This window comes from Pseudomonas sp. TE12508 (assembly GCF_056279485.1).
Map to the genome: position 1 here is coordinate 1 of NZ_JBWCCN010000021.1, position 115,343 is coordinate 115,343.

Consider the following 115,343-nt stretch of genomic DNA (forward strand, 5'->3'; position numbering starts at 1 on the left):
TGAAACCACCTATTTGAATGCCTTGAGGAAGCGCGGTTCACCGCTCCTGAAGAACCTCGATTTAGGTTGACTGACTTCCTCAGGGCGTGAAGCTGCCATCGACGACTCAGCTTATGGCATGTGTAGAATAGCGGTTTCCCCCATTTTCAAAGGAATGATCCAGTGATCACTTGCCACGTCAGGTATGTAATCGATCCCTACCAGATCCCGGCTTTCGAAAGCTATTCTCGCCATTGGATTCGTGTGGTGAACCGTATGGGAGGGAACCACCACGGCTACTTTCTACCAGCCGAAGGCGCCAACAACATCGCTTACTGTCTATTCAGCTTTTCCAGCCTCGCAGATTATGAGCAGTACCGTAGGGAGGCCGGAGTAGATCCTGAGTGCGTTCAATTGGTGACGCAGGCTACCGAGCAAAAATTCATCCTGAGCTACGAGCGCAGTTTCCTTCGTCCCATTCTTGATTGAACTGACTGTTTTCGGCCGCGCTCGGGCGCGCCAAAGAGGCTGTTTTTGGCCGATTCTGTTGAAAAAGTCGATCATGGTTTCCACGGCTGAAAAGTACGTGCTTGAGATTGAAATCTTTGCCTTGAGCACAGGACTCCGGGCTCAGATTTCGCGTAGCTGCGCGCAATAAAGGCGTTTTCAGCAGTCCGTATGCAGGCAGTCTTGAGGGATCGACTTTTTCAACAGAATCGGCCGATTGCTGTCTATCGCGACTGACCGAAATCCACAACCCAAAGTTGTCGTTGGCGGAAGGTACTGGCGATTTTCCACCATCCGGATATCCAGGCTACCTGGACGTATTGCAATTACCTTGATAAGGCACGATTCGGTCAGCGGCATCGAAGTCGAAAATAGAGCGCCTGGGCTCGACGTCTGTATAGGTGATCAGTTTGCCCATATTAATTGGATCGGCTCGGCTAGGACCGGCGCCAATAAGGACTTGATCATCAGTGGTGCTGGGGTCGCTGTCGCGATAGAAGAGCAAAAATACCAGCGAACTCTCGCCCTTGTATGCTTCGGCCCTAGGGCGTTGCATCCGATATATCGACGCCTTTTTTCCTTCTTCCGCAAACTTCGGAATGACCTTCTTTGGATTACCGTGCGGGAAAACAGTATTTCCATTTACATATGCTTGGCGCAATTGATCACTGCCGTCGTAATCGAACGAGATATTCCACCGCCAAATGTAGTAATGGCATAAATCAATATCGTATATATATTTCTCGACACTAGAGTCATCCTTTTTGAGCTTTAGCGTTGCGCGCCCCTCTTCTACGAAAATTTTTCGGACATTCTCGCGAGAAGATCCCAGTGGTGTTTTCGATCTGATCAGAGATGACATGTCATCGAGCGTTTCCGCTGACTCAAAGGAGAATGTTGATTCAGCGCTGGCCACCCTCACTCCACATAAAACAAGAAACAGCGCGAAACTGACAGCATGAATTTTCCTCATGGCAACTCCGACATGCATGTAGCAGAAAAAAATGACAAAAAAGGATAGATTCATTTCTAACTTTTTGTCTGCTTCTGGCCGATTGTGTTGAAAAAGTCGGCCATGGTTTGCGCATCCAAAAAGTACGCGTCCGAGATTGAAATCTTTACTTTTGGCAGAGGCTTCCGGACTCGGATTTCACGTAGCCGCGTGCGAAAAAGGCGTTTTCACCAGTCAATGATCAGGCAGTTTGGGCAGACCGACTTTTTCAACAGAATCGGCCAATTCCTGCCTCTCACGACTGACCGAAATCCACAACCCAAAGCTGCCCCATCAGACATCTTCCTATGTCTAGCGAGACTGGGGCAATTACCTGTATGCGTCCGGCAAAGTCATCTAGCTAACTCCGCTAGTCCAGCCATGGTGTCCACCTGATTTTGAGAAAGGACAGCTAACCCTTAGCCGATGAGAATAACGAGACATTCGTTATTAGCTTGTTGCGCTCGCGTGAACATTTTTACCTGCTTCTGCAGCAGAAATTGGTAGGGAGTCTAAGATTGAAATGCCATGGATCGGTTCCATCCCATATCTGCGTAATGATGCGAGGGACCGTTGGCAGGTAGGTGGCTTTGGAGCCAACACCGGACCGGTGTTGGCTAAATGGATTTGAACTTGGAGGGAACCATGAGCAATCTCATCGCCAGCGGCGAACCACCTGAAGCCGTTCGCGTCATGGTCAAGGTTTACGCCTACTTGCTGCTCGTCGGATTTGCGTTTGTTCCGGCCTTTTTGATTGGCTACTTATACGTCTTTCAAGACCCCACCCTTATATTCGAGAACCACCTGTTCCATATCATTGCGATCACGGCAGCCACCTTGGAAGGATTGTTTGTGACGTACGTAACGTGGCGCTGCTATCAGTCATCGGGAGACCCGCTGCTGCGCTGGATGACGCTTGGCTTTCTCGGTTTTGTGCTGATCTACGCGTTGCATGGTGTGTTCACCGGGCTCGCACACCACAATATCTGGCTCTTCCTGCTTTATGGTCCAGCCTCTCGACTGGTCATGGCGACTCTGCTGTTAGTCGGAATGCTGTCGTACCACCGCCCACCTGATGCTGCGGACCAACGAATGAAGTCCCGCCCGTGGCTGACCTGGATAGGACTGTTCCTGCTGGTTGACGTGGCAGTGGCGTACGTCGCAAATTCACCGATCGCCGGCAACCTCGCGGTGCGACTCTCGATGGAAGGTGGTGCCCTCGTTCTTTCCATGTTGACCGTGACAATGCTCCTGCTGCGCCGTATCCGTTCGCCGCTGATGATGATTTTTGTCATCTCGGTCACTGCGTTCGCGCTGTCATCTCTTGCCTTCATCCTTGCACGTCCGTGGAACCACATGTGGTGGCTCGCTCATGCGATCTTCGCAGGTGGATTCTTCATGTTGAGCTATGGGGTAGTGCAAGCGTTCCTCACCACGCGGTCGTTCTCGAAGATTTACAGCCAAGAGGAGTTGATGGTACGTCTTGCCGAAGCGATGGCGTATACCGAGAGCGCCCTGCAGGAGCTCCAGCGCACCAATCAAGAACTCGGCCACCTTGCGGCGACCGATCCACTGACTGGCGCTGATAATCGGCGTCGGTTCATGGAGCGGGTCGAAGACGAAATTGGCCGGACCGCGCGCGGCGGTGAGCCGTTCTCCGTGTTGGCACTCGATCTGGATAATTTCAAGTCCATCAACGATCGCTTCGGGCATCAGATTGGCGATGACATCCTGAAGAGTTTCGTGGAGAAATGCCTCGATTCCATCCGACCGTATGACGGCGTAGCTCGAGTAGGCGGAGAAGAATTCATGATACTGCTACCTCAGACTTCACTTGAAGGAGCGCACGAAATCGCTGAGCGTCTGCGAAGCACCGTTGCAAATAATTCTTTTCATGGCCTGCAGCGGTTAACCGTGGTCACAGTGAGCATCGGCGTATCGCAATTTGGCCGCGACGGCGACACCATCGAGGCAATTCTACGTGCAGCCGATCAACGCCTATATCACGCTAAACACGAAGGCCGTAACCGTGTGGTTACTACCATCAAAACCAGCCTCCAACCTCTGCCCTGACCATCATCTCGAAGTCTCTGAAAACGTCGGCATTGCGCCACAGCATTGGGCGTTATGGTTTTCTGGTTCGTGGGCATAGGCAAGCGCCGCCGCTCAGTGTCAATGTCCCCATAGGGTCGATTGCCGCCCCTCACGACAGGCAGAAATCGGCCACAAGCAGTCGGTGGACAGACTAGTGGCAAATAGGTGGTGTCCTGCTACCCTCTTTACCATAGTCGGGCTTGCCGTCACTCCTGTCGTGTTCCCCCTCGATAGACCTCGCGCTACCGCTGGCGCGCTGGGTGATCCAGTGCGGCGAACATCTGCAACCCTTGCTCAACTTGATGCGGGATCGACTGCTGGAAAGTCGCGTCATCCACTGTGACGAAACGCGGGTCCAGGTGATGAAAGAACCGGGGCGAGAGCCGACCAGCCAATCCTGGATGTGGGTGCAAACCGGCGGGCCGCCGAATCAGCCCGTTATCTTGTTTGACTACTCGACCAGCCGGGCGCAGGAGGTTGCGTCGCGCCTGCTCGAAAGCACGAGATCCATTTCATCCGTTCAGGACACAAAGAGGTACTCCGCGTAGCGCGTTGTTACATGTCAGAACCTGAGGCATGGAAAATTGCACTTATGCAAGCTGGGGCCTGTTACGGCGACATCGTGCAACTGCCTGCGCATGAAAGCATGATGGCGTTGGCTAAACGATTTTCTGTCTCGGGTGTGCGATGGAACAAAGCCAGCCATACCATCTCATTTGCAGAACGCTCCCATCTGATGTCATTAAAACTCTTTGGCAAAGAGAACTGTGATGAGCCGAACCGGGTACACCGCCCTCTTCCATGCACAGTTCATCCAGCCCCACTTAAATACGCTTCATCACTACGCCGAATAAGTCCAGCAACTCCCGGCTAGCGAGGCCCACCACCACGCGTATTTTGGCGGAATACTCGACCATGGCCTGGAGCTACTCGCTTGCAGTTTAAAACTGCATCAGCCGTATCTACTGCCCACCGGTCGAAGCCGCAGATCATATGCAGGAAGGGTTCGAAACCGGTGCCGCCGACGGACTTTGGATTTCCCCGACGTTTATGAATACGGGACTGACGCTTTCGTTGATGGAGTAGTTCCCATTTTGCAGGAGCGAGGGCTATTTCATCGAGATTATGAGAGCTCGACCCTGCGGGGTCACCTGGGTGTGCCAGTCCTATCACCTTTTTCTGTTGGAGGGCCATGTAGGCCGAGCCGGTGTCTTGGAAGGTCACGTGGGTGGCCCCGGCAATGCGGGGTCGACTATTCGGAGGTCGAGCCTTTGGTGGAGCTGATGCGCTTGTCCTTAAAGAAGCTTTTCGGCTGATCGGCGTTGATAACGGAGTTTCTCAAAAACTGAGATATGTACTTGAGGAGGGAGTGACTCACGAGCCGTGTTGAAATGTTCCAGTTGGTTTGTCATGCAGCTGCGCGTGCAATGACATCGGAAGCAATTATCATCGCTGGCTCTGCGCTACGGCAAAGGCAGCCGCTGCACACTCCTCTCAAATGATGCACATCGAATGTCTTTTGCTTCAGAAGCGATAAAGACCGCCCATTTCACTCTCGTCGCAGGAGAGTATGGGGAGCAACGCCAAAGGCCTTGCGAAAAGCGTGGCTGAAATGAGAGAAGTCGGAGAAACCGAAATCCAGCGCCGCCTGAGAAATACTGCGGACTTGACCACGCTCAATAGCGTCGCGGCTCGCGAGCAATCGCGCCTTCCAAATTTCCGCGACCGGCGATTTCTGATGACGGGCGAAAGCGCGCGTCACAGTACGCGTGGAGACATGGTGAGCTTGAGCAATGCGTTCGAGCGACAGGTCCGCCTCGGTCAAATACTGGTAGATGTAATTCATGATCCGGCCATACAGGTCCAACTCGTCATGAGTCTGCTTTAAATCCTGAAGTTCCAGACTGACGACCAGAAGGTCGAGCAAGGTGCTGGAGTAACGACTGGATATTCCTGTGTTATGGAAGCCTGAAGGCATACCCGCGGCTTGGCGTAACATCTCGCGTAACGGAATCACCCCTGGGCGACGATCATCCAGAACCACAGCGGTGCAATCTGCTATGCCGGGCAACCGCTGACTGAGCAGTTGTCGCGGAATGCGGACAAGGTTGTCGGTACCACCGAAGCTGAATCTGAACGGCTGGGATGCGTCATAAAGAAACAGATCGTCCGCGGTGAGCTTCGTCCGTCGATCAGCCTGTTCCAGTTCGCCATAACCGCTCCTGGTAAAGCCCAACCACAAATCGTCATTAGGATCACTGCGTAGGTGCTGGGCGGAACGCTCCCAATAGTGCAAGGGTGCGGACAACGTGCAAATGTCCAATACCCCCATGCTATGCACCTCCAGAACCCCGTCGAAATCGCTCTGCGCCAGCAGTTTGCTGTCGGCGTCCAGGCAATGATGACAAACCACATCTTTCCAGTAATCAAACCGGAGTGGTGCCGTAACGGCAAGGGTCGAATAGTGACATGTCTGGCTCATTGCATTCACCTACCGGCAGCGATTTAACAAAAAAGCGTGGTAACGTTTTTGCGAGCCAAGCAAATAGCAGGCCACCCTCATGGCCTCATTCCAGCTGTTAGACGCACTACAAGATAGCCACCTGAACACTCGGCTGGCGTGTAGGTCGGTAGATCCTCCTAAACACTCCCCTTGCAACTTCCCAGGGCGCCTCGCCCCTTATTTCACAAGCCCCGCACCATTGCTGCGCACTGATCTGCCGGCCATTTCTACCTGTCCTTTTTAACCAAACGGTTGTCCATTCGAGCCAAGCGCATTTCTTCTCCCCTCGATAATTTTCACTCCATGCCGTGTCCCTACATACACGAATGACGAGGTGTCTCATGCAACTACGAGAACAGCAGCGACTGTCCGATTCATCCTGGTTTTTACAGAGATGGGACATGGCACCCGAAGAGTTTGCCACTTACCTACTGCAACTCGGAACCCTGGCGCTGCAACGCCGATGGAGTAGTCCCAACCGCAAAACACCAACATCCACTGGGATGTAGAACAGCGAACCGTCCGTTTGAGACGGAATTAAAGGAGCCCCCATGGAATCTGCAATCGATAAACATCTCAAATGTCCCCGGACTTTGTCGCGTCGTGTTCACGACGATTACAAGCCACCTTTCCCGATGTTTGTAGGGCGAGCTGACGAAAACGTGAAGCAAGTTGTGATGGCCTACCTCGGGGTGCAATTTCGCGACGAACAACGCGCCGCCGCCCTGCAGGCCATGCGCTACATTGACGCCAGCTTTGCCCTCGCCGATGGCCCTGGGAATCACGACCTGACCTATCACCTCGACAATCAGGGTTATGGAAACTTCATCGCCGTGGGCTACTGGCGTGATCCCGCCGCCTATCACCGATGGTTACTTTCAGCGCCTGTAGCCGACTGGTGGGGTGACGAGGCACGCCTGAACGAGGGGCTGGGGTATTTCCGCGAGGTCATCGCACCGCGCGCCGATCAGTTCGAGACGCTGTATGCATTCAAGGAGGATTTGCCAGGTGTCGGTGCTGTCATGGACGGCATCAGCGGCGAGATTGAGGAGCACGGCTACTGGGGCTCGGCGCGCGACCGCTTTGCTATCTCCCAGACCGACTGGATGCAGCCGACCAGCGAACTACAAGTCATTTCAGGCGATCCCGCCAAAGGCGGCAGGGTCGTGGTACGCGGCCACGACAACCTGACGCTGATCCGCTCTGGACAAGACTGGGTTGAGGCCGGCGAGGAAGAGCGCGCGCTCTATTTCAACGAGATGCTGCCGCCACTGCAAGACGGCATGAACTTCCTGCGTGACGAGGGGCAGGCGCTGGGCTGCTATAGCAACCGCTTCGTACGCAATATCGACCTTGATGGCAATCTCCTCGACATCGCCTATGACATCGGTCACTGGCGATCGCTCGACAAGCTGGAACGCTGGGCAGAATCCCATCCCACTCACTTACGCATTTTCACCACGTTCTTCCGCGTGATCGGAGGGCTTTCGAAGCTGCGGCTGTATCACGAGGTCTCGGTAGCGGATGGTAGCCAGCAACTGTTCGAGTACATCAACTGCCATCCACAGACCGGGATGATGCGCGACGCGCAAGTGTCGCCCACCTGACTCCATCGCTGACTCCACTTTTAGCCCTGCGCGTTGCCTGACTGGCGATAGCGGGGCTCTTTTTGCCCAAAAAAGGATCTTCGATCATGAAACGGTTCCGCTACCTGTCGCTTGCAGCCCTCCTCCCCAGCCTTTCCTCCCACGCTCTCGAGGTGGATCCTGGCGATTACGAGCCGCTCCCCGTTGGAGCGACCATCGGCGTGCTCTACTACCAGCACTCCACGACGGACAATGCCTACTCCCAGGGGCACAAGACCAGTTCCGATTTCAACCTGACTTCCGATGTCGGCATTCTGCGTCTGCTACACGTCTACCAGTTGAGCGAGCGACTCACCATCGAGCCGCAATTCCTATTGCCCTTCGGTCATGTCTCAGGCGGTGGTGACGCTTCTGGTTTAGGGGACGCCAGCGGCATCGGCGACCTCATTCTCACTGCGCCGCTCAAGTATCGTCTCAATGACGCCAACGACACCCTCGGTGCGACCGCTTACCTGTACGTGCCTACTGGCAACTATGACAAAGACGACGCGCTCAACCTTGGCGAGAACCGTTGGAAGTTTGATCTCCAGGCCGCTTACGTCAAGCACTTCACGGAGAAGTGGGCCATCGACCTCGTCGGTGACGCCATCTGGTACGGAGACAACAACGACTTCGGCGCCAGCTCAGCCCGCCGGGAGCAGGGCGTTTCCTACGGTGCCCAGTTAATGGGGCGCTACATGCCCGACGAGACAACGGCGCTCGCTATCGGCTTCGGCCACAGTTGGGGCGGGGAAAACCAGGTCGATGGTGTCAATCAGGACGACAAGATGGAAACCACCAACGTGCGCGTCACGGCCAGAAAGTTTTTCACCGCCAAGGACCAAATCCAGGTGCAACTTGGACGCGACCTTGCGGTGGAGAACGGCCCCAAAGAGAACTTTCGCATGAACCTGCGCTACGTAAGGGTTTTCTAGACCCGCCCGTCGCTCCCCCCCGTTGTCCTAATCAATCAAGCGTATGCCCAACGACGAAGTCAACCTGGCTCCATCGCACGACTTCGCATCCCGTATCAATCGGGCCAACGCGACAGTTGGCTAATGAGATGCCCCTAATCCGAAACGGAGTAACCCGACAATGACCGACCAGCAACCAACCATGGAACAACAACCCTCCCTCTATACCCGTCTTGGCGGCTATGACGCTATTTATCAGTTCGCAGGCGCAGTGTTGAGAAAAACAATGGGACACCCCGCCATCGGGCACATCTGGGCCCATATGTCGGAATCGACGTTCCAAAAGGAACACATCAATTTTGTCGATTTCCTTTCCGAGCACTGGGGTGGAAGCGCCAAATACAGGGGCAGAGACATGGTCACCGCGCATCGCGGGATGGGTCTGACCGAGGTGCACTGGCAGGCGGTGCTCGATTGTCTCGAGGAGTGCTACGACGACTACGGTCTGGCCCCGGCTCTGCGCAAGGAGGTCAATGACTTCCTCATCAAGTTCAAACCGGCGGTGATTGGGAGCCCTTCCTATCGGGACGTCGTACTCGCGCACCCGGAAATGGACCCGGCCAAAGGAATGAAGAGCGTTGGGGTTGTCTGGCCGAAACCCGGGAAGTCATCTCAGAAACAGACCACGCCCGAATCCGAAAACTAACACGCTCATCAAAAACCTGAGCCACACCAATGGGGCGTATCCATGGGGTGCCCTTCATGCTGCCAAGAGCTCGCTCTGGCAGCCGCCGGCTACCGTGGTGTGGCTATAAAAACACGGGCCCCCGCGTCCCGCTCAACCAAGCGAATGTCCTCCTCAACCAAGCACCGCTCAATTTGCGGAGATAGCTTGATACCAGTCCCGGCCGCGACTTCGCCAATAGTGCGCACCGTGCCCGGGCATCCCCGAGATGACGTTTGAACAGACATTGCCAACCCTGCGGGTTGGCACAGGAAACAGGACACCCCATGGCCATCATCCGCCCGACTCTCGAACAAGTGCAAGATCTCGCCAGCCGCCTGCACATACAGCTGACCCCCGAGCAAGCCAGCGAATACCTGGCGCTTATGCAATCCAGTTTTGATGCCTACGATCTAGTCGACGAGTTGCCAGATTTCATCCCTTCAGTGCGCTACGAGCGCAGTTCTGGTTACCGCCCTTCAAGCACGGATAATCCGCTAAACGCTTGGTATTACAGAACTGAGGTGATGGGCGCCAGTTCGGGCAAGCTTGCTGGCAAGACGGTCGCGCTCAAAGACAACATCTCTCTGGCCGGTGTCCCAATGATGAACGGTGCCGCACCACTGGAAGGTTTCGTACCGTCGTTTGATGCCACCGTGGTGACGCGTTTGCTCGACGCTGGAGCAACGATCCTCGGCAAAGCCACCTGTGAACATTACTGCCTCTCCGGTGGTAGCCATACCTCAGACCCAGCGCCTGTGCACAACCCTTTTCGCCATGGTTTCACGACGGGCGGTTCGTCTTCGGGCAGCGCGGCGCTTGTGGCGACGGGCGCGGTCGACCTGGCTATCGGTGGAGACCAAGGCGGTTCCATCCGCATTCCTGCCGCATGGTGCGGCATTTATGGAATGAAGCCCACCTTCGGTTTGGTGCCCTATACCGGGGTCATGGCGATCGAGTCCACTTTCGACCATGTCGGCCCCATGACGAGCAACGTACTCGATAACGCTCTCATGCTCGAAGTGATGGCCGGAGCCGACGGGCTCGACCCTCGCCAGACCGCCCCAAAGGTCGATGTCTATTGCGATTATCTGGAACGAGGCGTGATCGGACTCCGGATCGGGGTTCTCCAGGAAGGCTTCCAACTCGCTAACCAGGATCCACGTATCGCAGAAAAGGTACGCAGCGCTATCGCCCAGCTTGAGGCTTTGGGCGCGCGGGTCGAGGAGGTATCGGTTCCCGAACACAACCTGGCGGGATCGTTATGGAGCCCTATCGGCTGTGAAGGCCTGACCATGCAAATGATGCATGGTAATGGAGCGGGTTTTAACTGGAAGGGGCTTTACGACGTGGGCCTGCTGGACAAACAGGCCGGTTGGCGCGATCAGGCAAACGCATTGTCGCCGTCACTCAAGCTTTGCATGTTCGTGGGCCAGTTCGGTCTGGAGCGCTACAACGGCCGCTACTACGCCAAGGCCCAGAACATTGCGCGCTTTGCCCGAGCCGCCTATGACAGGGCGTTGAACACCTATGACCTGCTCGTCATGCCGACTGTGCCAATCACCGCTCAGCTGCTCCCTGAACCGGGTTCTTCAATCACCGAGACCGTCACGCGTGCGTTGGAGATGCTTGGCAATACGGCCGCTCAGGACATTACCGGGCACCCAGCCATGTCGATCCCTTGTGGCCTGGTGGACGGACTGCCCGTGGGGCTGATGTTTGTTGGAAGACATTATGCCGAAGGCACCCTCTATCAAGCTGCAGCCGCATTCGAGGCCTCTGTCGATTGGCGGACGTTGTAAACCCGCGCATCGCATTGGCGAGCAAACACCGGCAAGTCGCACTGAAAGTGAGTATCAACTTCAGAGGAGCCAATACATGAGCCATACCCACGAACATCATCACCATCACGACCACACCGAGCCCCCCGAGGCCATCGCCTTGCGTGTCAAGGCACTCGAATCCCTGTTAATAGAAAAGGGCTTGGTCGACCCAACCGCCATGGATGCTCTGGTGGACACTTACCAGCACAAGGTCGGCCCACGCAACGGCGCTCAGGTGGTCGCCAAGGCTTGGTTCGATCCCGATTACAAACATCGGCTGCTGGAAGATGCCACTGCGGCCATTGCCGAACTGGGTTTTTCCGGCGTGCAGGGCGAAGACATGGTGGTGGTGGAGAACACCGCGACCGTGCACAACGTGACGGTCTGCACCCTGTGCTCCTGCTACCCCTGGCCGACCCTGGGCCTGCCCCCAGCCTGGTACAAATCCGCGCCCTATCGGTCACGGATAGTCATCGATCCCCGCAGCGTGCTGGCCGAATTTGGTTTGATTATTCCCAATGAAAAGGAAGTTCGCGTCTGGGACAGCAGTGCTGAGTTGCGCTACCTGGTACTGCCGGAACGTCCGGCTGGCACTGAAGGCTGGAGCGAGGAACGACTGGTCGATCTGGTGACTCGTGACGCCATGATCGGCACTGGCCTGCCCAAGACGCCGGGCGACGAAGCCTGACCCCGAGAAGGAGAAAACCATGAACGGTGTACACGACTTAGGCGGTATGCACGGTTTCGGCCCAGTGCTCACCGAAGAAAATGAACCCGTCTTCCATCACGACTGGGAGCGCAGGATCTTTCCGCTGTTCGCCTCGCTCTTCGTCGGCGGACACTTCAATGTCGACGAGTTCCGACACTCCATTGAACGCATGGATCCGGCTGAATACTTGCAGTCGAGTTACTACGAACACTGGCTTCACGCCTTCGAGACCCTGCTGCAGGAAAAAGGCGTGATCAGCGCTGCCGAACTGCAGGGCACGGTCAAGCCAACCTCACCGGCACAGCCCCCAACGGTGCTCACACCGGATATCGTCGAGGCGGTGATCCTCGGAGGCGCCACTTCACGGGCAAAGGAACCTGTCGGCGGCCGCTTCCGGGTCGGTGACCGGGTACGGACGAAGAACCTCAATCCAACCACCCACACCCGACTGCCGCGCTACGCGCGCGGCAAGGTCGGGACCATCGAGATTGCACACGGCGCGTTTGCCACCCCAGACACGATGGCCCACGGTCTAGGCGAACAACCCCAACAGGTCTATGCCGTTCGCTTCAGTGCTACAGAACTGTGGGGAGTGGCGCGACCGGACAGTGTTTGCATTGATCTTTGGGACAACTATCTGGAGGCCGTATGAGCGCCAGCATGCGTCACATCCCCCCAATAGCCGGTCTGTCTCTCGACGATGAAGGCCCGGTGTTCGACAAACCTTGGCAGGCCCAGGCTTTTTCCCTGCTGGTACACCTGCACCAAATCGGTCTATTTCCCTGGAAGGACTGGGTGCAGGTATTCAGCGACGAGATCAAGGCGAGCCCAACGCAACCCGGAGAAAGCGTCAACGACACTTACTACCGGCAATGGATCGCAGCCATGGAAAGAATGGTCACCACACTCGGTTTAGCGGGTATGGAAGACATCACCCAGCGCAGCGAGGAATGGCAGCAAGCTTACTTGAATACCCCCCATGGACAACCGGTAACGCTGCTCAACGCGAGTTGCCCACCGGCCCATGGAAACGGGCACGAACACCTGCCGCGGCACGAGCCGGTAGCGATCAGCCGTGCCACAAGCTGAGGACGGAGCCGTCCTATTTTTTACTTTCGAGGTCGGAAGCGGCCAAGGAGCAATCGTCATGCATATCGAACCTAATCTGGTGGAAGCTGGAAAAATCTGGCTGAGCTATGTCACTGCCGCAGGTGTCGGCGCCTACACCCTCAAACTCGCTGCGCAAGCCATCGGTGAGCGTGGTGTCTTCTCGCTGCTCGCTCGCACTGTCACTGCCACGGCCCTGGTATTCATCTTCTTCGAGCTACTACCGCACCATCCAGTCGGCGTCTCCGAGGTCCATCTCATTCTGGGGTCAACGTTGTTTCTGCTGCTCGGCACCGCACCTGCGGCAGCGGGTCTCGCCCTGGGACTGCTGATCCAGAGTCTGTTCTTCGCTCCATTTGACCTGCCGCAATACGGCATGAACGTCACCACCCTTCTGGTACCGCTGTTCGCAGTCGCCGCCCTGGCAAAACGCATCATCGCGCCAAACACGCCGTATGTGGAACTGAGCTATAGACAAGCTCTGGGGCTGTCGACAGCCTTCCAGGCCGGCATTGTCGCCTGGGTTGCCTTCTGGGCCTTCTGGGCCTTCTACGGGCAAGGCTTCACAGCAGAAAACGCAATGTCAATTCTTACCTTCGGCAGTGCCTACATGACCGTCGTCACCCTCGAACCGCTGTTGGACCTGGCCGTTCTGGCCGGTGCCAAGGCAACACATCGCCTGCGTGGTAGCACGCTGGTCGAGCGCCGGCTGTACCAGGCCGCCTGAGTCGACGTACGCCAGTCCAAGTCAGACTGTCCCCGGGCATTCGAAGACCGTAATGCTCGGGGCGTCAAGAGCAACATCCCCCCGCAACCTCGTGAGCAAAATTAGAGGTATTTGATGTTTTTCAGAAATAGCACCCGCAAGGAACTGAAGCTGCTCGGCGACAGGCTGGAACAACCCGACGGTAAGGGGTATCGATAACGGCGAAAGATTCGTTACTGCGACGGGTACTGGATGGCATAGAACGCCTGCTCGCCGATCGCACGGCGCTCCGGGCCAGCGTGGTCGACCTTAATGCTAAACAGCAACGCCTCAAGCTTCAGCTTGGTGAATACGAAACGCAGCTGCACGATCAAGAACAGCTTTGGCAATTGTGTACTTGGTCAGCGGCTGCATCATGCCGACCACATCGAGAATCTGGAATCGGCCCTGCTTGGACTTCTTGATCGGCTTCTGGCCGGTGATCATCAGCATCGGCATGCCGCCCAGATACGCGTACGCGCCCGCGGTTACCAGGTTGGTCGCCCCCGGTCCCAGGGTGGCCAGGCTGACGCCGGTCTTGCCCGTCAGACGGCCATAGGTGGCCGCCATAAAACCTGCGGACTGCTCATGGCGCGTCAATACCAGCTTGATACTGGAGCGGCGCAACGACTCCAGCAGATCCAAGTTTTCTTCACCGGGAATACCGAACACGTACTCGACACCTTCGTTCTCCAGGCATTGCACAACGACATCCACGGCCTTGGCCATTTCTCCACCTCAATATCTGTGAGCGCTTGCGCGCGATTTACCACGTTTAATCAGCGGCAAGCGCTATTTCACACCGATGGAGCTACGGTCACATCAGCCTGACCGCTTTGGTCCAACGCCGAACGAACGAAACCTTCAGCCTTCTTGCGTTCAACGAAATCCCGGACATATGCCGCACCTGCGTCATGACCACGTGGTACTGCCATGGCCTGCCGGATGGAGGTAAAAGCACCATCGATGACACGATAGTTCGCATTGTCCGCAGCAACAGACTCCAGGGGTTGGCGAACGCCCGCGGCCGCATCCAAAACCTGTTCAATATACAAGTCCACGGCTCCGGCCGAGGTTTGCGCACGTACGAGCTGCGCATGTTTCAAAGTACGAGTGAGGAAAAGGTCGTAGGCTGCGCCTTTACCGACCGCCAGCCGCAGTCCAGGCTGATCAAGATCCTCAACTGTTTGGTAGGGGGAATCGACGGCGACCAGGTAAGTCCCTTCGATGATCACGTAAGGCTCGCTGAACGCGATCTGCTCTTCTCGCACCGGTTCAATAGCAAGAAAAGCAATGCGCCATGCGCCCTGCTCCAGAGCCGCAAAGACCTTGCCCGCGGCATCGAATGTGACCATTTCCAGGCGCACGCCCAGCTCTTCAGCCAATGCTTTTGCCAGCGCAACAGACACGCCTTGCGGTATACCATCCGGCCCTTTTTGGGCCAGTACAGGGTTGCCAAAGTTAATGGCAGCGCGCAGGACGCCGTTTGGTGCCAACTCATCGATTACCACCGGGTCGATAGCATTCATCTTTTGCTCCATGAGTGAAGGTCACTGAGAGCCCTACCAGATCGGTAAGGTGTAGGAAACGATTAGGCGATTTTCACCGGCACCACAGGCAAACCTGGATCGGTGACTTGCATAGAGCGGGAAATCTCAATTCGCGTCGGCAATGCCATCGCCGCTCGCCATTGGCTTTGACTGGCGGCACCAATGAAGGCGCCGCGAGCTCGATCAACCGTCAGCGCGCTTCATGACTGATGGTGCCGGCAACTTCGGAGGCGCTCTTGTTGGAAACGCGCATGAACACGGTCATCAGAAAGACAAGGAGCAACAACGCGCTGAGAAACAGCAGATCCGAAAATAGCTCACTCGGTCGAAGGGACGGATGCTTTGCTGCCCAAGCGGATTAGTTCATTGGAGAAACACAGGCCGACGATGATCAGTGCCGCTCCCGCGTACAGGCTTTCGCGCGGTACTTCGTTGAGCGCCACAAACGCCAGCAGCGCGGCGAACAGTGGCTCGGTCAGTTCCAGCGCTTGCACTTGGGATGGCTTGAGATACTCGATGGCCTTGGTGGTGCAGAAGAAGCCCAGGATTGTCGGCAGCGTGGCCAGCGCCAGCAGCGCGGCGATCGCCAGAGGCGACAGCTCGCCCATCGCGAAACCATCGGCCGCAGCCGGCATCAGCAAGTACAGGCTGCCAAAGAACAACAATTGTCGGGTGAAGTGCAGCCCCCCCGACACCCCCATACGCTTCATGGCAACCGAAAAGGCCCCATAGCCGGAGCCGGCCATGGAGGCGAGCGCAGCACCTTGCAGGGTAAAGCCCTGCTGCAGGTCGCCGCCGAAGATCACCGAGATCCCAGCGATAGCCAGTGCGGCACCAACGGTAGCGTTCGCGGTGATGGCATCCTTGAGGAAAATGCGCCCCAGAATGATCGAGGAAATTGAGGCACTGGCCATCAGCACCACCACCACACCTGCCGCAGCGTAGTGTCGATAGGCGGACGTTTCGAAATGGAACAGCACAAAGATGCCAAGGAATGCGCAGATAGCCGCCTGAGTCCATTTGGTCGACGCCGCCGGGCGCTTGAGGAAAAACAATAAGATCGAGAGCAGCACGCAACCCAGTACGGTCTTGATGACAGCGACACTGCTAGCGGTGAAACCATTACTCATGAGTATTTTGCTGAGTACACCGATCGTTGCGTTCAGTGCCGCAGCGGAGAGTGCAAATATGACGCCTTTGCTGAAAGTAGATTGCATTGATGACGATCCCTGTCGCTGAATTGTCGTTCGATAGAATGCCGCCCTATATCGACGGCGCAAAGTTTGAGGATACGAAGATCCCACCAACCCCAGTATTTATTGTGGCATAAGCTGGATCGCCCAGTAGGATGCTATTTGCCTTCTTGTCGCCGCCAAGGGAGAAGTCAGAGGGCCTAGCCCTTGGCTATGCAATATGAGTTGACGAACGCTGCAGTGTGCTGCAAAGACTGACGTATATCCGGTTTGGCTATTCCATGCCTGTTGGCAAATTGCTCGACCGCCGCTGTATCAAAACGAGTGGTCTGGATAAAGTCCAAGGCTTCGGGTTTTGTATTCAAAAACCACGCAACGGGAGGAATACTCAGTAGCAACTTCAGCAATCGGAGTGAAATGTGATGCTTGGGAGACTTTAAGCCCAAAGGTTGTGCCACCTGTATCAGGAGTTCTCGCAAGTTTGGAGTTTGGTCATCAAGCGCCAACAGTTCCTGGCCCACCATGGCAGGATCAAAAGCGCAAACTGCCACCAGCTCAACCAGGTAATCCACGGTGACCAGTGGCAGCCAGTGGTCGGCGGTACCGGGCACTGCAGTCAGCTTTCCCTGCACAAGGTTGCGTATCAGCTCCACCAGCGGCTGACCGTCAAGGATATGCCCCGTGCGGCTGTGGCCACAGACAGTCGCAGGGTGGACAACGGTAATCTCCCCGCCCTTGGCGGACATGACCTCCAGGGTCGCAAAATGCGCCTCCAGCTTGCTTCCCTCGTAACCACCGACCTGTCGGTAGACGGCAGGCCAATTCGTCAACTCTGGATGACGAGGATCAATTCCGATGCGTTGCAGATGTTCATGATTTTTCAGCATGTAGCCGCCGATCATCACTAAACGGCTTTTTTGCTCAGCCGCCAACAGCGCCACGCGCTTTGCCCCTTCCACATTCACCGCACGAGAATGCTCCACTGAAAGCCCCCATGCGAAGTGGGCGCCCAGGTGGAATATGACTCTGGCGTGCCTTAGCACTTCTCGGTCAGCAAGACTCAGCCCGAGGTTGTCCCGTTCCAGATCGCCAGCTACGGCAAATACCCGGGTTGCGCACCCTCCCAAATTATCGACTTGCTCCCGCAGTGCAGCTAGTCGCTCTGGGCGACGCATCAACACCCGAATGGTGTGACCTTTTGCACTCAGGTACGCCACCAAATGTTGACCGACGAAGCCGGTACCCCCCGTGACAAAGCACTCCACGCTCATTTCCCTGCTCCTTGTTTAAGGTGAGAAATCAAGCGTAAACTATCGACCCAACTCTATAGTCAAGCGGTGTTTTCATGAAAATCGGCGAACTCGAGGCCCGCAGCGGCGCCAGCCGCCATACGCTGCGTTACTACGAGCAAATCGGCCTGATCTCACCGCTGCGGCAAACTAACAAATATCGCGTTTACACAACGCAAACTCTGCAGGATCTGGACTTTATCCAGCGTGCGCAAAGCATGGGTTTTTCCCTAGGGGAAATAGGCGAGATTCTGGATGCGCAGCGGAACAAGCTGATCGATTGTGCTGACGGCGCTAAGCTAATTGAAAAGAAGATGGCAGAGATCAAACAGAAAATCGCCAACCTCCAAAGCATTTATCGGTATCTGGATGAAGAGCGTGCAAGCCTCGAAGCCAGTGCTGCCAAGCAACTTGAGCTTCAGCAGCTGAACAACTCTTCCAACTGAACTGTCAGCATCTGGGAAACGAAAGCTGCAGCCTGCCTCCAGTTTCAAGCCCATCGCTTACGCATTTTCTAAAACCTTGTAGCCAGGCCCTGGACGGTAAGCGTCCGCCCAAAAGACCTTGCGTGGTTAAACGGGCGCCCGCTACGCGGCAGCTACTCGATAATCTCGTCGGCCGCCGCATCGGCAGTCGCGTGAACACGCCCCTTAAATACGCAGTAAGCCTCCGGCGAACACATCCCCTGAAGCTGATATGGAGCCATCGCCTCCATTGAACCGAGGCAGTAGTGGTTATGCGGATTCTGTTTTCTATAATGACTGACCGGCCATGTTTAGGGTGCTTGTTATGCCAGCCTCCGCTGATCAAAACTCCGCTGTCGTTTTATGCGCAGCTTCCAATAACGACCTGGAAGATCTGGTAGCCATCAGGATTGAGGCCATGCGCGAGAGCCTTGAGCGGCTTGGACGATTTAACCCAGATCGTGTGCGCGAACGATTTCTTGGTGGGTTCGACGCTAACAGCACACGCCGCATAGAAGTATCAGGTGATCTGGTCGGTTTTGTCGTTATCAAAGACCATCAGAGCGAGCTTCTGCTTGACCACTTGTATGTGATACCCAGTGCTCAAGGAGCAGGAATCGGTTCTGAAGTTCTCACTCAGATTTTCAGAGAGGCTGATGAGATCGGGCGTCCCATCAAGGTTGGTGCTCTCAAGGAAAGCGCTTCAAATCGTTTTTACACTCGCCATGGCTTTGTGTTCGTCGAAAGCGGTGAATTCGATAATTATTATGTCCGGATTAACGCTAATGCCGTTAATTTAGGCGACTAGGCAAATTTTGATACGGTGCCCCGTCAGAGGTTGTACCGTTAGATGGGCATACACCTGTGCGGCAGTAGGTCGGTAATCTCATTCGCCCGCTGCGTCGGCAGACGCGTGAGAACATCCTTCAGATACGTGTACGGATCATGACCATTCAGCCGCGCAGACTGGATCAAGCTCATGATCGCCGCCGCTCGTTTGCCGCTGCGTAAGGAGCCGGCGAATAGCCAGTTTGAACGCCCGGAAGCCCATGGCCGGATTTGATTTTCACATCAGTGAATTGCTCCAGATTTGCTAGACACATGATGTCTGCTTTGGGTCGCGGGTTGCCCTTCACTACCGGCGGCTCTCGTTCCGAAGTGATCATCGAACCTCGTGGCATCCATTTTTTCCTCCTGCTAACTCTTTCAATCCCACCTTCAAGGACCGAACCTGTGATCGCATCCCCCGCCAAACTCCTCTTCCTGCCCGGAGCCTCAGGTAACACCCGGTTTTGGCATCCGGTTGCTGAGCGCTTGGCCCACCCGGCGCAGCAGGTCCATATCGGCTGGCCCGGCTTTGGAGACACTCCGCCGTTGCCTAGCGTGACTGGCATGCATGATCTGGTGGCTCGCGTGCTGGCCGAGATCGACCGGCCCACAGCGCTGGTGGCACAGTCCATGGGCGGCATAGTCGCTGTGCTTGCAGCGCTTGAACGCCCTGAACTGATCACGCACCTGACGCTGACCGTCACCTCTGGCGGGGTGGATATGTCTGCTCTGGGCGCGCATGACTGGCGCCCGGACTTTGCTGCCACCAACCCGACACTGCCGAGTTGGTTTCTCGACGACCGCACCGATCTCACGCTCCGGTTGAACGAGTTGCGCATGCCAGTCCTGCTCCTCTGGGGAGATTCTGATCCGATCAGCCCCGTTCGCGTCGGCCAGCGCCTTGCTCAACTGTTACCTCGTGCTGAACTACACGTTTTCCCTTGCTCCGATCACAATCTGGGCTTTACTCACGCAGCCGAAGTGGCGAGGTTGATCGAGAGACATCTGGCCTGCTGGTAAGCGGAACACTTGTTGCCACCACGTCGGACTGATTGTGCGACACCGTGCGTTTCAAGACCTGGTGGACAGACAACCGGAGGCATATCGCTCTAACCTCGCCGGATACTCTGCGCAAACCGCGTAGAGATGAAAAAAAATCAAAGCATAATTAAAAGTGCACGAACCAACATTGACTCTATGACATGTGATTTCGCACCTCGTTGACCACCTGCTCTGGGTCGTTCTCTGCCGACTGTGACAGGCAGAAATCGGCCAGGAGTGGTCAGTCGAAGCCAATATGATGGCGTTCCCCCTATATCGGCGTTTGGATAAGCTCGAAGCCTTCAAACGCAGCTCGCTTTGAAACCGTAATGGCTGCTCGTGGCGATAAAGGCGGAAAATTTTCATTTTCAAAGCGTATAGGCGCGTCAGCGCCTTCCTTGTTCTCGAAGAAAAACGTGGAAACCCATTCTTCGAGGTGTCGTCGCGCCATTGAATGCCCAGGGGGGACACTAGCCTTTCACGTCTCTTTACTTGGCGGCGCGGTATTCAAATATCGTTTCCTCAAACTGCAAAGACTTAAGCTCCCCTGCCCTCAACGGGGGCTTTTGTTCTCAGAGAGGCAGTTGCCCCCGTCGACCACGAGAAGCTCGCCCGTAATGTAGCTGGACTCTGGAGAAGCAAGAAAAGCTACCGCCGCAGCGACCTCGTCTGGTCTACCGGCACGCCCCACGGGAACATACTGCGCGGCGGTCATTTCCTCTGCGGTGCTGGACTGCGTCGCGATCCACCCAGGGGCAACAGAGTTCACGGTGATACCGTATGGCGCGACTTCCAGCGCCAAGCTCATGTTCATGCCCACAATCCCCGCTTTCGCCGCCGCATACGCGGCCTCGCCAGGGTTGCTGACGCGGGTGCCGGTCGTAGAACTGATATGGACGATACGTCCGTAACGACGATTCTGCATCCCCGGCAACACAGCGCGGGTCAGCAAAAATACAGTGGTCAGATTACGGGCAATCGAAGTGTTCCACACATCGACGCTCATATTGGCCACTTCAGAAAACGTTTCGGCTTCACCCTGAATCGCCATACCGGCGTTGTTCACGAGTACATCGATTCGCCCCCATAGCGATTCCGCCCAAGTCACCAGTTCGACGACCTGAGCCGGCTGAGTGAGATCTGCAGCGCGTCCTTGCACCTCATAACCTGCCGCGATCAGTTCCGCGACGCGATCATGGATACGGGCACTGCTGCCGGTGATGATCAGCTTCGCGCCCGAGTCCCCAAGCCGTCGCGCGATAGCTAGACCAATCCCATGTTCGCTGCCAGCTCCACTGACCAATGCGACCTGACCACTCCAGTTTTTGAACATTGCAATGCTCCACAGGGTTAGACAGGAAGTACTGTCTGACAGTCCAGAGTAGACGCTAGCCGCCCGCATCGATGCACTAAAGATTGTGAGCGGCGGCTTTCGGCCGAGGGTGTGTAAAAACGTTTTTGAGCGCGACAGGTACTCAAAACTGGACTGGAAATCGCGCTTCTACGCGAAATCCACATCTGCTGACGTGTCGATAAATTTTTAGATTTAACGTAGACGCGCGCACTCCAATTTTGGCAAAGCGTTTTTACACACTCTGGCCCCAACGCAGCCTCTGACCATCGGCTGCTATCGTCATTGGCTAATCGGTTCCACTTTGTACATCACCGCAACCCGTAGCCGTTGGCAAAACACGCTCTCTAGCGCGAAGCGGTGATTCCTATGTTCATCCGTGATTTAACGGTATGTTGAAGCCCTCAACTCAAGGACGACCCATGGCTATTCACCCACCCACCCCCACGCAAAAACACTTGGCGGTGTTAATCGACGCCGACAATGCCCCCGCAGCAATTGTCGAAGGTTTATTTGAAGAAATCGCCAAGTACGGTGTCGCCAACGTCAAGCGGATCTATGGCGACTGGACTGGCCCTCAGTTGGGTGGATGGAAAAAGGTGTTACTCGACCATTCGATTCAGCCTATCCAACAGTTCGCGTACACCAAAGGTAAGAACGCAACAGACAGTGCCTTGATCATCGACGCAATGGACCTGCTGTACACCCGACGCTTCGACGGTTTCTGCCTGGTTTCGAGCGACAGTGACTTCACCCGCCTCGCTTCGCGATTACGAGAAGAAGGTTTGACGGTCTACGGGTTTGGTGAAGAAAAAACCCCGAGACCGTTCGTGTCGGCCTGCGACAAGTTCATCTATACCGAATTGCTGCGCGGTGAAGTGCTTGTTGCTGCAAGCAATGGACCTGATCGACCCGAACCCGAGCCACCCGCCGAAGTCGAGGCCGTCAAAGTCGCCAGTACGCCCGAAGTAAAAAAGCGACCAAAAGCACCAGTCAGTTTCATCGCAAAGATCTTGGATGACATTGCCGACGAGGACGGCTGGGCTCACTTGGGTGCGCTGGGCACCAACATCAGCAAATTGAGACCTGAGTTCGACCCTCGCACCCATGGGTATAAAAAGCTCAGTGAGTTGATCAAGGGGTATCCGGATACGTTTGAACTGCAAACTAGAGGAACGTCGGGAGTGGGTGGTTCAATACTCTATGCCCGGCACCGACAGCCGAGCTTGTAGCCCCCTCACCACAGACAGCTATCGGCCATCTGAAAGCACGACTAAAAGCATCTTCGAACTCCGCACATCACAGATAGCGTGAGACTCGTCTTGACGTCTGTTTCGCCGAATGTCAACTTGACATCAAGTACTCAATCAAGGAGGACTTTTCTGAAAAAAGGAGCCAACACCATGGCGAGTAACTATTCGCTACCAGATGTATTGGAAAGAATGTACGAAAACCAGCTAGCTCTGGAGGCGGCCATTATGGAGTTAACACTATTGGCTGAGGGGCAAGGATCGCTGGACGTGGGCGGAAACGTTCGCGGAGCTTTGGAAGGGATCGCTGAAAACGCCGGCCATATCAAACAAGGCCTAGCTCGACTTAAAAGACTGGACATCGGCTAAACTCCATATCGCGTTACTGCAAAGGGCGGCAGTCTTCAGGTATATACCGCCCCTAGCGACAGTCCGTTGCACTGGCAGCTAATGCTCCGAATGTACGACGTCGTGGGTTCCAGAAAGTCAGGCACCAAACGCCCCAACACTTTAACCCTGCATCGAAGTAGTCACTCCATGGCTCACATCTGGAGGCAATATTGTTGTGATCAAACAATCCACTATTGAGCCCCCTGACCCAATTCAGAGCAACCACATCATCACGATCTTCAAGGCCGAGCAGTTCGAGCCACTCGCGAAAAAGCGACTCAGTCTCCGCCTCACCACCCTGAAATTGGGTGAGATAGGGAATCTCGCGAAAGTGGCCATATAGGGCCAGTGGCCCACGTTGATAGTCTTCGGTCGATGTCAGCTTACGGATTTCTGCTCGACTTAATGGAGTGGCAATAGCCCTGTCCGAAGCCCAAGTCATACTCGGCTCTGGGTAATTCGCGCTGGGGAGCTTTTGGATTAGCTTACGATGCCAGTCGAGCTGACTGGCCATTATCTGTTCATACAGTGCATTCAGAGCCAGTCGATGCATTGCTTCATCGATCAGAGAATCCCCCTCAGGAGCGACAACCACAAACTCGAACACACATCCTGCGTCATCCATCCGTTGACGCAGCGACTCAGTTCTTTCCTGATCGACAACCTTCAATCCGAGTGAGTGATCCATCACCTTCCAATCCTTCTTTCCTGGCAAAGTCGAAGCACCGCTTTCACTAAGCGGACGTCGAAATGAAGGTGATACGCTAACAAATGCGTAGAAGGAAAAATGTAGGAATATTCGGCAAGTAGGAGAAGATGTGGCGAAAATTGAGGGGGCGGTCTACAGACCCCGACGCTCAATCGGCACGCAGGAATGTCTTGGTCGGACCAAGCCACTCTGAATCATTGTGCGAACAAAACATAACTTCGGATGCCACCACCAAGACTAGATAAGCAGAGGACGCCCCTGGGTGTAGGTAAGGCATCAGTCATCCAAATTCTCTGCCAAAACCCCCACCAGCTGGAGTGGACTTCTCGAATCGATAACCTTGTAAATCAGATCGCGCTTGCTCCTCGGCAACTTCTTCACCACGCTCTTGGCCGAAGCTCTGACAGCTTCGTCCGTTCCATGGATTCGAGCCGCAAGCAGCAGCACCAGCGTTGCATCCAAGAGGTTCATAATTAGCCCCAATAGTTAAGCTTCCGAGTGTACTGATTTCATATTTGTAAACCCACGACCCACAAGCAACGCGGCACTGGCAGAAAAGAATCCCCCGCACCGCGAAGCCATCAATCAACCAAGCCTCTAACAGCTGCGCCATCACCTACCGAAGGCTCAAACTATTAAAGCCCGCGTGCCAACACAGTGTGGGCGACTGGGGGCAATTTGGGTAAGGCGCAGGCAATGTCCACGACGCCTTGTCGACGCCCTTTTGCCGCAAAGTACGCCCGGATCAGCCAAGTGCATACGCCCTACGGATACCAGATCCAGTGCCCGGCCACCGTTGCGTTCGATTAGAGCTAGCCAGGAGCGATCCAGATTCAGAATGGCACCATCACCGCGGTCAAGCCAATCGCGGCACCATCAAGTGCGGTTGCGCGGTGCAGGCGATTGCCGGGCACAGTTCCTTGCTGATGGCCAAGGCTGGGAACGGCTCGCCGATCCAGACCTTCCCGCTGCAAGCGATGGTCACTCAGCCGTTCAAGCCATTTCTCGATCCGCTGGTGAGCTCCTCCGCCCTGCACTGTTACGTGCAGCAAACCAGTCGTGGCGAATTGGTGTTCGGCGGCTCCGATCCCTACCCGCTGTTCAATACCCGCTCCACGCTCGATTTGAAGGAAAGCCTGCTGGCCCACGCCATCGAGATGTTCCCGCTCCTGGCCAACGCCAAACTGATGCGCCAATGGGCCGGGATCACCGACATGACCCCGGATTCTGACGGTTCACCAGCCGCATGATCGCTCTGATCGACCTGCCAACCAATGACGACAGGGCATGTCGTTCGAAATGTTCAGAATCGTCCCTATCTCCAGAGGCAATGGACTAACCTCCGCGCGTGCATCACCCATGACTGACTCAACTACGCTTTGAGTGAGGGTTGCTGGCTGTCATACCCGCACTGGAGGTCCCGTGAACAGTCACTGGTGGTGCCGCCTGCTCTTGCTAATAATACTGATCGGGTTACCGACGGGTTCGACGACGGCTGCAGGCAGTGTCGTGGTACTGACCGTCAACGATGCTATTGGTCCGGCCAGTGCCGACTACGTGGAGCGCGGCTTGGCGCGTGCGGTGACCGAGGGCGCGCAGTTGGTGGTCATCAGCCTCGACACCCCTGGCGGGCTGGACACCTCGATGCGCTTGATTATTAAGGCGATTCTGGCCAGCCCCTTGCCAGTGGCAAGTTTCGTCGCCCCCAGTGGCGCACGTGCGGCCAGCGCCGGCACCTATATTTTGTATGCCAGCCACATTGCCGCGATGACCCCCGGCACCAACCTGGGCGCTGCTACACCGGTGCAGATCGGCGGCCTGCCCGGGACTGCGCCCGAATCGCCGGGCCCACCCACCACCGACAAGAATTCTGCGCGTGAGCTGCAGGACACCATGACTCGAAAACAGATCAACGATGCGGCGGCTTACATCCGTGGCCTTGCGCAACTACGCGGACGCAATGCCGACTGGGCCGAACAAGCGGTACGTGAATCGCTCAGCCTGTCGGCCCACGAAGCGCTCAAACTCAAGGTGGTCGATTATGTAGCCAATGACGTGGCAGACCTGCTCAAGCAACTGGACGGCAAGAGCCTGAATGTCTCTGGTCAAATGTTGAAGCTGAACACCGCCGGGGCTGCACTCATCGACCATGCGCCTGATTGGCGCACACAACTGCTGGCGGTGATCACTAACCCCAGCGTGGCGTTGCTGCTGATCATGTTCGGGGTCTATGGCTTGATCTTCGAATTCATGAACCCAGGGTCGGGTGTTGGTGGGGTGCTCGGTGGCATCTGCCTGTTGCTGGGGCTGTATGCCCTGCAATTGTTGCCCGTGAATTACGCCGGGGTTGGACTGATCCTGCTAGGGATCGCCTTCATGATCGCCGAGGCGTTTCTACCGAGTTTCGGTGTAATCGGCTTCGGTGGGGTGGTTGCTTTTGTAGTTGGCGCAGTGATTTTGATGGACACCGATGTGCCGGGCTTCGGCATTCCGTTGACGCTGATCATCGGCATGGCACTGATCAGCGCCCTGTTGCTGATGACGCTGGTCGGCATGGCGCTCAAGGCCAGACGCCGTGCCTTGGTCAGCGGCGATGCGGGCTTAGTCGGCAGCCAGGCCACGGTGACGGGACTGCTGCCGGGTCTGCCGATGAGCGGCTGGGTGCAACTGCAGGGCGAAAGATGGCAAGTTCAGAGCCGCTCGCCCCTGCACCTGGGCCAGCAGGTCCGGGTGGTGGCGCGCACGGGCGTGATGCTGGAGGTCGTTGCGCTGGAGGAAACGCCATCGCGAGGAGATTGATGCGAGTTCGTGCTGCCAGTCCTGCTGTCCGAAGGCCCGCCTTATGCGGGCTTTTACCCGCGTTTTCGTATCCGCCCTGTCATGCCTTCGTCACACCCACCCTGCACAATGCGGTCAGCCAAAAGGATTTGGCCCCATCGACAGAGAGCCCGGCCAAGTGCCGGTTTTTTTCGTTCCAGCGACATGCTTTTCACGAAGTGCTCACATTACGGAGCGCAGATTGAACGGACAAAAGGATTTGACCCCATACAGAGAGCCCGCCATGCGCGGGCTTTTTGTTGTCAGCCATTCCCGCTGCTAAGCTTTCCACTCCCTCGAATGGAGTCGAAGCGATGCCCTCCCCCGAATACTCTCTCCCCGATGCTCTTGAACGCCTGCATCAGAACCAACTCGCCCTGGAGACTGCGCTGATGGAGCTGACCTTATTGGTTGAGAAACAACGCCATGCCGCGGCTGGCGACAACGTCCGCGGCGCGCTTCACACGATCGGTGAGAACGCCGAACACATCAAACAGGGCTTGGCCAAGCTGAGAGCCCAAGGCCCACACTGATCAAGGCAGCCCCAATGGAAAGGAGGGAACAGCCAAAGAAAGACTTTTCTTTAGACGCAAAAATGGACCTCTTTCCAGAGATCCATTTTTTTAATGCTTGGAGCGAAAACGAAACTCCCATCTAGCATTCGACATATTGAAACCCAAGGGGTTTCTTTTACTCCTGAAGCAGGAATGGATTTGTTTTCAAAGTGTATAAAGATTTTTGAAATCGCCACTACCCCTTTCAAATACATCAACTAACTTATTTAATGCCTAACCCAGCATCAAATCATTGAAGGCGGTCAACACTCCATCGCGCCCCCCCGAACAAACACGCCCATTACCCATCACACATCACACAGCCACCGAACCGTCATTATCAGACGCACTCTAACACTCCACACTTTCCACGAATGACATAACATCTTAATAACACTCAAATTAACATTAACAGGCCTCGCTGACTTTTTATAACAATCATTGACACCCAGACACAGGCACCCTAGATTAGTGGCACTCTGCCAACGCCAAGACGACGCATAAACTTTGTTAAGTTAATGGAATGCTGAGTTTCTGAGTTATTTCATTCCTGGTACAACGCATGAAATATGTTGACGACATTACAAAACTCTTTTCACGTTTTGGCGCCAATGCGCAGAGTTACCAGGAAATACAACCGAACTATAAAGATTTCAAAGACGACCCGGTTACACCTGTACTGGCTGAGCCAGAACCGTCGGTAGCCTTGCCTCCCCCAACATCAACGCCAACGCCCTCTGTGTTTTTACTGGACGAGCCACAGCCTTCTTTATTGATTGGCGCGCCCAAATCCCCTCCCCTGACCGAGCCACCTGCGAGTTCTGGTACGGGTGACCGTCAGCGATTGAGCGACCTGTTGCGTGAACTCAACCAGGTTCGTCGAGACGGTCTGCCAGAAACGACTCGCAAGCGGACCAGGGCGAAGGTCATTGCTATCGTTTCGGCGAACGGTGGGGTGGGTAAAAGCACCGTCGCCGCGGGCCTGGCAAAAACACTTCGGCGCCCTGGCGGGCGCACCATCGCGATTGATCTGGACCCTCAGAACGCGCTGTCCAGCCACTTGGGTATCACCCGGCAGGTTCCCGGGCTGATCCAGCTCAAAGAGCAAGGCGCAGACTGGGGCGCTCATCGCCTGCCGGGCTTTCGCGACAGTGAGTGCCTGCCCTTCGGCACTGGCGAGATGAACGATCGCCGCTTGCTCAGGCAATTGATGCTTGAAGATTCTGACTGGTTGAATCAGCACCTTGCGTCAATGAATCTCAGCGAAAACGATACCGTGATCCTGGACACGCCTTCGGGTGCGACCGTCTATTCGCAACAGGCACTCGACGCTGCCGACCTGGTGCTGGTGATGACGGTCGCCGACGCGGCTTCCTACCTGGCACTGGACACCATGACCCAGTGGCTGGAAACCACCCGACGACGCGCGCAGCGGCACCGGTATGTGCTCAATCAACGGGATGACTCGCGTTCGTTCAGCAGGGACATGGGCGTGCTGTTTGTGCGGCGGCTCGGCGCTGACCTGATCGGGACGATTCGTCTCGATCACCAGTTCAACGAGTCGCTGGCTTATGGTCGGGACCTCTTCCAGTACGCACCTGAGAGCATTGGCTGTCAGGACATTCTGTCGCTGTCAGGCGCGGTCCGTGCCCTGCTTTTCGCGGATGCTACCAACCAGCAGGGCACGCCATGACCGCACAGCTGAATCAGCTACCCGCAAAGACGTGGTGGTTGCAGGGGCTACTGGATACTTTCCAGGATCGCGTCAGTCGATGGCCCGTGCGTTGGCGCCAAGGCCTGAAGATCTCAGCCGGGCTGATCGCGGCATTGTTGGTGCTGGGCATCCTCACTGCGCCACTGAATCTGTATTCCCAGGCTGCGTTTGCCGCCGTCTGTTTTGCCGCCAGCCTGGTCATCCGCAAGCAAGCCGGGCGTCTGGCGATCCTGACCCTGATCACCCTCTCGCTGATCGCTTCGTTGCGTTACATGTACTGGCGCCTGTCCGACACCCTGAACTTCGACAACTGGCAGGATGCCGTATTTGGCTACGGGCTGGTGCTGGCCGAACTGTATGCCTTGCTCGTCCTGGTCTTCGGTTATGTACAGACCGCCTGGCCGTTGCACCGCAAACCGCAGTTTCTGCAACAGCCGCCCGCAGAATGGCCGACGGTAGACGTTTTCATTCCTACCTATAACGAATCATTGGGTATCGTCAAACTGGTGGTGCTCGCAGCTCAAGCCATTGACTGGCCCGAGGGCAAACTGCGGGTGCACATGCTCGATGACGGACGCCGGGAGGAATTCAAGGTTTTCTGTGAGCAGATTGGTGTCAACTACATCACCCGCGACAACAATCAACATGCCAAGGCCGGCAACCTCAATGAGGCACTCAAAGTCACCGATGGCGAGTTCATTGCCATATTCGACGCCGACCACGTGCCCACCCGCTCCTTCCTGCAGATCACCATGGGCTGGTTTTTAAAGGACCCGAACCTGGCGTTGCTGCAAACGCCGCACTTTTTCTATTCACCCGATCCGTTCGAAAAAAACCTCGATACCTTTCGCTCGGTACCCAATGAAGGTGAGCTGTTCTACGGCCTGGTGCAGGACGGCAACGACCTGTGGAACGCGGCCTTCTTCTGTGGCTCCTGCGCGGTCATCCGGCGGACTCATTTGCTGGAAGTTGGCGGCATCGCCACCGAAACCGTGACCGAGGATGCGCACACGGCACTCAAGCTCAATCGCCGTGGTTTCAATACCGCTTACCTTGCCGTTCCACAGGCGGCGGGACTGGCCACCGAAAGCCTTTCCCGACACATCAGCCAACGCATACGCTGGGCGCGGGGCATGGCGCAGATTTTTCGGACCGACAATCCGTTGTTTGGCAAAGGACTGAACCTGGGGCAGCGCATCTGCTACCTCAACGCCATGATGCACTTTTTCTACAGCCTGCCCCGCCTGGTGTTCTTGACCGCCCCCTTGGCCTACCTGCTTTTCGACGCGCAGATTTTCCATGCCTCGGCATTGATGGTCACGGTCTATGTACTGCCGCATATTTTCCATTCCAGCCTGACAAACTCCAGCATCCAGGGGCGCTTCCGCCATTCCTTCTGGAACGAAGTGTATGAGTCGGTATTGGCCTGGTACATCATGCGACCAGTGCTGTTGGCCCTGATCAGCCCTTCGCTGGGCAAATTCAACGTGACCGACAAGGGCGGCACCCTCGAAAAGGACTATTTCAACTGGAAGCTCGCGCGGCCTTACATCATCCTGCTGACCTTGAACATGATCGGTCTGGCGATCGGCGTGGTGAAACTGATCGGAAGTGATTCGGCCGAGGCCACTACCCTGCTGATCAACCTGGCCTGGACCGTGTACAACATCGTCATCGTCAGCACCGCCGTGGCGGTAGCCACTGAATCCTCTCAGGTACGCAACGAACCCAGAGTGCCCGCGGATCTGCCCGTGCGCATCTATCGCGAAGACGGCACCTGGTTCGATTGCGTAACCCGGGACTTCTCACAAAACGGCGTGGGTCTGGTACTGCCACCGCAGGTTCTGCTCAGCGTCAATGAGAAGCTGCGGCTCTGCATTCTGCGCACACCGCCCTCAAGCCTCTTTCCCGCAAAAACGGTCTTCAGCAACGACAACGTGGCGGGCGTGCAATTCGAGGCTTTGACTCTGCGCCAGCAAAGCGAGCTGGTGCGACTGACCTTTTCACGGGCCGATACCTGGGCCAACACGTGGGGTAATGGCCGCCTCGACGCGCCAATGTCGGCGTTGCGCGAGGTCAGCAGCATTGGCTTGCGCGCCATCCTGCGCTTGTTCGTAGCAACCTTAAAGGACAGCCAGGCGCTGCTGCGCAAACGCCCGGACACTCCATCACCTATCGACTCCACCGCGGACACGCAACGATCTTGAAGCCTTCCACTCGCCGGACCTTTCTTCCTCGTCGCTCACTCATGCTGATCACCTGCTCGCTAGTGGGCTGGAGCGGCTGGGCATTGAGTGCTGCCGCCCAAATCAACGCCACAGAGCCGGCGATGATGCCGGTTACAGCGTTGCCCGGGACCGATGCCCCGGGCAACAGCTATACCCGCACCCTCAAGGAGCTGGGCAAAAGCTATTCGATGACCCTTAAAGGCGTGGAGGCCACCGACAGTGTGAACTTCGATGTGCGCGCCGATGAAGTCGTCACGGCGGCGCAGGTCACGCTGCAGTACAGCTACTCACCGGCGCTGCTGGCTGACCTTTCGCAGATCAATGTGCTGGTCAACGATCAAGTGGCCGCCAGCCTGCCCCTGCCGAAGGAAGAAGCCGGTAAATTGCAGACCCGGACCGTGCAGATTCCGCCGCAGACCATCACCGAATTCAACCGGCTCAGCCTGCAGTTCATCGGTCACTACACGATGCAATGTGAAGACCCTTTGCACTCCAGCTTGTGGGCCCGGATCGGCAACGAGAGCCAGCTGAGCCTCCAGGTGTCCTCGATTAAACAGCCCAACGACCTGTCCGCCCTGCCGCTGCCTTTGTTCGATCGTCGAGACGCCTCGCCCCTGAAGCTGCCCTTCGTGTTCGCCACGCGCCCCGGCGGCCCTGAGCTTGAGGCCGCCGGTATCCTGTCGTCCTGGTTCGGCGCCCTGGCCAGCTACCGCGGCGCAACCTTCCCCGCCAGCCTCACCAGCCTGCCGGCCAAAGGCAACGCCGTGGTGTTTGTCAGCGGCAGCGAATCAACGACCATGAGTGGCTTACCGATCAAAGAGGCCACGGGACCGACATTGACACTCGTGAGCAACCCGAATGATGCTCAGGGCAAACTGTTGATCGTCTCCGGGCGCGATGGCGCCGATCTCAAGGTCGCCGCGACAGCGCTGGCCCTCGGTGGCTCGGCCTTTTCCGGGCAGAGCGTAGTGATCGACCGGATCGACTCGCTCAAGCCACGCCGACCGTATGACGCGCCTAACTGGCTGCCCTCCGATCGCCCGGTTCGCCTGGGTGAACTGGCCAAGCCCGCAGAGCTCAATGTGTCGGGTTATAACCCGGGACAAATGACGGTTGCGCTGCGCTTGCCACCCGACCTGTTCAACTGGCGTGAGCCCGGTGCGCAACTTGACCTGAAATACCGCTATACGCCGCAACCGGTCTCCACCAATTCCTCGTTGCTGGTCAACTTCAACGACACCTTCATCAAGTCGATCGATCTGCCCTCGATCGAGAAACTCGGCAACAGCGACAGCCTGCTGGCGATGCTCAAAACCGATGACAGTCTGGCCCGTACGTCGCGCATGCTGTTGCCACTCAATTCCGTAGCGCTGCAATCACGCCTGCAATTTCGCTTCATGTATGACTACATCAAACAGGGCGAATGCCGCGACATCATCATCGACAACATGCGCGGTGTGATCGACCCGGACTCGACCCTGGACCTCAGCCAATACGAACATTTCATGGCTATGCCCAACCTTGGGGTGTTCAAGGACAGTGGCTTCCCATTCACTCGCATGGCCGACCTCTCTGAAACATCGGTGATCCTGCCCAACGAGCCAGGCCCGGCCGATCTGAGCGCCTATCTGACCCTGCTGGGCCGCTTCGGCGACTCCACCGGTTATCCGGCCACCGGCGTGAAGGTGGTCCACGCCGACCAGGTGGCCGAGCAAAGCGACCGGGATTTGCTGGTGCTCGCCTCGGGCAACAATCAGCCGCTGCTTGCGCAATGGCAAAGCCTTCTGCCGGCCAAAGGTGAAGAGACTGCGCAGTACTTTGAACTGTCTGACCTGCCCTTGCGTGTGCGCAACTGGATCAGCCCGGATACGAAAGCCAATCTGCGTGAAGCGCGCAGCAGCTTCAGGTTTACCGCTGACGACGGCAGTGCTTATCTGACTGGATTCGAATCGCCGCTCAAGAGTGGCCGCAGTGTGGTGTTTATCGCCAGCGCAAGGCCCAACGGCTTGGCTGACGTAACCAACGCCCTGCTCAGCAGCGAAGAAAACGCCCGCGAGTTGCAAGGCAGTCTGGTGGTGGTCAGGGGCAAGCATGTCGAGTCGCTGGTCGCCGAGCAGGATTACTACGTCGGGAGCCTGGGCCCATTGCGCTATCTGCAGTGGTACCTCTCGCAAAACGTAGTGGCGCTCATGCTGTTCACCCTCCTCGGGATCCTGCTGCTTGCTTCGATGGCCTACCTGGCCCTGCGTTTACGGGCCAAACGTCGTCTTGGTCAATGAGCCGCGCATGCCTGTCTCGTCCATGAGCAGCGGGGGTATTTCACTTCGCCAGTGCCTGCGCGGTAACACGCGCAGGTGGGGCGCCGTGCTTGCGCTTGCCCTGCTGGCGCCTGCGATAGCGGCCGGGAAATCCTGTGAGTCGCCAGCCTGGCCACTGTGGCAAACCTATGCAGCGCGCTTCGTCCAGGCCGACGGCCGGGTTCTGGAATCGAGCCAGGAGAACAATCACAGCACCTCTGAAGGGCAGTCCTACGGCATGCTCTTCGCACTGATCGGCAACGATCAGCCACGCTTTGACAAACTCTGGCGCTGGACCTCAGCCAACCTCGCAGGCTCCGCCACCGCCACACGCCTGCCGGGCTGGTTATGGGGGCAAGGCACGGACGGTCAGTGGCGCCTGCAAGACGCCAATTCGGCCGCCGACGCCGACCTGTGGATCGCCTACGCCTTGCTCGAAGCCGCACGCCTGTGGCATCGGCCGGACTATCACCAGGACGCCCTGCACCTGATGGCGACGATTGAAGCGCAATTGGTCGTCAAACTCCCCGGGCTGGGCCTGATGGTGTTGCCTGGACCACAGGGCTTCGTCCAGCCGGACGCTCTCTGGCGCCTGAACCCCAGCTACCTGCCACTGCCACTGTTACGACGGCTGGCCAAGGAAGCACCCTCCGGGCCCTGGCAAGCGATTGCCAACAACACCGCGACGATGATTGCCCAATCAAGCCGCCACGGTTTCGTCGCTGATTGGGTCGGTTATCAAGGCACTTCAGCGCAATCGGGTGCCTTCACAAGCGACCCGATCCACGGAGACACGGGCAGCTACGATGCCATTCGCGTGTACCTCTGGCTGGGCATGAGTGATACCTCTGGACCGCTGGCAGCGCGCCTGCTCAAACGGCTGGACGGCATGGCCCGCAGCACTGTCGCAACGGGTTCTCCCCCGGAAACAGTCCAGGTTCTCCACGGCACTGTTCAGGGTCAGAGCCCGTTCGGATTCTGGGCTGCACTGATTCCCTACCTTGAGGCCAAGGGCCAACCCGGGTTGGCCGATCAGCAACGACGCCGCGTGGAACTCGCCTTGCACGAGGCACTGGCCAGGCCTGATACCGACGCCGGTCCGCCGCGTTACTACAACTTCATGCTCAGCCTGTTCGCCCTCGGATGGGCAGATAAACATTACCGATTCCGGGAAGACGGAACGCTGAAACTCTCCTGGGAGACCGCATGCACGCGCACCACCGCACGCTAGCCATCGCCGTCATGAGCGCATGGACGGCTGCTGCACACGCTCAAAGTCCGACACCACAGGCATTACTCGTCGAGCAAGGGCAGTACTGGCAGTTGCACAAAAACCCTCAACGCGCTGCGGAAGTCTGGCTGAAAGTCCTGCTGCTGGACCCGGCCCAGGTTGACGCACTGTATGGCCTGGGTTTGATTGGCGTGCAACAGGGCAAGCCACAACAGGCGCAGCAATACCTCGCCCGCTTGCAGGCCATCCAGCCCCCGCCTCGGCAGGCACTGCAATTGGCGCAGGACATCAGCGTGGCCCAACCGCAGAACCAGCAGCGTCTGGAAGAGGCTCGGCGCCTCGCCGATGCCGGTGAGCGTGACAAGGCGAGCGCCGTGTTTCGCTCGCTGTTCGATGGCCGCCCACCTCAAGGCACGATTGGCCGCGAGTATTACAACAACCTTGCCTTCAATCAGGCTGACTGGGCTGAAGCGCGCGGCGGATTTCAGCGCCTGCAACGTGAAATGCCCAACGACTCGATCGTCGCGCTGTTTTACGCCAAGCATTTGGTGCGCCGTGAAGACAGCCGTGCCGAGGGTATTCGCGCCCTGGCCGCGCTGACCCAGCGTGCCGACATTGCCGGTGATGCCGACGAAAGCTGGCGCCTGGCGCTGACCTGGATCGGTCCGCCCAATCCGGCGCAAGTGCCGTTGTTCGAGGCGTACCTCAAGACGCATCCGGATGACGTGGAAATCCGGGCGCAGATGAACAAGGGCAAGCAACAGGTGGCAACGACGGCCAGCAAGGAATGGCAACCGCCTGCCGAAGTCGCGCGCGGCCTGAAGGCGCTCAAAGAAGGCGATCAGGCCTCCGCCGAACAGGCTTTTCAAGCACGCTTGAAAACCCGGCCCGACGATGCTGACGCACTGGGTGGCCTTGGGGTTATTCGCCAGCAGCAACACCGACTGGCCGAAGCGGAAAAGCTCTTGAGTCAGGCCACGCGACAAAACGACGGCAGCCGCTGGCAAGTTGCGCTGAACGAAGTGCGCTACTGGTCAGCGTTGCAGCAGGCCCGCGACGCCCAGGCCAAAGGCCAGACAGCTCAGGCGCAGGTCTTGGTCAACCAGGCGCTGCGGTTGAATCCAAACGGGGTAGATGCTCGCCTCGCCCTGGCGGATATTCAGGCCGGCGCGGGCCAGTTCGATGACGCTCAGCGCAACTATAGGCAGATTTTGAACCAGCGCCGCGACGACCCTCAAGCACAGGAAGGGCTGGTCAATGTGCTGCTCAAGAGCGGCAAGAACGATGAAGCCCTGCAACTGATCAACAGCCTGCCCGCCACCGGACAGGCAAAGATCGGCCAGTCTGCGCGCCTGCAAGCCTTGCGCGCGACGCAACTGGCCGCCCTCGCCGAACAACGCAACGACCTGCCCGCTGCGCGCAACGCCTTGCAAGACGCACTGCGCGTTGAGCCGGACAACATCTGGACACGTTTCGCCCTGGCCCGTCTGAACCTGGCGATGGGCGAACCGCAAAAGGCTCGGGACCTGATCAACGCCATGCTCCAGGCCCGCCCCGACAATGCCGATGCGCTTTACGTCAGCGCCTTGCTCTCGGTGCAGATGGGTGAGTGGAAAGCCGCCCAGACAACGTTGGGACGCTTGCGCCCCGACCAGCGCACCCCGGACATGGACGCGCTGGCCGCTGATGTCAGCCTCAACCTGCAACTGCGCCAGGCGATCGAGTTGGGCAAGCGCGGCCAGCGCCAGGAAGCCCTGACCTTGCTCGATCGTATTCAGCCGACGGCCAACAACAGTCCCGATCGCATGGCGAGCCTGGCCTCGGCGTATGTCGACATCGGCGAGCCAACCCGTGCGCTGGCCCTCATGCGCGGCCAGTTGCAAAACACCACGGCGCCCTCGGCGGACTTCATCCTGCAATACGCGGCGGTCCTGCTTAAAACCGGAGAAGACGCACAGGTCAACGAGATTCTGCGCGACCTTCAGAACAGGCCCTTGAACGCACCGGCTCGCAAGCGTTTCGACGACCTGCTCTATCTCTATCGCATCCGCCAGGCCGACCAGTTGCGTGAACGAGGCAATCTGGCCAGCGCTTATGACACGCTAGCGCCCGCACTGGCACAACGTCCCGGTGACAGCGCGGCTGTCGCGGCATTGGCGCGGATGTACTCGGCCAACGGCGACACGGCAAAAGCCCTCGAACTCTACAAACCGCTATTACAACGTCAGCCAAACGACCCACAACTGCTGTTGGGTGCCGCCGACGCGGCGGTGTTGGCACAGGACACGGCCTTTGCCGAACAGGCACTGCAACAGCTGCTCAAGATAGAATCCGGCAACCCTCAAACGCTGACAGAGGCCGCCCGCCGCTACCAGAACATGGGCCAGACCGGCACGGCGACCGATCTGCTGCGCAAAGCGGTGGCCATTGAACAGAGCGAGAAACGCAGGAACCAGGGAGGCCAACTGGCCGGCTCGACGGTGGCGCCCAACCCTTTTGCCGGGGTGTCGGGTCCACGTAGCGAGGTCAGTCGCGACACCTTGCTGGCAGCGATCCCGCCACCGGTCCAGGAGATGCCGGGCAGCGTGAAGTCTTACACCCCTTTTGGCATCGACGCCCCGCCACGGCCACAGCAGGCAAGCAATCGATTCGAGTCGCAGCTGCCGCGCGCAGCACTGGTGAGCGAGGACATCAGCCCCGCGCAACTGGCACTGAATAAAATCCTCCAAGAGCGCAGTGCCTACGTCACCCAGGGCGTGAGCATTCGCAGCAACAACAGTGAGTCGGGGTTGAGCAAACTGACCGATGTTGAAACACCGTTGGAAATCAATATCCCGCTGGATGAAAGCCGCGTCGCCCTGCGCGTGACGCCGGTCTCGCTGAACGCTGGCAGTGTCAGCGGCGATGCACTGTCGCGCTTTGGTAGCGGTGCGCAGAGCGACGGCGTCGGCTCGCAAAAAGCCGAGGGTGTCGGCCTTTCCGTCGCTATTCAACGGCCTGCGGATGGGTTCAAAGCTGATCTGGGCACCACCCCGCTCGGCTTCAAATACACCACCGCCACTGGCGGCATCAGCATTGATCGCCCCGTGAGCGACTCCTCTAATGTCCGTTACGGCGTGAGCGTTTCCCGGCGTCCGGTGACTGACAGCGTCACCTCGTTTGCCGGCACCACGGACAAACGCAGCGGGCAGTCCTGGGGCGGCGTGACCGCCAATGGCGGGCGTGGCCAGTTGAGCTTTGACGACAACGAAGTCGGCGCCTATGGCTACGCCTCCTGGCACCAGCTATTGGGCAACCATGTCGAGTCCAACAGCCGCAGTGAGCTGGGCAGCGGTGTCTACTGGTACCTGCAAAATGCAACGGACAGCAAGCTGACCGTCGGCCTGAGCATGACCGGCATCAGCTACGCCAACAACCAGGACTATTTCACCTATGGCCACGGCGGCTATTTCAGCCCGCAGACGTTCTTCGCCCTGGGCATTCCGGTGACCTGGGCACAACGCACTGGGCGCTTGACGTATCAAGTCAAAGGCTCGGTCGGCGTGCAGCATTTCGAGCAGGACAGCGCCGACTATTTCCCCAACGACAAAGCCCTGCAAGCGGCCTCGGGCCTGCGCTACGAAGGGCAAAACAAAACCGGGATCGGCTACAGCGTCGCCGCGGCGGCTGAATACAAGGTCGCTTCGAACTTCCTGCTGGGCGCCAATCTGGGCCTGGATAACGCCCACGACTACCAACAACTCAGCGGTGCCCTGTCTTTGCGCTACCAGTTCGAAGACATCAGCGGCCCCATGAGCCTGCCGGTCAGCCCGTATACCTCGCCTTATTCCAACTGATCATTCTGGAGCTTTCGATGCCCACTTCTGCCCTTGCCGGCCTGTCCCTCCTTGTTCTTGGGGAGAGCCATATGAGCCTCGCGGACCATTTGCTGGAGCCGCTGCACGACAACCTGACTCGCCAAGGCGCACTGGTTCATTCCATCGGTGCCTGCGGTGCCAGCGCCGGTGACTGGCTGATCAGCAAAAAGGTCGACTGCGGCGCCGAGCGCAAAGGCAACGACAAGATCGTGATCAAAGGGCGCGAGGCAACCACCACACCGATCCAGGACCTGATCGCCGCCGACAAACCCGACCTGGTGGTACTGGTCATCGGCGACACCATGGCGTCCTATGACAAGCCAGTGTTTCCGAAGGCCTGGGCATGGCAAAGCGTCACCGGACTGGCCAAGGCCATCGCGGCCACCGGGACCCGTTGCGCCTGGGTGGGCCCGGCCTGGGGCAAGGCCGGTGGCATGTACCAGAAGAATGATGCCCGCACCCAGTTGATGTCTCAGTTTTTGGCCGCGAACGTCGCGCCTTGCACCTACATCGATTCGCTGACGCTCTCCAAACCCGGGCAGTGGGTCACCACCGATGGGCAGCACTTCACCGTCGCCGGTTATCAAGCATGGGGCACTGCGATTGGCGGTGCGTTGGCCAAACTGCCCGCCAACACCGTCAGCAGCACAGGAGCCGGCAAATGAGCCGATACGCATGTGGCTGGGCGCTGTTCGCGCCCTTGATGCTGAGCCTGCACGCCCAGGCCGCCGACATTGCCCTGTACCCGACAGGCCCGGATCAGGACTCGGCCTTCCTGCGCTTTATCAACGCTGCTGACCAACCGTTGCAGCTGCTGGCCGAAGGCTCACAGGCCAGCCTAAGACTCGAGGGTTCGAATGCCGTGTCCGACTACCTGCCCGTCCCCGCCAACCAGGCGATCAAGGGCACCCTGGAACGCAACGGCAAAAGCCAGCCGCTGGACATCCAGGTGGCAGCAGGCGAATTCGCCAGCGTGATCGCTTTGCCAGACAACGCTCAAGGTATCCGCCAGGTCGTCATCCGTGAGCAACCCGACGACTTCAATAGCCTGAGAGCCTCGCTGGCGTTTATCAGCGCCGACCCAGCGTGCGCCCAGGCTGGTTTGCGCGCTGCGGGGAAGAACGCCGGCCTGTTCAAGGAGGTGGCCGACGGCAGCGTGCAACGCCGAGCGATCAACCCGGTCAGCCTGTCGGTTCAATTGGTCTGCGCCCAAACCAACGTCGGTGCCCCGCTTGACTTGGGCCAGCTCAAGGCCGGCGAGCGCTACAGCGTTGTGCTGCTACCTGGCGCAAAGGGTCCGCACCTGTTGCTCGCGACTGACGTCCTGGCCCACTGATCGGATCGCGCCACCACCATGGTTTTTGCCTCTCTCGAGTTTCTGACGTTGTTCCTGCCGCTGTTCTTGTGCACTTATGCAGTGTGCCCAGCCGCCTGGCGCAACGTCACGCTACTGATCGGCAGCTGGCTGTTTTATGGCTGGTTGAGCCCCCGGTTCCTCGCAGTGCATGTGGTGCTGACGATCACGGCGTGGGCCGGCGGTTTGCTGATTGACGCCTCGCGGGAAAAAGGCACGGGCCGCGTGCGGCTACTCGTGATGCTGATCGTGCTCAACACGGCGGTGCTGTGCTGGTACAAGTACGCCAACATCGTCGCCGGCACGTTGATCGATGCCGTCACCTGGTATGGCGCCATGCCGCTGGACTGGCAGCGGGTCATCATGCCGGCCGGGCTATCGTTTATCGTATTGCAGGCGATTTCCTATCTGGTGGATGTCCACCGCCGCACCGTGCCGGTCGAACGCAGCTTCATCAATTACGCCACCTATATCTCGATGTTCGGCCACTCGGTCGCCGGCCCCATCATTCGCTATGACTGGGTTCGGCGTGAGCTGAATCAGCGTCACTTCAACCTGCAGAATTTCTCGCTGGGCGCACGCCGGTTCATGGTCGGGATGAGCATGAAGGTGCTGGTGGCCGACACCCTGTCGCCGGTGGTCGATGTGGCGTTCAGTTTGCCAAACCCCAGCTTCTCCGACGCCTGGGTTGGCTGCCTTGCCTACTCCCTGCAACTGTTCTTCGACTTCGCCGGCTACAGTGCCATGGCGATTGGGCTAGGACTGATGCTGGGATTTCACTTTCCCGAGAACTTCGACCGTCCGTATCTGGCCAACAGCATCCAGGACTTCTGGCGTCGTTGGCACCTGTCGTTGTCCAGTTGGTTACGTGACTATTTGTATATTTCGCTGGGTGGCAATCGCAACGGCACCTGGAAAACCTATCGCAACCTGTTCCTGATCATGGCCATCGCCGGCCTCTGGCACGGTGGCGATAGCTGGAATTATCTGCTGTGGGGCAGCGCCCATGGCATTGCGTTGTGTGTGAATCGTGCCTGGAACAGCTCTACCCTGTCCCCGGTACCGCCGGTGCTTTCCCATGGGCTGACACTGCTGTTCGTTTGCCTGGCCTGGACACTGTTCCGCGCCCCCGACTTTCACAGCGCGCTACGCCTGTATGCCGGGCAGTTCGGCCTGCAGGGCATCGCCCTCGGTGATGAACTGTCCGCGACCCTGCGCCCGGTACACGGCCTTGCGGGCTTGCTGGGTGTGTTCGGAATCGTCGCACCGCTGCTGCGCCCTTACTGTGAGAAACAACTGGGCGGCATTGCGTTTTACACCGCCGCTCTTTGGCCCATCGCCGGTTTAATGCTGTCGTTCGCACTGATCGCCAGTCGCGAAACCGTACCCTTCCTGTACTTCCAATTCTGATGACGAACCTAAAGCACACCCCGCCCCCCACTCCGCCAGATGATCTGGCGACACGCAGCAGTCGGTTGGCAGGCGTGGCGCTGCTGATATTCCTGTTCGTCGGACTGCTGTCCTCTGGCCGTCTGATTGTCTCAGGGCAAATCTCGCTACCCGATAAAGTGCTGCCCCCGCAGATTCTTGACGGCGATATCACTCATCGGATCGCCAAGGAACTGTCGAACGCTCAACTCCCCACGACCTTCGCCGAGCTGGAGCGCGGTGCCAGTTGGCTGCTCCTCGGTGACACCGGGCCGAGGGTTCGCTCGGGTTGTCCTGACTGGTTGTTTTTGGCCGATGAGCTCAAGGTCAATGATCAAGCGCAGCGCAATGCCGATGCCAAAGTCCAGGCGGTGATTGATCTGAAGCAGCAGCTCTCCCAACGTGACATCAGCCTGCTGGTGGTCATCGTTCCAGACAAGAGCCGCATCGCTTCCGGGCAGCGTTGCGCACTGCACCGTCCAGCCGTTCTCGAAGGGCGCATCCAGACCTGGGCCTCGAAATTAGATGGGGCTGGTGTATCGAATCTGGACCTCACCGGTGCGCTGACACCACTGGGGGCCAGTGCCTGGTTGCGCACCGATACGCACTGGAGCGAATCCGGTGCGAAGGCGGCGGCCGATGCCATCACCCAACGCCTGAAGACCCTGGGCATCAGCGCAACGCCACGCAGGTCGTTCAACGAAAGTCATGCCCCGCTCGCGGTACGAACTGGCGATCTGGTCCATCTGGCGGGCATCGACTGGCTGCCGCTCAACTGGCAACCCGCACCCGAAATGGTCGCCCAAACCAACACCCACGAACGTCCCGCTGCGTCAGCCGACAGCCCTGATACTGAGGCAGACCTTTTTGGCGATGCCGACCTCCCCAACACCGCGCTCATCGGCACCTCATTCTCGCGCAACTCCAACTTCGCAGGATTTCTGCAGCAGGCACTGGGCGCCCCCGTGGGTAACTTCGCCAAAGACGGCGGAGCGTTCTCTGGCGCTGCAAACAGCTACCTCAACAATCCGGCCTTCAAAGAAACGCCGCCCAAGCAAATCATTTGGGAGATCCCGGAGCGGGACCTGCAGACGGCTTACATCGACCCCATTGCCTCTGATTTTAAAGTCACCAGCGAGTAGTTGACGCCTTCTGATGCGTGACGAGCAATGGTCAAAGCCATCAGCTTGCATGAGCGTTTTGGCCAAAAAATCGTCTCGCTGGCGAGATAACTGCGCAAGCAATACAGTGAGTAACGGTCACACATCCACGGAGAACTTATGGCGAACATCCTGGACAAAGGAACAACGTCAATCTCACTGGTGCATGAAGCTCTTCATAGCGCTAAGCAACGAGGCATGGATCTGGCCCTTGCGCTAGCAAATGCGGACATAGACCCTCAATTGCTTGATGCCCCAAGAGCTAGAGTTTCAGCTGTTTCTTTTGCTCGTCTGTGGGTGGAACTGGCAGACCTGCTGGATGACGAGTTTTTCGGCATTGATAGTCATCCAATGCGCCGAGGCAGCTTCAAGCTGATGTGTCACGCGCTACTCGATTGCTCAACCTTGGGACAGGCTTTACCTCGGATGCTCTCGTTCTTGCGGTTGGTACTCGATGACATTCATGGCGAGCTATACGTCAAGGAAGACCAAGCGTTTATCGTCCTGCAGGATCAGGGGATATTGCGACGACTGTTTGCTTACGGCACCTGGTTTATCTTGGTACATGGCCTGTCATGCTGGCTTGTAAACCAACGGATTCCATTGCAGACGCTCAGTTTCAGTGCTCCAAAGCCCGACGACGAAAGCGACTACCGAATGCGTTTTTGTGAGGATATTCAATACGATGCGTCAACGACCGCTGTGAGCTTTGACAAAAAATTCCTGGACATGAAAATTGCGCAGTCGACCACAACCCTTAGCGCGTTTCTAAAAGAATCCCCTGCCAGTCTTTTGGTGAAGTATCGCAACGACGACAGTATCAGCGCACAGATAAGACGACACTTGCGAGGGCTGAGCCCAGACAAATGGCCCGAACGGGATGACCTGGCACTTGTGCTGCGCATGTCCAACTCGACACTTCAGCGCCGGCTGCAGTCAGAGGGCACCCATTATCAGAATCTCAAGGACGATCTGCGTCGCGACATGGCCATTGATCTGCTTTCGCGTGGAGATATGACGGTTACGGAAGTCGCGGCAGAAACCGGCTTTCAGGAAACCAGCGCCTTTCATCGAGCGTTCAAGAAATGGACAGGCGTCAATCCAGGTGCCTATCGACGCCATCATTTAGATGAGTGAAGTCCACCAAGTGGCAAACTCGCTCTACTCCCACGCGTATTAGCCGCTAGCCAGGAGCTCGTCCCTGGCATTCGCTATCACCACCCTGTCCTCACACCGCAGCGGGTTCACTCGGCGCTCTTGCGACATGCCCAAACAGCTCACATAAGTTGGTGCGGCCAGGCATGGGCGGCGCCAAATCGCCTACCTAGAATGACCGCAAATGGCTTCCCTACGAACGCCAGTCGCTAGAGGTCAACAATTCCAGAATCGAGGTTGCGGTGGTCAGTGAGTACCCCAATGGCTAACCGCTTGGGGGAAAGCAACCCTGATGTACCTAAGCAAGTGCACTTCACCAACAAAAATAAAATTGAAGGAGACACGATATGCAATCAGTGAACGTCTACACGCTCGCGGGCGAATCAAAATTCAACGGATTTCATCGACTGATTCTTTTCTGGTGCGTGCTGATTCTGATCATCGATGGTTATGACCTCGCCGTAGTCGGCGCTGCACTTCCCGCCATCATGCAGGACATGGGAATTGACGCTACAAGCGCTGGTGTCATGGCCGGGTCGGCCCTGCTCGGGACAATGCTGGGCGCTATCTTTCTGGGCACCTTAGCCGACCGTATCGGCCGTCCTAAAATGATCGCCATCTGCGTAGCGTTGTTCAGCCTGTTCACAGCGGCTGCGGGGCTTACCAGCGACCCAATCAGCTTCAGCATCGCCCGCTTCATCGCCGGGCTGGGGATCGGTGGCGTCCTTCCGATCGTCACCGCACAGATGGGCGAGTTCTCGCCAGCGAAACTTCGTACCCGGCTGGTGACCTTAGTGTTTGCGGGTTACTCCGTGGGCGGCATTCTGGTCGCGCTCACGGGCAAACAACTGATCGAAAGTCATGGTTGGCAGTCCGTCTTTTACGTCGCAGGCCTACCCGTCCTGTTAATCCCGCTGATTCTGAAGACCCTGCCAGAGTCCATGGCGTACTTGCTCAAACAAGGCCGCCAAACGGAACTGCGCGCCATCGTCAAAAGAATCAATCCCGCTTATCCGCTGAGTAGTGACGCTGTACTCGCGGGCAATCCTGCCGAGACAAAAGCTTCGCTCGACAGTCCGATCAAAGGGCTATTCAGCGAGGGTCGCGGGTTCAGCACGGTCATGATCTGGGCTGCATTCATGACGGGTCTGTTCATGGTCTACGCGCTCAATTCCTGGTTGACCAAATTGATGGCAATGTCAGGTCATAGTCTTGGCTCGGCTCTGAACTTCGTCATCGTGTTCAACGTGGGAGCGATTGTCGGTGCGATTGGAGGCGGATGGCTCAGCGATAAATTCAACATCAAGTATGTGCTGATTACATTCTACCTCGTGGGAGCAGTGGCGCTCACCGTGATGGGCTTTACACGTTCAACCGAACTTTTGTTCGTGGTCGTATTCATTGTTGGCGCCTCAACACTCGGAACTCAACTGATTGCCTACGCCTACGCAGGGGATTTCTATCCCACTCCAATCCGTTCGACAGGCGTGGGCTTCGCGTCTGGAGTTGGCCGAATTGGCGCAATTATCGCGCCGGTACTAATCGGCTGGCTCGTTTCACTGGCCTTGCCACTTGAACAAAACTTCATGGTGATCGCCCTCGCAGGCCTCATAGGCGCCTTGGCGGTCACGTTCGTAAACCAGGCACATGCGGACTCCACCCAGGTCAGCAAAGCGCCAGCCTTATCACGCTGACAGACTGCTAGCCGTCTTCATGTTCCTGACCATCTGGCTTGAACACGTTAAAGGATATGTACCTTGAATCGCTTGTCACTACCACCACTGTCAGCGCAAGAGCTTAAGCGCACGGTCGACTGGGCAATCGCCTCACGCCGCAGCGTCAGAGCCTTTCTCCCGACAGCTGTGCCCCATGAGGAAATTGAAGCGATTCTAGACATCGCTCGCTTCAGTGCCTCGGGTGTGAACATGCAGCCATGGCGCGTTCACGTCGTAACCGGTGACGCAAAAAATCGGCTGTCGACGGCAATCGCCGCTATCGACAACGATCCGCAGCTCAGTAGCGACCTGCAAGATCCTTACGAATACTACCCACGCGAGTGGGTCACGCCCTATGTTGATCGCAGGCGTAAGGTGGGTTGGGATCTCTATGGGCTGCTGGGGATTGCCAAAGGTGAAAAGCAACGCATGCACCAACAGCACGGGCGCAACTACAGATTCTTCGATGCCCCGGTTGGCCTGCTGTTTACGTTGGACAAAGTGCTTGAGCAAGGCAGCCTCCTGGATTACGGCATGTTCCTGCAAAGCGTCATGCTGGCTGCACGTGGCCGAGGCTTGCACACGTGTCCGCAGGCTGCATTTCTCAAATACCACAATGTCATTTCAGACACTCTGAACATCCCGGCCGAGCAAATGCTGGTGTGTGGCATGAGTCTTGGTTATGCCGATCCCGTGGCTATTGAAAACACGCTGGTAACGGCGCGGGAGCCAGTCAGTGCTTTCGCAGTTTTTCACCATAATAATAAGGAGACCTGCCCATGATTAGTGGCGCATACGCAAGTGGACTCGATCAAAGCCCGGCAAACCATGTCCCGCTCACCCCACTTGGATTCCTGGACCGAGCCGCACTGGTACATCCTGACCGGGTGGCCATTATCCACGGAGAATTGCAACGCACCTGGGCACAAACACGCGAGCGTTGTTACCGACTTGCATCATCGCTGGTAGGCCGAGGCATCCAGCTCGGCGATACCGTGTCCATCCTCTCACCCAACACGCCAGCGATGGTCGAAGCGCATTTCGGGATTCCGTTATCGGGTGCCACCCTCAATACAATTAACCATCGCCTGGATGCCGATGGCATTGCATTTATTCTGCGTCACAGTGAATGCAAATTGCTGCTGGTCGATTGCGAATACATGGCCGTTGCGTCTGCGGCACTGGAGCAGCTCGAACTCCGTCCGGCACTCATCATGATTCGCGATCATCTAGCCACGGTATGTGTCGATGCAGATGCCCCAGACTATGAAGCACTACTCGCCGAAGGTGACCCGCAGTTCAAGGGGGTATGGCCCACCACTGAGTGGCTGCCTATTGCCCTCAACTACACCTCGGGCACTACGGGAGACCCAAAAGGTGTGGTGGTCAGTCACCGAGGCACTTACCTGATGAGCCTGCTGCAAATGACCAGTTGGTCGCTTCCACCGGCACCTCGGTACCTATGGACGCTGCCAATGTTTCACGCCAACGGATGGTGCTTCACCTGGGCAATTGCGGCGGCAGCAGGGACACATATTTGCTTGCGTAAGGTATCTGCAGAAAACGTCTTCGATGCCATTTCCAGGCATAAGGCTGACCATTTTTGTGCAGCCCCAACCGTGATGGCCATGATTGCCAATGCGCCGAAACCACCAGTGCTCTCGCACTCGGTTCGCGTACTGACAGCTGGCTCTCCACCACCTGCGACAGTGCTGGACGCAGTGGTGTCGATGGGTTTCCAGGTTGATCACGTGTACGGCATCACTGAAGTGGCAGGTACGCCTATCAGCTGCGTTTGGCAGGACGGCTGGGATGAACTCAGCGCACCAGAAAAAGCCAGAATGCGTGTTCGACAAGGTTCGCGTGCTGCGGCGTTCGAAGGTTTGATGGTTGCCGACTCGGAAACATTAGCGCCCGTACCCCATGATGGCCAGACCACAGGTGAACTGCTGCTGCGTGGCAATACCGTGATGATGGGCTACCTGAAAAACGAGGCAGCGACGCAGAAGGCATTCGAAGGCGGTTGGTTCCATACCGGCGATGTAGCGGTGGTTCATCCCAACGGCTACATGCAGATCACCGACCGCTGCAAGGACGTCATCATCTCCGGTGGAGAAAACATATCCTCCGTAGAAATCGAAGACATCCTCCATGGTCATACGTCGGTACTTCATGCAGCCGTGGTGGCACAGCCGGACGATAAATGGGGTGAAGTGCCCTGCGCGTTCATCGAGCTGAAAAGTGAATCTCAACAACCTACCGAGGCTGAGCTCATCGCGTATTGCCAGTCACGTTTGGCCCGCTACAAGTGCCCAAGCCGAGTGATATTCATGGAGCTTCCTAAAACGGCCACTGGAAAAATCCAGAAGTTCATTCTTCGCCAACAAGCGGGTAGTCGGGAAGCCATCGTACGACTGGCTTCAAGCGGCTGACACTCCCTCGGCCACACTTCACTTTATAAAAGACTATCAACATGCGGAGCGCGGGCGCGTAGCTCCCTTAGGGAGTTGCGCGCGTTGCAATCACCAAAAACAACAACAAATGGTGCATTAGAGATGGCAAAAAAACGTATGACGTCGGTCTCGACAATCCTGTTCACTTGCGCGGCTCCAAACGCCTTCGCGGACTTTATCAAGGACACACAGACAAGCCTTGAATTGCGTAACTTCTACTACAACCGTGACTTTCGCAACGATGGGGCCAAACAATCCAAACGCGATGAATGGGCTCAAGGCTTTATCTTGAATGTGCAGTCCGGCTTCACTGAGGGCACGCTTGGGTTTGGCGTCGATGCGCTCGGTCTGCTGGGGGTCAAATTGGACTCCAGCCCGGACCGAACCGGCTCGGGCCTATTGGCCTATGATTCACAGCGCAATGTAGATAACGAGTACAGCAAATTCATTCCAACCGCCAAGGCTCGCCTTGGTCGCAGCGAGATACGCATTGGTGGTCTCAACCCGGTACTCCCACTGCTGTCCAGCAATAACAGCCGCCTGCTCCCACAAGTGTTTCGCGGTGGAATGCTGGTGTCCAAAGACCTGGAGCCTGTAACCTTCAGCGCGTTACGAATTAACGCAGTGAAACAGCGAAACTCAACGGACTTTGAGTCACTGACGGCTTTTGGGTACAAACCGGTAAAGGCCGATCACTACACCTATCTCGCACTCGATTACAAACCCTTGCCACAACTCTCACTCAGCTATCACGTGGCTGAACTGGAAGATCTCTACCGCTCGAATTTTTTCGGTCTGAAGTTTGAAAGAGCACTTGGCTCCGGAGCAGTAATCTCCGACGTCCGATATTTTTCTGCCAGCGAAACAGGGGATGAAGGTATAGGTGATGTGAACAACCGCACCCTCAGCTCGATGCTTTCTTATCGCCAGAGCGGCCACACCTTCGGCGCAGGTTTTCAGAAAGCCTGGGGGGATACATCGTTCGCCATGATCAATGGCGCCGACACGTATCTGTTCGCTGAGTCGTTGGTCAGCACATTCACAGCCCCCCAAGAACGCGTCTGGATCGCACGCTACGATTTCGACTTCGCAGCGGCAGGGCTACCTGGACTTACCCTGGGTTTGAAATACGCAAAAGGTGGAGATGTAGATCCCACCCTTTTGGGCTCAGCCCAAGCAGCGTCTCTACGATCGGAGGGAAAAGATGGCAAGGAATGGGAACGCGTTACCGATATTACTTACACAATACAAAGCGGCCCGTTCAAGAATGTGTCGGCACAATGGCGAAACTCGACAAATCGCTCCACCTACGCCGATAGCGCCAATGAAAATCGACTGATATTTCGGTACACGTTCAAATTTTGAATGATGAAATCGGTCGATGACCGTGGCGCCAGCATTTAACTGGTCAATCCGAAAACCAAGTGAGCGCAGGATGAATTCACCATCCACATCGCGTCTGCTTAAGCACCGTTGCGAGTAATAGGTTTACGGATAAACGGGTTGCAGTTAAGGCTTCTCAAAGAAATGCCCTAACTACAACCCGAACGTCTGGACGACGAGACTATCTCACTAGCTGCCGAACGGCGGCATCGGTATATCGCCGGGCTGCAGGCCCAACAGTGTCATGTACTCATAGACGTGCTGATAGCCGGATTGAGACTCGTAGCTTGTGCAGTCGGATTGAAGTTTCCCACAGAGCCGCAGCTCCATGTTCGCGCTGCCCATTCCCCATTGCGTATAGTTCAGGTTGTTATTCACAACCTTGTCTATGCAGGAACAAACCATGTTCCTCGTGTTTTCTTTGGGATCGTGCTCATAAAGGGTCAGGGAGTCATCGAGAGAAGTTGCACACCACGCCATCGGAACAACATCCAGCGTGTTGTAGATGCGTAGCGCATTGCCGGCCATTTGCTTATTGAAATAGCTCGCGAACAAACCATCGCCAGCCGTGGGTGCAGCAAACGTTTCACAAAATAAGTTAAAGCCCGGAAATTTGTCTTTCAGATAAAGCGCGAGCACTGACATGAGCGCACCGCCGAGGCTATGACCAACCAAACGGATGTTCGCTCCACTTTGCTGCTTCCCAAGAAAATCGCACAGTGTGCCCTGAGAACTGATAGTAGAGGCTGTGGTCAGTATCGCGTTCACACCATCCGACGTTCCCTGGGCAATACTCGCCGATCCCTGGCAGCCCGGGATTACGCTCTGCAACGGCACCATTGGAAAAATATCGAGATCGTCCACCTGATCCTTCAAAGAATCCGTGAGTGTCCCACTCGTCACCACGACGATGTCGTTCCCGCTTTTCCCGCCGGTCAGCACCACGGTGATGTGCGCCGCATACTCGCCATCCATTACCAGCGCGGGGCCCCAGGCTATGTCATAGCCGCCGCCTACCTTGGAGGCCTTCAGACGCGAAAGAATATTGTCCGTAACCTGACTCGGCGTAGGATTCTTCATGTTTTTCCAGGACTGAGAATGCAACGCCGCATTGTTGACCACGAAAGCGTGTGTAAGACTGATTTGCCTTTGCTGAAGTGAGTCTAGCGAAGTCATGACTGCTCCTTGTCTCGAAGATAAATAATTCAACGGGACCAACGAAAACTCACGGCTGCCGTCGATCCTTCTGGGCCAGCAAGACCGAGTGTAGACGCAGTTTTGGAAGCATCAACTTGATGTGCAGCCATTTGAGCAGCAGGTTGAACGGTCCTTGATTCCATCAATCCCGAAACTGCTGGTAGACCGCTGACCAGGACCCGAAGCGGGCCCGCGCTTCGTGCCAGCCTCGACGAGCAATATGAATGGAGAGGAAAGCCACGAGTTTTATACAGTCCAACTCGGCTTGCCTGCTCCGCTAGCCTAGTCGCCGATGCATTTTTCGCCGCAGCCTTGCAGCTCCAATTGGTGGATGCCCCGCGACGCACAAACATGGACGCCATGACACGGTGCCCGCCCGCGCCATGAAGAATCTAGCGCTATGTTAACTAGCGACGCTGTGCAGCCTGCGCATAAACTCCCAGGCCACACTGCAACCCAATCCTGTTTGCGCGGGTGTTGAGTGGCCTTGACATGTTCGGTCATTGAAACAGTCAGGGCGCACTCAACAACAGATTACGACTCGACCTCGCAAAATCCGAGGGCGATACCTCTGATTTCTTCAGGCTAAAACCTTTGTAACATTACACTTTCCATACTCCGTAATAAGGCTCAAACCAATTCGGCTAAAGATGCCGGATTGAAGCCCTTCAGATCCGCGTAATCGCCTTTTTCAACTTTGGCGGCCCAATCCTTGTCACTCAGCAGAACACGCCCTACAGCGATCAGATCAAACTCTTCGCGCTCCATGCGCTCGACGAGCCGATCCAAACTCGCAGGGGTTGATCCCTTGCCGGCGAAGGCATTAGTAACATCATTTTCTAGCCCAACCGAACCAACACTGATGGTCGCGGCCCCGGTTACTTTCTTCGCCCAGCCCGCGCAGTTCAGGCCGTTCTCACCGTCAATCTCGGGGAACTCAGGTTCCCAGAAGCGGCGTTGTGAGCAGTGCAGGACGTCGACACCAGCCTCGACCAATGGCAACAGCCAGTCTTCCATCACAGCTGGTGTTTCAGCGACGCGTACGCCGTAGTCCTGTTGCTTCCACTGGCTGACGCGCATGATGATCGGGAATTCAGGGCCAACAGCATGACGAACAGCAGATACGATCTCGCTGGCAAAGCGCGAGCGTTCCTTGATTGTCGGGCCGCCGTAGCGGTCGGTGCGCAGATTGGTACCAGACCAGAAAAACTGATCGATCAGATAACCATGGGCTCCGTGGATCTCAACGGTATCGAAGCCCAGTCGTTTGGCATCCGCTGCGGCCTTGGCGAACGCTGCTACCGTGTCGGCAATGTCCTCTTCACTCATCGCCACACCACGCAGGTCACCTGGCGAATCAAGGCCCGACGGGCTTTCCACTGGCGCATCTGGCTCCCAGTCGTTGATGTAACGCGTGGCACCGGTGTGCCAGATCTGCGGTGCCATGCGCCCGCCAGCGTTGTGGACCGCATCGATCACGTTTTTCCACCCAGCCAGCGCCGCTTCGCCGTGAAAAAAAGGTATGCCAGAGTCATTACGCGATGCTGGGCGATCAATCACGGTGCCTTCCGACAAAATCAGCCCGACACCTCCCTCTGCCCGCCGCCGGTAATAGGCAGCGCTCGCTTCACCCGGGACGCCTTCGGGTGAGAGCAGACGCGTCATCGGCGCCATGACAATCCGGTTTTTCAGTTCAAGCGAGCGGATGGAAAGAGGACGAAATAAAACGCTGGTATCAAGCTTTGACATTGGATGGACTCCATTTGCTTTTGGAAGTCACATAAGTATATTTTGTAGACCTAATGTCAATTAGGCACCTAGAGTCGCCTAGGTATACATGAGGAAACTTCGATGCTGGAATTAAAGCCGCAATGTTTTTCGTCAGACTGCCCAAGCCGGGCGCTGTTCGACCAAATCGCAGATAAGTGGTCGATGATGGTTCTGGCGGTGCTTGATGATGGGCCGCATCGCTTCAATGCCATCAGGCGTCGCCTGGAGGGCGTCACTCAGAAGGCACTTACACAGTCCCTGCGGCGGTTGGAACGAAATGGTCTCGTCTCGCGCCAGATCATTTCGTTCTCGCCCGTGGCAGTGCAGTATGAGATCACCCCACTTGGTCTAACACTGCAGCAGCCATTTCGCGAATTGCATAAATGGACGCTCGACAAATTGCCTGAGGTTGAAGCTGCCCGGTTGAAGTTTGATGAGGCCGCGGAGGGAAGCTGACGATGCGAGTCTTTTTATTGACTCGCCGCCACTGCCACCCTGCAACGCAGAATATTCGTCACAATAACGATATAGGATAATTAATAAAAATCCGGTTTTCATCAAACTCATTGGTACTGAAATCCCTGCGAACACTCGAATTTCGCCATTTAAAGCTGAGATTTTTCAGCGCGCCGGACTGCACGACGTAGGCCAATTCCGATTCTCGGCCCCATTCTTTGCCATCTGTGATCGAACCTGTGTGGACATTATCACCACTGATATATCGGTTCATTAATGTCAGTCCCGGGATACCGAGCACCACGAAGTTGAAGTCATGGCGCACTTGCCAGGACTTTTCTTTGGCGTTGTCATAGCTGGCGTTGTAGCTGTCGTTGGCCAGGGTGCCGCCACTGCTGCCGTTAACGCGCATCCACGCGCTGTCGCCGGTGAGTTTTTGCAGGCCGACATAGAAGGTGTTGCCGCCGTATTTGGCCGATAGCAAGGCGAAGGAGGTTTTGTTGTCCAAGTCGCCGGCCAGGGCACTGCCGTCTTCCTTGCCGTTGAAGAAACCGAGGTTGGCCCCCAGGGTCCAGTCGCCCACGGGCTGGCTGTGGGTGAGGTTGACGTATTGTTGCTGGTAGATGTCGGTGAGCTCGGCGTACCACAGGCCGACCTGGGTGCGCTTGTCGTTGAAGCTGTATTCGCCGCCGCCGAAGTTGAAGCGGTCGGAGGTGAACGCGGCTTTGCCGTTCATGAACATGTCTTCCATGCTCGCGTCGTTGCGTGGGCTGTTGCTACGGAACTGGCCGCCATAGAGGGTCAGGCCGGCGATCTCGTTGGAGGTCACCTGGCCGCCGCGAAAAGTCTGCGGCAGCGAGCGGCCATCGTCGGAGCGCAGAATCGGCAGCACGGGCATCCATTCACCCACTTTCAACTCGGTTTTTGAAAGTTTGGTTTTCAGCGCTACCCCGAGGCGGCCGAAATTATCGGCTGGTCGGCCGTCGTCGTGGATCGGCAACAGTTGGGTACCGCCGGTGCCTTTGCCACCATCAAGCTTTTGAGAATAAAGACCCAATACATCAACACCGAATCCTATCGGCCCGCCGGTATAACCAGAGCGAGCGTCAAGGATGAAGCTCTGTGTCCACTCCTCGGCTTTGTTCTGTGGTGTGGCGCTGTTGGGATAGGCCGGATTGATGAAGTTACGATTGATGTAAGCGTTGCGCAAATTGAGGGTGGTCTTAGCGCCATCGACAAAGCCACTACTCTGATCGGCTTGAACAGCCACTGACGACCCTGCGCAGACCACAAGAGTCAGACTGATCAGAGATTGATGTGCAGGCACGCTGCGGGAAATAACAGGGTAGCGCATGATGTTTTCTCACAATGAGTTATTATTGTTTTTGTTGCGATTTTTAGCTCGTGACAACGCATGCACAGACAACTCGAAGAGCTAACTTCCGAGCGACTGCGGAGTTCCCTTATCTGTATTGTAATAACCCTTATTGAGCAACTTGATAATTGGTTAATATCACCTTAAGCAAAACCCGAGCGTGCGCAGATGCGAGCCTGACTCAATGCCTGTATTGGCACGCTCGTGGGGAATTGCGTAATAACAATGACTGGAAGTTAAAACGTGCTCTAACGCCCGGCGATCAACCCGCACTCCCCGGCGTTTTGCAACGTGTGTATTCCAATTGATAAAGCGTGGTTTCTGGTCCCATCGATTGCCCCTCCAACAGCCGTTGCAGCTCGGCTACAAAAGACTCGCCGGCGACGCGAACGTAGTCAGGCGCACAACCTTCGATCATGACGATCCAGGCCGGTATCTGGGTCCCTTCGGAACGGGCCTTTTTCTCTGCGGTTTCAACTTTGCTCACGGCCTCATCAGCCACACACAAATGCACGCCGGTAATACCTTGTTTATCCGCAAGGGGAGGAAGCACGCGTTGGCGCAATGCGTCTGAAACCGATTTATGTCGCCCTTCGACAACATCGAAACGGACGGTTAACAAATACGCGCCCTGCCCTACACCGCTGGTGTAAGTGACCTCGCAGATGGATCGCGCGACGTTGCGATAGGACTGCACCGACTGTTGGGTCCAGGCCGTCGGACTGTTGAGACGCGACAAATAGTCCTGTCCTCCCAACACCTGCACAGTGTCAGCCTCATAGAGGTTGAAATAGGTTGGCCCTGCATCCAAAGCGATGTATCGGCGTCCCCGCAAAAAACCCGGAATGCCGGCCCGCTCAGGCATGTGTTCACGGTTATGCCACTCATAGAACTCATCCCGCGCTTCGGGCAAAAGATCGTGCCAGATTGCGACTACACCTGTTCCAGCAAAGCTCATAGCGTTTTCCTCTAGTGATAGTCAGTCAACATTGGGATGGCGACCGGCGACCCATGCAGCCCCCATTTCAGCAACGTACGGAACCACGGTCTGAAATTGTTCACCCAGGCCTTGGCCACCGACCCGCATGGTGTCACCCGCCTTGAGGAATACCGGCGGCTTCTGCCCGAGCCCCACACCTGGTGGCGTACCTGTAATGATGACGTCACCCGGCATTAGCGGCATGAAGCGACTGAGGTACGCGACAATATGTGCAACGCTGAAAATCATCGTGCGGGTATTGCCGGTCTGAAGACGTTTGCCGTTCACGTCGAGCCAAAGGTCAATTGCCTGCGGGTCGGCAATTTCGTCACGGGTGACCAGCCAAGGCCCCAGAGGTGCGAAAGAAAAACCGCTTTTCCCCTTGGTCCACTGACCTTCGTATTCAAGCTGATAAGCCCGCTCGGAAACATCATTGGCCAGGCAATAACCGGCAATGTGATCCAAAGCCTGCGACTCATCGATCTGCCAGGCAGGCGTACCAATGACGATGGCCAGTTCGACTTCCCAATCAAGCTTCTGAGCCCCCGTTGGTAAAATGACCGGGTCATTGGGTCCGCTGATGGACGCGGTGTGTTTGTTGAAGACCACCGGCTGGCTCGGGATAGGTGTATTCGTTTCAGCCGCGTGATCGGAGTAGTTCAGGCCGATGCAAATCAGGTTCGGTACGCTGCCTACGCATGGACCAAGACGTGTGCCAGGCGCCACCACCGGCAGCTTTTCAACGTCAACAGCACGCAGTTTTTCCAGCACTGTCGGGCTCAGGGCCGACGCATCGATGTCGTCGACAATGCCCGAAAGGTCTCGCACGATCCCTTGCGAATCCAAAACTCCCGGCTGTTCCTGCCCCGGTAAACCAAAACGAACTAAGCGCATTTGTTACTCCTCCTGCGTTGAGAAATGGACAGACAATGAGCCTGCTTCGCCGAACTGGACATGCAGTGGCTGGTTAACGGGCACATCGAGAACACCTGCATAGGACCCGGTGATAATCACCTGCCCTGCTTGCAGCCCTATCCCTTGTGTAGACAGAAAATTGGCCAGCCAGACGATCGGCAACAACGGATCCCCGTCCGGATGGCGGCCCTTGATATTCAGAGGCTCCGACGTTGCATCGCTCAGGGTGATATCCAGTTCAGAGGGCATGCTGGCAGGGTTCGACAGCGTGATTGGCGCCCCCAGTACCAGGCCATGATTGAATAGACCGTCCGCGAGCAATTGCTCGAACGGCAGTGTGTGTGGATCGGTGTAACGGCAGTCGATCACTTCCAATGCCAAGTGCACGGCGCTGATCGCAGCAGCGATCTGTTCAGTGGAATAAGGCTCGACACGAGCCGGCAAATCATGGGCCAGGACGCACGCCAGTTCAGGCTCGATGCGCGCCTTATCGGCGTCGGCGGCCAGTCGGTAACGTTCGCCTTTTACAATGCTGTCGCTGTAGATCGGGGCAACGATCCACTTGCCAGCCGGGGGTAAGGCACACTTCCATCCCCCCACGGTTTTTCCAGCCAATGGCCCCACATGCTGCTGGATGGCAAAACCTTGTACGAGGCTGCTTGGCAGGTTCGGGCCTGGCAAGGATGCCAGCCGAACACCCTCTAGCCGTGCACGGACCAGAGCGGCAGCGGCAGCGGCAACTTGCAACCCTGACCCCGCCTCGGCCAATTCAGGTGCGAGCTGGCTCATACGTTCTCCGAATGCACGCTGTTCTGGCGCGGCCAAACCGTACCCAGCTTGTTGGCTGCATCTTCCAGCAGAGCATGCAATTCGTCATAACGTTCAGGCTGCATGCGCAAGACCGGGCCGGCGATACTCATCGTGCCGACCACAGTGCCGGACGGAACCAGCTTGACCGGTACGGCAATCGCCCAAACACCCGCCTCGGCTTCTTCAATGACCAAGCCATACCCGCGCTTTCGAGTCAGCGCTAGCTCGGCCAACAAACCTTCGATGCTGTTGATCGCTTTCGGCCCCTGCCCCATCCCGGCTTCAGCTTTCCCCAATCCGCTACGCAGCGCATGTTCAATGGCCAGTTCATCAGGCATTGAAGCCAGCCAGGCTTTGCCATTGGCGGTGGCGTAGAGATTGATCGGCTGATCCATGGCCGGCGAATACATAAGCCCCGGCGCAGCACCTTGGGCCGAAGACAGCCACGACAAGGTGCCCTCGTTGACCACCGTCAACCGCACCAACTCATGGCACTGAACAGCCACTTGCTCAAGGATCGGCTGGACCAATTCGGGCAAGCCAATCCCATGTAAATAGCGCTGCCCCAACAGTGCAAGCTTCAGAGTCAAGCGGTATTGCGAGGTGGCTTCATCCTGCTCTGCCCACCCTTGCTCGACTAACTGAGCAAGCACTCGATGAGCGGGCCCCTTTTCCAAGCCCAGCTCGGCTGCGATATCAGACATCCGCATCCAGCGAGCTTCACGTGCCAGCAGCTCAATAGCCTCCAGACAACGGTCAACAGCACCTTTGACGACTCTCATATTTTTCTCGACTTATCTTTGACAATGAGGTGAATGTGAGCAACATTGTTCGTACTGGAACGACGTTCCAATAGTATGCAGGCGCCACCCGATAAGTCAAACCTGCTTGTACCTGATCGGCCTTATCGAGACGGAGCAGGCCACGCAGCTGGGTCTCCAGGATGTGGAAACGCCTGACGGATATAAAAAACCGAACCCTTCGGATTCGGCTCTTTTATCAACAGACGTGCACCTGTGTTTGTTCAATCTTTGCGGAAGAACGCCCAATGCATCTCACCCCCCTGCCTTACTTACAAAAGCCCGCGGGCAGCAAGATTGTGCATCATCGCTCGCAAGCCGAAAGTCCAGGGCGCAGCCTCATGGCTGTAGGTGACTGTGTTGCGCAGCGTGCCCAGCAACGGGCTTCCTATGCTGACTTCATCCCCCTGCTTATGCGTAAAGCCGCTTCCCGGCGCCTCACGATCTTGGGTAGGCGCAAACAAGGTCCCGAGAAAAAGCATGAAGCCATCAGGGTATTGGTGGTCGCCGCCGACAGTCTGGGTCACGAGATCCAACGGGTCACGGCTGATCAGTGCCATGGAGCTGCTGCCTTTAAGGATGAAGCCGTCGTCGCCCTGAACTTGCAAATCCACGACGCAGTTGCGCACGTCATCGAGGGTAAACGTTTCATCGAACAGACGAATGAACGGGCCGATCGCACAGGACGCATTGTTGTCCTTGGCCTTGCTCAACAGCAGTGCGCTGCGGCCTTCAAAATCACGCAAATTGACGTCATTGCCCAAGGTGACGCCATGCACTTGGCCTCGACTGTTTACCGCGAGCACGATTTCCGGCTCTGGATTGTTCCATTCAGACTTGTGATGAATTCCGATTTCGCAGCCACTGCCCACTGCGGCCAGAACCGGTGCCTTCGTGAAGATCTCCGCGTCCGGGCCGATACCGACCTCCAGGTATTGCGACCACATGCCCTGCTTGATCAGCACAGCTTTAAGGCGCATCGCTTCTGGCGAGCCCGGTTTGATTGCCCGCAAGTTATCGCCTATCGCTTCTTGCACCAAGCGGCGAACACTTTCAGCTTTGGCAGCATCACCTCGGGCCTGCTCCTCGATTACCCGCTCAATCATGCTGGACGCGAAGGTCACCCCAGCCGCCTTGATGACTTGCAAATCCGCTGGGGGCAACAGAGATGCCTTGCCGGGATCGGAATGGTTGCCGGTGTTCCAAAGCAGCTCCTCGACGGTCCCGATGTACCTGCCAGGCGCCTGACGAACAGCCAACAGCGGCGAGGCGTGTTCCAGCAGTTCGCTTATTGTCGAAAAGACTTCAGAAAGGTCAAACACACCGTCCTCACGCAGCAGCACCGGCGAGGGGCCTGCAATCGCACCCGGAATCCAGGCGCGGCCGATCAGCGTTCCGGCCAGGCCATCCACTGGCAGGGTGTTTTCGCGCGTCAGTTTCAGATTCGACATAGAGCTTCCAGATCAGTCAGCCATCAGAGCCGTAAAAGTAATGGACCGCCCCCGTAAATCCCAATGAAAGAATCTCACTAATCAATGCTGTTTCGTTATCGACAGACAAGGCCTTATCCGATGGAAAACGATCAAATTACTTTTGGCAGTGTCACCCGATGGCTGAAGATCAAACATTTGGTACTGGTCAATAGCTTGGCCAAGACCCGCAATATGCACACGACCGCAGAACAGATGAATGTTACGCAACCGGCCATCAGTAAATTGCTTCGCGATCTGGAAGTACTCCTGGGTTTCCCACTGTTTGAGCGTCAAACGCGCAACCTGGTCCTTACTGAACTAGGAGAGTTCGTGGCCCGTTATGCGCGTATTACCTTGGAAGACGCGGAATCGTTCGTCGACCAAGTCAACAAGCTGCGAAAAGGCGGGCATGGCCATTTAAAAATCGGCACCATTTTCGCAGCAACATCAGTGGTGCTGCCTGAAGCGATCGCCAGCATAAAACGCGATCGCCCCCTACTTTCTATTGAGGTGATCGAACAAACCAGTAACCAACTGCTGGAAATGCTCGAACAAAAAAAACTTGATTTGATCATCGCGCGCTTCACGAATGAGGATTGTCAGCCTTTCGAATTTACATCGCTGGGACCTGAACCCTTTTGTCTTGTCGCGAACAGCACACATCCCTTGTGCCGACTCGAGGAGGTCCCCACTGAAGCACTCAGCGAATGGCCATGGGTCATGTATCCCTTTAATACGCCGATCCGACAACGCATGGAGCGCGCTTTCACGCTGTTCAAGATCGTCCCGCCAACCAACACAGTGGAGACGATTTCCATGCAAACCTTCCTGCAGTTACTTCAGTCTGGCCCCATGCTCGCCATGCTCCCCGAGTCCATGGTCCAGTCGCAACTGCAAAACGGCCAGCTGAAAATCCTCAACACGCCCTTCAAAGTTGAGTCCCAGGATTACGGTGTGATCACTCGCAAGGATGAGCCCCTGTCAGAGCCAACGCGGATGTTTGTTGCGACCTTATTAGAGTTCGCCAGTCTGCGGCAAACGGCTACAGAGAAGAGGCACTGCAGCGACCCCAGTAAAAGTCGATGAGGCAAAGTTATCGAGCAATCGAAAGCTCTCATTAGGCAGCCATTTCTATGAATCCTATAGTGCCGGCACAAAAGTGCGGCGCTATTAGCGACCGCGCACCACCCAGCAGCCCGTGAGGATGCGATGGAACTGATCATGAAAACCGGCGCAGCAGCTGTGCTGCGCTTGAACCCGCTGGACGATGTGCTGATTGCACGCCGACCGCTACTCGCCGGGGAAATCCTTGAGCCAGAAGGCGTGACCATCCGGCAAGCGATCGTCCCGGGCCATAAAGTTGCCTCCCGGCGTATCGAAGCCGGTCAACCGGTGAGGCGCTATGGGCAAATCATTGGTTTTGCTGTTGTCGACATAGAAGCAGGCGAGCACATCCATGTGCACAACCTGGCAATGGGGGAATTCACTCGAGATTATGCTTTTAGCGTCGATGCGAAGCCCAACGTCAAGCCGAGTGAAGCCCCCTCATTCATGGGTATCGTACGCCCGGATGGACGCGTCGCGACGCGCAACTACATCGGCATTCTTACATCAGTGAATTGCTCTGCCACAGTCGCCCGGGCCATCGCAGACCATTTTCGTCGGGACATCAATCCCGCCGCACTGCAAGCGTTTCCAAACGTCGACGGTGTTGTCGCTCTCACGCATTCCGCCGGCTGCGCCGTTGATCCTGCAGGCGACGGTTTGAGCATGTTGCGCCGGACATTGGCCGGCTATGCGACCCACGCCAATTTTGCGGCCGTGTTGGTGATCGGGTTGGGCTGCGAAACGAACCAAATCGACTCATTACTCACGACACAAGGACTCACCCGTAGTAATACGCTGCGCACGTTCAACATTCAGGACAGTGGCGGTACGTCCAAGGCCATCACCAGTGGCATTGGCCATGTGAAGGAATTGCTTGGCGAGGCCAATCGGATTCAGCGTGAATCGGTCAGTGCTCGCCATCTGATCGTTGGGCTTCAGTGCGGCGGCTCGGATGGCTACTCCGGTATTACTGCCAACCCAGCGTTGGGTAATGCAGTGGATCGCCTGGTCGCCTGCGGCGGTACCGCGATTCTTTCCGAAACTCCAGAAATATACGGTGCCGAACACTTGCTGACACGGCGGGCTGTCAGCCGTGAGGTTGGTGAAAAACTTATCGCTCGAATTCATTGGTGGGAACGCTACTGCGAGCGTATGGGGGCCGAGTTGAACAATAACCCCTCTGCCGGCAACAAGGCAGGTGGCTTGACCACCATTCTGGAAAAGTCGCTGGGCGCTGTAGCAAAGGCTGGTTCGAGCAACCTGATGGATGTCTACGAATACGCCCAGACCGTCACGGCCAACGGGCTGGTTTTTATGGACACCCCTGGCTATGACCCCGTCTCCGCAACCGGTCAGGTCGCCGGTGGTGCGAACCTGATTGCGTTTACCACCGGTCGCGGATCGGCCTATGGCTGTGCCCCTGCCCCATCAATCAAGCTGGCGACCAATAGCGCCTTATGGGCTCGTCAACGAGAAGACATGGACATCAACTGCGGCGAAATAGCCGAAGACACTTTGACCATCGAGGCGTGCGGTGCAGCGATCTTTGAAACCATGCTGCGCATTGCCTCGGGCGAACGCAGCATGAGCGAACAACACGGATACGGACAAAATGAGTTCGTGCCGTGGCAGATCGGCGCCGTCACCTGATTTTCAGTCCTGGGAACGCCTTGCCCAGCCTTATCTCTTGCACATCCAATCTGGAGACAACCATGTCCCTCATTACCGGCCAGAATTTTATCGGCGGTCAGCGCAGCGCCGCCGGCAGTATCATCGTCAAGAGTGTGGATGCCGGCACGGGGGAGACCTTACCCTATGCCTTTCACCAAGCGACCCCGCAAGAAATCGAGGACGCTGCCCATGCAGCCAACAACGCCTTTTCCAGCTACCGCAGCCTGAGCGCGAGCAAACGGGCTGAATTTCTCGATGCCATTGCTGAAGAGCTAGAGGCTTTGGACGATGAGTTTATTGCACTGGTTTGCTGTGAAACAGCATTGCCTGTAGCTCGCATCCAGGGCGAACGCGCACGAACCAGTGGTCAAATGCGCCTGTTTGCAAACGTACTGCGCCGTGGTGACTTCTATGGAGCTCGCATCGACCAAGCGTTACCACTTCGCAAGCCGTTGCCACGCCCTGACCTTCGCCAGTACCGCACCGCAATCGGTCCGGTTGCTGTGTTTGGTGCCAGTAATTTTCCGTTGGCCTTCTCCACGGCCGGCGGCGATACCGCCTCGGCCCTCGCGGCGGGTTGTCCGGTAGTATTCAAAGCCCACAGCGGCCACATGGCCACTGCAGAACAGGTCGCCAACGCGATCATCCGGGCTGCCGAGCGCAGCGGCATGCCCGCCGGTGTCTTCAACATGATTTATGGCAGTGGCGTAGGCGAAGCCTTGGTAAAACACCCGCTCATCAAGGGAGTTGGTTTTACCGGTTCACTCAAAGGTGGTCGAGCATTGTGCGACATGGCCGCCGCTCGCCCCGAGCCCATCCCAGTCTTCGCCGAGATGTCGAGCATCAACCCGGTAGTGATCCTGCCCGAGGCACTCTCGCGTCGAGCCGACAGTATCGCTCACGATCTTGCCGCCTCGGTGGTTCAAGGTTGTGGGCAGTTCTGCACCAATCCCGGGCTGGTGGTTGGCATTCGTTCGGCTGCATTCAGTGCCTTTCAGAATAGCGTGGCCGCGTTGATCAGCGACCAACCTGCACAAACAATGCTCAACGCAGGCACCCTGCGTAGCTATGCGGCTGGCTTGCAGAACTTGCACGCGCACCCCGGCATCGCGCACCTGGCTGGCAGCAACCAACAGGGTCACCAGGCCCAGCCACAGTTGTTCAAGGCCGACGTAGAGTTGTTGCTTAACGGCGATAAAGTTCTTCAAGAGGAAATCTTCGGCCCCACGTCCATCTTCATCGAGGTCGCTGACCAGGCGCAACTCAACGCTGCCATCGATGCCCTTCACGGACAATTGACCGCAACCTTGATTGGCGAGCCAGAAGACCTTACGCAGTTCGTAGAGTTGACTGCTTTGCTGGAGATGAAGGTTGGCCGCATCCTCATCAATGGCTACCCAACGGGTGTCGAGGTCTGCGATTCAATGGTGCACGGCGGTCCTTATCCTGCCACTTCCGATAGCCGCGGCACCTCGGTCGGCACTTTGGCCATCGACCGCTTCCTGAGGCCAGTCTGCTTCCAAAACTACCCCGACGCGTTGCTTCCCGATGCTTTAAAGGACGCGAATCCGTTGAAAATCTCGAGGCTCGTCGACGGTGCCCTCTCGAGAGATAGCTTGTAGGTTGGCAAACATGCACGTCGGCATGCAGACGAATTGATTTCCGATTCCCTTAAGGCGCGGGCTAGTGCGCCTTAAGGTCACTCTGTACTGCTGACGCGCCAAAATTTTGCAGAGCAATCTACAACGTTAAAACCTGTCGCCGTGGTCATTGCTCTCTGTATGAGCAACAGCGGCGACAGCTTGACGCTTGGGAACCTGTTCATCCTCTAGCGCCCTATTCGCCCGAACGCACGAGCAGGCTTTGCCATGCTCGCTCGGCTGGGCGACGACGTCGGACGTATGAACTCAGCACCGCACAAACACCAGCGTCCCGCTTGATCGCCCAAGGGGACTTCTCCCTTGACAAGGCGGTAATTTCGGTAACAGAATTACTGATGGAACGTCGTTACAATAACAACAATTGAGAAACCGGAGACACGTTATGAATCAGAGCATACCGATCGACGCTCATTCCAAAAGCCAGTCAAAGAAAGCCGCAGCTAGCGGCTGGATCGGCTCGGCACTGGAGTATTACGACTTCTTTATCTATGCGACCGCGGCGGCCTTGCTGTTTCCACAGCTCTTTTTTCCGTCTGATAACCCAGCGGTCGGCATCATTGCCTCTCTGGCAAGCTTTGGTGTGGGCTATATCGCCCGGCCGATAGGCGCTGTTGTCCTAGGGCATTTGGGTGATCGCCACGGCCGTAAAACGGTTCTGGTTTACTGCATGTTCCTGATGGGCTTCTCGACGATGTGCATCGGGCTGCTGCCAACGTACCAGCAGATCGGGATCTGGGCGCCCTTGCTGCTTGTGACGTTGCGCCTGATTCAGGGTTTTGCGGTGGCCGGGGAGATCTCCTGCGCCAGCTCCATGATTCTCGAACACGCTCCGTCCGGTCGCCGTGGTTACTTCGCGAGTTTTACCCTCCAAGGGGTTCAGGCCGGGCAACTGCTCGCGGCAGCAGTTTTCTTGCCTCTCGCTCATTTTATGCCTGCGGATCAGTTCGCATCCTGGGGCTGGCGGATTCCGTTCCTGCTCAGCGTCGTTGTCGTCATCATGGGATATATCATTCGCCGCCAGGTCGACGAGACACCTGTATTTGCCAAACAAAAAAAGCAAGGCGAAGCTACTGTTCTGCCAGTTGTCGAAGTCATCCGGCAGAGCTGGGGTGATCTCTTGCGTGTGATCTGCATGGCACTTGCTGCGGTGATCGCCATTGTCGCCTCGGTATTCGGCGCCACCTATGCGGTTCAACCGGCCTATGGCATCGGTTTCCCTGCAGGCGTCTATTTGTGGATACCTCTGCTGGGTAACATGTGCGCGGTGATCCTGATCCCCTTCGTTGGTAATCTCTCAGACAAGATCGGCCGCAGGCCCCCAGTCATTATTGGCGTTCTCTGCGCAGGACTGCTCTCGTACGCGTACCTGTACGCTATCAGCGTCCACAACCTGTGGCTTTCGCTGGTTCTCTCCGTACTCATGTGGGGCGTCGCCTATCAGGGTTTCAACGGCGTATTCCCGAGCCTCTTTCCCGAATTGTTCCGTACGCGGGTGCGTGTGACCGGTATGGCCATCGGACAGAACATAGGGACCGCGATGACTGCGTTTCTCCCGGCAATCTTCGTTACTGTAGCGCCCCCCGGCTCCGAGAATATCCCACTAAAAATCGGTTCTCTTACATTAGGTATCTGTGTTATCGCTGCGATCGCGGCGTTCACTACACGTGAAACATACCGGATTCGCCTTGAAGATCTCGGCAAACGCAACGCAGTGCCTATTGCCAAAGAAGAATACGATCGTATGCGGGCCGAAGCGATGCAGGGCACAGCTCAGACAGACGCACCGAAGGATCTGGCTAGCCAACTGCGCTCGTAACGACTTTCGACGATCACACTGGTGCGACCATTAGGTTTTCGCGACCCACACAGGCCCGACGGGCAGAGCAGCATCCTGCGGTCGGCACTTGCCAATGCATAGCCATCGACGCTGTGCATGACCCAAGAAGCCGCCAGGACGCCTCTTCCCGTCAACATCAAATATCAGGCAACCATGGCCTCACATATCACAGGAACAACTCGGCTTTATGGATTGGTCGGCCATCCGCTGACGGCTGCCAAGTCTCCGCAATTATTCAACCGACTCTTTATAGAACAGCAGGCAGACGCGGTTTGTATTCCATTGGAGGTCAAGGCCGATAACCTGTCCGCGTTCGTGAAGGGTGCCAGAGCGCTGAACAATCTCGCCGGCATCCTGGTCACCATGCCTCATAAGCAAAGGATGCTGGATGTTGTCGACGAACTTCATCCGACTGCGCGTCAAGTCGGTGCAATCAACGTCATTCGTTGCGAGACAGACGGACGTTGGGTCGGCGCCGTATTCGATGGCCTCGGCTGTGTTCTTGGCATGCAATGGGAAGGCAACCATCCAGCGAACAAAAATGTTCTTTTGGTCGGTGCTGGAGGCGCAGGCAGAGCGATCGCATTTGCCGTCGCGTCGGCGGGTGCTCGATCGCTGACTATCTCCGATGTCGACGAACACCGAGCTGAGGATCTGGCGAAAGCCGTTGCTGCCGAAACAGGTTGCATCACGCATTCCGGCCCACCCGACCCACATGGCTATGAAATCGTGATCAATGCCACGCCGCTTGGCATGAGCAAAAATGATCCTATGCCTGTGGACCCCGAGCGGCTCGAGCCCGGTACCCTCGTTGTGGACATCATCAACTCGCCGGAATCGACACCGCTTTGCGATGCTGCGCGTAAACGAGGTTGTCGTACCCAGGACGGGGGCCCCATGCACAAAGGTCAGGCGTTGCTTGCACTGCGCTTCCTTGGGTTCGATTACCACCCCGATAACGTAACAGCAGTCGATGCCGAATTATTGTTGCCGCCAGCAAGAGATACCGGCCATTTGACGTAAAAGCGCTTCAGCGAAAACGGGGAAAACGACCCGTTTTCATCGAAGCGAATAAAGGGAAAGACCATGAATGATTCCAAAGTCGCTGAAACCTATAGCGCGATCATTTTCAACCCGAACATTCCAAATGTCTGCTTGTACCGCGCCAGGAGTGAGTACGTATGAAAGTTGCGTTACTGGAGGTCAGCCATTGGCATGTCCCACTGTATCTGAATGCTCTTGAGGCCAATGGGGTTCAAGTGGTGGCCGTATCGGATTCGGAGCACGTGAAGGGCGAGGCCATTGCCGAGCGATTCAAATGCCCTTTGTATAGCTCATCCTATGAGTTGCTTGAGCGCGAGGAGGTCGATTTTGCTTTCGTGTTCGGCAGGCATTCGGAAATGCCGTCGCTGGCAGAGGCCGTGATCGCACGAAACATCCCCTTTGCCCTGGAGAAACCCTGCGGCATCAACATGGCGCAGGTCACACGACTGCGTGAGCTGGCCGAGCAAGCCAATCTCTACTGTGCTGTGCCGCTGATCTTCCGCATGAGTGAACTGCTTAGCGCTCTGCAAGATGCTGAGGGACGCTTGGCCGCAGACTTCAACTACATGTCTTTCCGCTTCATCGTAGGTCCGCCCGCTCGTTATGAAACTGCAGGCTCAGGCTGGGCCATCGATCCCGCTTTTTCAGGAGGCGGATCTACGATCAACGTGGCTACGCATTTCATAGATCTCTTCAGACTATTGACCGGTAAGGAGGTCTCGCGAGTCTCAGCCATCATGAATTCACTGACACATCGGGGTGCCGTCGAAGACTATTCGTTATTGACCCTGCAGACTGAAGATGGCGTGATCGGTGTTGTGGAAACGGGATACAGTTTCCCCAGTACCGCCGACGAGCAGCGCGAGTTCTCCTTCACTCTTTCATCCGATCACATGTATGCCAAATCCGGTCCCGACCGAATCGAAATAAGGGATCGACAGAACCTCGCGGCCGGCACTCGAAGCCGCCGACTACAACTGGACACAGACGTCTATTACCCACTGTTCGTCAAACAAGTGCTTGCTGAGTGCCGTAACGGGGCCAAGCCAATTGCATCATTACGCGATGCCGAGGCAATCATGCAGGTCATGGACGCGGCCTACGCTTCAGCTCGGCAAGGAGGTACGCTTTTGACGCTTACGCCGACTCCTGAATGATTTGGCCGCCGAGCAGCTCCGAGTGCCTACGGAGCCAACAATTGCGACTTGCCCCCATCCCAGAGAAGTAGGACCTACCTTATTCGACACCGTTATCGCTGCTTGCCGCGATGCTGGTGTCGACCCGATCCTGGGACAAAGCGCTCCACAAACTGCCTCTGTCGTACATTTGGTAGCGGCAGAATTGGGGGTTTCGCTTGTACCGGCTTCGATGCAGCAAGTGCATGCCGCAGGGGTGGTTTTCAAAGAGATAAATGATGTATCACCCATCGCCCGGCTGACACTCGCCTGGCGTCGCAGTGACAACTCGATTTTCCTGCAGAACTTTATAAATTGTGCAGTCAGTTAACCACACGCTCTGCGCCGGCATGGGAGCCGACTGAATGCAGCTAACGCCAGAAAAAATGCATTGGGCGGGTGACCAGACCTTCCCAATGCAAAACGACCTGATGAGATGTTCCTCAAATCGATTAACCCAGCGTGTTCAGGCACACCACCTTGGGTTGGGTCATTTCCTCATAGGCAAAGCGCACTCCTTCCCGGCCCAGGCTTCCATACTTGGAGCCGCCAAACGGCATTGCATCGAAGCGGTAATCGGAGGAGTCGTTGATCATCACACCCCCGGCTTCGATTCTTCGTGCGGCGCTCATGGCCGTGGCCAGATCATTGGTGAAGATCCCCGCATGCAGGCTGTATTCGGGCTCGTTGGCCAATGCGATGGCCTCATCGAAGGTTTCGAATAGCTGCAAAACCACCACCGGCGCGAAGACTTCGGTGCGCCACAGCCGACTGCAATGATCGACGTTTTCCAATACCGTAGCGGCGTAGCACGAGCCTTGGCGCCGATGGCCGCAGAGCAATGTGGCGCCCTCTTGCAACGCGTCGTTCACCACTTGCTCGGCATTCTGCGCGGCTTGCGGGGTAATCATCGGGCCGATATCAGTGTCGGCACGCATAGGATCGCCGTTCACAAGCGCCTTGGCCTGGTTGACGAAACGCTCACGGAACGCTTCATAAATCGGTGCCTGAATCAGCAGGCGCTGAGTACCGATGCAATTCTGCCCCGCCGCCCAAAAGGCTCCCGACAGGCAACTCTCGACGGCAGATTCAAGGTCGCAGTCGCCCATGACGATCACCGGCGCATTGCCGCCCAAGTCCATGGCGAGTTTCTTCAGGCCGGCGGTGCGTGCGATCTGCTCCCCGGTGACGAAGCCGCCCGTAAAGGAAATCATCCGCACCTCACGGGATGCGACTAAGGCCTTGCCCAGTTCCGCCCCCCCAGTGGCGACCGTGACCACCGATTCGGGCAACCCTGCCATGACCAGATACGACACCAATTTGATGGCCGACAACGGCGCCAGCTCAGACGGTTTGAGAATCACCGCATTGCCGCCGGCAATGGCGGGACCGAGCTTGTGCGCCACCAGATTCAGCGGATCGTTGTACGGGGTAATCGCGACGATCAGCCCCAGGGGTTCGCGGGAAAACCAGCCCTGGCGCGACTCAGAACCCTCATAGGCGTCGAAAGGCACCACTTCCCCGGCATTACGCCTGGCCTCTTCGGCAGAAAGCTTGAGGGTGTTGACGCAGCGTTTGACTTCTTTTTCTGCCTGCTTGAGGGTCTTCCCGGCTTCGTCGACGATCAGCCGGGCAAACGCTTGGGCATCAAGCTCGATGTTCAATGCAGCCTGCTCGAGAATGCGTGCCCGACGATGACGCGGTAACCCGGCACACACCCGCGCACCGCTGCGTCCGGTCTCCAGCAGCTGTGGCACTTGCGACGCACAGACATCCGCGACGGTCCCGATGACGGTGCCGTCAAAGGGGTTAAAGACTTCGATTTTCGGCTCCACAATAGCCAGGGACAGACGTGATAGATTCACAGGCTTTCTCCTAGTTGCACGCAACAGACTGGTGGATGCTGATGATGTCCGAAAGCAGCGCAAACGCTGTTTCCATGCGCCCTGCCCCCGGCCCCGAAACCGTCACCGCGCCGAGCAGATTGGTGGTAAACGACACGGCATTGGTGGCACCGGAAATACCGGCCAGCGGATGATCGTGTTTCAACAGACGCGGTTCGACACTGGCACTGATCGCCCCATCGGCATGACGCATGGCTGCGCCGATTAGCTTCCAGCGAGCCCCGTCCTGCCGGGCTTTTTCAATGTCGCCAAGGTCGAGTGAGGAAATACCGCTGCACCTGACATCGCTGACGTTCAGCTTGGCGTCCAGCAGTTCATTGGCCAGGATCACCACCTTGAGGCGCACGTCATGCCCCTCGACATCCGCAGTCGGATCGGCTTCGGCATACCCTAGGTCCTGTGCTTTGCTGACCGCATCGGCAAACCCCAGGCCGCCTTCCATGCAGGTGAGAACGAAGTTGGACGTGCCGTTGAGAATCCCCTCAAAACCGATTATCGAACTGCCTGCCAACGACTGCTTGGCTAGGCGAATAACCGGCGTGCCACTCATCACCGAACCTTCGTATTCAAAGGCGACGTTATTGCATCGAGCCAGTTCATTAAGCTCGGCGCCGTGCAAGGCAATGGGTCCCTTGTTAGTGGTGACTACATGTTTGCCCCGTTCCAGCGCCCAACGGCAGAAGGAGGTGGCCGGCTCGCCGTCTACCGGATTGGTGAAAGTGGCTTCGACAATGATGTCTGCGCCGCAGTCCTTGATCACCGCTTCGTTGAGGGCATCTGCTTCGCCACCCGGAAGCTGCGCCAATGCACCTTTGACTGCCGGCAGCTTGGTCAGCAACGCGGCGTCCAGCCCTTCGCGGCCAATCACCGAACCGAGAAACAGGTCGGTCACGCCAACGATTTTCAGAGTGAAACCCAGTTCGGTTTTCCAGTTTTCGTTACGTTCGGCAATCAGCTGAGCCAATGCCCGGTTCACACCGCCGAAGCCGACAAGCGCCAGTTTGTATTCAGTCATTTTTTTATGCCCTTGATCCGGGTGATGGGTTGTTGGGCTCTAGGTTAGGGGCGCGACCAGGGCAGTGGAATAGGCCAATTTGCTCTATTTTGTGGGCGTTATGACCTGCACCCGGGCAAAACGCCAAGCATAAAAAAAGCCAACACAGGTTGGCTTTTTTCAGAACGATAAAAAGGTTAGACGACGGACGACAGCACGAATGAGGTCACGGTGTTTTCCACCCCGGGCAACGCGGAGATTTCATTCCAGACCTTATGCACCCGCTCCGGACTGGCAGCGCCGACCCGCAGCATCAGATCGAACTCGCCACTCATCACATCGCACTGAATGACTTCCGGTATTGCCCGCAGGGCCTGCAGCACTTCCGCGCCGCGCATGCGGTCGTAGCGGTAGACAAAAATCACCGCATTGATGTTCGAAGAAGCTTGTCGCCCCTCCCCCGTGCGTACCGTATAACCCTGTATCGCCCCGTCGCGCTCAAGCCGTTCGATGCGCTGACGCACAGCATTGCGCGACAGATTGACCTTCGCCGCCAGCTCGGCGTGGGCAGCCCGGGCATTGAGCCGCAGTTCCGCGATGATGTGTTCATCGAGAGGGTCCAGAATTCGCTTCACTTGGCCTCCTGTTTCCGCGCCTTCACAGCGCGCCGAGCAGCTGATGGATGGTGTCGAGGTCGTCCGGTTTAATCCGGTAAAGCTGCGCCGGCCCTTGCTTCGCGACCGGGCTGTGTTGCGCCGGCGTGCTGATCCCCAACTCGCCGAGCAGCACCGCCGATTTGGCCGGCGAGATTTCCCCCAGGGTAACCATCGGCGCCACCAGGCTTCGGCGATACAACCTGGCCGCGAGGACACCGGTGGCGGTATGCGGGTCAATAACGTAACCGGTGTCGTGATACAGCGAGGTGATTTCCTTCAGCGTCTCCTCATCACTGACCGCGTAAGAGTCGATGATCATCCGCGCCTGTAACCAGAACTCGTTGGCGATGGTCATCTCGCCGTTGGATTCGAACGCTGCCATCAGCGCGCTCACGGCCCGATCGTCATGCCCGTAGAGCTCCCAGAGAAAACGTTCCAGGTTAGAAAAGATCGACAGGTCCATGGCCGGCGACAAGGTCTTGTTGGCTGGCAACCGGGAGTAGTGGTTCTTCAGAAACAACTGATGCAACGCGTCATTCTGATTGGTCGCAACGATCATCTGGATGATCGGCAAGCCCATTTTTTGCGCGATGTAGCCGGCATAGACCTCGGCAAAACTCGCGGCTGGCACGCTGAAACCGATCGGACGCTGACCGCCCCCCAGTTGCAGCACGGCGTGGAAATAAAACACCAGTTGTGCCAACACACTGACCCAGTTGCTGGAGTTGAAACTAATCGCCTCGTGCTGCATGCACGGCCACTGCAGGAACAGCCGGGTGACGATGGTCTGGCACTCGTCGAAGCTGCCATTCACAGCGAACTGATGAACCTTGGGATGCGCCACCGCTTGCAGGTGCTGGAGTTGGTCTTGCGGTACACCTGCCTCCGGGTAAAACACAACCACATCCGTCTCGTCGCAGTGCTTGAATGCCTCGATGGCCGCCAGCCCGGTATCGCCGTTGGTGGCACCGAGCACCACCGCGCGGCGCCCGCGTTTGCGCAGAAAGTACTGCACCAGCCGTGCCTGCAACTGGGCGGCAAAATCTTTCGAGGAACGGGTAGGCCCATGGAACAGCTCCAGCACCCATTCGTTGCGATCTACCTGATGCAAAGGTGCCAGGGACCGATGGCTGAATTGGCTGCCAGCCTCCTTGAGCATGCATTTGAGGTCCGCCTCGGAGATCGTCTCGCCAACAAACGGACTCATCACTCGATAGGCCAGTTCGTCATAGGGCAACGTCGACCAGTTGGCGATGTCCTGCGGTTCGAACAGTGGCAGTTCGAGCGGCACGAACAACCCACCGTCCTCTGCAATCCCAGACAACACGACCCTTTCGAAATCGACTTGAACGGCCGAATTTCGGGTACTTACATAGCGCATGGTTGGCTCCGGCCATTCATTTGAAACGATGTGCCTGCTCGACCAGCCAGGTGGAAAACATGACCGCGTCGGGGTGCTGGTCGGCCCCGGAACCGCGTACGAGGTAAAACGACTCGCTGGCTTCGATGCGCTGGTCGAAGGGTTCGATCAGTCGCCCGTCCTGAAGCATTTCATCAACCATCGAGGACCGGGCCAGGGCAATCCCCTGTCCCAACTCGGCCATGCGCAAAGTGGAAATCAGTGTGTCGAACTGCATGCCTGTCGACGAATCGACGGTATCCGCACCGACCATGTTCAACCAGTAACCCCAACCCTCTTCGTAACCCAGGACATGCAACAACGGATGGTGCGCCACGTCCGCCGGCACCGTCAGCGGCGAGTTCGCCATCAGGGCTGGCGAGCAGACCGGAAACAAGGTGTCCCAAGTCAGGCGCTGCGACACCAGGCCGGGCCATTGACCATGGCCCCAGCGAATTTCCATGTCATCCTCACCATCCAGTTCCTTGACCCAGATGTTGCTGATGTAGCGGATGTCGACCTGTGGATGGGCCTGGCGAAAGCCCACCAGCTTGGGCGCCAGCCAGTGCACGAAAAACGCCAGGCTGCCGCGCACCTTGATCGGCCGGCGTTTGTGCTGGCCAAAAATTTCGTTGGTCCCTACCGCCAGTCGAGTGATCGCATCTTGCACAACCGGCAGATAGGCCTGTCCTTCCTCGGTCAGCCCCAGGCCACGGGGCAAGCGCTTGAACAGCGCCACCCCCAGATGGTTTTCCAATTGGCGGATCTGCTGGCTTACCGCACCCTGGGTCAAAAACAGTTCTTCGGCAGCGTGGGTGAAGTTCAGGCAACGGGCGGACACCTCGAATGCCCGCAACCAGTTCAATGGGGGTAACGTCTTTTGTTTCATGGTCTGAGCCTCAATGCCCCCCCTCCACCGAGCACGCTTGCCCACCCCGTCGACAGTGCCTAGTACGCATCGGAAGGTTGTGCCAAGGGGGTAACCGACAAGCGTCGCTCGCGGCTTTTGCGGGTAATGTAATACACGAAATAGCACCAGGCGATGAATGGCAAACCGAAGTACAGAGCTACCCGCTGTTCAGGGTCGAAAGCAATCCCGACACACGCCAGGCTGCAGCAGATTAGCGCTCCCAGTGGCACCCACGGATAACCCCGGACGCGAAACTTAAGATCGCGGACATCGCCTCCATTGGCTACATAGTGACGGCGAAAAGCAATCTGGCTCGCGGCAATGCTCATCCACACCACCACCACCGCCAACCCAGATATCGACACCAGTGCCAGATAGATGGTATCGGCGGCAAACACGCTACTGAGCAACGATGCGGCGCCACCGGCCATGCTGACGATAATGGCGTTGAGTGGTGTGCCCATGCGGGTCAGGGCCGAGAACTGCTTGGGCAGGTGACCTTGGTCACTCAGGGTCCAGAGCATCCGTGAAGCAGCGTACAAACCGGAGTTGGCAGCCGACAACAAGGCACTGATGATCACGAAATTCATGATGTCTGCGGAGTACGGAATCCCGATGTAGGTGAACACGGTGACGAACGGACTCTCTACGAGCCCGGCCTGTTCACGGGGTAACAAGGTCGCCAGGACAAAAATGGTCCCCACGAAAAAGATTGCCAGGCGTAGCACTGTAGTGCGAATGGCACGCGGCACATTACGCTGGGGGTCCTTGGTTTCACCCGCGGCGATGCCAATCAATTCAGTGCCGGAGAACGCAAAGGAGACCGCCAGTAACGTCATGGCAATTGACATGAAACCGGTAGGGAAAAGCCCCTCGCGAGTGAAGTTGCTCAGCCCGATACTGTGAGCCTGATCGATATGCAGCAGGCCGAGAATCGCGCCACCACCGATTAGCAGAAACACCACCACGGTCACCACTTTGACCAGTGATAACCAGAATTCAGTCTCAGCGAACAAGCGCACCGATATCACGTTGGTCAGAAACACCAAGCCTGCGAACAGCGCACTCCAAATCCATACCGGCGTATCCGGAAACCAACGCGCCATCAAAATACCGGCGGCGGTAAATTCAGAGCCGATTGCCACAGTCCAGGTCAGCCAATACAACCACGCCACGGTGTAGCCGGTGCCGGGTCCGAGAAAACGCGTAGCGTAGGTGCTGAACGAACCCGTTTCCGGCATCTGCACCGCCAATTCGCCCAAGCACATCATGACCATGTAAACCATGAGTGCGCCGATGATATAAGCGATGACCGCACCCAACGGACCGGCCTGGTTAACGGTGTACCCGGACGTGAGAAACAGCCCGGTACCAATGACGCCACCCAATGCCAACATGACAATATGGCGCGTCTGCATTTCCTGTTTAAAGCCGGTACGTGTGTTGAGTTGTTCTTCTTTTATGGACATGGTTGCTCTCATGAAAGTTGTTAGGGCGCGCAATAACGTCTGCGATGAGTCACGGGGCAGAGTCAAAACAGGTCGCCACTGGTTTTATTATTATTCCACTTCATGAACGCCTCACTAACGGCCTTGTCGTGAGGTACTAACGTTAAAACTTCAGCTTGCTGCCTCGATGCACGTTTTGTTGTTTGAGTGCTGTGTGTTTGCCTGTGCCAGCTCATCGCGCGAACACCTGACAAAGGCGAACGCCTGCTTTAAATCGTCGAGCAGATCGTCAGTGTCTTCAATGCCGACTGAGACCCGCACCAGTCCTTCGGAGATACCCAGAGCCAGTCGTTCCTCCAGCGTGTTCTCGACATGGCTGGTGGTCCGGGCCGGGCCGTAAATGGTTTCCACTGCACCGAGATTGCCCGCGCAGTGGGCGAATCGCAGACGTGGCAAGAGCACTTTGACCGTGTCCATCCCACCGACCAGAACAAAACTGACGATGGCGCCGAAGCCGGACATTTGCGTGCACGCCACAGCGTGGTTCGGATGACCGGGCAAGCCGGGATAATTGACCGACTCCACCAGCGGTTCGGTGCAGAGGAACTCCGCCAGAGCACGGGCACTGCGTTGCTGTTGACGCATGCGCAGCACCAGCGTTTTCATGCCCCGGATAATCATGTAGGCCGAGAACGGATCGAGCGTCGCACCGTTGATTTCCCGATAATGACGAACCTTGGCCATCAAGGATTCGCTGCCGCACACCAGGCCGCCAAGCACGTCGCCATGACCGCTGAGGAACTTGGTCGCGCTGTGGATGACCACGTCCACCCCTAACGCCAAGGGGTTCTGATTCAGCGGCGTGGCAAAGGTGTTGTCCGCCACCACCACGGCACCGACGCGCTTGGCCGCAGCCACCAAACGCTGGATATCGAGTATTTTCAAGGTCGGGTTAGTCGGCGTTTCCAGGTACAACAACTGGCAGCCTTTGGCAATTTCACGCTCGATCTCCTCGTGATCGAACGTCTCGCACAAGGTCACCTCAACGCCCGTGCGCGGCAGGAATTCTTCGAAAATCTTGTTGGTGCCACCGTAGCTGTCCTTGGTCGACACCACACGATCGCCATTGGCCAGGAAGGTGAAAAGTACACTGCTGATTGCCGCCATGCCGCTGCTGAAGGCCACGGCGGACTCGGCCATTTCCAACTCGCGAATTTTTGCTTCGAGGGTCTCGACCGTCGGGTTGCTCATGCGGCTGTAGATAAAGCCCGGCGTTTTGCCCAACGCAACGTCGTACCAGACGTCGATGTCGTCATAACCGTAAGCGGCGCTGACCACGATCGGTGTTTGAGTGGCGTTGTAGGGGTGCCTGACTTGCTCCCCACCCCAGACCGCTCGGGTCCCCGCTCCGGCGTTATCTAGCCCTGCTTTGTCAGGTTTATTGTTCATTAAGACTACTCGCACTGAGGGTGGTGAATGTTTAGTCATTCACCAGATCTGGCGACCAATATATTGAAAAGCGGTACGCCCGAGAAACGATGTTATCGGTGCCAAAGGGCTGCTTTTTTTAATGGCTGAACGTATTAAGCGATGGCGACGAATTTTCTCAGGGCCTATTTTTTTTGGACTTTGACGGCTACTGGTCTTGACCTCGCGTAACGACAAACTGGACTGGATGGATGCAATACCAATCTAGCGCCTGAGTACCTGCTCCGATTTCGGCCAATCCGGTGCGCCCAAATCGACCTCGTATCTACCGCCACATCACCTACAACTGTCGATCACGTGTTGGACGGTGACTGCGGAGTATCGGGATTGAGTTGCTGACGTCTGAATTGCCCGGGAGGCTGGCCATGTATCTGGCGAAAGCGTCGGGAGAAATAAGCTTCGTCAGCGAAACCGCACAACCTCGCCACCTCCCCCACCGGTCGTGTTCCATTGAGCAAATAATTGCGTGCCGCGTGCATCCTGCGTTCGAGCACCAGCTCAGTGAAAGTCTTGCCGATTTCCTTGCGCAACCAGTGCGTCAGATACGTCGGAGACAGGTAGGTCGCAGCAGCCACCTTGATCAGGTTGAGATCGGGGTCGGCAATATTCTTGCGCAAGTATTCGGACATCCTGCTCAGCGCGTCGCGCCGGCTTACTTCGGCGGCATTCTCTTCGGCCAGTCGTTTGAGCGGCTCGGCATACAAGGCACAAACGCTCCCCACCAGTTGCAGCAACAACCCCTTGAGCATCTCGCGAGTGCCAAATTGACGGTTCTCATCCAGGACTCGCATCTGCTCGATCAGGGCACAGACTTTACTGAAGTCTTCATCGGCCAGAATGAAATCCAGATGCTCCTGAAAGCGAAACGGCGACAACTCCGGCGCCAGCAGAATCGAGACTTCCTCCAGATCCATCGGGTCACACTGCAAGTGCGGTAGCAGGAAGGTCTGGGAAAAATTGATCACCATGAAATTGCTGTCGGCCGGATGCGGAATCACGTGCACGCGATGCGGCAGGATGAAGGCCAGCGTATTGCGCGGAAACGGACGTTCGACGTTGCCGATGTGCTGCACGGTATCGCCACCGAGGTTAACCTGGATCTGGAAATACTCATGGCGATGCGGACTGGTTTCGGCGTGCCGGCCCTTTTTGTCGCGGATGTAAAAGTCCGTCAATTCGCTGCGTTGCTGCATGACGTAAGTGGGCACTCGACTCGGTGACGACATCGTCTGAGGATCCTCTACAGGTACATGGACAGATTGTCGTCGCGCCGCGATGCAGGCGGCGACCGCGGTGATTGTGAAGGCAGACACCGCGGGCTTCAACACGTCATAGGATGACAATGCAATGTAGAGAATTAATTGTATCCGTGTGTGATGTGTCGCCTGTCCAAAAAACCTACATGTACACAAAGATAATTAATCATTTAAAAACATCAACTTACGAAACAAATAAAGCATAACAAAGGAAATACGCTGATTTGTTTTTTCTTGGACACCTGTATTCATCGCCTTTTTTAGAAGAAAAAACGATCTAACGCCTCCGTTGATTTTGAGAAGTTGTACGACCACTGTGATAGCCAATGCAGCCCGAACCTTCCAAAAACAATCAAAAGGTGCGCACGTGATGAACCTGTTTTTCCCTCTCGCCAACCCTCCCCCGATCGAGCCAGTCCGAAGGCGTATTTGAGCGCCTGACAGCGGCTGTCCGCGCCTCTCATTCAAGTAGCGATTGCTCTGCCCCGGCACTGCGGGCACGGCTTCGGCTGCGCGCGAACATCTCGATTCTTCTAACAATAAAAAGGTCTACTCATGTCGAACTCGCAAACCTCCCCGTCCACCGCGCCGTCGGTGAGCGCCGGCGCCCGGGACGCCCTGTTGCCTCAGCGACTGCCGACGCGTCGGCGCTGGTTCATGCTGTCGTTGCTGCTGATTGCAACCATCATCAACTACATCGACCGCGTGAACATCTCGATTGCCGCACCGTTCCTCGCCAAGGACCTGGGCCTGGACAAGATCGAAATGGGCCTGATTTTTTCCGCGTTTGCCTGGACTTACGCCCTCGCCCTGGTGCCTGCGGGGTTTATTGCCGATCGCTTCGGTTCCCGCTTCACCTACGGGGTATCGCTGATCAGTTGGTCGACGGTCACCGTGTGCCAGGGCTTTGCCACAGGATTCGCTTCGCTGTTCGGGCTGCGCCTGGCGGTCGGCGCCATGGAGGCTCCAGCGTTTCCTGCCAACAGCCGTGCGGTGACGGTATGGTTCCCGGCCCGCGAACGGGGCCTGGCCAGCAGCATTTACGTGTGCGGCCAATATCTGGGCACGGCTCTGTTTACCGGCGTGCTGTTATGGCTGGCCACGACCTATGACTGGCGCCATGTTTTCTACAGCACCGGGATACTCGGCATTGTGTTCGGTGTGATCTGGCTCTACGTGTACCGCGATCCGCTGAGCTGCAAGAACGTCAGCCAGGAAGAACTGAAATACATCGAAGCCGGGGGCGGACTGGTCAAGAGCAGTCAGGAACGCACCCGGTTCAACTGGCGGCAGATCGCCGAGCTGTTCAGTTATCGGCAGATCTGGGCAATTTGCATCGGCAAGTTTGCCAGCACCTCAGCGCTGTACTTCTTCCTGACCTGGTTCCCGACGTACCTGATCGAAGAACGCAAGCTGACCATGATCAAGGCCGGGATCTTCGCGGTGCTGCCGTTCGTGGGTGCAACGGTCGGCATTCTGCTGGCCGGCATCGTCTCCGACTTGCTGATACGCCGCGGTTACTCAATGTCCTTCGCTCGCAAGTTGCCTTTGGTGGTCGGATCGATGCTGGGGATGTCGATTGTGCTGGTGAATTTCACCGACTCGAACGTGATCTGCATTGCCGTGCTGACCATTGCCTTCTTCGCCCAGGGAATCGCTTCGTCGTCATGGGCGGCGGTGTCGGAAGTCGCGCCCAAGGAATTGATCGGACTGACCGGCGGAGTCACCAGCCTGGCCGCCAACATCGGCGGGATCGTCACTCCGATTGTGATTGGCGGCATCGTCCACGCGACAGGCTCGTTTGCCTACGCCTTCTGGTTCATCGGCGGCGTGGCGCTGGTCGGTACCTTGTCCTATTCGTTGCTGCTCGGTCGCTTGTATCGCATCGAACTCAAGGCGCGCTGAGTCAAAAAAACCGTTTTTCTCCAACACAAGGCGGCTTTCGTCCAACTTCGCAAAAGATTGCCGCCGTACGCTGACGCTTCTAACAGGACGACTACAAAAATGACGATGACCGAGTATGTGTTTACCCCGGATCTGCCCGTGACCTTGCCGGTTGCTGGCAGCCAGCAGCGCTTTCCCGTTGGCCGGGTATTTTGTGTCGGCCGCAACTACCCTTGGCCAGACACCCAAGGCCAGTCCCGCCAGCCGCCAGTGTTCTTCATGAAACCGGCGAACAACGTGGTGGATGCGACGGGTGAAGTGACTTTCCCGCCGTTGACCGAAGAGTTTGTCCACGAAATCGAATTGGTCGTGGCCATCGGTGAAGGCGGCGCCAATATTCCGCAGAGTCAGGCGCTGGCCTATGTGTGGGGCTATGCCGCCGGCCTTGATCTGACCCGTCGTGATGTCCAGCGCGCGGCCAAAAGCAATGGTTTGCCGTGGGAAGGTGCCAAGGTGTTCGACGGCGCCGCGCCGATGACCGCCATCGTGCCGGTCACGCGGGCAGGACATCCCGATGGTGAGTTGTGGCTGAACGTCAACGGTGAAGAGCGCCAGCGCGACAGCCTCGACAGCCAGATCTGGTCGGTCAGAGAAATTATCAGCCGCATCTCGCAGTCGGTAGCGCTGCGGGCCGGTGACCTGATCATGACCGGCAGCCCGGCCGGCGTCGATGTGCTGCAACCAGGCGACATCATCAACGCCGGGATCGACGGCATCGGTCAACTGGAAATGCGCGTCGGTCCACGACCTTGAACCCGGCTCACGCCCTCGTGAATTGAAAAAGGAGATAACAACATGTCCCGTCCTTTGAAAGTGGCCCTGGTCACCGGCGCCGGTAGCGGAATCGGCCGCGCCGTGGCCCTGGCCCTGATGGCCGACGGATTCACCCTGGTATTGGCTGGACGTCGGCTAGAGCCGTTGCAGGCATTGGTCGAGTTGGCGCTCAGCGAAGGACACGAAGCGTTGGCGGTGCCCACTGATGTGCGCGACCCGGCCAGTGTCGATGCGCTGTTTGCCACCCTCACCGAGGTATACGGGCGACTCGATGTGGTGTTCAACAACGCCGGGGTCAACGCCCCTGCAATGCCGCTCGATGAGCTGACGTTCGAGCAGTGGCGAAACGTGATCGACACCAACCTCAATGGCGTTTTCCTCTGCGCCCGTGGTGCCTTCAGGCTGATGCGCCAGCAACAGCCACAGGGCGGACGCATCATCAATAACGGCTCGATCTCGGCCCATACCCCACGACCATTCAGCAGCGCCTACACCGCCAGCAAACACGCGGTGCTGGGGCTGACCAAATCCCTGGCCCTGGACGGGCGCGAATTCAACATCGCCTGCAGCCAGATCGACATCGGCAACGCCCTGACCGAGATGTCGGTGCGCATGACCAAAGGCGTGCGCCAGGCCAACGGCACCATCGCCGTGGAGCCGATGGTGGACGTCAAGCACGTGGCCGATGCCGTGCGCTACATCGCCGGTCTGCCGCTGGAGGCGAACGTCCTGAACATGACCGTCATGGCCAGTGCCATGCCGTTTGCCGGTCGCGGTTAAACCGGCTTTTTTATTCCGTTACGCGAGGTTTACATGAAGCCAGAAGTCTTGCAGCTCAGCCCGATCCTCATCCCTGAAATCAACGCGCGGCTCGATGAGTTGTTTACCGTCAGACGTTACTTCCAGCAGGCCGACAAGCAGGCTTATTTGCAAGCACACGGCGCGAACATTCGCGGGGTGATCACCGGCGGGCATACCGGTATCAGTCAGGCGCTGATGGCGCAACTACCTAAACTGGAAGTGGTGGCGGTCAACGGCGTGGGCACCGATGCGGTGGATCTGGCTTATGCCAGGGATCGCGGGATCCGCGTGACCGCGACCATCGGCGCGCTAACCGAAGATGTCGCCGACCTGGCTATCGGCTTGTTGATCGCCGTGTGCCGGGGTCTGTGCACCAGTGATCGTTATGTGCGTTCGGGGCAATGGCCCCATAGCCCGACGCCGTTGGCCCCTTTGCCGTTGGCGCGTCAGGTGTCGGGCATGCGCATCGGGATCGTCGGCATGGGCCGGGTCGGCCGTGCAGTGGCGACCCGGGCCGCGGCGTTCGGCTGCCCGATCAACTACACCGATCTGCAGCCGATGAGCGATGTGAACCACACTTTCATCGCCGATCTGAAACAGCTGGCCAGCCACAGTGATGCGCTGATTCTCGCGGCCGCCGCCGACAAGGCAGAAGCCATTATCAATGCCGAGGTGCTTCAGGCGCTGGGCACGGGCGGGTATTTGATCAACGTGGCCCGGGGCAAACTAGTCAACGAGGCTGATCTGGAGGCGGCACTGGCCGCTGGTGAGATCGCGGGTGCGGCGCTGGATGTGTTTGTCGATGAACCGAACGTACCCGAGGCACTGTTTGGTAACGAGAACGTGGTGCTGCAGCCCCATCGCGCCAGTGCGACGTTGCAGACCCGCACGCGGATGGGAGAGATGGTGGTGGCGAGCCTGGTGGACAGTTTCGCCGGGAGGATACCGCAGGGGTCTGTGACTGACTGAACGTTGGCCGCCGAGGAGACGTTGCGTCCCCCTTGGCGGCTCGGTGTCAGGTAAACAGATCGCGGAACGAAAACCAAACTCAGGGCGGTCGACGTGATCAATCCCCAATTGTAGACGTCGACGCCGAATTGACCCACGTACTCTCTCCAATGGCTTTCAGTAGTTAGTCACCTAACAATCCCCCAAAAAACCACAACTTGAATTAAGAGTCAGGGAGCCCCGTGTATACGAGTCTAGGTTCGCGGCCCTGATTTATTCGCCCTCCGCCAAGAGTGGCGATTCAAACCACCACAATTGCGTTCGCAGAGTTTTGGCTCGGTAACCTGGGTTACTTCGATACCGATCCCGATTCCTTCGATTTTGAGCAGATCCAGAATGACTGATCGAGCGCATGAGGCCGCATGTACTGGTTGGTGGTCGGGCGGCCGGACTCAGACTTACCCGGGTAGTGGGTGTCACCGCAGGCACCGTACACAGCTATCTGAGCGGCGACGGTGGAAGGTGAATGCCGTACGCCTGGGTCGACTGCACTGTTGCCCGCCCAACAGTGATGCTGAACCGCTATTGGCTGAGCAACACTTTGCCGCAGCGAGGGGCGTTCCCCGCTGATATCGGCCTGCCAAGGCCAGCCAAAGGCGACTCACCCGGCACTGGCGACCAGACAAAGCCTTAAGCTAATAACCAAAAAGTATTTACTGGATGTTTTTTAGATCATTTACATTTAATTCATGGATGCGGCAGTGTTGCCCGGTAAACAGAAGCGCCATTGTTGCTCAGGCAACAGTCGCTCAACAGTTAGCTGCCCGGGCAACAGCAGCCGAGATAACATGTTAATCCATCTTATTGTTTTTAATAGTTATTTTAACCTTGGAACAACTCTTGCTCTGATGGCTGCACATCCCGCAACTCGAACAGGAACAGACCCCATGAGCACCCCACTTAAAGTCGTCGCCGTTTCCGGTGGAACCTATCGTCCGTCGCGCACCCTGGTGCTGGTCCAGGCCATCGTTGCCGAGCTGAGCCAGTACCTGCCAATCGAAAGCCGCATCATCGAACTGGGCGACATTGTCCGCCCACTGGGCAGCGCCATGTCCCGTCAGGAGCTGCCGGAAACCGTTGAGTACGAGTTGAGTGCGATTGAGTCGGCAGACCTGCTGGTTGTGGCCGCACCTGTCTACCGTGGCGCCTACCCGGGCCAGTTTAAGCACCTGTTCGACCTGATTGGCCAGGACGCATTGATCGACACCCCGGTGTTGCTGGCCGCCACCGGTGGCAGCGACCGGCATGCGCTGGTAATCGATCATCAGTTGCGCCCGCTGTTCAGCTTCTTCCAGTCGGTGACCCTGCCCCTTGGCGTGTATGCCTCGGAGGCCGATTTCACGAATTACCAGATCAGCAGCGAAGCGCTGAAAACACGCATCCGCCTGGCAGTCGAACGGGCCGCACCGCTGTTCACCGCCAATGCCGCCGACTTGCGGAAAACAGCCTGAGGAACAGCCTGTGACCGCTCTCCATATATCCAGACTTGAAACCCCGCTGCAGATCGCCCGGACGCTCGCCGCCGAGTTTTCCCGAACCGCCGCCGAACGCGACCATTTGGGCGGCACGCCGAAAGCCGAGCGCGACGAGTTGCGCCGCTGCGGTCTGCTGGCGATGAAAATTGACCAACAATACGGTGGCCTTGGCGCCAGCTGGAGCGACACCCTGGAAGTGGTGCGCGAGTTCGCCAGGGTCGACAGCTCGATCGCCCATGTGTTCGGCTTCCAGCATTTGATGCTGGCCACGGTACGGCTGTTTTCCCGGCCCGAACAGTGGCAGCCCTGGTTCGAACAGACCGCGCGCAACAACTGGTTCTGGGGTAATGCCCTTAACCCGTTGGACACCCGCACCTTGTCAAAAAAATTTGCAGGCTATCGCGAGTTTTCCGGGCGCAAGAGTTTCTGCTCCGGCGCCTCCGATTCGGAAATGCTGATTGCCTCGGCGCTGGATGAATCCACCAGCGGCAAGCTGTTGATCGCCGCCATTCCCAGTCATCGCACCGGCATCACCTTGCACGGCGACTGGGACAACATCGGCCAACGGCAGACCGACAGCGGCAGCGCCACCTTCGAACGGGTGCGCGTGGAAGAGAATGAACTGCTGCTAGATCCCGGCCCGCTGAGCACGCCCTTTGCCTGCCTGCGCCCGCTGATCGCCCAACTGACCTTCGTCAATATCTTCCTCGGCATTGCCGAGGGCGCGTTCGAAGAGGCCCGCAATTACACCCTCAAGGAAACGCGCCCCTGGTTCAAGGCCAACGTCAGCCAGGCCAATCAGGACCCCTATGTCCTGCGCCATTATGGCGAATTCTGGGTCGGGCTGGAAAGCGTGCGCCTGCTCACTGAACGCGCCAACGCCCTGCTCGACCAAGCCTGGAGCAAGGAGCACCGGCTCGGCGCCGAGGAGCGTGGCCAACTGGCCTTGGCCATCGCCACCGCCAAGGTCGCCGCCACCCGCACCGGCCTGGACCTGACCAGCAGCCTGTTTGAAGTGACTGGCGCCCGCGCCACCCATGCCGCGCTGCGCCTTGATCGTCACTGGCGCAACCTGCGCACCCAGACCCTGCACGACCCCGTGGACTACAAGCTCCATGAACTGGGTGACTGGGCGCTCAACAAGACGCTACCCACTCCGTCCTTTTACTCATAGGCCCCACCATGCAACTACTCACGCTGCCGCCCTCACCAGCCCTGGCCACCTCGATACGCGCTACTGCGCAAGTCTTCGAAGACCCGAAATCACAGGCGCTGCTGGCGCACCTGCAACAGGTCGCGCCCAGTGACGCCAGCGTGTTGATCATCGGCGAAACCGGGACCGGCAAGGAACTGGTGGCCCGTCATCTGCACAACCTCAGCGCCCGTCGCAACAAGCCGTTTATCGCGGTCAACTGCGGCGCGTTTTCCGAAAGCCTGGTGGAGGCCGAACTGTTCGGCCACGAAAAAGGCGCCTTCACCGGCGCCCTGAGCGCCAAGGCCGGCTGGTTCGAGGAAGCCAACGGCGGCACGCTGTTCCTCGACGAGATCGGTGACTTGCCGATGCCGATCCAGGTCAAGTTGCTGCGGGTGCTGCAGGAGCGTGAAGTGGTTCGCCTGGGTTCACGCAAAAGCATCCCCATCGATGTACGGGTGCTGGCTGCGACCAACGTGCAGCTGGAAAAAGCCATCAACGCCGGGCACTTTCGCGAAGACCTCTATTACCGGCTGAACGTGGTCAGCCTGGAGCTCAGCCCGCTGCGCGAGCGACCGGGCGACATCCTGCCGCTGATCCGCCACTTCATCGCCGAGTACAGTCGTCGGCTGGGTTATGGCGAAGTGGTGCTGGATACCGAAGCCGAACAGAAGCTGGTGAATTACTCATGGCCGGGCAATATTCGCGAGCTGGAAAACGTCATTCACCACACCCTGTTGATCTGCCGTAACAATCTGATCCGTGTCCAGGACCTGCACCTGTCCAACCTGCGTATCGAACGCCAGGACGCCAGCAATACCGTCCAGGACGACAGTGCCGACGCCCTGTTGCAGCAAGCCTTCCAGAAGCTGTTCGAGGAAGAAAGCGGCGCCCTCCACGAGCGGGTCGAGGAAGCGCTGCTGCGCGCGGCCTATCGCTTCAGCCACTACAACCAGGTACACACCGCCAGCCTGCTGGGGCTGAGTCGCAACATCACCCGCGCGATACTGATCAAGGTCGGTGAGCTGGTGGTGAACAAACGCCGCCCGGCACAAGACGCCCGGACGGTCAAAGTGGTCAACCTGTCGATCTGACTGGTGCTAGCGGTCAAGCCGCTGCTCCTTTACCCGCTGTCCCGCCCCCCAGATAGAAGTCCTGAATATCACTGCGCGCGGCCAACTGCCCGGTCGTGCCTTCGCTGACGACCCGGCCGCTTTCCAGCACGTAGCCGTACTGGGCGTAACGCAGAGCCAGGTTGATGTTCTGCTCGGCAATCAGGAAGCTCACGCCGTCGCGCCGATTGAGCTGATGGATGATCTCGAAGATCTCCTCGACGATCTGCGGTGCCAGGCCCATCGAAGGTTCGTCCAGCAACACCAGCTGTGGCCGGGCCATCAGCGCCCGCCCGAGCGCAACCATCTGCTGTTCACCGCCGGAGGTGTAGCCGGCCAGGCTTTTGCGCCGCAGCTTGAGGCGCGGAAACTGGCTGTAGATACGTTCCAGATCGGCCTTCAGTTGCCCGCGGGACACCTGACGCGCAAAGGCACCCGTCAGCAGGTTTTCCTCCACTGTCAGTTGGGCAAAGCAATGCCGGCCTTCCAGTACCTGCACCAGGCCGCTGGCAACCAGGCTATGGGGCGTGCTGCGGGTAACATCCTCGCCTCGATAAATAATCCGCCCCTGCACCACCTCGCCCCGCTCGGCCCTCACCAGATTGGCGGCGGCCTTCAAGGTGGTGCTTTTGCCAGCACCGTTGGCCCCCAGCAACACCACGATCTGTCCTTGCGGCACCGCCAGGGATACCCCGCGCACGGCGAGGATTGCCTGTTCGTACAGGACTTCAATCGCGTCGATCTGCAAGATCGGTACTTGGTTCATGTTGCTCTCTCCCAAAAAAACCGGGACGCCTCCCGATTCACATCTCAGCTGTCCTGACTGCAATCGCGCGGTGTGATGCCCTTTTCCTTGGCGTACTGGTGCGACGAGGCTTCGATGATCGGCCTGAGCAAGGCACGGTCGGCCTGCACCCAGTCACTGATCAGTTTCCACTGGCTGCCATCCCACCGCTGGAAGCGCACCGCACCGCCCCCTTCATGGTCCGAGCATGACAGCTGCAAGGGTTGCACCAGGCCCAGTGCACCCAGCTCCTTGAGGCGGGCATCGTCCAGCTTGAGGTGCTCGAAGCCCCAGCGCACCTGCTCGCCGGTGAGCGGCTGCTTGCCGAATTTTTCCTGGGCAATGCGCACGGCCTCAACGTTGAGAATGCCGTTCACCACCCCCAGGTTGTAATACACGGTGCCAAAGCGTTTCGGATCAGCCAAGTCACCATTGCCCTTGGCCACCACCTGCTGCTGGATGCCTTGCAAGACCGGGAAATCGGTGCCCGAGGGGTGCGTGGTGATCGCAATAAAGCCTTTGGCGGCGGCACCGGCCGGGGCGGCATCGTCCTCGGAGTTGCTCCAGATGTTGCCGATGATGTGATCCACCGGGAAGCCGACTTTCTGCGCGGTTTTCAACGCCACCGGGTTCATCACGCCCCAGCCGCGCAGAATCACCCAGTCGGGTTTTTCCCGGCGAATGTTGAGCCATTGCGACTGCTGCTCGTTACCCGGATGGGGCACTTCCAGCAGGGTCAGCTTGAACCCGTACTTGTCGGCCAGGGTCTGCAACACCTCATTGGTTTCCTTGCCGTAGGGCGAGCCGTGATACAGGGTGACGATCTTCTTGCCCTTGAGCTGGTCCAGCCCCCCGGCCTGCTGGCCGATGTAGTTGATGATCGCCGAGACTTCGGAGTACGGGTTCAGCTGCAAGGGGAAGGCGTAGGGGAAAACGCTGCCGTCAGTGGAGTCGGTGCGGCCGTGGTTGATGGTGATCAGCGGCAGTTTGTCCGCGGTCGAACGCTCAAGGGTGGCATAGGCGATGCCCACCGACAGCGGGTTAGTGGCGGCAGCCGGCGCACCATTGAGGCCTTTTTTCAGACGCTCGTAGCACTCCACGCCCTTCTCGACCACGTACTCGGTTTCGCACTCGCTCCAGGTCAGCTTGACGCCGTTGACCCCGCCATTGGCATTGACGTACTTGAGGTAGTCGATAAAACCACCAAAAAACCCGGTACCACCGGCGGCATAAGGACCGACCCGATAGCTCTGCAGCGGGAAGTACTGTTCGTTATCCGCCTGCGCGGTCAACGTGGCAGTGCTCAGGCTGACAGCCAGGGCGAGGCTACTTAGTAGAGATCGCTTCAACATCAATGTTTTCCTTATCAAGTAATCAAGTGAAGGGTCAACCAAAGGGATTCAGAGCAATCGGCACTTACGCCGAGTCGCTCAGTAGCGCAGCGGCCACAACCGAACGCGCTCGCGGAACTTCTGCCAGAGGCGCGCCAGGCCCTCCGGCTCCTTGATCAGGAACACAATGATCAGGGCGCCAAATACCATCTTCTGCAGGTTTTCTACCTGTCCGGCATCGATCAGCCCGGCCGGCAACAAGGCCACCAGGTTCGACAGCAGCACCGGAAACAACACGATGAACGCCGCGCCTAGGAAGTTGCCGAGGATGCTGCCCAGGCCGCCGATAATGATGATAAAGAGGATCTGGAAAGATCGATTCAGGTCAAAACCGTGGGGCTCCACGGTCCCCAGGTAGGTGAAGGCCCAAAGCGCCCCGGCCACCCCGAGAAAGAACCCGCTGATGGCAAACGCCAGCAGCTTTGTCTTGAACAACGCAATGCCCATCACCGCAGCAGCGGTGTCCATGTCACGCACCGCCATCCAGTTACGCCCTAGCTCGCTGCGCACCAGGTTCTTGCCCAGCCAGAACAACGCCACCACCACGCCCAGAGTCAGCAGGTAACGCCCCACCGGCGAGTTCAGATCCACACCAAGAATCTCCAGGCGCGGTGCGCTGATCACCCCTGAAGCGCTGTTATTGGAGAACCAGCTGAAGCGGGTCAGCGCCCAGGTCACAAAAAACTGCGCGGCGAGGGTCGACACCAGCAGATAGAAACCCTTGATCCGCAGGCTGGGCAGACCGAACAGCACCGCCACCAGCGCTGCTACTCCCCCGCCCAGGGCCATGCTGAACAACAACGGCGAGCCCGGCACCCGCAGCTCGACGTTGTAAGTGGCAAAGGCGCCCACCGCCATGAAGGCCGCCGAGCCCAGCGACAACTGCCCGGCGTAGCCAGTCAGCAGGTTCAGCCCCAACCCGGCCAGTGACAGCACCAGAAACGGAATCAGAATGGCGCTGAACCAATAGTCGTTACCCAGATACGGCACACCGACAAAGGCCAATAGCAGCAAGCCGACCAAGCCGTAACGGTCCTGGCGCAGGCAAAATACCCGGCGGTCCTGGGCATAGCGAGTACTGAACTGACCGGCTTCCTGATAAAACATCACGCCTCTCCTTAAACCCGCTCGATTGCGCGTTCACCAAATAACCCGGCCGGCCGCACCAGCAGGAACAGCAACGCCAGCACATAGGGAAACCAGTTCTCGATACCACCGCCGATGACGGGGCCCAGGTATACCTCGGCCACCTTCTCCGAGGCGCCGATGATCAACCCGCCGACAATCGCGCCACTGATCGAGGTAAAGCCGCCGATGATCAGCACCGGCAAGGCCTTGAGCACCACCAGCGACAGCGAAAACTGCACCCCCAGCCGCGCGCCCCAGAGCAGGCCGGCCACCAGACCGACAAACCCGGCCACCGCCCACACCAACACCCAGACCCGTTGCAGACGGATGCCCACGGCCAACGCCGCCAGCGGGTCATCGGCCACGGCACGCAACGACAAACCGATACGGGTTTTGTTAAACAGCAGCGAAAGTGCCAACACCAGCAACGCGGCAGTCACGGCTGCAAAAATGTCGAACGGCGACAGCAGCATGCCGCCCAGTTCCAGGGGCTCGTCACTGATGCCCAGTTCCAGGCCATGTACCTGGGCGCCCCACAGCACTTGGGCGAACCCTTCGATCACGTAGGACAAGCCGAGGGTCGCCATGAACAAGGTGATCGGTGAACGGTTGACCAGCGGGCGCAACACCACCCGCTCCACCGCCACCGCCAGCAGCACCATCGCCGACAGGCTGATGACAAACGCCAGCCAAAACGCCACCCCGCGCTCCAGCAGGCTGACAAAGGTCAGCGCCGAAAACAGCACCATCGCGCCCTGGGCGAAGTTGAAGACGCCGGACGCCTTGTAGATCAGGACAAAACCGATGGCCACCAGGGCGTACATCACCCCGGCCAAGAGCCCGCCGATCAGCACCTCGAAGAAAAATTCCATGAGCCTTCCTGTTTTGCGGGCAAAGAGTCCCCTGCCACCCGATAGCTGGCGGCGCTGTCGACTCGGGGGTTAGTGGCGCGTGCCGAGATAAGCGGCAATCACCTCGGGGTTTTGCCGCACCTCATCGGGCGGGCCGTCGCCGATCTTGAGGCCGTAGTCGAGCACCACAACGTGATCGCTAATGCCCATGACCACGCCAATGTCGTGCTCGATCAACACCACGGTGGTACCCAGCTCACGGTTGATGTCGACGATGAACCGGCTCATCTGCTGCTTCTCTTCGGCGTTCATCCCGGCCATCGGTTCGTCCAGCAACAGCAAGCGCGGTTCGGAGGCCAGGGCACGGGCCAGTTCCACCCGTTTCTGCAAGCCATAGGGCAGCTTGCCGACAAGGGTGTCGCGCCACTGTTGGATGTGCAGAAAATCGATGACCCGTTCGGCCGCCTCCCGCTGGCGGTCGTCTTCGCCCGCAGCGCGGCCGATGCGCAGGGCCTGCTCAATCCAGCTGCTGCGACGCTTGAGGTTGCGTCCGGTGAGCACGTTGTCGAGCACACTCATACCCTTGAACAAGGCGATGTTCTGAAAGGTGCGGGCAATGCCGCGCACCGCCGCATCATGCGGGCGCATGCGCCGGTGCTCTTCTCCGGCAAAGCGGATACGTCCTTGCTGGGCCTGGTACACGCCGTTGATCACATTCAGCAGTGAGCTTTTGCCCGCGCCATTGGGGCCGATCAAGGCGCAAATCTCCCCGGCGGCCACGGCAAAGCTGATGTCGGTCACCGCCTTGACGCCCTTGAACGACAAGCCAATGTTTTCCAGCACTAGCAGATGTTCAACCTTTGTCGCCTGTGTTTGTGCCATGAATCATGTCCTTGTCAGGCCGGTTGCGTGCTGTCTTCGATCCAGCCGTTGACCAGCGGAGCTGGCCACGGCGCGGGGCGGTGCCACTGTGCCGGATCCGGCCAGGTGCGTACCTCAATAGCCAACGCCTGGAAAAACGCCAGGGCTGGCGGTGCAAGTGCCTCGCCCACCAGCAACGGCGCACGGGTACGAGAAAAGCCGAGGACATCGCGCAACGGCCGGCGGATCAGCCAGTACCCCAGGTGCCGTTGCAGCGCACCGGGTGGCGCCACCAGCGCCCAATCCACCAGACGCCGGCGCCAACTGCCTGGCTCCGGCAAGCGGGCCAGGACCTGGGTATGCAGGCGCTCGTAGGTTTCCCGGGTGCCGGCCACCAGCGTCGGGCCCAGCTCGCGCCGGTCCTGATCGCGGGTCTCCAGATTTTCCGGAAAATTCAGGCGAAAGCCGGCAATCAACCAAGGCGCCAGCAAATAACGCGCTTGACCACCCGCGGCAAACGCTCGCGCCGCCAGGGCTTCTTCCTGCCGCCCCAGCTGCTCGCCGTGCACCAGGCGCCGGCCTTCCTGTAGCAACTCGGCGTGGCTGATGCGCTGCTGCTCGAGGCGCTGCACCGCGTCCAAACGATAGAAAGCAAAGGCTGTGCGCTCGGCGCGGGCCTGGGGCTCCAGCCGGTGATCGCTGCCTTGCTGCTGCAGATGTGCGAACGCCAGGGTGTCACCGGCCTGACTCACCTCAGCCAGGCCGCGGCCGTCGGCGTAAATCAGCAGCCTGGGCGCCAGTCCGGCGGCGCGCAGGCGCTGAATCTCCTCATGACCTTCAGCGAACACCCATTCCCTGTGCAGCTCACGTAGCAGCGGCACCTGAGCGGCCGCAGCTTCCAGCGGATCCAACAGCGCGGCCACGCCGCCCAACCACTGTGCCGCCAGGGCAGCGATCAATGCCTCCGGCCGCGGGCGGCTGACAATCACCAAAGTCGCACCAGGCACAAAACCACGCGCCTGCAAGGCTGTGGACAGGCGTTGAACCTCAGTGGCCAGTTGGCGCCAGGTAAGCACCTGCCACACCCCCAGGCGCTTATGGCGCAGGGCGATGCCCGTCCCTTGCTGACGTGCCTGATGTTGCAGCCACTGCGGCAAGGTACCCGCGACGGGTTGCGGGTTATCGATGAATGTCGGCATGACCTTTCCCGTCCCTTACACCAGTGCCGCAGCTTTGGTCGCCACAGCCTTGCGCTCCAGCTCACGCACCAGCGGCAACACCTTGCGGCCGAAGTACTCCACCTCCTCCTGAAAGTGCAGGAAGCCACTGAGCACCAGGTCCACGCCCACCGCCTTGAGTGCGACGATACGTTCGGCAATCTGCTGAGGTGTACCGATCAGGTTGGTCTTGAAACCATCGTTGTACTGCACCAAGTCTTCGAAGGTGGACTTGGCCCAGTTGCCTTCGCCTTCCGGGCTGGAGGCACCGGCGTTCTTCGCCTCGCTGCCGAAACCGTTGACGGCCTCGGGGTCGGCCTTGGCGATAATTTCCTGCAACACCGCGCGGGCCTCAGCCTCGGTTTCACGGGCGATGACAAAGGCGTTCACCCCAACTTTCACCGAGTGACCATTGATCGCGGCCTTGGCCCGAATGTCGTCGACCTGGGCCTTGATGCCTTCGACAGTGTTGCCGTTGGTGAAGTACCAATCGGAGACCCGCGAAGCCATGTCCCGCGCCGCGCGCGAGCTGCCGCCCTGGAAGATTTCCGGGTGCGGTTGCTGCAGTGGCTTGGGTTTGAGGGTGTAGTCGTGGAAGCGGTAGAAATCGCCATGAAAACTGAAGTTGTCCTGGGTCCAGATGCCCTTCAGCGCCTGGATGAATTCTTCCGAGCGACGATAGCGCTCATCGTGGTCCAGCCATGGCTCGCCAATGGCGCGGAATTCGCCCTTGAACCAGCCCGACACGATATTCACCGCGACGCGACCGTTGGTGAACTGGTCGATGGTGGCCAGCTGTTTGGCCGCCAGCACCGGACTCCATGGGCCAGGCAGGATGGCCGCGATCACCTTGAGCTTCTCGGTGGCGGCCAACAGTGCGTGGCTGATGGTCACCGATTCGTGTTGGTTTTCGGCGCCATAACCGGCAGTGAAGCGGATCTGTGACAAAGCGTATTCGAAGCCGGCCTTTTCGGCGATTTGCGCCAGCTTGCGGTTGTAATCGATGTCCCAGCTAGTGCGCTGTTCGATCTTGCTGACCACAAGGCCGCCGCTGACGTTGGGAACCCAGTAGGCAAACTTGATGTTGTTCTGGCTCATTGCATGTACTCCATGATTCGTTGAAATGAGGGTTGACCCGGGACGTCAGGCTGCGCTGGTGTCCGGTTGAACAGTCGGATTGAGGCTCAGTACCGCCGACTCGACAGCGCGCTCGATGCGTTCGAGCAACTGCGGGCTGGTGATCTGGTAATCGGTGAAATCGGCTTCGGCGGCATACACACCGATGGGCAAGCTCAGGGCCTGGAAAAAGCCGAACAGCGGGCGCAACTGGTGATCGATGATCAGGGCGTGACGGTCCGAGCCACCGGTGGCGGCCAGCAACACCGGCACGTTGTTCAACGCCTGGTGATGGACGAAATCGAACAGGTGCTTGAACAGTCCAGTGTACGAGGCGCGGTATACCGGGCTGGCAGCAATCAGCAGGTTGGCCGTTTCAATGGCCTGCAGATCGGCCTCGACCGCAGCGGGCAAGTCTTCACGGCGCAGCACCCCGGCAAACTGCGGGCCGACCTCGGACAACTCGATCAGGTGCAGTTCGATCGGCAGTTGTTGCGCAAGACCGGCGATCAGCGCCTTGAGCAACACCAGGGTGCGCGTAGGCCGCTGCACGCTCCCGGATACCGCGACCACTTTCAGTGTATTGCCCATTGCCCGTCCTCGTGGTGGCAGAGGCCACCGCGGCACCTGCACAAGGACTAGAGCAGCAACCGTGCCACTTCAATAATTCAATATAAATCAATTAGTTATACAGTTTTCGTAAAACGCCGCAGTGTCGTCCAACGGACAGGCTGTTGATCAACTGTTGCGCTCACAACAGTTGTCTCGTGGCGTTTGGCACGAAGCCCCGCCCGGGCCGCTGTTGTCGGGCGGTCAGCGCTTCAACAAGTTGCCCGGCAGGCGACAGGAGTGAGCGCCGTCGACACCCCGCACGCCCTGTAAAACGGCTTTTTACAGCGCCAGGCACGACCTGTGCACTGACAGCAGTACGCAGCAGATCGACCGCTCTGTTGCTTCTCTTGCCTTCCATAAGGAGCTGCACCATGACAGTCCAGCAACAACACCTGCCACACCCCCTCTCCACCGGTACCGACTACCAGGCCCTGGCCGAGCGCTTCCGGCCGATCTTTGCACGCATCGCCGCCGGCGCACTGGAGCGCGAGCAAAGCCGCAGCCTGCCCTTTGAACAAGTGAAATGGCTGAAGGAAGCCGGCTTTGGCGCCGTGCGTGTGCCGATCCAGTACGGTGGCGCCGGCGCTTCCCTGCCCCAGCTGTTTGAGTTACTGATCGAATTGGCCGAAGCGGACTCCAATTTGCCACAGGCGTTGCGCGGTCACTTTGCCTTTGTCGAAGACCGCCTCAATGCCCAGGCTGACGCACCACAGGACACCTGGTTCAAGCGTTTTGTCGAGGGTGATCTGGTGGGCAATGCCTGGACCGAAATCGGCAGCGTCAAGATCGGCCAGGTCGGCACTCGCGTCTCGCGTCTGGGCGAACACTGGGTAGTCAACGGCACCAAGTACTACAGCACCGGTAGCATCTTCGCCGATTGGATCGACCTCTATGCCCAGCGCGATGACAACGGTGCCGACGTGATTGCCGCCGTCCGCGTGCAACAACCGGGCATCTCGCAGAGTGACGATTGGGATGGCTTTGGCCAGCGCACCACCGGTAGCGGCACCTCGGTATTCGAAAACGCCGTGGTGGAGCCTGAAAACCTGCTCGACTTCGCCACCCGCTTCAAGTACCAGACGGCCTTCTATCAACTGGTGTTGTTGGCGGTTCAGACCGGTGCCGGCCGTGCCGCGGTGCACGACATCACGGAAGAAGTGCGCAAGCGCACGCGCATCTTCAGCACCGGCAATGCCAGCCACGTCAGCCAGGACGTCCAGGTGCAGCAAGTGGTGGGCAAGGCATCGGCGCAGGTCTACGCCGCACACGCCACCACCCTGCGCGCGGCGACCGCCTTGCAGGTGGCGTACGAAAGCCGCTTCGCCCATGACGAAGTCGCCGAACGCGAGGCCAACATCGCCGCCGAACTGGAATCGGCCCAGGCCCAAGTGGTGATCGCCGACCTTGTGCTGCGCGCCACCAGTGACCTGTTCAACGCCCTCAGCGCCTCGGCCACCAGCACCGGCAAGGCCTTCGATCGTCACTGGCGCAACGCCCGCACCGCGGCCTCGCACAACCCCCTCATCTATAAGGAACGCATTATCGGCGACTGGGAAATCAACAGCACCGAACCGCCCTACGTCTGGCAGATCGGCGCTGGATCGAAGTAAGCCGACATCACGCCCCAGCACCTGCACCTGATCGGCCAGCGACGAAGCACGGGCCAGCAACGCGTCTGGCCCCTGGCTCGTCGCTACGCCCAGGAACCAACGTCCCTGGGCGCGGCTCTGGATTCGCTCGATACCGCCATGCAACAAGCTGACCTGCCCACCCAGTGCCTGGCCGACGGCAAGCGCACTCTCAAAGAGACGGGTGCGCATTACGTATATTCCATCTAACGCAACGCCCTATTTCACATTCCAACTCGAATAGGATTTCAATGTTCGAGCGACTATGGTGCTGAACGTCACAACGTTCAGCACCATCTGACTCGCTCACTTCCTCTCGCGGTTCACCACTCCCTTCCTGTTTGAGAGGAAGCGTTGGATTGCCCTCGCTATCCGCCGTTGTTGAAGCAGATCCGGGCTGATTGTCAGCCCTGTCATTTCAGGATTTATTTCCACCAATACTCGATCTGAACACCTACGTTGGAGCCTTGCAGGTCTGTACCAAACGCACCGGTATCAGACAACGCCGATCCCGGAGATTGCAAGCTGGCGGCGCGTTGCGCAGCCTTGTTCCAGGTAGCGTAGGTGTAATACAGACGAAATTCCGGCCTGTCCCAGAATCCCGGGCCCTTCGGTGACCAGGTAGGCGCGATGGTGTACTTAGTGAGTTTTCGGGTACCGTCTGCAGCTTCAACCTGGTCGCGCCCAACTTCGGTGATCAACTTGAACTGGTCCGTGAACGCATAAATTGGCCGAACACCAATGGATAACCAGTTCTGATCATCACCATCAGGGCGCGTGTCTTTTTGATAGACCAATTCAACTTGACCACTAAAGGCATGAGTCATTTGCCAGTCGAAAAACTCCACGAGCCGCCAGCTCTTGTTGCTCTCATCCAACGTGGTATCACCGGTGTAGCCCAATGCGGTGCCCGGCCCTCGGCCGTATTGAACAGCGAACTTGTTGACTCCGCCAAGAAACGCGACCTGCTTGTGCTGGGCAACCACCGACCAGCCCTGATGAGCATTCTCGCGGCTCGGCTTGTCCAGATAACTGACGCCCAGTTGAACCTCGCCACCGGGATTTGTGTTGAATCCACTGACGGTCACATCATGACGGGTAACAAAATCCTTTTGGAAGACGTTGTCCTTGCGTGAGAACACGTAGCTGTATTTCAGATCTCCCAATACGACCTGGTCGAACCCAAAGCCTGTTGAGCTTTGGTTCCAGTAGAAGTAGTCGGAAATATTGATGTCGTTTCGGTTGTAGTAACGACGGCCCGCCCAGAAAGAACCGCCATTCAATGCCGGCATCTTGCTCCACTCAGCGTAGAGCTGACTCATCCGCGTATAGCCGTGCTCCCCGTCAAATTTTGGTTCATGGCCATACTCGTTATAAAACTGTGCCATGCCTTCCACGCTGACCACCGAGCCGTCGTCCAGTGAAAGCAGATCCTGGCGCAAATCCAGCTCCAGATATTGCTCACATTCGTTGCCAAGACGGTATTTGGATTGCGCGCCCGGTAGCTGAAAACACGACTGTTTCCCTCCTTGAGTCGAATCTCCAACTCCGGTTCTGAAATAACCACTGAAGTCTGTTGAATACGCGTCAACGGGCAAAAAGCCGACAGCAAAGGACGCACCCAGAACTGCGCTGAGAGTTTTAACGTTCATTCATAACACCTTTTGTTTGTTATATTTATTGGATAAGGCCGACGCGAACAGCACGCTTTTAATCAAAGTACGCGGTTAACTCCCACGCACCTGTTTCAGAAAGGGAAATACCAAGTTAAATCGAATAGAAAAGGCACCGCTGAACCAATGAGAAAAATCCAGGCATTGCCGGCGCAAAGTGACCAGACGAGCTAGCGATAAGGCATTAGTCCCGTCCAATCTTATGAGGCTCTACCCCCGATGACGTCCTCGGAAGAAATCTATAAGACCCTGCGTCGAGGAATCATCAGCCGGTTGCGCGTCATAGCGAGTCAGGAGGCTATGCACGCTGTTACTTAGCTCCTTGCCCAGTTCCACGCCCCATTGATCAAACGAATTGACTCCCCAAATTACGCCCTGGACAAAGACCTTGTGCTCATAAAGGGCGATCAGCGCACCAAGGCTATGTGGATTGATGATCTCAAGAGCAACTGTATTGCTTGGCCGGTTACCGGGGATCACTTTATGCGGTGCCAGTCGTTCAATCTCACTGGATGAAAGGCCTTTGGCTTTTAGCTCTGCCTCAGCTTCACTGCGGGTTTTGCCCCACATCAGCGCTTGGCTTTGAGACAAGCAATTGGCGTACAGCCATTCCTGATGATCAGCCACTGGATTGTGGCTGACCACAGGCACAATGAAGTCAGCTGGAATCAGAGGCGTTCCCTGATGCAGCAACTGGTGGTAAGCGTGCTGTCCGTTACACCCCACGCCGCCCCAGATTACCGGGCCCGTGGTGCAAGACACTGACGTGCCATCATGACGAACACTTTTGCCATTTGACTCCATGTCCATCTGCTGCAGATGCTTAACGAAGTTGCGCAGGTAATGGTCATAGGGCAAGAAAGCATAGCTTTGCGCACCCCAAAAATTGTGATACCAAACGCCGAGTACCGCTAAAAGAACAGGAAGGTTCTGTTCCAATGGTTCGTTCAGGAAATGCTGATCCATAGCGTACGCGCCGGATAGCAGTTCCTTGAAGTTAGCGATGCCAATGGCCAGCGCAATCGGCAGGCCAATTGCAGACCATAGTGAGTAACGGCCACCGACCCAGTCCCACATAGGAAAAATGTTTGCTTCACGGATGCCGAAATCCAGCGCTGCCTGGCGATTACTGGTCACAGCAATGAAATGGCGATATAGCTTCTCTTCCGTCCCGCCCTTAGCCAAGTACCAGCTACGAGAAGCTTGTGCATTCTTCAAGGTTTCAAGAGTACCGAAGGTTTTGCTGGAGATGATGAACAGCGTTGTTTCTACGTTCAGTCCGGCTGTAACCTCTCGGAACTCACTGCCGTCGATATTGGCTAGATAATGGCACCGCACCCCATGCCGAGCAAAAGGCGCCAGCGCCTCAGAGACAAGCTCCGGGCCCAGAAATGAGCCACCAATACCAATGTTTACGACATCGGTGATGACCTTGTCGTTGTAACCACGCCACAGATGGTTATGGATACGACTCACAACGTCAGTCATCTGCGCCAGGGCTCCATGCACATCGCGCATCAAGTTGCGACCATCGACCATCAAAGCGTCCCCCACTGGTCGCCGCAGCGCCGTATGCAGCACTGGGCGCCCTTCGGAGCAGTTGATTTTCTCTCCACTGAACATGGCACGCGCGGCCTGTTCCACGCCTGCCTCGCGAGCAAGGTTTACAAGCAATGAACGCGTTTCGTGAGTGATGAGGTTTTTGGAGTAATCCAAAAAAAGCCCGCAGCCCGCCAAGGAAAAGTCTTGAAAGCGTTTACTGTTATCTCGAAAGGCATCGCGCATACTAAAATTTTTCATGCTCTCCCGATGGTCGAGCAGATTGCGCCATGCCGGCAGTGCAGTCACATCATTCGTTTTGTTGTAGTTATTCATGCTCAGCCCTTCTTCGCCAATACGGCTTGTGCCGTCTCAATCAACTCTTTTCTTGCCATTCAAATGTGGGCGCTTTGTAATTCTGCAAACGCAGAAGCGCCATCACAGGAATAAGCCCTGCATTGTGCAGTTACGACCCATTATCGGATTTACTCCCGCGAGGGCCAGCGTTCTCCATCGCGATTCAAATAAATGTCTATCTCTATAACGAAATCATTGAAACCTGAAGAAAACAAAACCGAACGCGGGGGCACTCAAGCAGAAAACACTGCAAACATGCATATCCGTGCATGACAAATGGAAACCAGGTGCCAGTCATTTAGTTTCAAAGTTATCCAGGCGGCGAGACGTGGACAAGCATCAAATAATTCACGTCTGCACCGCTAGATCCTCAGGACGAAACCCTGAGTACAGTCATTTTGGAGTGCCGCAAGAATCTCGCTGGATTAAAGAGGGTTTCAATCTAATAGTCTGACGTCTACCCTCAGGTTGCTTGATACGCTTCAATAAAAGCTTCACAGCCTGGGCTCCGAGCTCCTCGAGAGGTTGCGCTACAACTGTCAGTCTTGGGCTAAAAGCATCCGCCCAGTCGAAATCGTCAAAGCCAACCAGCGCGATATCCTTTGGCACCTCAAGCCCCGCTTCACGAAGAGCCTGCATTGCACCAATAGTCATCAAGTTGTTTGCAGTCATTATTGCGGTGGGCGGGTGCTCTAGCGATAGCAAACGGCGCGTGGCTTCCATTGCCGGCGCAATCGCCGATTCACCACAGCAAACCAATTGATCTTCGTACTCAATTCCAGCGTCAGCTAAAGCCGCACGGTAACCGTCAATTCGCTCATGAGAAGAAGACTGAGTCAATCGTCCGGATACCATCCCGATACGCCGATGACCCAGCTTAATCAAATGTGCAATCAACTCTTGAGAGGAGTGCTTATTCTCTACCCCCACCTGATCAAAAGACGTCGAGAGAAGTCGATCGATGAGAACCGTGGGTATCTTGTTGGCTTTTAAGTAATTAAATACTCGATTTTCTGGATCATATTCCGAAGCGAGTACAATCCCGTCAACACGTCGCTCATGCAGTGCCTTGACCGCTTTGAGTTCCTGTTCCGGATCTCTTTGCGTATTGACCAATATCATCATCAATCCGCTTTTCGCGCATGCCGCTTCGATGGCACGTACTGTTTCACTGAAGTAATAGTTTGAAAGCGTAGCAATCGCCACGCCGATAGCACCCGAACCCGAAGAGGAGCGAGCCAGAGACCGAGCGAGTGAGTTTCGAATATAGCCTACGGACTCTACAGCCTGATTCACACTACGGACGGTGTCAGGATGTACTTTACGAGTACCGTTGAGAACATGAGATACCGTAGACATTGATACGTTCGCGGCTCTCGCGACATCGCTCATCTTTGCACCCACTGTGCATCACTCCTTTCTCACGTGATTTGATGGATAGCGCTGAACTCATGTCCAGTTGCTACCTATTGTAAAGCTCACGGCGAGAAAATGCGTCGATGGCTCTCGGAATTGATGCCGGGGCGAGCCCGCAATTTCGTGAAAGACCCAGCGAGATGCGCAGCGCATCTGAAGTCTGTGAATCGAGATGGTGGAATCCGCTATGCAGCATAGCCGGGCACTCCTTTTTATTATCGTAGCGATCATCCTGCGAACCAATTGATGGACGCAGCAGCGCTTGTTGAAAAAAGCATAGCCGAGACGAAAGCGCTTGCGCAAGCGCTTTTCTAACATCCTTTTTATGTGCTCTTTGATCGGGGCTTCCCTAGGGGATGGACGTTGAAGTGCTTTTTGGAGAATTCCTCGAACGAAAAGGAAAGCGCTTGCGCAAGCGCTTTCCTTTCGACTATGTTGCTCAAACAAGAACACCGATGGGAGGTTTCAACTGCCTCTCAAATCGGTAGATAAGGAGTTAACAGCTATGCTGAGCACTGGATCTGAAAGCCCCCCTCCTGCCCTATTGGAAATGCATTCCATCTCGAAGTCATTCAATGGGGTGCGCGTCCTGCATGACATTGACCTCAGTATTTTCCCTGGACAAATCCACGCGCTAATGGGCGAAAACGGCGCCGGAAAATCCACTCTGATGAAAATTCTATCCGGGGCCTATGTCGCCGACAGTGGCACTATTCGAATCGACGGATGTGATATTCGAAACTATGGCGTGAACGATGCGAAGCGCCATGGCATATCCGTCATCTATCAAGAGCTCAGCTTGTGCGCAAATATGAGCGTGGTGGAGAACATCTACCTGGGTAGAGAGATTCGTCGATGTGGAGTTATAAACCGCAAGGCAATGACCGAAGGCGCGCTCGTAGTACTAAAGCGACTTGGCGTCACATTTGATCCGCACGCACTGGTCGGCACCTTGTCGATTGCGGACCAACAACTTGTTGAAATCGCGCGTGCAATTCATGCCGATACGCGAATCCTGGTGATGGACGAGCCTACAACGCCGCTATCCACAAAAGAGACCGAAAGTCTTTTTACATTGATTCGCCAGCTACGTGATGATGGCGTCGCGATCATCTATATCAGCCATCGAATGGCCGAGATATACGCATTGTCCGATTGTGTTTCGGTGCTCCGGGACGGTCGTTACGTTGGTTCGCTGGATCGCGTCACGCTGTCAGCTGAAACCCTGGTCCGGATGATGGTTGGCCGCGATGTTTCCGGCTTCTACGCCCATGAGCGTTCTTTGTGCTCTTACGAGCAACCGATACTACGTGTTCACAATCTTACAGATGACTTCAAAATTCAGGATTGCAGTTTCGATCTGTACGCCGGCGAAATTCTCGGGATTGCAGGACTGGTGGGTTCTGGAAGAACCGAACTTGCCCGATTAATCGCAGGCGTCGATGCGTACTCAGGCGGAAAGATTGAGATGGACGGCGAAGTTGTAGTCATACGCTCTCCTCGCGATGCAGGTAACGCAGGCATCGTCTATCTGACAGAAGACCGCAAAGCACTGGGCCTTTTTCTCGACATGAGTGTCCACGACAATATCAATGTATGTGTTGTGGGAAGTGATGCTCGATTTGCGGGGTTTGTGGACCGAACGGCCGGAACTGGACGTACCGAACAAGCAATCCAGGCACTCAATATCAAAGCGTCTTCAGATATCAATGTTGGAGCACTGTCCGGAGGTAACCAGCAAAAAGTTTTGTTGGCTCGTCTGCTGGAGATGAAGCCCAGAGTATTGTTCCTCGACGAGCCTACATCGGGTGTCGACATTGGGGCTAAATCAGAAATATATAAAATCATCAATGCATTAGCAGCATCCGGCGTTTGCGTAGTGATAATTTCAAGTGAACTACCAGAGATCGTTGGAATTGCCGACCGTGTATTGGTCATGTGTGAAGGTAAACTTGTCACCGAACTCGGTGGCCACAGCGGTCTTGATATCACACCTGAAGCCATTATCGCGTCTGCCACAGGCAGCGACAGGTTGACTCTAGCCAACGGAGACTTAGTCCAATGACTTCCCCACTGCAAAGCAAAGTAGCAAGTGACCTCACCACGCCTGGTGTACGAAGCATCGCCGGAGCTTCCACCCAGGATAAAATGCGCCAACTGATGAGAGTGGCGGGCATGCTGCCCGTACTGTTACTCCTTTGTATGGGCTTTGGCCTGATGAGCGAGAGCTTTTTCTCGGTTCAGAATTTCTCGATCATCAGTCAGCAAGCCTCTATCAATGTGGTATTGGCGTCAGGTCTGACTTTTGTGATTTTGACCGGAGGAATCGACCTTTCGGTTGGTTCGATTCTGGCTGTTTCCGCAGTAGTGGCGCTATTGGTATCGCAAGTTCCGGGGTTTGCTCCCCTGGCCATCGCTGCGGGGCTTGGAGTCGGACTGCTACTAGGGCTCGTCAATGGTGTATTGGTCGCTTTTGGAAAGCTACCGGCATTTATCGTCACGCTAGGCGGATTGACTGCGATGCGTGGAATCGCACGCCTCATCGGCGAAGACAAAACGGTCTTCAATCCCGACCTGTCCTTTGCTTACATTGGAAACGATACGTTGTTCGGGGTGCCATGGCTGGTTGTAATCGCGGTAGTCGTGGTTACTCTTTCGTGGCTTATTCTTCGACGTACGGTGTTAGGCGTACAGATTTACGCAGTGGGCGGCAATCCTGAGGCCGCACGGTTGTCGGGAATCAAAGTCTGGAAAGTCCTGTTATTTGCTTATGCCCTATCCGGTTTGTTGGCGGGTGTGGGGGCTATCATGACTTCCGCTCGACTGATGGCTGCTAACGGATTGCAAATGGGACAGTCTTATGAACTCGACGCTATCGCCGCCGTTATTCTGGGAGGCACGCGCTTTACAGGAGGCGTCGGCACTATCGTCGGTACGCTAATTGGCGCCCTGATTATCGCTACACTTTCCAATGGCCTGATATTGCTGGGAGTTTCGGATATCTGGCAATACATTATCAAAGGTGTTGTCATCATCGGCGCGGTAGCCCTCGATCGCTTTCGGCAGTCAGGTGCACGAACCTGAATCATATATAACCCCCACACTCCAATAACAAGAGACAGTGCTCATGAAAAAAATAATATTTACCGCTGTTTGTACACTACTGGCATTTAGCAGCGCTCAAGCGCGAGAGTTGAAATCCGTCGGGATAACTGTTGGCTCGCTGGGTAATCCTTACTTTGTAGCGATGGTAGATGGCGCCAAAGCCGAGGCACTGCATATCAATCCCGCCGCAAAATTTATCTCAGTGTCGGCAGATTACGATTTGAATAAGCAGTTCACTCAAATCGATAACTTCATTTCTTCGGGCGTAGACTTGATTCTTGTCAACGCCGTCGACCCTGTCGCAATCGCGCCTGCGATTGCTAAAGCAAGGAAGGCAGGCATAGTGGTTGTGGGCGTAGATGTCATGGTGCAAGGTGCCAACGCCACGGTACAGACCGATAACGTCGAAGCCGGCAGGATTGTATGTCAGTACATCTCTGAGAAGCTGGGTGGCAAGGGTAACGTTATTATCCAGAATGGTACGCAGACTTCGGCAGTCTTGGACCGAGTCAATGGCTGTAAGAGTGTTTTCGCGCAGGCACCCGATATCAAAGTACTGTCTGATAATCAGGATGCCAAAGGCTCGCGCGAAGGTGGCTACAGCGTGATGCAAGGCGACTTGACTCGCTTTGCAAAAGTCGACGCGGTGTTCGCGATCAATGATCCCCAGGCCATAGGTGCAGACCTGGCAGCAAAACAACTCAAGCGCAAAGGCATCATTATCGCATCGGTGGATGGAGCTCCCGATATAGAGACTGCGCTCAAAAGCGATACACAGATCCAGGCATCCGCCTCTCAGTCCCCTTGGGGCCAGGCACAACAGGCCGTAACGATGGGTTATGACCTGTTGAATGGCAAATCTTTGGAAAGCACAACGGTACTGCTTCAACCCTCACTGGTAACACGAGCCAACGTCATGGAGTACAAAGGCTGGCAAGCTGACCACTGACCAATTGACCACTGAGCGATTGAGTCAAATGACATAGGGGTCCCACCTCTTTAATGCGGGGAATGGCTGCTGCGAGTTGCTCGCAGCGGCCGAACGGCATGAAAACCCCTAGAGGGGCGAACCTACGGGAAACCTGAGCGACGGCTGCTGAGGAGAGATTTGGCATGTTTACCAAAACAAACACAATAGTAAGTACAGAGCTACTTAACTACGTTAAGGCCCTGTCTGGGAATCGAATTGTCGTTGCGCTAGCGGGGCCGCCTGGTGCCGGTAAGTCCACCGTCTCTCAGGCCTTGGTAGAGGCTCTTAATAGCGTTATGCCGGGGAGCGCAGCTGTTGTTCCCGGAGATGGCTTTCATTACGATGATGCGGTTCTTGGATCCTTGAACCTTTTAGATCGTAAGGGCTCACCTGATACATTCGATGTGGGTGGCTTCAGGAGTCTGCTGCTACGGCTTCGTGCGAACAACGAACCAGCGGTTGCCGTTCCGGTATTCGATCGAATCCTGGAGATATCCCGTGCTGCAGGACAATTGATTTCCTCTGACGTGAAATATCTCATCGTGGAAGGAAACTACCTTCTATTAGACCTCGCCCCATGGTCGTCCTTAATAGACTGTTTTGACGCCACCATAATGCTGCAGGCTGACCGCAAAACCCTGGAAGCGCGCCTGCTTGATCGATGGCGATCATTGGGTTTCGATGAGTCTACTTCCTATGAAAAAGTTCATCGCAACGACCTTCCGAATGCCGACATTGTGATTTCGGCCAGCAATATCGCTGACTTCACGATCACAAATTAAGATCCCACTTCCTCTCTTTTGAGAAAGAATCACGCCGTTAACTAAGCGCTTTGCTTGGCTAGATTTTTAACGCTAACAGGCCTACGAACGCTATTAACAACTTGTAGCGAACCTTTAAAGAGCGAATGACTATGTATCTGGTATGTGGTGAAGCGCTGTTCGATTTCTTCAGTGAAAACGACGTCAACGTTCAAGCTTCAAAAGTGAACTACAAAGCGATTGCCGGTGGTTCGCCGTTCAACGTCGCCGTCGGCTTGCGCCGTCTGGGCATCGACGTGGCGCTGTTCGCCGGGCTGTCCAGCGACTACCTCGGCCGGCGTTTACAGCAAGTGCTGCAGGAGGAAGGCGTGCGCCCGGACTACCTGCAGGACTTCGACGCACCGACCACCCTGGCGATGGTCGCCGTCGGTGCCGACGGCTCGCCGCATTACAGCTTCCGAGGCGAAGGTTGTGCCGATCGCCAGCTGTTGCCGGGGCATTTACCTGAGTTAGGCGCTGAGGTGCGTGGGTTGCATATCGGCTCGTTCTCGGTGGTGGTGCAGCCGATTGCCGACACCCTGCTGGCCCTGGTCCGCCGGGAAAGCGGCAAACGCCTGATCAGCCTAGACCCCAACGTGCGACTAAACCCGCAACCGAATATCGAACTGTGGCGCGAACGCATCAACACTCTGGTCGAGCATGCCGACCTTATCAAGGTCAGCGACGAGGACCTGAACCTGCTCTACCCCGAGCGTGATCCGCAAAGCGTGATCCATGGCTGGCTGGAACACCGCTGCCAGCTGGTATTCCTCACCCGTGGCGGCCAGGGAGCAACGGTATTCAGCCGCCGCCATGGCAGTTGGTCGGCGCCGGCCTGCGCGGTGGTGATGGCTGATACCGTGGGCGCCGGCGACACCTTCCAAGCGGCGTTGATCGCCTGGCTGACCGAACAGCAGCTGGATTCGGTGGAGGGTTTGCAGCGCTTGAGTCGCGAACAGATCGACGCGATGCTCACCTTCGCCGTCAGCGCCGCCGCCCTGACCTGCGGCAAGACCGGGCCGGACTTGCCTTATCGGCATCAGTTGGATTGATATCTGGTCAGGATCTGTATCGCGGGCATTGCAGTTTTCGCGAGCAAGTGGGGTCCCCCCCCGCTTGACTTGGGCTGTGGCGAAGGCTGGCTATTGCGGGCGCTGGCTGAACGGACTATCCGCCCTGAGCAACCAAAGCACGCACCTCATCACCGCGACAGTGCTTGTCCGAATTCAAGACTCTCATTCGAGACTCAATTCAGGACTTAAAAGCACTGGATGGCGCTGGATTTCAGTAAGCGTCCGGCCAATACACCTTCCAGATTCCAGCACTAAGGTGATGGCGGTGCGCTGTATTTCTGGTCGAATTTGGACACCGACACCTTTTGTTCTGAGACATATCGACTGGGCACTTCACCCAGTACACGCTTGAATACCGTTGCGAATGCACTTGAGCTGCTATACCCCAACTCTATTGCGACCTGCGTAACAGACTGGCCGTTTCCAAGCCGAACAACTGCCGCAAGCAGACAAGCTTGTTGTCTCCATTCGATATAGCTGATGCCAGCTTGCAGTCGAAAGTGGCGGGTAAAGGTGCGGCGGCTCATTCCGGTGCGCTGCGCCATGTCGTCGATGCCGATCTCCAGCGAAGGGTGGGCCAAGAAATCGCGGCACACCCGCGCAAGACGAGGTTCAGTCGGTAATGGCGCGTTGAGCGATAGCGCAGGCATCCCGGCAATCTCGTGCAGCAACAAACCCATCAGATAGCCATCGCGTCCATTTTTGTCATAGCGCGCGGGAATATCGATGGCCTTCTCCAACAATTGCCGCAGTAGCGGCGATACATCGAAAACCTGGCAATGAGCCGGTAGCCCCAGGCGCTGCGCAGCCTGTTTGCGGATATAGGTGTTGAGCATCGTGACAGGGCCACGCATTTGCATAGCGTGAGGTCGCTGGGACGGTACCCATATGCCGCGCAGGGGCGGAACGACCCAGTTGCCTTCGTCGGTGAATATAGTGATGACGCCGCGTGCGGCATAAGCGAATTGTCCACGCTGATGGATGTGCGACGGGAATAGCTCACCGTCTGCATAGTCGCTTACGGTCACGACAGCATCGCGCGGTATGTTTTGGTAGGGATCTAGCGCTGTTGTTTGCATGGCCTGATTTTAATGATATTTGGCCCCCTCCTGAAAGCAGGCCATTCCGATTTCTTGCATATTCCCAGAGGTACAGAGCATTTAAAACTCACTGCTTAGGGAAAGACACGCGAACCATGCAGAAAAAACACTTGTTGCTTGCCGTATTGGTGACGGCCGTTTGGGGATTGAACTTCCCCATTACAAAACTCGGTCTTACCGACATTGACCCCCTGCTGTTGACTGCGATTCGCTTCACGCTGGCCGCCTTACCCTGGGTGTTTTTCGTGAAGCGTCCGCAAGTTGCCTTCCGCTGGCTTGCGGCCTATGGATTGATCTTCGGCGTAGCGATGTGGGCCTTGATCAACCTGGGTATCGCATTGGGTGTGCCGCCAGGCAGTGCCTCGCTGCTAATCCAGTTCAGCGCATTCTTCACGCTCGGTTGGGGTGTGCTGTTGTTCCGTGAAAGCCTATCAATGCCTCAATTATTCGGCATCGTGCTGGCTGCGATAGGGCTGGTTGGCATCCTGCTGGGCAGTCCCGGTGAGGCCACCATGATCGGTTTCGCATTAGTGATCGTTAGCGCTGTGGCATGGAGCATTGGCAATGTCGTGATCAAAGTATCGAAGGTGCACCAGATTTTCGCCTTCGTGGTGTGGGCCAGCTTGTTTCCACCCATTCCGCTATTTCTGATGACTTGGCTGTTGCATGGCCCGGCTCCATTTATAGCCTTGCCTTCGCATTTGAATGCGGTTACGACATTTTCACTAGCTTTCCAGGTCTACGGCGCCACGCTCTTCTGCTACTGGGGATGGAACCTGCTATTGCGTGAGTACCCTGCATCGCGGGTGGCGCCGCTGTCGCTGCTGATTCCCGTGTTTGGCATCGTCAGCTCCATTCTCATTCTAGGCCAACGCCCCAGCGCCTCAGGCTGGGCCTCCATCGCATTGATTCTGTTTGCGCTTGCCGTTGGTTCAAGGCCAGGACGTGTCCTGCTGGTACGCCATCGTGGCCTCTGATACGCGATACTTGCGACGAAGTTGATTGGTACGACCGGAGCCGGTGATTCAAAACCAAGTTCGTGCAACTGAAACACTAACGAAACATTTCGGCCATATGATTCGCATCACCGAAACCTAGGAGGGTTGGAGATGAATCGGCCATCAAGAAGCATGCGCAAACTACTCGACGCTGTTGCCACCAACAATGAGGCAGCAGCGCTTGATGTGATGCGTGCTACTGAGCAGCTCCAAGACGAGGTGTTGCGCCAACGATTGCTCAACCTCATTCATCGGCTCAACCAAGACGCCAATGACTTGCGAATGGCGCGGGACGATATCCAAGGCGGAGCCATCAAGCTCGCATGACCCGCGTCCACCACTTTCAAGCTCGTTCGTTGGGTGGTGCGATGAACAGCTTTAGCTCATCCAGCTAGGGCTAGATGGCGACGCTTCAGCTGACGGTGACACCAACTCCACTTGAAGCACTAAGACCTCAGTTGAGCCTCGCCGCCTCCCCCATAATTCACCGCCCCACATCCAATGCAATAAACCCGAATCCTATTTCGCCGTAATCACCGACAGCTTGGTAATCCCAGCCCGCTCGATCGAGGCCATCGCCCGCGCGACTTCGCCATAATTCACCCCGTTGTCCGCCTGCAGCTGCACGCGCACATCAGGGTTCTTCGCCTTGGCCGCCTGCAGATTGAACTCGAGCAGATCCGCCTGGATCTCGTCCTTGTTGATGAACACCTTGCCCTTGTCATCGATGCTCACCACCAGCGGATCTTTCTGCTCCACTGGCGCCACCGACTCGGTCTTCGGCAGGTTGATCGGGATTGCGTTGGTCAGCAGCGGCGCGGTGACGATGAACACCACCAGTAACACCAACATGACATCCACCAATGGCGTGACGTTAATCTCGCTGAGCACTTCATCGCTGTCTTGTGTGGAGAAGGCCATTTCAGGAGGCCTCCTTTACTTTCTGTCCAGCGACGGTGGCGCCGGATTTGCTCAGGACCGGGTGTAGCAGCACACGGAACGAATGCTTCTGCGCCAGGCTGTAGAAGTCGTGGGCGAAGTCGTCGAGGTCGGCGGCGGTCAGCTTCAGGCGACGCAAAAAGTAGTTGTAGACCAGCACCGCGGGTACCGCGACGGCAATCCCGACGCCAGTGGCGACGAGTGCGGCACCGATGGGCCCGGCCACGGTTTCCAGACTCGCCGAGCCCGCTGCACTGATGCCTTTCAACGCCGACATGATCCCCCAGACGGTGCCGAACAGGCCGATGAAGGGCGAGGTGCTGCCGATACTCGCGAGAATCGCCAGGCCGCTTTCCAGCGAGCGACGTTCTCGCACGATCTGCTGGCGCAGGGCGCGTTCGAGACGGTCTTGATGGTTGATCGACTGACTGAGATCGGTGTTCTGGTTGTCGCTGACTTGAATCGCCGCATAACCGGCCAGCGCGACGCGGGCTGCCGCGCCGGGCTGGTCGTGGGCGAGTTCGGCTGCCGAGTCGAGGCTGGAGGCCGCCCAAAAGTGTTTATGGAATTTTCGATCCTGCGTCTTGAGCCGGGTGAACTGAACGCCCTTGAGCAAGGCCAGGCCCCAGGTGGCCACGGAAAAGAGGATCAACAGCCAGATGACGGTATGTTCGATGGATTCGAAGGGGGATGCGATCAGGTTCATGTTCAGGCTCTCCAACAAGGCTATGGATCGGTTGTAGCGATGCGCCTTTTGTCAGGTGGCCCGCGGTTCTATCGATGGGGTTGAGTTACTTGATTTTGAAGTCGATGGGCACGCTGACCCAGCCGTCCTGGGCAATATCGCCCTGCTTGGCCGGGACGAAACTCCAGCGCTTGACCGCAGCCAGTGCGGCGTCATCGAGTTGATCTCGGCCACTGCTTTTCTGGATCTGGATTTCACCGGGTTTGCCGCTGGCCAGGACATGCACCCGCAGCAGCACCGTGCCTTCCCAGCCGCGACGCATCGCCAGCGAGGGGTATTCCGGCGCCGGGTTCTTCAGGTAACCGGCGTTGGCCGACGCCGGGGTCACCGGTTTCGGTGGCGGTGGTGCTGGGGGTGCAGGCGTGGCGACCGGTTGTGGCGGTGCGGGCGGTGCCGGGGGTTGCTCTACCGGCTTGGCCACGGGTTTAGGCACCGGCTTAACCACGGGTTTTGGTTTGGGGATGGGCTTGGGTGGCGGTGGTTTCACAGCCAGCTCATCTTCAACCGGCGGTGGTGGTTCGACCACGGGCTGGGGAATCTGCTCGGGCGGTGGCGGCACCACCACCGGTGGTGCCGGCTGCGAGAACTCGATAGTCATCGGCGGAATTTCCGGTGGCACCACTGGCAATGCCGGCGCTGGTGTCTGGTTGACCCAGACAATCACCGCGCCATGCAGCACCAGCGCGAACACGCCCAGCAAGACCCCTTCGCGACGACTCAACACACGCTTGGGCGTGCTGTGCAGCCGCGACAGTGCCAAGGGTTCGCGGAAAACCCGGCCAAGGTCGAGCAGCTCGCCACCGGGTGCCGGGTGCCGAAACACCTCTAGGACACTTGCGGCGTTCTGGACATTGCCCATTCATTGACTCCTGTAAACATTCAAATTGAACACGCGCCTGGCCCCGGACTAACGTGCCGGCTCCGATTGCGTCAATGTCAAAGGCACCAGGGAAAACACTTGATCATCCGTCAGCTTTTGCACATCGACACGATGGGGAAAAATGTTCTTTTCCACGAACAAGTCATCGACTTGCTGTAGCGCCTGAACATCCCGTGGCTCGAGCGGCAACAGCGCTTCGTCACCCCAGCTGCGTAGTCGCTGCGAGACTTCCAGGGGAATATCGTTGACCTTGGCGAACACCCGCGCATATTCGTCCGGGTGTTGCCGAGCCCATTCGAAGGCCTTTGCTAAACGCTGCAACACGTCGCTAAGTGCTTTGCGCTTGAGTGGGTCGGTGAGCACTTCATCGGAAGCCGTGATGAAGGTCAGCCCGGTGTTAATCCCCTCCCCGCTGATCAGCACCCGAGCGCCCTGCTGCTCGGCAAACGCCTGATAGATCCCGAAAGTGGCCCAGGCTTCGATCTTGCCGGCGTTGAATGCGGACAAGGCATCGGTCGGCAGGACGAATCCGACCTTGACGTCCTTCTCATCGACACCGGCATTGGCCAGCGCGCGAATCAACAGGTATTGGGAAATGCTGCCGCGGGCCGAAGACACCACGACATTGCGGCCTTTCAAATCGGCAACGGTGCGGATATCCGAATCGGCTGGAACCAGGATCGCAATGCCCCTTGATTGACTACGCCGTACCGCGACGATGCGCAGTGGCGTGCCCCCGGTCGCGGCGGCAAGCACCGGCGTATCACCGGCCGGCCCCAGATCGACGGCACCGGCACGCAAGGCTTCGAATAAGGGAGCGGCACCCTGGAAGTTCGCCCATTCAACTTTGTAATCGATGCCCTCCAACGCATTCGCCGCCTCGACTACGGTGCGCAAGCCCTTGGCTTGATCGCCCAGAATCAGCTTCACGCCGGACAAGTCTGACTTGGCAGCGGATGAAGATTGAGGCGCAACCGTGTCACCGCAACCGCCGAGCAACAACGCGACGCTAGACAACAACACCAGTGCAGACTTCCGAACGAGGATCGGCATAACAGAACATTCCTGTCTCAATGAATTGGAAGCTGCGTCATCCATGGGCAAAACGCCGGACAGTACTGCTCATGAGCTGACGCTCAGCAACGGCAACGGTTTCCACTTCAACCCCCAACAAACTCAGCAAGCGCGCACGGATTTCCTGAAAACCCTCCTGACCGGTATCTCGAGCTCGCGGCAGATCGATCGACAATTGTTCGGCGATCTTGCCGTTGGCCAGCACGATCACCCGATCGGCCAGCAGGATGGCCTCGTCCACGTCATGGGTGACCAGCAGCACCGCCGGGTTGTGTTTGCGCCACAACTCGATGATCAGCCGATGCATGCGAATCCGGGTCAGTGCGTCGAGCGCGGCGAAGGGTTCGTCGAGCATCAACAGCTTGGGTTCGCGCACCAGCCCACGGGCCAGTGCCACGCGTTGCGCTTCGCCACCGGAAAGCGTCGCCGGGTAAGCTTCAAGCCTATGGGCCAGTCCCACTTCCGTCAGCGCCTGCACCGCACGAGCCTTGGCGTCCGGGGTGTGCAGACCGAGAATCACATTCTTCCAGGCGCGCTTCCACGGCATCAATCGGGGCTCTTGAAACACTGCGGCCCGTGCCTTGGGCACCAGCAGCTGACCGCTGTCGATACTGTCCAGGCCGGCCAGGCTACGTAGCAAGGTGGTCTTGCCCGAACCGCTGGCCCCGAGCAGTGCGACGAATTCGCCCGGTGCGATATCCAGGTCCAGGCCATCGATGACCCGCTGCTGGCCAAATTGGCGCACCACATTACGCAGTTGTACCGGTGCTTCTGACTGCAGTTTTTTTGCGGCGATAGTCGACATGTCAGTTCCTCACAAAAGATGGGCGCCAGGCCAGGGCAAAACGCTCCAGCGTGCGGATCAGTCCATCGATCAATAAGCCGAGGACGCTGTAAATAAGCAGGCAGATAACGATCACGTCGGTGCGCATGAAGTCCCGCGCATCACTGGCCAGAAAACCGATGCCGGCGGTGGTGTTGATCTGTTCGACGAACACCAGGGCCAGCCAGGAAATCCCCAGGGAGTAACGCAGGCCGACAAAGAATGAGGGCAATGACCCCGGCAGGATCACATGCCAGATCAACTCGCGACGATTCAGGCCCAGGGTGTTGGCGGCCTCGATCAACTTGGGATCGATATTGCGAATGCCGGCGAACAGGTTCAGGTACACCGGGAAGGTCGTACCGGTGACGATCAGCGCGATCTTGGTGAACTCGCCAATGCCGAACCAGAGAATGAACAACGGCACCAGCGCCAGGGAAGGAATAGTGCGCAACATCTGCATCGGCGAATCGAGGATTACCTCACCGCGCTTGGACAAACCGGTGATTAGTGCCGCGACGACGCCGACGCTGACGCCGATACTCAAGCCCAGCAGCGCGCGCTGCAGCGACACCAGCAAATGCTTGCCCAGCTCCCCGGAGACGATCATCGCCCAGAGGGTGCCGCCGATTTGCGAGGGTGCGGCGATGATCCGTTGTGGGATCAGGCCGAGCTGCGACGCCAGTTCCCACAAGAGCAGCAACGCAATCGGGCTGAGCAGGCGCAGAAAGACTTCGGGGGTTCGCCAGTTGTGTAGCCAGTCGGGGATCAGCTTCGACGCACCCTGGCTTTCAACAGCCTTGCTGACGGAAAACGAGCTACTAGTGCTCTGCGTATCGAAGGTCTTTTCGGTCATCAGGCTTCCTTCCTCATCAAGAATATGGCTTCGGATTCATGCTATTCGCATAAAAAACGTCAGTGAAATTCTTTTTGGGAATAACCTAATATGATTAATAATCAGATAGAAAATAATCCAGATAAATTATTTGCATAATTAGACCCTGCAACCCACGTCCTGTGGCGGATGCATTCCTGATGCCGATTAAAATGCGTATTACTGATATTTTATATTTTTTATGATTCATTTAATTAATAATTAACTTAGAACAAAACGGCATTTCACAGCCCTGCCCCGCTGCGCCTACTTTCGACGTCACAGACCGACCCCCTGCCCGGTGGAGGCTTGAATCACGCCTATCCAAAGACAAGGAACTCAGCATGAGCATCGAATTTATCGGTTACATCGGTGGCCACCAATCCTCGGAAACCCAGCCGCGCAGCGGCCCGGTGTTGCAGCCCGAATATGTGGAGACCGTCGCCCGCGCCCATGAGGAAGCCGGTTTCGACCGCGCCCTGGTGGCGTTCCACTCCAACAGTCCGGACAGCACGCTGATTGCATCTCATGCCGCCAGCGTGACGAAAAAGCTGAAGTTCCTGATTGCCCATCGACCGGGATTCGCCGCCCCTACCCTGGCCGCACGACAGTTCACCACCCTCGACGTGTTCAATGGTGGGCGCACTGCCGTGCATATCATCACCGGCGGCGATGATCGCGAATTACGCGCCGATGGAAGCTACATTGGCAAAGACGAGCGCTACACCCGCACCGATGAATACCTCGACGTGCTACGTCAGGAATGGACCCGCCAAAAGCCCTTCGACTATCAGGGCAAGTACTACCGGGTCGAGGGTGCGCACTCGCAAGTGAAGTCGCCACAACAGCCACACATACCGCTGTATTTTGGTGGCTCATCGGCGGCGGCCATCGCGGTGGCGGGTAAGCATGCGGACGTTTACGCGCTGTGGGGCGAAACCTACGAACAGGTGCGCGAAGTGGTGAATCAGGTGCGCGCCGAGGCGGCCAAACATGGGCGCAGCATTCGTTTCAGCCTGTCGTTGCGACCGATTCTGGCCGACACCGAAGCGCAAGCCTGGGAACGTGCCGAGCGCATCCTGCAACAAGCCACAGCATTGGCCGAACAGAACGGTTTTGTTCGTCGCGAACCACCGAACGAAGGCTCCCGGCGCTTGCTGGCGGCAGCAGCCCAGGGCTCGCGTCTGGATAAGCGCCTGTGGACCGGGATCGCCGGCCTGCTCGGCGCACAAGGCAATTCGACCTCGCTGGTCGGCACCCCCGAACAAGTGGCCGAAGCCCTGCTCGACTACTACGACCTGGGCATCACCACGTTCCTGATCCGCGGCTTTGACCCACTTGATGACGCCATCGATTATGGCAAGCGCCTGATCCCGCTGACCCGTCAACTGGTGGCCGAGCGTGAACGGCAAGCGGCGGAAAAAGTCGCGTAAAGCACTGAGTATCTAATGTGGGAGCGAGCCTGCTCGCGATTAGGCCATCACAGTCAGCATCAATGTTGAATGTCAGTCCCCTATCGCGAGCAGGCTCGCTCCCACATTTGCTCCGGGTGTTCATGAGGTTCGTGTTCACCTGGGATATCTGGCTCAGTTCTTATAATCGGTATCACTGCGCTCCAACTGCCGAA

98 protein-coding genes and 6 pseudogenes (1 of these 104 running past the window's edge) are annotated in these 115,343 nt (G+C 57.2%); 58 read left to right on the top strand and 46 right to left on the bottom strand.

Annotated features, from left to right (window positions below):
• Positions 1–162 precede the first annotated feature (162 nt).
• The gene (locus ACZ9IM_RS25560) at positions 163–468 is read left to right on the top strand and encodes an NIPSNAP family protein (protein ID WP_086946195.1); all 306 of its coding nucleotides are present in this window, start codon (positions 163–165) and stop codon (positions 466–468) included.
• Positions 469–793: 325 nt separating this feature from the next.
• Here the strand turns inward: ACZ9IM_RS25560 and ACZ9IM_RS25565 are convergent, their stop codons facing one another.
• The gene (locus ACZ9IM_RS25565) at positions 794–1,513 is read right to left on the bottom strand and encodes a hypothetical protein (protein ID WP_476225294.1); all 720 of its coding nucleotides are present in this window, start codon (positions 1,511–1,513) and stop codon (positions 794–796) included.
• Positions 1,514–2,122: 609 nt separating this feature from the next.
• On the opposite strand from ACZ9IM_RS25565, the gene ACZ9IM_RS25570 reads away from it, so the two are divergent.
• The 3 genes and pseudogenes from ACZ9IM_RS25570 to ACZ9IM_RS25580 all read left to right on the top strand — a co-directional run.
• A complete protein-coding gene (locus tag ACZ9IM_RS25570) occupies positions 2,123–3,550 on the top strand; it encodes a GGDEF domain-containing protein (RefSeq protein WP_476225295.1) in 1,428 nt (475 codons plus the stop codon).
• A 269-nt stretch (positions 3,551–3,819) separates the two neighbouring features.
• Positions 3,820–4,116: pseudogene (locus ACZ9IM_RS25575) on the top strand (IS66 family transposase); the annotation flags it as partial.
• 240 nt (positions 4,117–4,356) lie between these two features.
• A pseudogene (locus tag ACZ9IM_RS25580) lies at positions 4,357–4,575 on the top strand (TraI domain-containing protein); the annotation flags it as partial.
• A gap of 157 nt (positions 4,576–4,732) precedes the next feature.
• On the opposite strand, the pseudogene ACZ9IM_RS25585 reads toward ACZ9IM_RS25580, so the two are convergent.
• Positions 4,733–4,895, bottom strand: a pseudogene (locus ACZ9IM_RS25585) (ABC transporter); the annotation flags it as partial.
• A 225-nt stretch (positions 4,896–5,120) separates the two neighbouring features.
• Positions 5,121–6,053, bottom strand: a complete 933-nt coding sequence (locus ACZ9IM_RS25590) for an AraC-like ligand-binding domain-containing protein (protein WP_476225296.1) — start codon at positions 6,051–6,053, stop codon at positions 5,121–5,123.
• 572 nt (positions 6,054–6,625) lie between these two features.
• Between ACZ9IM_RS25590 and oxdA the strand changes: the two genes are divergently transcribed.
• The 8 genes from oxdA (at position 6,626) to ACZ9IM_RS25630 (ending at position 13,703) form a co-directional block, all read left to right on the top strand.
• Positions 6,626–7,681: an aliphatic aldoxime dehydratase gene (gene oxdA, locus ACZ9IM_RS25595; protein ID WP_476225297.1), complete on the top strand. Its 1,056-nt coding sequence runs from the start codon at positions 6,626–6,628 to the stop codon at positions 7,679–7,681.
• A gap of 86 nt (positions 7,682–7,767) precedes the next feature.
• On the top strand, positions 7,768–8,634 hold the full coding sequence (locus tag ACZ9IM_RS25600) for a transporter (RefSeq protein WP_476225298.1): 867 nt from the start codon (positions 7,768–7,770) through the stop codon (positions 8,632–8,634).
• A 160-nt stretch (positions 8,635–8,794) separates the two neighbouring features.
• A complete protein-coding gene (locus ACZ9IM_RS25605; RefSeq protein ID WP_476225299.1) occupies positions 8,795–9,319 on the top strand; it encodes a group I truncated hemoglobin in 525 nt (174 codons plus the stop codon).
• A 305-nt stretch (positions 9,320–9,624) separates the two neighbouring features.
• A complete protein-coding gene (locus ACZ9IM_RS25610; RefSeq protein WP_476225300.1) occupies positions 9,625–11,139 on the top strand; it encodes an amidase in 1,515 nt (504 codons plus the stop codon).
• Between the two features lie 76 nt (positions 11,140–11,215).
• Entirely contained in the window at positions 11,216–11,848 is a 633-nt protein-coding gene (gene nthA / locus ACZ9IM_RS25615; RefSeq protein ID WP_427624724.1) for a nitrile hydratase subunit alpha, read from the top strand.
• 19 nt (positions 11,849–11,867) lie between these two features.
• The gene (gene nthB / locus ACZ9IM_RS25620) at positions 11,868–12,521 is read left to right on the top strand and encodes a nitrile hydratase subunit beta (RefSeq protein WP_427624725.1); all 654 of its coding nucleotides are present in this window, start codon (positions 11,868–11,870) and stop codon (positions 12,519–12,521) included.
• On the top strand, positions 12,518–12,958 hold the full coding sequence (locus ACZ9IM_RS25625) for a nitrile hydratase accessory protein (RefSeq protein WP_476225301.1): 441 nt from the start codon (positions 12,518–12,520) through the stop codon (positions 12,956–12,958). Before nthB ends, ACZ9IM_RS25625 begins: the two co-directional genes overlap by 4 nt.
• 58 nt (positions 12,959–13,016) lie before the next feature.
• On the top strand, positions 13,017–13,703 hold the full coding sequence (locus ACZ9IM_RS25630; RefSeq protein ID WP_476225302.1) for an energy-coupling factor ABC transporter permease: 687 nt from the start codon (positions 13,017–13,019) through the stop codon (positions 13,701–13,703).
• A 315-nt stretch (positions 13,704–14,018) separates the two neighbouring features.
• Here ACZ9IM_RS25630 and ACZ9IM_RS25635 read toward each other — a convergent pair.
• The 4 genes and pseudogenes from ACZ9IM_RS25635 to ACZ9IM_RS25650 form a co-directional block, all read right to left on the bottom strand.
• A pseudogene (locus ACZ9IM_RS25635) lies at positions 14,019–14,450 on the bottom strand (thiamine pyrophosphate-binding protein); the annotation flags it as partial.
• A gap of 68 nt (positions 14,451–14,518) precedes the next feature.
• Positions 14,519–15,250, bottom strand: a complete 732-nt coding sequence (locus ACZ9IM_RS25640; protein WP_476225303.1) for an ABC transporter substrate-binding protein — start codon at positions 15,248–15,250, stop codon at positions 14,519–14,521.
• A 338-nt stretch (positions 15,251–15,588) separates the two neighbouring features.
• The gene (locus ACZ9IM_RS25645) at positions 15,589–16,488 is read right to left on the bottom strand and encodes a DMT family transporter (protein ID WP_008075485.1); all 900 of its coding nucleotides are present in this window, start codon (positions 16,486–16,488) and stop codon (positions 15,589–15,591) included.
• A gap of 176 nt (positions 16,489–16,664) precedes the next feature.
• Complete coding sequence (locus tag ACZ9IM_RS25650; RefSeq protein WP_427624729.1) at positions 16,665–17,735, bottom strand: SDR family oxidoreductase; 1,071 nt, start codon at positions 17,733–17,735, stop codon at positions 16,665–16,667.
• Between the two features lie 74 nt (positions 17,736–17,809).
• Here ACZ9IM_RS25650 and ACZ9IM_RS25655 point away from each other — a divergent pair, with 74 nt between their 5' ends.
• Both ACZ9IM_RS25655 and ACZ9IM_RS25660 read left to right on the top strand, forming a co-directional pair.
• Positions 17,810–18,199, top strand: coding sequence for a MerR family transcriptional regulator (locus tag ACZ9IM_RS25655; RefSeq protein ID WP_476225304.1), 390 nt, complete (start codon positions 17,810–17,812; stop codon positions 18,197–18,199).
• Positions 18,200–18,542: 343 nt separating this feature from the next.
• On the top strand, positions 18,543–19,025 hold the full coding sequence (locus ACZ9IM_RS25660; RefSeq protein WP_476225305.1) for a GNAT family N-acetyltransferase: 483 nt from the start codon (positions 18,543–18,545) through the stop codon (positions 19,023–19,025).
• Positions 19,026–19,063: 38 nt separating this feature from the next.
• On the opposite strand, the pseudogene ACZ9IM_RS25665 reads toward ACZ9IM_RS25660, so the two are convergent.
• A pseudogene (locus tag ACZ9IM_RS25665) lies at positions 19,064–19,285 on the bottom strand (transposase domain-containing protein); the annotation flags it as partial.
• A 165-nt stretch (positions 19,286–19,450) separates the two neighbouring features.
• Here ACZ9IM_RS25665 and ACZ9IM_RS25670 point away from each other — a divergent pair.
• Positions 19,451–20,065, top strand: a complete 615-nt coding sequence (locus tag ACZ9IM_RS25670) for an alpha/beta fold hydrolase (protein WP_476225306.1) — start codon at positions 19,451–19,453, stop codon at positions 20,063–20,065.
• 574 nt (positions 20,066–20,639) lie between these two features.
• On the opposite strand, the gene ACZ9IM_RS25675 is transcribed toward ACZ9IM_RS25670, so the two are convergent.
• On the bottom strand, positions 20,640–21,419 hold the full coding sequence (locus tag ACZ9IM_RS25675; RefSeq protein ID WP_427624732.1) for an SDR family NAD(P)-dependent oxidoreductase: 780 nt from the start codon (positions 21,417–21,419) through the stop codon (positions 20,640–20,642).
• A 440-nt stretch (positions 21,420–21,859) separates the two neighbouring features.
• Between ACZ9IM_RS25675 and ACZ9IM_RS25680 the strand changes: the two genes are divergently transcribed.
• Both ACZ9IM_RS25680 and ACZ9IM_RS25685 read left to right on the top strand, forming a co-directional pair.
• Entirely contained in the window at positions 21,860–22,669 is an 810-nt protein-coding gene (locus ACZ9IM_RS25680; RefSeq protein WP_476225307.1) for an NYN domain-containing protein, read from the top strand.
• 171 nt (positions 22,670–22,840) lie between these two features.
• Entirely contained in the window at positions 22,841–23,056 is a 216-nt protein-coding gene (locus tag ACZ9IM_RS25685; RefSeq protein ID WP_476213166.1) for a hypothetical protein, read from the top strand.
• A 52-nt stretch (positions 23,057–23,108) separates the two neighbouring features.
• Here the strand turns inward: ACZ9IM_RS25685 and ACZ9IM_RS25690 are convergent, their stop codons facing one another.
• Together ACZ9IM_RS25690 and ACZ9IM_RS25695 are read right to left on the bottom strand one after the other, a co-directional pair.
• Positions 23,109–23,765 (bottom strand): hypothetical protein, encoded by a 657-nt coding sequence (locus ACZ9IM_RS25690; protein ID WP_476225308.1) that lies wholly within the window; start codon positions 23,763–23,765, stop codon positions 23,109–23,111.
• A 297-nt stretch (positions 23,766–24,062) separates the two neighbouring features.
• On the bottom strand, positions 24,063–24,257 hold the full coding sequence (locus ACZ9IM_RS25695; RefSeq protein ID WP_476225309.1) for a DUF7740 domain-containing protein: 195 nt from the start codon (positions 24,255–24,257) through the stop codon (positions 24,063–24,065).
• A 360-nt stretch (positions 24,258–24,617) separates the two neighbouring features.
• Here ACZ9IM_RS25695 and ACZ9IM_RS25700 point away from each other — a divergent pair.
• The 17 genes and pseudogenes from ACZ9IM_RS25700 to ACZ9IM_RS25780 form a co-directional block, all read left to right on the top strand.
• Positions 24,618–25,012, top strand: a pseudogene (locus ACZ9IM_RS25700) (FAD-dependent oxidoreductase); the annotation flags it as partial.
• A gap of 196 nt (positions 25,013–25,208) precedes the next feature.
• Positions 25,209–26,585: an NfeD family protein gene (locus tag ACZ9IM_RS25705; RefSeq protein WP_476225310.1), complete on the top strand. Its 1,377-nt coding sequence runs from the start codon at positions 25,209–25,211 to the stop codon at positions 26,583–26,585.
• A 332-nt stretch (positions 26,586–26,917) separates the two neighbouring features.
• Positions 26,918–27,136, top strand: a complete 219-nt coding sequence (locus ACZ9IM_RS25710) for a hypothetical protein (RefSeq protein WP_476225311.1) — start codon at positions 26,918–26,920, stop codon at positions 27,134–27,136.
• A 583-nt stretch (positions 27,137–27,719) separates the two neighbouring features.
• Positions 27,720–28,850 (top strand): cellulose biosynthesis protein BcsQ, encoded by a 1,131-nt coding sequence (gene bcsQ, locus ACZ9IM_RS25715; protein ID WP_476225312.1) that lies wholly within the window; start codon positions 27,720–27,722, stop codon positions 28,848–28,850.
• Positions 28,847–31,078 (top strand): UDP-forming cellulose synthase catalytic subunit, encoded by a 2,232-nt coding sequence (bcsA, locus tag ACZ9IM_RS25720; RefSeq protein ID WP_476225313.1) that lies wholly within the window; start codon positions 28,847–28,849, stop codon positions 31,076–31,078. The genes bcsQ and bcsA overlap by 4 nt, the downstream gene beginning before the upstream one ends.
• A complete protein-coding gene (gene bcsB, locus ACZ9IM_RS25725; RefSeq protein ID WP_476225314.1) occupies positions 31,075–33,378 on the top strand; it encodes a cellulose biosynthesis cyclic di-GMP-binding regulatory protein BcsB in 2,304 nt (767 codons plus the stop codon). The genes bcsA and bcsB overlap by 4 nt, the downstream gene beginning before the upstream one ends.
• Positions 33,379–33,385: 7 nt before the next feature.
• Positions 33,386–34,627 (top strand): cellulose synthase complex periplasmic endoglucanase BcsZ, encoded by a 1,242-nt coding sequence (gene bcsZ, locus ACZ9IM_RS25730; protein ID WP_476225315.1) that lies wholly within the window; start codon positions 33,386–33,388, stop codon positions 34,625–34,627.
• On the top strand, positions 34,603–38,463 hold the full coding sequence (locus ACZ9IM_RS25735; protein ID WP_476225316.1) for a cellulose biosynthesis protein BcsC: 3,861 nt from the start codon (positions 34,603–34,605) through the stop codon (positions 38,461–38,463). Before bcsZ ends, ACZ9IM_RS25735 begins: the two co-directional genes overlap by 25 nt.
• A gap of 17 nt (positions 38,464–38,480) precedes the next feature.
• Positions 38,481–39,149, top strand: a complete 669-nt coding sequence (locus ACZ9IM_RS25740) for an SGNH/GDSL hydrolase family protein (protein ID WP_218395123.1) — start codon at positions 38,481–38,483, stop codon at positions 39,147–39,149.
• On the top strand, positions 39,146–39,820 hold the full coding sequence (locus tag ACZ9IM_RS25745) for an alginate O-acetyltransferase AlgF (protein ID WP_476225319.1): 675 nt from the start codon (positions 39,146–39,148) through the stop codon (positions 39,818–39,820). Before ACZ9IM_RS25740 ends, ACZ9IM_RS25745 begins: the two co-directional genes overlap by 4 nt.
• A gap of 18 nt (positions 39,821–39,838) precedes the next feature.
• On the top strand, positions 39,839–41,248 hold the full coding sequence (locus ACZ9IM_RS25750) for an MBOAT family O-acyltransferase (RefSeq protein WP_476225320.1): 1,410 nt from the start codon (positions 39,839–39,841) through the stop codon (positions 41,246–41,248).
• Positions 41,248–42,408, top strand: coding sequence for an alginate O-acetyltransferase AlgX-related protein (locus tag ACZ9IM_RS25755; RefSeq protein ID WP_427624742.1), 1,161 nt, complete (start codon positions 41,248–41,250; stop codon positions 42,406–42,408). Before ACZ9IM_RS25750 ends, ACZ9IM_RS25755 begins: the two co-directional genes overlap by 1 nt.
• Before the next feature lie 138 nt (positions 42,409–42,546).
• On the top strand, positions 42,547–43,563 hold the full coding sequence (locus tag ACZ9IM_RS25760; RefSeq protein ID WP_476225321.1) for an AraC family transcriptional regulator: 1,017 nt from the start codon (positions 42,547–42,549) through the stop codon (positions 43,561–43,563).
• A 365-nt stretch (positions 43,564–43,928) separates the two neighbouring features.
• A complete protein-coding gene (locus tag ACZ9IM_RS25765) occupies positions 43,929–45,275 on the top strand; it encodes an MFS transporter (RefSeq protein ID WP_476225322.1) in 1,347 nt (448 codons plus the stop codon).
• A gap of 63 nt (positions 45,276–45,338) precedes the next feature.
• Positions 45,339–46,079, top strand: a complete 741-nt coding sequence (locus ACZ9IM_RS25770; RefSeq protein ID WP_476225323.1) for a nitroreductase — start codon at positions 45,339–45,341, stop codon at positions 46,077–46,079.
• A complete protein-coding gene (locus ACZ9IM_RS25775; RefSeq protein ID WP_476225324.1) occupies positions 46,076–47,728 on the top strand; it encodes an AMP-binding protein in 1,653 nt (550 codons plus the stop codon). The genes ACZ9IM_RS25770 and ACZ9IM_RS25775 overlap by 4 nt, the downstream gene beginning before the upstream one ends.
• 123 nt (positions 47,729–47,851) lie before the next feature.
• Positions 47,852–49,114: an OprD family porin gene (locus ACZ9IM_RS25780; protein WP_256348622.1), complete on the top strand. Its 1,263-nt coding sequence runs from the start codon at positions 47,852–47,854 to the stop codon at positions 49,112–49,114.
• Positions 49,115–49,321: 207 nt separating this feature from the next.
• Here the strand turns inward: ACZ9IM_RS25780 and ACZ9IM_RS25785 are convergent, their stop codons facing one another.
• Positions 49,322–50,308, bottom strand: coding sequence for a lipase family protein (locus ACZ9IM_RS25785; protein ID WP_476225325.1), 987 nt, complete (start codon positions 50,306–50,308; stop codon positions 49,322–49,324).
• A gap of 651 nt (positions 50,309–50,959) precedes the next feature.
• On the bottom strand, positions 50,960–52,078 hold the full coding sequence (locus ACZ9IM_RS25790) for an NADH:flavin oxidoreductase (protein WP_476225326.1): 1,119 nt from the start codon (positions 52,076–52,078) through the stop codon (positions 50,960–50,962).
• 102 nt (positions 52,079–52,180) lie between these two features.
• Here ACZ9IM_RS25790 and ACZ9IM_RS25795 point away from each other — a divergent pair, with 102 nt between their 5' ends.
• Positions 52,181–52,555, top strand: a complete 375-nt coding sequence (locus tag ACZ9IM_RS25795; protein ID WP_008074797.1) for a winged helix-turn-helix transcriptional regulator — start codon at positions 52,181–52,183, stop codon at positions 52,553–52,555.
• A 58-nt stretch (positions 52,556–52,613) separates the two neighbouring features.
• Here ACZ9IM_RS25795 and ACZ9IM_RS25800 read toward each other — a convergent pair whose 3' ends face one another.
• From ACZ9IM_RS25800 to ACZ9IM_RS25825, 6 genes are all read right to left on the bottom strand, one after another.
• Entirely contained in the window at positions 52,614–53,909 is a 1,296-nt protein-coding gene (locus ACZ9IM_RS25800; protein ID WP_476225328.1) for an OprD family porin, read from the bottom strand.
• Between the two features lie 283 nt (positions 53,910–54,192).
• Entirely contained in the window at positions 54,193–54,888 is a 696-nt protein-coding gene (locus ACZ9IM_RS25805; RefSeq protein WP_183679769.1) for a DUF4286 family protein, read from the bottom strand.
• 21 nt (positions 54,889–54,909) lie between these two features.
• Positions 54,910–55,803 (bottom strand): fumarylacetoacetate hydrolase family protein, encoded by an 894-nt coding sequence (locus ACZ9IM_RS25810; RefSeq protein WP_192343115.1) that lies wholly within the window; start codon positions 55,801–55,803, stop codon positions 54,910–54,912.
• Between the two features lie 3 nt (positions 55,804–55,806).
• Positions 55,807–56,613, bottom strand: coding sequence for a 2-keto-4-pentenoate hydratase (locus ACZ9IM_RS25815; RefSeq protein WP_218396149.1), 807 nt, complete (start codon positions 56,611–56,613; stop codon positions 55,807–55,809).
• Positions 56,610–57,416 carry an IclR family transcriptional regulator gene (locus tag ACZ9IM_RS25820; RefSeq protein WP_192343113.1) on the bottom strand — a complete coding sequence of 269 codons (807 nt, stop codon included), beginning with the start codon at positions 57,414–57,416 and terminating at the stop codon, positions 56,610–56,612. The genes ACZ9IM_RS25815 and ACZ9IM_RS25820 overlap by 4 nt, the downstream gene beginning before the upstream one ends.
• A gap of 290 nt (positions 57,417–57,706) precedes the next feature.
• Positions 57,707–58,885 (bottom strand): fumarylacetoacetate hydrolase family protein, encoded by a 1,179-nt coding sequence (locus ACZ9IM_RS25825; protein WP_476225330.1) that lies wholly within the window; start codon positions 58,883–58,885, stop codon positions 57,707–57,709.
• Positions 58,886–59,005: 120 nt separating this feature from the next.
• Here ACZ9IM_RS25825 and ACZ9IM_RS25830 point away from each other — a divergent pair, with 120 nt between their 5' ends.
• From ACZ9IM_RS25830 to ACZ9IM_RS25860, 7 genes are all read left to right on the top strand, one after another.
• Positions 59,006–59,992, top strand: a complete 987-nt coding sequence (locus tag ACZ9IM_RS25830; protein ID WP_008073855.1) for a LysR family transcriptional regulator — start codon at positions 59,006–59,008, stop codon at positions 59,990–59,992.
• Between the two features lie 123 nt (positions 59,993–60,115).
• Positions 60,116–61,663 (top strand): UxaA family hydrolase, encoded by a 1,548-nt coding sequence (locus tag ACZ9IM_RS25835; RefSeq protein ID WP_008073854.1) that lies wholly within the window; start codon positions 60,116–60,118, stop codon positions 61,661–61,663.
• Between the two features lie 62 nt (positions 61,664–61,725).
• Complete coding sequence (locus ACZ9IM_RS25840) at positions 61,726–63,306, top strand: aldehyde dehydrogenase (NADP(+)) (RefSeq protein WP_476225331.1); 1,581 nt, start codon at positions 61,726–61,728, stop codon at positions 63,304–63,306.
• Between the two features lie 421 nt (positions 63,307–63,727).
• On the top strand, positions 63,728–65,161 hold the full coding sequence (locus tag ACZ9IM_RS25845) for an MFS transporter (protein WP_008073852.1): 1,434 nt from the start codon (positions 63,728–63,730) through the stop codon (positions 65,159–65,161).
• Positions 65,162–65,278: 117 nt separating this feature from the next.
• Positions 65,279–66,205 carry a shikimate dehydrogenase family protein gene (locus ACZ9IM_RS25850; RefSeq protein ID WP_202949517.1) on the top strand — a complete coding sequence of 309 codons (927 nt, stop codon included), beginning with the start codon at positions 65,279–65,281 and terminating at the stop codon, positions 66,203–66,205.
• Positions 66,206–66,363: 158 nt separating this feature from the next.
• The gene (locus ACZ9IM_RS25855; protein WP_008073849.1) at positions 66,364–67,383 is read left to right on the top strand and encodes a Gfo/Idh/MocA family protein; all 1,020 of its coding nucleotides are present in this window, start codon (positions 66,364–66,366) and stop codon (positions 67,381–67,383) included.
• Between the two features lie 22 nt (positions 67,384–67,405).
• A complete protein-coding gene (locus ACZ9IM_RS25860; protein ID WP_476225332.1) occupies positions 67,406–67,732 on the top strand; it encodes a LysR substrate-binding domain-containing protein in 327 nt (108 codons plus the stop codon).
• Positions 67,733–67,853: 121 nt separating this feature from the next.
• On the opposite strand, the gene ACZ9IM_RS25865 is transcribed toward ACZ9IM_RS25860, so the two are convergent.
• The 8 genes from ACZ9IM_RS25865 to ACZ9IM_RS25900 form a co-directional block, all read right to left on the bottom strand.
• Complete coding sequence (locus ACZ9IM_RS25865) at positions 67,854–69,266, bottom strand: aldehyde dehydrogenase family protein (protein WP_008073848.1); 1,413 nt, start codon at positions 69,264–69,266, stop codon at positions 67,854–67,856.
• A gap of 10 nt (positions 69,267–69,276) precedes the next feature.
• Complete coding sequence (locus tag ACZ9IM_RS25870) at positions 69,277–70,320, bottom strand: homoserine dehydrogenase (RefSeq protein WP_476225333.1); 1,044 nt, start codon at positions 70,318–70,320, stop codon at positions 69,277–69,279.
• 176 nt (positions 70,321–70,496) lie between these two features.
• On the bottom strand, positions 70,497–70,934 hold the full coding sequence (locus ACZ9IM_RS25875) for an Lrp/AsnC family transcriptional regulator (protein WP_008073846.1): 438 nt from the start codon (positions 70,932–70,934) through the stop codon (positions 70,497–70,499).
• A 22-nt stretch (positions 70,935–70,956) separates the two neighbouring features.
• On the bottom strand, positions 70,957–72,336 hold the full coding sequence (gene thrC, locus ACZ9IM_RS25880) for a threonine synthase (RefSeq protein ID WP_008073845.1): 1,380 nt from the start codon (positions 72,334–72,336) through the stop codon (positions 70,957–70,959).
• A gap of 16 nt (positions 72,337–72,352) precedes the next feature.
• A complete protein-coding gene (locus ACZ9IM_RS25885) occupies positions 72,353–73,243 on the bottom strand; it encodes a LysR substrate-binding domain-containing protein (protein WP_008073844.1) in 891 nt (296 codons plus the stop codon).
• 59 nt (positions 73,244–73,302) lie between these two features.
• Positions 73,303–74,733, bottom strand: coding sequence for an amino acid permease (locus tag ACZ9IM_RS25890; protein ID WP_008073843.1), 1,431 nt, complete (start codon positions 74,731–74,733; stop codon positions 73,303–73,305).
• A gap of 150 nt (positions 74,734–74,883) precedes the next feature.
• Positions 74,884–76,161 carry a cystathionine gamma-synthase family protein gene (locus ACZ9IM_RS25895; protein WP_008073842.1) on the bottom strand — a complete coding sequence of 426 codons (1,278 nt, stop codon included), beginning with the start codon at positions 76,159–76,161 and terminating at the stop codon, positions 74,884–74,886.
• A 332-nt stretch (positions 76,162–76,493) separates the two neighbouring features.
• Entirely contained in the window at positions 76,494–77,426 is a 933-nt protein-coding gene (locus tag ACZ9IM_RS25900) for a helix-turn-helix transcriptional regulator (RefSeq protein ID WP_476225335.1), read from the bottom strand.
• Positions 77,427–78,011: 585 nt separating this feature from the next.
• Here ACZ9IM_RS25900 and ACZ9IM_RS25905 point away from each other — a divergent pair.
• The 7 genes from ACZ9IM_RS25905 (at position 78,012) to ACZ9IM_RS25935 (ending at position 85,744) form a co-directional block, all read left to right on the top strand.
• Positions 78,012–79,361, top strand: a complete 1,350-nt coding sequence (locus ACZ9IM_RS25905) for an MFS transporter (RefSeq protein WP_218395864.1) — start codon at positions 78,012–78,014, stop codon at positions 79,359–79,361.
• A 99-nt stretch (positions 79,362–79,460) separates the two neighbouring features.
• Positions 79,461–80,153 (top strand): fumarylacetoacetate hydrolase family protein, encoded by a 693-nt coding sequence (locus ACZ9IM_RS25910; protein WP_476225336.1) that lies wholly within the window; start codon positions 79,461–79,463, stop codon positions 80,151–80,153.
• A gap of 42 nt (positions 80,154–80,195) precedes the next feature.
• Positions 80,196–80,954 (top strand): SDR family oxidoreductase, encoded by a 759-nt coding sequence (locus ACZ9IM_RS25915; protein WP_476225337.1) that lies wholly within the window; start codon positions 80,196–80,198, stop codon positions 80,952–80,954.
• A gap of 33 nt (positions 80,955–80,987) precedes the next feature.
• Positions 80,988–81,944 carry a 2-hydroxyacid dehydrogenase gene (locus ACZ9IM_RS25920; RefSeq protein WP_476225338.1) on the top strand — a complete coding sequence of 319 codons (957 nt, stop codon included), beginning with the start codon at positions 80,988–80,990 and terminating at the stop codon, positions 81,942–81,944.
• A gap of 926 nt (positions 81,945–82,870) precedes the next feature.
• Positions 82,871–83,434, top strand: a complete 564-nt coding sequence (gene msuE, locus ACZ9IM_RS25925; RefSeq protein WP_008073835.1) for an FMN reductase — start codon at positions 82,871–82,873, stop codon at positions 83,432–83,434.
• Positions 83,435–83,444: 10 nt separating this feature from the next.
• Positions 83,445–84,632, top strand: a complete 1,188-nt coding sequence (locus ACZ9IM_RS25930; RefSeq protein WP_218395868.1) for an acyl-CoA dehydrogenase family protein — start codon at positions 83,445–83,447, stop codon at positions 84,630–84,632.
• An 8-nt stretch (positions 84,633–84,640) separates the two neighbouring features.
• Entirely contained in the window at positions 84,641–85,744 is a 1,104-nt protein-coding gene (locus ACZ9IM_RS25935) for a sigma-54 interaction domain-containing protein (RefSeq protein ID WP_476225339.1), read from the top strand.
• Between the two features lie 13 nt (positions 85,745–85,757).
• On the opposite strand, the gene ACZ9IM_RS25940 is transcribed toward ACZ9IM_RS25935, so the two are convergent.
• The 8 genes from ACZ9IM_RS25940 to msuE (ACZ9IM_RS25975) all read right to left on the bottom strand — a co-directional run bounded on the left by ACZ9IM_RS25940 (position 85,758) and on the right by msuE (ACZ9IM_RS25975) (position 93,701).
• Positions 85,758–86,528: an ABC transporter ATP-binding protein gene (locus ACZ9IM_RS25940; protein ID WP_218395869.1), complete on the bottom strand. Its 771-nt coding sequence runs from the start codon at positions 86,526–86,528 to the stop codon at positions 85,758–85,760.
• A gap of 44 nt (positions 86,529–86,572) precedes the next feature.
• Positions 86,573–87,898, bottom strand: coding sequence for an ABC transporter substrate-binding protein (locus tag ACZ9IM_RS25945; protein WP_008073831.1), 1,326 nt, complete (start codon positions 87,896–87,898; stop codon positions 86,573–86,575).
• Positions 87,899–87,976: 78 nt separating this feature from the next.
• A complete protein-coding gene (locus ACZ9IM_RS25950) occupies positions 87,977–89,044 on the bottom strand; it encodes a branched-chain amino acid ABC transporter permease (protein ID WP_476225340.1) in 1,068 nt (355 codons plus the stop codon).
• A gap of 11 nt (positions 89,045–89,055) precedes the next feature.
• On the bottom strand, positions 89,056–89,937 hold the full coding sequence (locus tag ACZ9IM_RS25955; protein ID WP_218395872.1) for a branched-chain amino acid ABC transporter permease: 882 nt from the start codon (positions 89,935–89,937) through the stop codon (positions 89,056–89,058).
• A gap of 69 nt (positions 89,938–90,006) precedes the next feature.
• Entirely contained in the window at positions 90,007–90,798 is a 792-nt protein-coding gene (locus ACZ9IM_RS25960; protein ID WP_427624754.1) for an ABC transporter ATP-binding protein, read from the bottom strand.
• A gap of 14 nt (positions 90,799–90,812) precedes the next feature.
• Entirely contained in the window at positions 90,813–91,976 is a 1,164-nt protein-coding gene (locus tag ACZ9IM_RS25965; protein WP_427624755.1) for an AMP-binding protein, read from the bottom strand.
• 15 nt (positions 91,977–91,991) lie between these two features.
• Positions 91,992–93,092, bottom strand: a complete 1,101-nt coding sequence (gene sfnG, locus ACZ9IM_RS25970) for a dimethylsulfone monooxygenase SfnG (protein WP_427624756.1) — start codon at positions 93,090–93,092, stop codon at positions 91,992–91,994.
• 45 nt (positions 93,093–93,137) lie between these two features.
• Positions 93,138–93,701 (bottom strand): FMN reductase, encoded by a 564-nt coding sequence (gene msuE, locus ACZ9IM_RS25975; RefSeq protein WP_008073822.1) that lies wholly within the window; start codon positions 93,699–93,701, stop codon positions 93,138–93,140.
• Positions 93,702–94,093: 392 nt separating this feature from the next.
• Here msuE (ACZ9IM_RS25975) and ACZ9IM_RS25980 point away from each other — a divergent pair, with 392 nt between their 5' ends.
• Positions 94,094–95,332 carry an acyl-CoA dehydrogenase family protein gene (locus ACZ9IM_RS25980; protein WP_008073821.1) on the top strand — a complete coding sequence of 413 codons (1,239 nt, stop codon included), beginning with the start codon at positions 94,094–94,096 and terminating at the stop codon, positions 95,330–95,332.
• Between the two features lie 443 nt (positions 95,333–95,775).
• On the opposite strand, the gene ACZ9IM_RS25985 is transcribed toward ACZ9IM_RS25980, so the two are convergent.
• The 3 genes from ACZ9IM_RS25985 to ACZ9IM_RS25995 form a co-directional block, all read right to left on the bottom strand.
• Positions 95,776–97,002, bottom strand: a complete 1,227-nt coding sequence (locus tag ACZ9IM_RS25985; RefSeq protein WP_476225341.1) for a carbohydrate porin — start codon at positions 97,000–97,002, stop codon at positions 95,776–95,778.
• 231 nt (positions 97,003–97,233) lie between these two features.
• On the bottom strand, positions 97,234–98,898 hold the full coding sequence (gene pgi, locus ACZ9IM_RS25990; RefSeq protein ID WP_476225342.1) for a glucose-6-phosphate isomerase: 1,665 nt from the start codon (positions 98,896–98,898) through the stop codon (positions 97,234–97,236).
• A 414-nt stretch (positions 98,899–99,312) separates the two neighbouring features.
• Complete coding sequence (locus ACZ9IM_RS25995) at positions 99,313–100,323, bottom strand: LacI family DNA-binding transcriptional regulator (protein ID WP_476225343.1); 1,011 nt, start codon at positions 100,321–100,323, stop codon at positions 99,313–99,315.
• Positions 100,324–100,840: 517 nt separating this feature from the next.
• Between ACZ9IM_RS25995 and ACZ9IM_RS26000 the strand changes: the two genes are divergently transcribed.
• The 5 genes from ACZ9IM_RS26000 to ACZ9IM_RS26020 all read left to right on the top strand — a co-directional run bounded on the left by ACZ9IM_RS26000 (position 100,841) and on the right by ACZ9IM_RS26020 (position 106,262).
• Positions 100,841–102,400, top strand: coding sequence for a sugar ABC transporter ATP-binding protein (locus ACZ9IM_RS26000; protein ID WP_401171164.1), 1,560 nt, complete (start codon positions 100,841–100,843; stop codon positions 102,398–102,400).
• Entirely contained in the window at positions 102,397–103,419 is a 1,023-nt protein-coding gene (locus ACZ9IM_RS26005; RefSeq protein WP_476225346.1) for an ABC transporter permease subunit, read from the top strand. The genes ACZ9IM_RS26000 and ACZ9IM_RS26005 overlap by 4 nt, the downstream gene beginning before the upstream one ends.
• 43 nt (positions 103,420–103,462) lie before the next feature.
• Entirely contained in the window at positions 103,463–104,389 is a 927-nt protein-coding gene (locus ACZ9IM_RS26010) for an ABC transporter substrate-binding protein (RefSeq protein ID WP_008073813.1), read from the top strand.
• A 164-nt stretch (positions 104,390–104,553) separates the two neighbouring features.
• A complete protein-coding gene (locus tag ACZ9IM_RS26015; RefSeq protein WP_192343775.1) occupies positions 104,554–105,192 on the top strand; it encodes a nucleoside/nucleotide kinase family protein in 639 nt (212 codons plus the stop codon).
• A gap of 131 nt (positions 105,193–105,323) precedes the next feature.
• Complete coding sequence (locus tag ACZ9IM_RS26020; protein WP_401171173.1) at positions 105,324–106,262, top strand: carbohydrate kinase family protein; 939 nt, start codon at positions 105,324–105,326, stop codon at positions 106,260–106,262.
• Positions 106,263–106,534: 272 nt separating this feature from the next.
• Here the strand turns inward: ACZ9IM_RS26020 and ACZ9IM_RS26025 are convergent, their stop codons facing one another.
• Positions 106,535–107,362 carry an AraC family ligand binding domain-containing protein gene (locus tag ACZ9IM_RS26025; RefSeq protein ID WP_429580982.1) on the bottom strand — a complete coding sequence of 276 codons (828 nt, stop codon included), beginning with the start codon at positions 107,360–107,362 and terminating at the stop codon, positions 106,535–106,537.
• Between the two features lie 116 nt (positions 107,363–107,478).
• On the opposite strand from ACZ9IM_RS26025, the gene ACZ9IM_RS26030 reads away from it, so the two are divergent.
• On the top strand, positions 107,479–108,360 hold the full coding sequence (locus ACZ9IM_RS26030) for an EamA family transporter (protein ID WP_476225348.1): 882 nt from the start codon (positions 107,479–107,481) through the stop codon (positions 108,358–108,360).
• A 132-nt stretch (positions 108,361–108,492) separates the two neighbouring features.
• Positions 108,493–108,708, top strand: a complete 216-nt coding sequence (locus ACZ9IM_RS26035; protein ID WP_123494975.1) for a hypothetical protein — start codon at positions 108,493–108,495, stop codon at positions 108,706–108,708.
• Between the two features lie 192 nt (positions 108,709–108,900).
• Here the strand turns inward: ACZ9IM_RS26035 and ACZ9IM_RS26040 are convergent, their stop codons facing one another.
• The 6 genes from ACZ9IM_RS26040 to ACZ9IM_RS26065 form a co-directional block, all read right to left on the bottom strand.
• Positions 108,901–109,302, bottom strand: a complete 402-nt coding sequence (locus tag ACZ9IM_RS26040; RefSeq protein ID WP_019578566.1) for an ExbD/TolR family protein — start codon at positions 109,300–109,302, stop codon at positions 108,901–108,903.
• A 1-nt stretch (position 109,303) separates the two neighbouring features.
• Positions 109,304–110,026, bottom strand: a complete 723-nt coding sequence (locus ACZ9IM_RS26045) for a MotA/TolQ/ExbB proton channel family protein (protein ID WP_476225349.1) — start codon at positions 110,024–110,026, stop codon at positions 109,304–109,306.
• A gap of 85 nt (positions 110,027–110,111) precedes the next feature.
• A complete protein-coding gene (locus ACZ9IM_RS26050) occupies positions 110,112–110,924 on the bottom strand; it encodes an energy transducer TonB (protein ID WP_476225350.1) in 813 nt (270 codons plus the stop codon).
• A gap of 48 nt (positions 110,925–110,972) precedes the next feature.
• Complete coding sequence (locus ACZ9IM_RS26055; protein WP_476225351.1) at positions 110,973–111,998, bottom strand: ABC transporter substrate-binding protein; 1,026 nt, start codon at positions 111,996–111,998, stop codon at positions 110,973–110,975.
• 37 nt (positions 111,999–112,035) lie between these two features.
• Positions 112,036–112,824 carry an ABC transporter ATP-binding protein gene (locus ACZ9IM_RS26060; protein ID WP_476225352.1) on the bottom strand — a complete coding sequence of 263 codons (789 nt, stop codon included), beginning with the start codon at positions 112,822–112,824 and terminating at the stop codon, positions 112,036–112,038.
• A 1-nt stretch (position 112,825) separates the two neighbouring features.
• A complete protein-coding gene (locus ACZ9IM_RS26065; RefSeq protein ID WP_094989689.1) occupies positions 112,826–113,698 on the bottom strand; it encodes an ABC transporter permease in 873 nt (290 codons plus the stop codon).
• A gap of 362 nt (positions 113,699–114,060) precedes the next feature.
• Between ACZ9IM_RS26065 and ACZ9IM_RS26070 the strand changes: the two genes are divergently transcribed.
• Entirely contained in the window at positions 114,061–115,149 is a 1,089-nt protein-coding gene (locus ACZ9IM_RS26070) for an LLM class flavin-dependent oxidoreductase (protein WP_476225353.1), read from the top strand.
• A gap of 153 nt (positions 115,150–115,302) precedes the next feature.
• Here the strand turns inward: ACZ9IM_RS26070 and ACZ9IM_RS26075 are convergent, their stop codons facing one another.
• Positions 115,303–115,343, bottom strand: the final stretch of a protein-coding gene (locus ACZ9IM_RS26075) for a class II aldolase/adducin family protein (RefSeq protein ID WP_476225354.1). It continues 754 nt past the right edge of the window; the window shows 41 of its 795 coding nt (coding positions 755–795); its start codon lies off the right edge, out of view; it ends in the stop codon at positions 115,303–115,305.

Excerpts from the sequence above, each read along its gene's own strand:
- ACZ9IM_RS25565 (WP_476225294.1), bottom strand. The coding sequence starts at position 1,513 with ATGAATCTATCCTTTTTTGTCATTTTTTTCTGCTACATGCATGTCGGA.
- ACZ9IM_RS25570 (WP_476225295.1), top strand. The coding sequence starts at position 2,123 with ATGAGCAATCTCATCGCCAGCGGCGAACCACCTGAAGCCGTTCGCGTC.
- ACZ9IM_RS25590 (WP_476225296.1), bottom strand. The coding sequence starts at position 6,053 with ATGAGCCAGACATGTCACTATTCGACCCTTGCCGTTACGGCACCACTC.
- oxdA (WP_476225297.1), top strand. The coding sequence starts at position 6,626 with ATGGAATCTGCAATCGATAAACATCTCAAATGTCCCCGGACTTTGTCG.
- ACZ9IM_RS25600 (WP_476225298.1), top strand. The coding sequence starts at position 7,768 with ATGAAACGGTTCCGCTACCTGTCGCTTGCAGCCCTCCTCCCCAGCCTT.
- ACZ9IM_RS25605 (WP_476225299.1), top strand. The coding sequence starts at position 8,795 with ATGACCGACCAGCAACCAACCATGGAACAACAACCCTCCCTCTATACC.
- ACZ9IM_RS25610 (WP_476225300.1), top strand. The coding sequence starts at position 9,625 with ATGGCCATCATCCGCCCGACTCTCGAACAAGTGCAAGATCTCGCCAGC.
- nthA (WP_427624724.1), top strand. The coding sequence starts at position 11,216 with ATGAGCCATACCCACGAACATCATCACCATCACGACCACACCGAGCCC.
- nthB (WP_427624725.1), top strand. The coding sequence starts at position 11,868 with ATGAACGGTGTACACGACTTAGGCGGTATGCACGGTTTCGGCCCAGTG.
- ACZ9IM_RS25625 (WP_476225301.1), top strand. The coding sequence starts at position 12,518 with ATGAGCGCCAGCATGCGTCACATCCCCCCAATAGCCGGTCTGTCTCTC.
- ACZ9IM_RS25630 (WP_476225302.1), top strand. The coding sequence starts at position 13,017 with ATGCATATCGAACCTAATCTGGTGGAAGCTGGAAAAATCTGGCTGAGC.
- ACZ9IM_RS25640 (WP_476225303.1), bottom strand. The coding sequence starts at position 15,250 with ATGAATGCTATCGACCCGGTGGTAATCGATGAGTTGGCACCAAACGGC.
- ACZ9IM_RS25645 (WP_008075485.1), bottom strand. The coding sequence starts at position 16,488 with ATGCAATCTACTTTCAGCAAAGGCGTCATATTTGCACTCTCCGCTGCG.
- ACZ9IM_RS25650 (WP_427624729.1), bottom strand. The coding sequence starts at position 17,735 with ATGAGCGTGGAGTGCTTTGTCACGGGGGGTACCGGCTTCGTCGGTCAA.
- ACZ9IM_RS25655 (WP_476225304.1), top strand. The coding sequence starts at position 17,810 with ATGAAAATCGGCGAACTCGAGGCCCGCAGCGGCGCCAGCCGCCATACG.
- ACZ9IM_RS25660 (WP_476225305.1), top strand. The coding sequence starts at position 18,543 with ATGCCAGCCTCCGCTGATCAAAACTCCGCTGTCGTTTTATGCGCAGCT.
- ACZ9IM_RS25675 (WP_427624732.1), bottom strand. The coding sequence starts at position 21,419 with ATGTTCAAAAACTGGAGTGGTCAGGTCGCATTGGTCAGTGGAGCTGGC.
- ACZ9IM_RS25680 (WP_476225307.1), top strand. The coding sequence starts at position 21,860 with ATGGCTATTCACCCACCCACCCCCACGCAAAAACACTTGGCGGTGTTA.
- ACZ9IM_RS25685 (WP_476213166.1), top strand. The coding sequence starts at position 22,841 with ATGGCGAGTAACTATTCGCTACCAGATGTATTGGAAAGAATGTACGAA.
- ACZ9IM_RS25690 (WP_476225308.1), bottom strand. The coding sequence starts at position 23,765 with ATGGATCACTCACTCGGATTGAAGGTTGTCGATCAGGAAAGAACTGAG.
- ACZ9IM_RS25695 (WP_476225309.1), bottom strand. The coding sequence starts at position 24,257 with ATGAACCTCTTGGATGCAACGCTGGTGCTGCTGCTTGCGGCTCGAATC.
- ACZ9IM_RS25710 (WP_476225311.1), top strand. The coding sequence starts at position 26,918 with ATGCCCTCCCCCGAATACTCTCTCCCCGATGCTCTTGAACGCCTGCAT.
- bcsQ (WP_476225312.1), top strand. The coding sequence starts at position 27,720 with ATGAAATATGTTGACGACATTACAAAACTCTTTTCACGTTTTGGCGCC.
- bcsA (WP_476225313.1), top strand. The coding sequence starts at position 28,847 with ATGACCGCACAGCTGAATCAGCTACCCGCAAAGACGTGGTGGTTGCAG.
- bcsZ (WP_476225315.1), top strand. The coding sequence starts at position 33,386 with ATGCCTGTCTCGTCCATGAGCAGCGGGGGTATTTCACTTCGCCAGTGC.
- ACZ9IM_RS25735 (WP_476225316.1), top strand. The coding sequence starts at position 34,603 with ATGCACGCGCACCACCGCACGCTAGCCATCGCCGTCATGAGCGCATGG.
- ACZ9IM_RS25740 (WP_218395123.1), top strand. The coding sequence starts at position 38,481 with ATGCCCACTTCTGCCCTTGCCGGCCTGTCCCTCCTTGTTCTTGGGGAG.
- ACZ9IM_RS25745 (WP_476225319.1), top strand. The coding sequence starts at position 39,146 with ATGAGCCGATACGCATGTGGCTGGGCGCTGTTCGCGCCCTTGATGCTG.
- ACZ9IM_RS25750 (WP_476225320.1), top strand. The coding sequence starts at position 39,839 with ATGGTTTTTGCCTCTCTCGAGTTTCTGACGTTGTTCCTGCCGCTGTTC.
- ACZ9IM_RS25755 (WP_427624742.1), top strand. The coding sequence starts at position 41,248 with ATGACGAACCTAAAGCACACCCCGCCCCCCACTCCGCCAGATGATCTG.
- ACZ9IM_RS25760 (WP_476225321.1), top strand. The coding sequence starts at position 42,547 with ATGGCGAACATCCTGGACAAAGGAACAACGTCAATCTCACTGGTGCAT.
- ACZ9IM_RS25765 (WP_476225322.1), top strand. The coding sequence starts at position 43,929 with ATGCAATCAGTGAACGTCTACACGCTCGCGGGCGAATCAAAATTCAAC.
- ACZ9IM_RS25775 (WP_476225324.1), top strand. The coding sequence starts at position 46,076 with ATGATTAGTGGCGCATACGCAAGTGGACTCGATCAAAGCCCGGCAAAC.
- ACZ9IM_RS25780 (WP_256348622.1), top strand. The coding sequence starts at position 47,852 with ATGGCAAAAAAACGTATGACGTCGGTCTCGACAATCCTGTTCACTTGC.
- ACZ9IM_RS25785 (WP_476225325.1), bottom strand. The coding sequence starts at position 50,308 with ATGACTTCGCTAGACTCACTTCAGCAAAGGCAAATCAGTCTTACACAC.
- ACZ9IM_RS25790 (WP_476225326.1), bottom strand. The coding sequence starts at position 52,078 with ATGTCAAAGCTTGATACCAGCGTTTTATTTCGTCCTCTTTCCATCCGC.
- ACZ9IM_RS25795 (WP_008074797.1), top strand. The coding sequence starts at position 52,181 with ATGCTGGAATTAAAGCCGCAATGTTTTTCGTCAGACTGCCCAAGCCGG.
- ACZ9IM_RS25800 (WP_476225328.1), bottom strand. The coding sequence starts at position 53,909 with ATGCGCTACCCTGTTATTTCCCGCAGCGTGCCTGCACATCAATCTCTG.
- ACZ9IM_RS25805 (WP_183679769.1), bottom strand. The coding sequence starts at position 54,888 with ATGAGCTTTGCTGGAACAGGTGTAGTCGCAATCTGGCACGATCTTTTG.
- ACZ9IM_RS25810 (WP_192343115.1), bottom strand. The coding sequence starts at position 55,803 with ATGCGCTTAGTTCGTTTTGGTTTACCGGGGCAGGAACAGCCGGGAGTT.
- ACZ9IM_RS25815 (WP_218396149.1), bottom strand. The coding sequence starts at position 56,613 with ATGAGCCAGCTCGCACCTGAATTGGCCGAGGCGGGGTCAGGGTTGCAA.
- ACZ9IM_RS25820 (WP_192343113.1), bottom strand. The coding sequence starts at position 57,416 with ATGAGAGTCGTCAAAGGTGCTGTTGACCGTTGTCTGGAGGCTATTGAG.
- ACZ9IM_RS25825 (WP_476225330.1), bottom strand. The coding sequence starts at position 58,885 with ATGTCGAATCTGAAACTGACGCGCGAAAACACCCTGCCAGTGGATGGC.
- ACZ9IM_RS25830 (WP_008073855.1), top strand. The coding sequence starts at position 59,006 with ATGGAAAACGATCAAATTACTTTTGGCAGTGTCACCCGATGGCTGAAG.
- ACZ9IM_RS25835 (WP_008073854.1), top strand. The coding sequence starts at position 60,116 with ATGGAACTGATCATGAAAACCGGCGCAGCAGCTGTGCTGCGCTTGAAC.
- ACZ9IM_RS25840 (WP_476225331.1), top strand. The coding sequence starts at position 61,726 with ATGTCCCTCATTACCGGCCAGAATTTTATCGGCGGTCAGCGCAGCGCC.
- ACZ9IM_RS25845 (WP_008073852.1), top strand. The coding sequence starts at position 63,728 with ATGAATCAGAGCATACCGATCGACGCTCATTCCAAAAGCCAGTCAAAG.
- ACZ9IM_RS25850 (WP_202949517.1), top strand. The coding sequence starts at position 65,279 with ATGACCCAAGAAGCCGCCAGGACGCCTCTTCCCGTCAACATCAAATAT.
- ACZ9IM_RS25855 (WP_008073849.1), top strand. The coding sequence starts at position 66,364 with ATGAAAGTTGCGTTACTGGAGGTCAGCCATTGGCATGTCCCACTGTAT.
- ACZ9IM_RS25870 (WP_476225333.1), bottom strand. The coding sequence starts at position 70,320 with ATGACTGAATACAAACTGGCGCTTGTCGGCTTCGGCGGTGTGAACCGG.
- thrC (WP_008073845.1), bottom strand. The coding sequence starts at position 72,336 with ATGCGCTATGTAAGTACCCGAAATTCGGCCGTTCAAGTCGATTTCGAA.
- ACZ9IM_RS25885 (WP_008073844.1), bottom strand. The coding sequence starts at position 73,243 with ATGAAACAAAAGACGTTACCCCCATTGAACTGGTTGCGGGCATTCGAG.
- ACZ9IM_RS25890 (WP_008073843.1), bottom strand. The coding sequence starts at position 74,733 with ATGTCCATAAAAGAAGAACAACTCAACACACGTACCGGCTTTAAACAG.
- ACZ9IM_RS25895 (WP_008073842.1), bottom strand. The coding sequence starts at position 76,161 with ATGAACAATAAACCTGACAAAGCAGGGCTAGATAACGCCGGAGCGGGG.
- ACZ9IM_RS25900 (WP_476225335.1), bottom strand. The coding sequence starts at position 77,426 with ATGTCGTCACCGAGTCGAGTGCCCACTTACGTCATGCAGCAACGCAGC.
- ACZ9IM_RS25905 (WP_218395864.1), top strand. The coding sequence starts at position 78,012 with ATGTCGAACTCGCAAACCTCCCCGTCCACCGCGCCGTCGGTGAGCGCC.
- ACZ9IM_RS25910 (WP_476225336.1), top strand. The coding sequence starts at position 79,461 with ATGACGATGACCGAGTATGTGTTTACCCCGGATCTGCCCGTGACCTTG.
- ACZ9IM_RS25915 (WP_476225337.1), top strand. The coding sequence starts at position 80,196 with ATGTCCCGTCCTTTGAAAGTGGCCCTGGTCACCGGCGCCGGTAGCGGA.
- ACZ9IM_RS25920 (WP_476225338.1), top strand. The coding sequence starts at position 80,988 with ATGAAGCCAGAAGTCTTGCAGCTCAGCCCGATCCTCATCCCTGAAATC.
- msuE (WP_008073835.1), top strand. The coding sequence starts at position 82,871 with ATGAGCACCCCACTTAAAGTCGTCGCCGTTTCCGGTGGAACCTATCGT.
- ACZ9IM_RS25935 (WP_476225339.1), top strand. The coding sequence starts at position 84,641 with ATGCAACTACTCACGCTGCCGCCCTCACCAGCCCTGGCCACCTCGATA.
- ACZ9IM_RS25940 (WP_218395869.1), bottom strand. The coding sequence starts at position 86,528 with ATGAACCAAGTACCGATCTTGCAGATCGACGCGATTGAAGTCCTGTAC.
- ACZ9IM_RS25945 (WP_008073831.1), bottom strand. The coding sequence starts at position 87,898 with ATGTTGAAGCGATCTCTACTAAGTAGCCTCGCCCTGGCTGTCAGCCTG.
- ACZ9IM_RS25950 (WP_476225340.1), bottom strand. The coding sequence starts at position 89,044 with ATGTTTTATCAGGAAGCCGGTCAGTTCAGTACTCGCTATGCCCAGGAC.
- ACZ9IM_RS25955 (WP_218395872.1), bottom strand. The coding sequence starts at position 89,937 with ATGGAATTTTTCTTCGAGGTGCTGATCGGCGGGCTCTTGGCCGGGGTG.
- ACZ9IM_RS25960 (WP_427624754.1), bottom strand. The coding sequence starts at position 90,798 with ATGGCACAAACACAGGCGACAAAGGTTGAACATCTGCTAGTGCTGGAA.
- ACZ9IM_RS25965 (WP_427624755.1), bottom strand. The coding sequence starts at position 91,976 with ATGCCGACATTCATCGATAACCCGCAACCCGTCGCGGGTACCTTGCCG.
- sfnG (WP_427624756.1), bottom strand. The coding sequence starts at position 93,092 with ATGAGCCAGAACAACATCAAGTTTGCCTACTGGGTTCCCAACGTCAGC.
- msuE (WP_008073822.1), bottom strand. The coding sequence starts at position 93,701 with ATGGGCAATACACTGAAAGTGGTCGCGGTATCCGGGAGCGTGCAGCGG.
- ACZ9IM_RS25980 (WP_008073821.1), top strand. The coding sequence starts at position 94,094 with ATGACAGTCCAGCAACAACACCTGCCACACCCCCTCTCCACCGGTACC.
- ACZ9IM_RS25985 (WP_476225341.1), bottom strand. The coding sequence starts at position 97,002 with ATGAACGTTAAAACTCTCAGCGCAGTTCTGGGTGCGTCCTTTGCTGTC.
- pgi (WP_476225342.1), bottom strand. The coding sequence starts at position 98,898 with ATGAATAACTACAACAAAACGAATGATGTGACTGCACTGCCGGCATGG.
- ACZ9IM_RS26000 (WP_401171164.1), top strand. The coding sequence starts at position 100,841 with ATGCTGAGCACTGGATCTGAAAGCCCCCCTCCTGCCCTATTGGAAATG.
- ACZ9IM_RS26005 (WP_476225346.1), top strand. The coding sequence starts at position 102,397 with ATGACTTCCCCACTGCAAAGCAAAGTAGCAAGTGACCTCACCACGCCT.
- ACZ9IM_RS26010 (WP_008073813.1), top strand. The coding sequence starts at position 103,463 with ATGAAAAAAATAATATTTACCGCTGTTTGTACACTACTGGCATTTAGC.
- ACZ9IM_RS26015 (WP_192343775.1), top strand. The coding sequence starts at position 104,554 with ATGTTTACCAAAACAAACACAATAGTAAGTACAGAGCTACTTAACTAC.
- ACZ9IM_RS26020 (WP_401171173.1), top strand. The coding sequence starts at position 105,324 with ATGTATCTGGTATGTGGTGAAGCGCTGTTCGATTTCTTCAGTGAAAAC.
- ACZ9IM_RS26025 (WP_429580982.1), bottom strand. The coding sequence starts at position 107,362 with ATGCAAACAACAGCGCTAGATCCCTACCAAAACATACCGCGCGATGCT.
- ACZ9IM_RS26030 (WP_476225348.1), top strand. The coding sequence starts at position 107,479 with ATGCAGAAAAAACACTTGTTGCTTGCCGTATTGGTGACGGCCGTTTGG.
- ACZ9IM_RS26035 (WP_123494975.1), top strand. The coding sequence starts at position 108,493 with ATGAATCGGCCATCAAGAAGCATGCGCAAACTACTCGACGCTGTTGCC.
- ACZ9IM_RS26040 (WP_019578566.1), bottom strand. The coding sequence starts at position 109,302 with ATGGCCTTCTCCACACAAGACAGCGATGAAGTGCTCAGCGAGATTAAC.
- ACZ9IM_RS26045 (WP_476225349.1), bottom strand. The coding sequence starts at position 110,026 with ATGAACCTGATCGCATCCCCCTTCGAATCCATCGAACATACCGTCATC.
- ACZ9IM_RS26050 (WP_476225350.1), bottom strand. The coding sequence starts at position 110,924 with ATGGGCAATGTCCAGAACGCCGCAAGTGTCCTAGAGGTGTTTCGGCAC.
- ACZ9IM_RS26055 (WP_476225351.1), bottom strand. The coding sequence starts at position 111,998 with ATGCCGATCCTCGTTCGGAAGTCTGCACTGGTGTTGTTGTCTAGCGTC.
- ACZ9IM_RS26060 (WP_476225352.1), bottom strand. The coding sequence starts at position 112,824 with ATGTCGACTATCGCCGCAAAAAAACTGCAGTCAGAAGCACCGGTACAA.
- ACZ9IM_RS26065 (WP_094989689.1), bottom strand. The coding sequence starts at position 113,698 with ATGACCGAAAAGACCTTCGATACGCAGAGCACTAGTAGCTCGTTTTCC.
- ACZ9IM_RS26070 (WP_476225353.1), top strand. The coding sequence starts at position 114,061 with ATGAGCATCGAATTTATCGGTTACATCGGTGGCCACCAATCCTCGGAA.